This window comes from Anabaena sp. PCC 7108, from assembly GCF_000332135.1.
Lineage (GTDB): Bacteria > Cyanobacteriota > Cyanobacteriia > Cyanobacteriales > Nostocaceae > Anabaena.
Map to the genome: position 1 here is coordinate 4967356 of NZ_KB235896.1, position 115343 is coordinate 5082698.

The following is a 115343-nucleotide window of genomic DNA, read 5'->3' on the forward strand; positions in this document are numbered from 1 at the left end:
AAAGAGGAGATTTACAGTGGTTGAACCCCTACTGTCAGGTATTGTGTTAGGTCTGATTGTCGTCACCCTTAGTGGACTGTTTTATGCTGCTTACAGGCAATATAAGCGCCCGAACGAGTTGGGAGGCTAAAACTGAGTATTGAGTCCTGAGTTATGAGTAGTGGGGAGCTAGAAACAGTTGAAATCTAAATCAACCTAGCACCCCATCACTCCATCTCTTCTAATTCCATACTTTTGTAAAAAGTTAGCGCTGTTTTGCCATAAACTTTTTGATGGCATATCTTCCAATTAGGGATTTCTGGTGGTGTCCAAGCTTGAGGACTATGTTCAACGGCTATTTCTCCATCAGCATCTAAAATTTGGTAATCAGCTATCGCTTCTAAAACTGGCTCATATAACCCACTGGCATAAGGCGGATCAAAATATATTCTGTCAAATTGCTTACCCGATAAATTTTTTAACTGCTGGATCACGTTTCCTCTTAATACCTCAAATTTTTGATTGGAATTAGCTACCATCTGCCAGTTTTGTTGGATTATTCCACAGGCTTTACTAGATTGTTCAATTCCTACGACCAATCTAGCTCCCCTGCATAAAGCCTCTGCGCCCATTGAACCACTACCGGCGCACAAATCCAGCCAGCAACAACCATCAATCTTCCCTTGCCAAATATTAAAAACTGCCTCCCGTACTCGCGCACTGGTGGGTCTGGTTTCTTGCCCTGGTAAAGTTTTAAGCAGTCGATTCCCGTAAATTCTCAGACTCATTAGTTATTAGTCATTGGTCATTAGTTGTGATTTTTAGACAACTGATAAAATTGCAAATTTTTATTAAGCAGGAATCTTTTCGCGGACTTGAGCCACAAAATTAGATAAAACTTGCAATCCTATATTAGAGGATTTTTCGGGATGGAATTGGACTGCCATCAGGTTTTCATGAGCAATGGCAGCTGTCACAGTTTGATTACCATGAGTGACTGTTGCTGCTCGAATTTGCGGTTCAATGGGGTCAACATAGTAGGAATGGACAAAATAAACCCAAGGTTGGAAAGGTAAATGTTCCCACAAAATGCTTTTTGGTTGAGTAAGTTGTAGCTGATTCCAACCCATGTGGGGAATAGCAATACTTGGTTCTGAGCGAAATCTCCGCACTTTTCCACGCACAATTCCCAGTCCTGGTTGAGTCCCTTCGTCGCTGTATTCAAACAAAATTTGCAGTCCTAGACAAATACCTAAGAAAGGTTTACCAGATGCGATCACATCTTTAATCGGTTGTTCTAAACCACGTGCTCGTAGGTGTTGTACTGCGGGATCAAATGCTCCCACTCCTGGCAGAACTATTGCATCTGCTTGTTCTAATTCCTTGGCTGAATAAGTTACTTTAGGAGTTGCCCCAGCTTTTTCTAAACCTTTGCAGACTGAGTGCAAATTTCCCATATCGTAATCTACGACTGCAATCACTGGCATTTACCTGCTCCTTGTAAATTTATTAGGGAGGGCATTTCATTTATATTCTAATTCTAATTAATATTTATTATGCAGAAAAAAATACTATTAACTTCTTTTGACACTTGGCTGAGTGAACAACAGTCAAATTCTTCTGATGATTTGTTACTCGGATTAGCCAAAATGGCTTGTCTCCCTCATGATTTAATTTTTTTGGATCGACTACCCGTAGATGTTCAGCTTGCTAGTTCTTTAGTCATTGCCAAAATCAAGGAACTCCAACCTGATTACGTTATCTGTTGTGGTATGGCAGCAAGTCGATCAAAATTAAGTATCGAAGTCTTTGCTTGTATCGTGTCTGGACAGTCTACGGATATCTCATCTCTAGATTGTGCAGAAAGTTTTTGGCAAACAACTTTGCAAACTACTGTTAATGTTGAACAATTAGTAGCCGGAACAACCGTTGAGATTAGCTATGACTGTGGTAAGTTCGTCTGTGAATCACTTTATTATTTAGTATTGGAGTATCTAAAGCAATATCAACTACCCATTCCTTGCATCTTTGTCCACGTCCCAATTTTAAATCAAGAAAATTTGATAGAGATGATAGCTGAGTTTGTTTTGATTATTAACAAACTGACACATACTTGAAGAAGGCAGTCTTGCGGAAGGGAAGATTTTTTTGATGTAGAATGCCTTTAATCCCGACCAATTAAGGGTTTTATAATTTTGAATAGTAAATTTTAAATTTTCTATGTTGCCACTTTCACTTGCTTTTACTCTTGCTCAAGCGACTCCTGCAAGTCCCTTACCTGAAGAAGTTGTACAACCACAAGAAGTTCGTCCTTTACCAGGGCAGTTAGATAGTGTGCCGGTGTTTAATAGCAATAGTCCGGAATTGGTGTTAAAAGCAGGAATTTTACTTTCTACCTTTCCAAGAAATGGGAAAAAAGTACCAACAGCACATTTAAATTTTCCTTTTCGGGGTCGGTTTGATATCTTTGCTCATCATGTTGCTAAAGCAGAACCAGCAGAAAATTTACGTTCTCTTTACCAGGGGATAATGTTGCATAACCCTGGTTCTAAATCGGTGAAAATCAATATCTTGCAAGCAGCAAGTTATTTAAGTCAACCAGATGCTCCATTTATTCAGTTACCTTCTTTTCTGCCCAATAATGCGGGTACAGTGTTTGCAGGACCTGGTAGTAGGGTTATGTCTGATGTGCTAAGAGGAAGAAGACAAGCGATTTTCCCAGCCCAAATTGTTATTCCTCCAGGGGCAAGTCAGATGTTATTAAATTTACCAATTCCCGTGCAAGGATTGACACCACCAATCAATGGACGATCTACATTTATGCGCTTGTCGAGTAATGGTAATGTTTACGCTGCTAGTTTAGCTATGTTTGCCCCTACAAATGCTGATGGTAGTGAACGTGCGCCAACTTTGGCAGAGTGGCAAAATTTACTAGATAATGGTGAATTATCTACACCCAGAGATAAAGTTCCAACTGCTCTGGAAGATAACAGTAAACCAAGAATTTATGGACGTGTAGCAGGTGTAGCGAGTGGTTCTCAATGGCGATCGCTCTTAGTCGATAATCCTAAAGTTAATTATTTGACAATTCCTCAAGTCGGTCAAGCTTTTTCTTACCCTTTAAGCACACTGCATGGTGGCACTTTTGGTACTGGTCAAATTCAAAGCGCACCTATGTTAGTCCGCTATCCTGATACGGCTTATCGCGCTCATGGCAATTATGGAATTCAGTATAGTCTCAGGTTGCCTTTATACAATACAACTCAAAAACAGCAAACTGTAACTGTGTCGGTGCAAACTCCCATCAAAGAAGATCAGTTGAATAAATCAGGATTACGCTTTTTCACCACAGCAGCGCGTCAAGTTTTCTTTCGAGGAACAGTGCGAGTCCGTTATCAAGATGATCAAGGTAAACCAAAAACTGAATTTGTACATTTAGTGCAAACCAGAGGTGAACAAGGGAAACCATTAGTATCATTAAATATGAAGTCAGGCGATCGCTCTTTAGTAGAAGTAGACTTTCTCTATCCTCCAGATGCTTCACCACCACAAGTATTAACTGTTTCAACTCAAGCTGAAAATAAGTAAAATTATAAGTGTTTAACAGCAGACAATATTAAAAAGGAGATTGTCAATGATTGCAAGTCCCAGTTATAGCTATATTTCCCCTGAAGAATATCTCCAAGAAGAAGAAACAAGTGCTATTAAGCATGAATACAGGAATGGAGATATTTACGCAATGGCAGGTGCAAGTAATACTCATGTGATTATTACTCTTAATATTGCTTCAATGCTCAGAAATCATCTGCGTGGGAGAGGCTGTCAGGCTTATATAGCAGACACTAAGGCTCATATAGAATCTATCGATACATATTACTACCCTGATGTTATGGTCAGTTGCGACGAAAGGGATAGAACCTTTAACAACTTTCTGCGTTATCCCTGTTTAATTATCGAGGTTTTATCTCCCACCACAGAAGGATTTGACAGAGGTGATAAATTTGCTGATTATCGAAATATTCAGTCGCTTGAAGAATATGTTTTAGTGAGTCAAACCCGGATTAACATAGAAGTTTTCCGCCGTAACCCAGAAGGACAATGGGTACTATATCCCTATGGAAAAGGGGAAAATATACATTTAGCTAGTGTAGATTTTAAGTGTGATGTTGCAGATGTGTATGAAGATGTTACTTTTGAAGCTCCGCAAGTGACAGAGTGATATCATGTTCGCGTCAGCCCTAATTATCAGTCTTTAACCGAACACAATGTCATTGCTAATTTCGCTGCACCTGCCATTCCTGCTGAGTTACCCAGTTCTGCGGGCAAAATTTGTAAACCTAGACGCGATGTAGGTAAAACCCGCTTTTCAATTTCTGCCTGCATAGATGGTAAAAAAAATTCAAAACTAGCACTAATACCACCACCAATAATAATTGCTTGTGGTGTAAGTACATATATTAAACTCGTTAAACCAATTCCTAAATCTCTGCCATATTCTTGCCAAAAACTCAAAGCTTCAGCATCTCCAGCTTCAGCAAGTGCGCCTAATTCTGCTGGTTCTTTACCAGTACAGCGACGAATAGCTGTCACGGACGCATACTGTTCTAAAGAACCTTGATTGCCACTATTACACATTGATCCGTTAGGATTTAAAGTAATTAAACCTAATTCTCCAGCCGCACCTTGATGTCCAACAAACAATTTACCATCGAGAATAATCGCACCACCAACCCCAGTTCCTAAAGTTAGCAAAATCAAATTTTGAAAGTGACGACCGGCACCTAACCAAGCTTCCCCTAAACCTGCACAGTTAGCGTCATTAGCAAGGATGGTTGGTTTACCAGTTTTGGCTTCTAACCAATCTGCTAAGGGAACATCATGCCATCCAGATAGGTTAATGGCAACTTTAGCAATGCGTCCAGTTGCGTCCGCAGGGCCAGGAGTTCCCACACCTATAGCTATAGTTTGATTATCTGGGTCAATTTGAGCGATCGCATCTACCATCTGCATCATTACTGCTGCCGGTGTTGCAGGTTGGGGAGTTGCTACTGTTAAAGATTGTAAACAAGTACCATCTGCTGTAAAACGCCCCAGCTTAATCGCTGTTCCCCCCAAATCAATACCAATTACTTGCTGCACAAGGCTTATTCCCAAATCTTTATTGTAGATAAAACCCAAAAATCATCCTCATCATACCAACTTTTGAGTTCTGGTTATGGCACTTCCCATAATAGTGAAACTCTAACTGGTTGGCATCTTCATCATTTTAGTTATCCTCGAAACTTTACTGAAGATATATTCATCAATAGTAAAAATTTATTAAACCTGCTGCAACTAGCAGGTATCAATTAAAAAGGGATATCTGACAGGACTTACGCAAAATATCTCTCAAACCCTCATTCCTCTGTGTTCTCTGTGCCTCTGTGGTTCGTTTATTCCATAGCTTGTGCGTAAGTCCCATCTGAGACAAAATACTTTACAGTTACGCAAACAAAATGTAACTTGGGCTTTGTGGATGCCAATAATCCCTATTCATTTGAGGTTACTAATCATTTGCACATTAGCAACTCCGTAAGAATTGTTGCTTCCCTGTTTCCACCCTGTGACTGGTGTACCTGTTAAAATTCCAGAAAGGGCAACAGAAAGCATTAACCCACCAGCAGCCGCAGCAATTAAGGAAATGTTATCTTTCACAGAAATCTCTCAGTTTATTAGTTGTCTATTCTTTCATGACTAGCAAGAACCGGGTTTTTCTCCCCCTACTTGCGAATACTATTTTCTCTTCTCAGACGGGGATTGACAAACTCGTTTAACCCTTCACCAAGTAGGGATAACCCTACAACTAGGAATGTCATCGCTGAACCAGGGAAAAGTGTAGTCCACCAAATACCTGTGGGTAGTGCTTCTAGGGCTTGTTTTAAATCGTATCCCCATTCAGGGACTTCTTCTGGTAATCCCAAACCCAAAAATCCTAAACCGCCTAAAACTAATATGGCATCTGCGGCGTTAAGGGTAAAGAGGACGGGTACGCTTTGAATGACATTAAAAAATAGATAGCGGGATAATACAACCCATGTGGAAGCCCCCATTGCTTGCGCGGCTTCAATGTAGACTTCGGTTTTAACACTGACGGTGTGGTTGCGAACTACGCGATAATATTGGGGTATGTAGGCGATACTAATAGCGATCGCAGCATTCAAGATTCCTCTCCCCACCACAAATGCCAGTGTGACGGAAAGTAATAATCCTGGTAAGGTGTAGATGCTATCCATGAAAAACAGCAATATCTTATCTAATCTTCCACCTAGATAACCACTTACCATCCCCAAAGGTACACCAATCACCATACTCAGTGTGGTTGCCAAAATCACTACTTGCAATGCGGCTTGCACACCAAATACAGTCCGGGAAAATACATCATAACCTAAGCGACTTGTGCCGAACCAATGTTTAAGTGAAGGTGCTTCATGAATGGGGTTAGAGAGAAATTCTTTAGGATTTTGTAGCCATCCCCAAGCCTGAAATACAGGTGCTAAGAAGGCTAAAAAAATGCAAAATAGAGTAATTCCTAACCCAATCAGCATTAATCTCTGAGAAAGGCTAGGATTTTTGCTGAATTTGAAAAAATTAGGTAATTGGCGTTTTGTAATGGTCACGTTGCTTTCTATTAAAACCAGCCTATCAATTAGCAAATACTTTAGCAGATTGTCAACGCTACATTAAATAATCAGATACCCGACTTCTCTAAAAATTCGGGAATCTGCTGCTTTGGATGGGGGCGAAATTAGATATTTGCAGTTAAACCAACTCGAAAAGTAAACCCAGGACTATAAATACGATTAACTCGCTCATATTGCTCACCGAGTAAATTTTCCAAATAAATAATCAACCCCAAATTTTTACTGACAGGAATCCGACCACTCAAATCAAAATTCACAAAAGACGCTGAGAAGTCTGTATTTTTATCACCACCAGCAGTATTGGTATAAACAGAGCGACGGGAACCACTATTATAAGTCACATACATATTAGCTTGCCATCCCGCCTTTTCATAACCAATTCCAGCTTGAAGTAAAGAGTAAGGAATTAACCCTAATTGTAATCCTTTTTCAGTTCCAGTTTTAATTTGGGCATCTGTATAAGTGTAGTTGAGAAAAGTTGACCATTCACGAGCAATTTTTAATTGCAATGCTGCTTCTAAACCATTGGTATCTACTAAGCCAATATTTTCCCATCTCCCACTAATTACTCCTAACCGATTATCTAAACTACTGCCAAAATATGTAAACTGTCCCAGCAAATTATTAGACAATCTCACATCCACTCCCGCAGTCCAAGCTGAACCAGTTTCTGGTTTTAAATCTGGGTTTGGTTGCCAAGCATGAACAGTATCATAAACATATAACTGATCTAAACCAGGATTCCGTTGCGCTCCTGCCCAACTGCCACGCACAGCAACGGCTGGATTCACAGCATAACGTAAGCCAAAACTAGGGTTAAGATAATTACCAAACTGCTCATCAAAGCTTTGTCTTAGCCCTAAATCAACTTGAAAAGCATCGCTAATATTCCAAGTATTGACAGCAAATAAAGCTGTATTTAAGAGGCTGCGATTTTCTTTTTCGTTGTTGGCAATTCTATTAGGTGCTGTACTAAAAACATCACCACTTAAATCAGTATTTTTTAAATCTAAACCCCAATGCAACTGATTATTAGGGCTAAGTTTCCAATCATGATCTACTCTGGCTGTAATTTGTTGAGTATCTAAAATCCCGCTGCGGTAAAATGTACCTGCGGTAGGACCATAAGTGCTAAAGTAATCTTGGTTATAACCAATAGAAGTTGTTAAATTAGAGTTTTCTCCCTTACCAAGTCGAGTTTTCCAAGATAAACCAATATTCAAACCATCATGATCAAGTCTGTCTTTTTGTAACGGGAACCCGAAATAAATTAAACCTCGACGACTACTCAGTGCAGTCACATCTAAATTGACCGAATTTTTGGGATCTAAATCTACACCAATGCTGCCAAAATAAGTGCTTGTAGCTGTATCTGCATTCGATAAAAACCCTTGAGCATCACGGTTTGCTGCTCCCACAGGTACACGATAACGGTTATCGATAAAGTATCTTTCAAAGCTAAAGTTGTACTTGACTGCACCAGATGAACCACCATAAGTTATCTGTTGATTATTTAAATTTAATGAGCCAAATTCTGCACTAGCATTTAATTTAGGTTTACCATCACCTTCTTTAGTAATGATATTGACAACTCCCCCAAAAGCCGATGAACCATATAAAGAGGAAGCAGCCCCACTATACAACTCAACTCTTTCTATAGCTTCTATAGGAATACTATTTAAGTCAGTTGCACCATGATATGTGTTAATATTACTATTAATTGGTCTACCATTAATCAGAAATACAGATTGGTTAATTGATGCACCCCGGTAATATGTACCTGTGTGAATATCTGCACCATGTCCGACATCATTGATCGCAAAACCTGGCATTCTTTTCAAAATATCAGCAACGCTGGTTGCACCCTGTTTTTGAATTTCTTCTTTTTCAATTACATAAGTGGGTGTAGATTCAGGTAAAGGGTCTTTTTCACCAATTGTTTCTATAGAGATATCTGCATCATTTGTGGGAGTTAAATCTGCTTCTGGTTGAGTTTCTTCCTTAACTTCAGTTGATGCTGGTTGTTGAGTTAATAATTCAGCATTTGTTGCGGGTAATTCAATTTCACTTAAACTAGGAATCTCAGAATTTACTACACTATTTTCAGTTCTATTATTAACAGCAACAGCAGGAAAGGCTACCAGTAAGCTCAATAAAGAAACTGGCAGGAAAACAAAACTCTGATTCATCTTCTTAACTCACACCCGGTAAAAACAATTACTATGTGAGATTTACCTTATTAATATAAAAACTGTCAAAAGACAAGGTGTCATACTTGAATTAATTAATACTCAAATATCCAACTTCTCTAAAAAATCAGGTATCTTTAATGATGACTAATTACTAATTTCTGAATCACTATTAGACTCAGTAGGTGATGTAGTCGCAGGTTTTGGTGGTGTGGGTGCTTCTGCTGGTGCTGGTGAGTCAGAGGATTTTTGACGACGACGGAGGATTTCTTCTAACCGTCTCTGGCTTTTTTGAACTCTTTCGGCTTTACCTTCATCAGCTTGATTGTTTGTATCAGATTTTACGGATTGTGGTGAACGACGACGGGGTGTAGATTCTTCTATTTGCTTAGGTTTTTCAGGTTCTACACGCTGACGAGGAGATGAGACTGGTTTACTCTCAGAAGGTGGAGATTCTTGTCTACGTCTAGTTGTATTTTCGGGGGAAATATCGGTAATAATAGGAGTTATTTTCCGTTGATTGTGTTGAGGTGATTCTCTGAAAGTAGAAGTAGAAGCTTCTTTTTCAGGTTTTTTCTGGGCGGCTTCTCTTTGTTTTTCTATTTGACGTTCTTGAAGTTGGCGATGACGCTGTGATCCTTTAATAGCAAAATTAACTGAGGCTCTTACCCCTTGTCTTCCTGCTTCTGTAGGTGTTAATTTCCACTCTTGTGCTGCTTGTTGAGCAGCTTGATCTAGTTCGCTATCACCACTGGAACGGATTAACCGTACCCGCGTGACATTACCTTTCTTGTCAGTATCAATAGCAACTTCTGGATTTCCTTCTATACCACGTTGTCTGGCTCTGTTTGGATACTTAATTTGACACTGTAGACAATCTGCGCGATTCAATTTAGAACTATTTTCTATAGGAGGTTTGGGTGCTGTAGCTACTGTTGTATCTTCTGTTTTTGGTTTATTTCCAACCCCGTTACCAATACCATTACCAGAACCGTTACCAATACCATTACCGGAACCGTTACCAACGCCATTACCGGAACCGTTACCAACACCATTACCGGAACCGTTACCAACACCATTACCGGAACCGTTACCAACACCATTACCGGAACCGTTACCTAAACTATTTCTCAATCGATTACCTAGATTACCGAAAAGATTTCCACTTGTTGAAACTACATTCTGTGACGGTTGTGTGGAAGAAGTGGAGGTAGTTGAGATATTTTTATAACTAGAACTTGGTTGAATTTCTAACTTTGATGATTGGATATTTTGGGTTTTTGAGTCGTTTGTCACAGTCGCATCTAGTTGAGGTTGATTAGATGCTGGGGTGTTTGAGTTTTCATCTAACCTCTGTATTGGTTTAGTTTCTACCGGAGGTTGTGTTGTCGCAGGTTCAGGAATAGTTGGCGCTTGGGGTTGTTTGGCGATAAAGTTATTAGTGGTTTTCGGTTGATGCTGTTTAGCTACAGGTAAAAAAGCCGGAGTTATGCCGCTGATAGAAGTTGCTGCTGGGATCAAATTTTTCACGCCGTTACCACCACCACCTCCTCCACCAGAGTTGATATTGACTGGGGAGTTTTTATTCGCTTGTGGTTTGGCTATTTCATCGGGGATAGTTTCGAGAATTGTCACTTCAATTGGTTGATCTTTAACATTAGGTACTTTCAGTAAAAATTTGCTTATACATAAAGCTAGTACCCCCAGATGTAATGCTAATGAACCAATGAGACTGTAGAGGAGAACAGTCTTCAGAGCTTCAGTTTCTTTTTCTCTTTGTTCTATAGCGATGCTGGAAAAACCCATATTTTATTACTAGTTATCATAATTATTTACTTCATCAGGATACAACAAAATTTGATTTTATTAATTAATAAAAATGTATTATTTTTTGCGGGGTTTTCCCAAAATAAATATTTTTTATTATTTCTAAATTATTAAAATTACTTATATTAAATCTGCTGAAGTTCCCGATGACTTTCATCAGAAAATCCAGTTTTATTTGTGAACAAATTTGTTTCTTCCCCTAAAGGAAGCAATTTATTTTGCACGACTACTTATGAGAGTTAAGCAATTTCCATGACTGATGAGATTTCTTGTTGAACAGTTTTCAGCAAATCTAAGATTTTTGTTTGGGCAAGTTTCTGTCCTTGCTTTCCAAAGTATGCTGATGCTTGTTGTAAATCAGCGATCGCTCTTTGGTAGTACCCTAAGTTATAGTTGGCTACTCCCCGATTAACGTAAGCTAGTGCATTACGGGGGTTCAGCCTGATAAATTGGGAAAAGTCATACATTGCACCCAAGATATCACCACTACGCTCACAAACTCATAATGTGCATCTTCCTATTTATAGCTACCAAATTTTACCCATCTTCAAAACACAGTCAGGTAAGGTTCATAAACACTATCAGGGTTTTCTAAACATTAGTCTGTATATAAAAAAATGGTGGGTTACGCTATTGTTAACCCACCCTACGAAGAATGTTAGTGAAACTTACTTGTTAGGTTGAGGAGTCATTCGCAAATATGGTTTGATTTCTTCATAACCTTTAGGGAATTTCTGTTTGAGAACTTCAGGATCTTTTAGAGATGGAACAATTACGACATCGTCTCCATCTTTCCAGTCAGCAGGGGTAGCTACACTGTAATTATCAGTTAATTGCAGTGAATCAATTACTCGCAATATTTCATCAAAATTGCGTCCGGTACTGGGGGGGTAGGTAAAAGAAAGACGCAGTTTCTTGCTAGGATCAATAACGAAAACTGACCGTACTGTCACAGTAGCAGCTGCGTTGGGGTGAATCATATCATAAAGGTCAGAAACCTTTTTGTCTGCATCTGCGAGAATTGGATAATTGAGGGTGGTGCTTTGAGTTTCTTCAATATCTGCCACCCAGCCATTATGAGAGTTTACATCATCAACGCTGAGTGCGATCGCTTTTACGTTGCGTTTCTCAAATTCTGGTTTCAGTTTAGCTACTGTACCTAATTCAGTGGTACAAACTGGTGTAAAGTCAGCAGGGTGAGAAAACAGCACTACCCAGCTATCATCTGCCCATGTATAAAAATCTATTTCCCCATGTGTTGAGGCTTGAGTAAAGTTGGGTACTGTATCACCAAGACGGAGAGTCATGCAAGATTCCCTGTAGTTTAGAAAAACATATATATTCTACTTTGAAATAATGCCATAAAATACCGATTATCCCATCGGACTGTCGAGGTTTGCAACAAAATGTTAAGAAATCAACTTTTTTGATTTGCCATAATTTGTTGATAAGCTTGAATCATTTGCTGTGCGATCGCATCCCAGCTAAAATTCTCTAAGGCATATTTTTGGGCATTTACCCCCCGTCGCTGACATTCTTGGGGATTTAACAAGGCTGCTTTTAATAACTCCACCAGTGATTCTACATCAGTTTTCCCCACCCAACCAGACTCACTATCGACCACCTGCTGATATATATGTACTTGGTCAGAAATTACCACCGGTGTTCCTGCTACCATTGCTTCAGCTACCGCAATTCCAAAATTTTCATAGTAAGAAGGTAAAACAAATAAATCCGCAGCTTTTAATAACTTAGTTTTGACTTTTCCAGTGACAAAGCCTGTAATTGTCGTGTGTAAATTTAATGGGGAATTTTCGATTTGCGATTGAATTTTAGCCTCATAATTTGGATCTTGGGGATTTGTTCCCGCTAAAACAAAGTGAAATTGCAAACCATCATTTAATAATTTTTCTAAAGCTGGAAGTAATAAATCTAAACCCTTTTTAGGATCAATGCGGGACATAAATAAAACTACAGGTTTATCACTAGGAATACCCAGCTTACTCCAACCCTCATCAGGATTTATTTGCGGTGGGATAACACCCAAAGGAATCACTAAATCTTGGGTTTTTACGCCAAATCTTGCTGATATTTTGGCTTCTTGTTCGCTAGTAAAATGAACTGCTGCTGCACCCGCTAAATTACGACGTTCTATCAATTCAACATAAAGCTGTTTTAATAGTTTCTTTTTACGTAAATCAGATGGATCTAGAGTTCCTAAAGGACGTAAAATATAAGGTAATTTTTGTTGACGACAAATTACTGCTGACGCACTACTAACAGGAGAAAATAAAGCATGAATATGGGCAATATCAAACTCGTTAGCGTGACTTATTAACCATTTTAATAAATCCAGAGAAAACTTATATCTGCGAAAAGGCGCACAACGAAAGTAAATAATTTCATAACCATCTTGCTTTATAGGGCGATTTAAAGGCACATCAAGAGGTTTTTGACCAGAATCGCCATTACTATCTGTGGTAATAATTGTAACTTCTTCACCTGATGCAGCCAACGCTGGGGCTAACCCTAATACCATTTGACTAGGACCGCCATAAATTAAAGAAATCGAGGGAATAATATGTAATATTTTCATTATTTAGTATTTTTTTTTATTGAGCTACTTATCGTCATCATTCTGAATCTTGTAGGGGCGTATTGCAATACGCCCCTACTACATGAATTCTTGATAAAACTCAAACTGTTGTTGTGCTAAAGCCTTATTTGTATATTGGAACATAGCTTTTTGATAACCCAATTCACCCAAATTTTCAGCTAAATCAGGTTTTTCCATCAATTGCGACAAGCAATTAGCTAAAGCTTGAGAATCACCTTCAGGAAAGATTAAACCAGCATCACCGATTACAAAAGGAATTTCCCCAGAATCAGAACCAATTACAGGAACTTTGCAAGCCATAGCTTCAATTAAAACATGGCCAAATTGTTCCTTCCAACCTACAGCAGTGAGGGTTTTAAACTTATAAGTAGTTTCAGAAGGCAAAATTAAAGTACTCATTAAATTGATATATTTAGCGACTTCATCATGGGGAACACTTTCAACCATAATTAGTCTATCTTGAATATTATTTTCTGCTGAGATTTTAATTAATTCATCTTTTAACTCTCCTCGTCCTAAGAGTAATAATTTCCAAGGCTTATTTTTTAAAGTTATCAATGATTGCAAGAGAGTTAATAAACCTTTTTCTGGTACAAATCTGCCGACAAAACCAACAACAAAATCTCCTTGATTGATACCTAATTTAGCGGCTAATTCTGGCTGAGATTGAGGAGTAAAAAGAGTTTCATCTACACCTAATTGTGGCATAACTTTAATTGCGCCATTATATCCTCGTTGACGCAAAACTTCCGCACCATCTTGATTACCAGAAATAATACCGTGACTGTTGTTAAGGTTAAATTTTTCTAATAAAGCAACAGGTAACTTTAATTCATAAGGTAAATTCCACCAAGTAAAAAATACATTTTTGGCGTTAAGTCCTAATAGCTGATTTAAGACAATCATTTGTGTATAAGCCAAACCCCTAGAACCTTGTTCTACATGAATAATTTGGGGGCGAAAATTTCGTAACAAAGTGATTAAATCAGCACCAAAAGTCAGAAGTCCTTGATGATTTTGACTAAAATTAGATATAGGTACTATTTTAAATGCACCTTCATCACGATATTCAGATTCAATAATTTTGTTTTGTACTCCACCTGGTTTCCAGCGTTTAGGAACCACAACTGTAACTTCAATTCCCGGTTGTAGTCGTGATAAAGCCCGTAACTTCTCACAATTCAAATCTACAATATAGGTATGACTAGCAACTAAGATTCTCATGATAAATAAATTTTGAATATAATGTACAATGTTGAACGAAACAGAACCCTACTTTCTTCCTTCTTCCTTCTTTCTTCGCGTTCTTCGCGTCTATCCCTACGGGACACTGCGTGAACGCGGTTCATTTAATCCATATTCTTCTGGTAAGAAAAATCCCCAACCCATGATGATCAAGTAATTTAAACTTCTTGATCTAAACGACTGTAAATTTGCCCATCATTCCAGATTGATTGAATCACACTACCCACAGCTTTAAGAAAACCTAAACAATAGAAAACCCCACGAGTTAGAACTTTAATTGGAGAACCACTTTTATAACAAGGTGGATTCCCCAGAACGTGACAATCAAATAAACGTCCATAGAGACGTAAAGCCTGGGTAAAAGTGAGATTTTTCAACCCCAGTAAAAAATGATTGTGATAGAAAGTGATTTGATAATTTAGCGATCGCATACTAATATCATGACAGCCTCCCGTCTCTTCCCCTAAATGTACCAAGTGTGCCTCAGGGTCATACCAAATTTTATACCCAGTTTTTCTGATCCGCAAACAGAAATCTGATTCTTCCCGCACGGCGCTACCGCGAAACCGCTCATCAAACTTCAGCCCATACTTAGTAAAAATTTCGCTGCGAAAAGACATATTACAACCCCGCGCTGTCAGTACCTGTTGGGGTTTGGTAGTATGAACCAAATCAATGTGATACCAAGCAATTCCAGGGTCCATTGCTTCTGGGGGTAAATATTCAATTTCCAATTCTCCCCCAGAGTCACCTAATTTCATTCTGTCAAATACCCGACCAGCAACAGCACCTATTTCTGGATTTTGCAAATAATTTTTGACATGAGCGGTTAAAAATCCAGGATTTAACTCTACATCATCATCAATAAATAAGATGATTTCACCCTGTGATCTTCTCACTGCATAATTTCGCGCTCCTGGTAAACTCGCCCAATCCAAACGCAATAATTTAATTTTACCTGCTGCTGACATTTCCTCCAAAAAAGCTTGGGTTTCTGGTTCGTGAGTTTGGGTTTGGTCTACGACTAAAACTTCAAAATGTGGATAATCTTGTTTTAAAACATCGATAATGCTATCATGGAGCAATTTTTCTCTTCTGTATGTAGGTATAACTACGGAAATTAAAGGATAATTATTCATAACTTTGATGATTGAAATTGTATTAATTAAACTTGTTTGATTTCAGTATAACCCTTTTTAGCATTTTTATTGCCGACATTAAAGTTTTTGGAAAAACTTAGTTTTAAGTAGTTGGACAAAATTAAATTCACTCGTTGAGAGAGGGAACAGGGAACTCTTAACAGGGAACAGAAAAATCAGTTGTGTAATTAATTCTGTCCCATTACTTATTTGTAAACACTCGCTAGTTTTTCTATAACAATTTTTTCTAATTTAGTAAATATCAAAACATATATTGTTAACAACCCAAGAGCGATGAATAAAGAAACAAATATTGTTAAATAACTATTTAGATGTATGATTTTTTGTAATTTAGGTAGAAGTACAAAGTATAACGGTTGATGAATAAGATAAATTTGGTAAGAATAAATTCCTAAAATTGAAAGAGAACTGAGAATCCATTGAAAGCTAACTATTTTTTCTAATTTCAATAATATTGCTTTTATCCCTAAAAAGAAGAAAGGAGTAAATAGCATATCGAAACCTAACATATAGATAATATTAATGTGACGAAGTAAGAAAAACCCATATAAAATCAACCCCAAGCTAAAAACAATAGTGGCTATCAAAAAATCTATTTTTCTAAAGCCATGATGTTCAGCATAAATATATCCCCAATACAAACCTAGAAAGAACTGAAATATATAGCTACCCAGAAAGTTATTTTGCAAGAAAAACAAGTAAGTAGGTATATTATTTTCTGACAAGAAGTAGAAAGCAACGATTTTAGTAAGAGTAGCGACAATAATGCCAAGCCATAAAATTTCTTGGCGGTGGTTCTTGCAAATAATAAATATTAAAGGGGTGATTAGATAAGCTTGGATAATTACAGTGAAAAACCAAAAGCCTGGATTAATTGCCTGTGTATGAACACCTGCTAAACCTAGAACTGATAAGATAAAGTTTGGCGTTGAGGTGATTTTAAATCTACCGAAAAAATAATAAAGTAAACAAGTTGATGTCACAGCTAACCAATAAGAAGGATAAAGTCTTATTAATCTACTTACCAACCATGATTTCCATTTGACGCTGAGTTCATCACTCCCGGCTTTAATTGACCGAGATACTAAAGCATAACTGGTATTGAAACCCGCCATTAAAAAAAATATATCGACGGCAGCATATCCTACTCTAGCTGCATTTCTATCTAAAATAGTAATTATTTGATTACGTTCTGGATAATTTTGAAAAAAGTGAAATAAAATAATTCCTAATATTGCTAATCCTTTTGTCCTATCAATCCAATGAAATCTATTTTTTTGTGTTTGATTTTGAGTAGTCATATCATATAGATAGTTGATTTTTGAATTTATTTTTCAGCTAGTAGATAACGAAATCAATCAACCATTGAAAATCTCTAAAAAGCTTGTGTTGTCAACTTTATTATTTTTTAATTCTGCCTTTTTTGCCTGTTGATTTGACTTCTATCTGTTCTGCATTTTGTTGTTTATCGATTGCTGGTAATTTAAATGCTATTCCCGCAGATAACCAATAATAGACAGCAACTGGATCGACATCTAGGGGGTAGTAATAAGTGTTATAGCTAATGAATAGTATAAACACCCACATACTGGCACCGTAAGTCCTTAATTCACGGCTTTTCATTGAGCGATGTGCCTTAAAAGCCGCAATTGTTATACTGGTAACAAAGGCTAGGAAAGCCAGCATACCGATAATTCCCACTTCATAGAGTACTTTGGGGTAGTAGGTTTCCACTAACTTAGTTTTACCCATGACACGAGCAGAGTTGGTGGCTCGGCCTAAACCACTACCGATAGGAGTCTCAACATCTTTCCAGTTCTCTTCAAATTGATCAACAATAAATGCTTGAGGTGGTGCTGCATTCCAGCGACCGATGAAACTATCCATTCTGTCTTGGACAACAGTGGGGTTAGCTGCCATTGCAATTAATAAAATCAGTGCAAAGCCTCCTACTAGTGGAATAAACTTTTTAAGGTTGCCAATTTGACCAGTCAACAATAGTAAAAGTACAAAGGAGGTTGGTACTAAAGCTAAGGCAATTCTCTGTCCAGAGATAACTGCGTTCACAAACACTAATGCCAGAGCCGCTAAACTTATCAACCGCCAAAGAATAGATTTGTCACTAAAAGTGGTGGCAAAGGTAAAAAAGGTACTAGAGATTAAGAACCATGCCCATTGCCAAGGGGCGACAAAGGTTCCTGGCAAGCGAATTACACCTTGTTCAGGAGTATATAATAATGCTCCACCAAAATAGCATCGAGCTTCTAGTGATGCTTTAAATAATGCATCTCCTGATACACCTACAGTTCCTTTACATACTCCTATTGTGAGCAGGATATATTGGATAATTCCCAAGATACCGCAGATGAGAATCAGGGCTATTTGAAGCCGCGATAACAACAAAAAATCTTGCTTATTGCGAATTAAATAGTAGACACAACTAATTAAGGGTGCATATCCTAAGAACACTTTAAATCCCAGAATTCCTACCCCTAGAGGTATGTCACCGCCAGATGCACTTAACTGCTGTCCACCATTAATCAATACCAGGGTTAGTAAACAGCAGCCTAAGAGAATAAAGAATGTGGTGTTAATGGCTTTAGGAACTATGAAGGGTTGACTTTGCCTTTTGCAAGTTTGCCACAATGCGATCGCTGCTGGCACATAAAAAGCATCTTTAGCTAATTGCAGTATGGGGCTGTTACCCAAGTAGTAAATAATTGTCCCAGAAAAAGGTACGTATATGACGAAGGCAAATAGAGCTTGGCGGGGATATTTGTAGGAAAGGGATATCACCACAACGCCTAATAAGCCTGGAATTGCTGCTTTCACTCCCCCGACGAAAAACAGCAGCATTCCTAAGAATAAACCGCTTCCTAAAAGCTTACTGATTAAGCTGGTAAATTCTTTACGGGCTTGGGCGGCTTTACGCTTTTGGGCTAACTCTTCTTTCAGGTTGAGGGTGGAAGTCTCGGCTTTTGACTGCTGTTTTTTTCCCTGGGATTTCCGTTTTGTTTTTGCCATAACTGACCGCTGACTGCTGATCTAAGTAAAGATACATAGAATCTGAGTTATTGTTCCTCTATGAACTTATTACTTACCATACTGACGATTATCGACTATAGGTAATTATAAAGCACTCTTTGGTCAGTACTTGATTATGCTAAATGTTGCTGGACTTCTGAAACTAATTCATTTGTCCAATGGCTGACAAGTTCAGCATTTGCGGCTTCTACCATGACTCTAATTACGGGTTCTGTTCCAGAGGCACGGACGAGGATTCTGCCATTATCACCCATTGCGGCTTCGGCTTTAGCGATCGCTTGTTGGACTGGTTGACAATTTTCCCATCCTAACCGCCGTTCACGATCTAATACTCGCACATTCCGTAATATTTGGGGGTAGGTTTGGAAACTTTGATCTACCATTTCTCCTAAAGACAAATTAGCTTCTTTAACGACGGCGGCAATATGCAAAGCTGTCAATAAGCCATCTCCCGTCATGGCATAATGACTACAAAGGATATGTCCTGATTGTTCTCCCCCCAACATTCCCCCAGTTTTCCGCATTTCGGCTTGCACATATTGATCGCCTACAGACGTACGAATTAATTTACCACCTAGTTGTTGCCAAGCTCTTTCAAAGCCTAAATTAGCCATAACGGTGGAAACTATCAGGTTATCTGGGAGTTGTTGTTTTTGTTGTAAATGGCGACCCCAAAGGTAAAGAATGTAATCACCATTTACAGGTCTGCCCGTATTATCCACAGCTAAAACCCGATCTGCATCGCCATCAAAGGCAAAACCCATATCAGCTTGATGTTCCTTGACTGCGGCTTGGAGAATATCTAAATGTGTAGAACCACAATTAACGTTAATGCGATCGCCATCTGCTTCATTATGTAAACAAATAACTTCCGCACCCATTTCTGTAAATACCGCTGGTGCTAAACCCACGGCTGCACCCCAAGCTAAATCTAAAACTATCTTCATCCCCTGGAGAGTGAGTCCAGATTGCAAAGGTGTTTGAATAGACTGGCTATATTCTTTAATCAACTCTGGGCGGGAATAATGTCTACCGCAACTATTTATACTAAAACCTGGGGATAATTTACCTCGTAATCCCGCTTCAATTTCGCTTTGCAGAGCTTTGGATAACTTACCACCATCACCATCAAAGATTTTAATTCCGTTGTCTTCTGGGGGATTGTGACTCGCGGAAATCATCATTCCCCCCATGGCATTAGTGATGCTGGCTAGATAGGCTACGCAAGGTGTGGGACATAATCCCAAATACCACACTTCTAAACCGGCAGCGGTTAACCCCGCACTCAAGGCCATTGCTAACATATCACTGGAGTTTCGGGAGTCTTGTCCCAGGATAATCGGTCCTGGATGAGTGGCATGACTACTTAAGACAATCCCCGCCCAAAAACCTACTTGTAAGGCTAAAGGTGCATTTAGCAATTCTCCCACTTTCCCCCGAATTCCATCTGTACCGAATAAAGGGTTGGTTGGTAGTGGTATGGAATTTAACATCCAACTATTTTCAACATTTGTCACTGATTCTGAAATATAGCCTTGAGTCCGAGCCATTGATGAAACCATAAATTTAAAAACTCCACACAATCACACAGGAGAATAGCACTTTCTTCAATCATTCTCGACGTTGATGAAACGCCAGACAAACTCATTGCTTAATGATTTTTAATATAAATTCTCATCAAATAGTTCTAATGTAACGTTTTAATGGGGTTTTTTCAGCATTATGTACAGAAAACTCCAACAGTTAATTTTTTTACAGTTGAGAATTTTAATATGAGCAGCAATTTAGCAAGCAAATTACGTGTGGGAACAAAGAAAGCACACACTATGGCAGAAAATGTGGGTTTTGTCAAGTGTTTTTTAAAAGGAGTTGTAGAAAAAAACTCCTATCGCAAGTTGGTTGCTAACTTTTACTTCATTTACTCGGCTATGGAAGAGGAAATGGAGAAACATCAGCATCACCCAATTCTCAGTAAAATTTATTTTCCTGAACTTAACCGCAAGCATACCTTAGAGCAAGACTTAACTTATTACTATGGTTACAACTGGCGCGAACAAATCAAATTATCTCCTGCCGGTGAAGCTTATGTAAACCGGATTCGAGAAATTTCTGCCACCGCACCAGAATTATTAATTGCTCATTCTTATACTCGTTATCTAGGTGATTTATCGGGGGGACAAATCCTCAAAGGAATTGCCCAAACTGCGATGAAACTAGGTGAAGGTGAAGGAACTGCTTTTTATGAGTTTGCAGATATTACCGATGAAAAGGCATTTAAAGCTAAGTATCGAGCCAATTTAGATGCTATGCCTATTGATGATTCTACAGGCGATCGCATCACTGAAGAAGCAAATGCCGCTTTTGGTGTGAACATGAAGATGTTCCAAGAGTTGGAAGGTAATTTGATTAAAGCTATCGGTATCATGGTTTATAACGCCATGACACGGAAACGCACCAAGGGTAGCACTGAATTACTGACTGCTGAGTAATGAAGAGAGTGCTGAGTAACGAGTGCTGAGTAACGAGTGCTGAGTAACGAGTGCTGAGTGCCGAGCAAAAAGCTGAAAATATGTAGGGGTAACAGCCTTGTGATTGTTTTTGTGTGCATGAAAGCAACCAGAGGGATGTTACCCCTAAATTGATCAATACTTTCAGGAAAATCACTATTTTCAACTTGTTTTGTGAATACTTTAGGACTTACGCATTGACAGAAAAAATCAAATATGGGCTATGGGTTTCAGTCTATTGTCAGGTGCGTCACTCGTATATGTATCGTATCAAAAAATTTGCTATACTTAATTAGTTGGTTAATAGATAAAACCGAAATATGAAACCCACCCAGCCATTAATAACAATTGGAATTTCTACATACAATAGATATATAAGCTTAAAAGATTACAGTCTTTCCTCAATAGAAAAGCTTACTTATCAAAACTATGAAGTCATCATTGTTGATGATGGTTCCAGCGATGAAACTCCCCAAATTCTGAGTGAGTATCAAGATAAATTGCATAATTTACAGATTTTTTGTAACGATAAAAACAGAGGAACTCCTTTTTCTAGAAACAGAATTCTTGAAAAAGCCAAAGGAGATATTATTGTATTTATTGATGATGATGTCAGCATATTTCCCAACTGTTTAGAGGAAATTATTAAGGTATATACACAAGATAGTCAAGTGATGTTTATTTGGGGCTGTGTTTATCAATGTCATGGATCAAATGATAGAAATGCCCCTACTTTCGGAACTGGTAGCTTATTTTCTATTAGGCGGATAATTGCAGATTGTTTTCGATTTGATACTAATATTAGATACTTAAAGACATACGTTTGTGAAGAACACGACTTTGCCCGAAGGGTACAAAGCGCAGGGGCAAAAATTATTAAGGTTCAGTCAGTAAAAGCAAATCACTATCAAGCACCTTCTCGAAATAGATATTGGCGCGGTTTGGGAGGACATTTAAACTATCTTTATGAACAGATGAAGCAAGACTTAAATTCTATCAATATGTATTATTTCCACCTTTTTTTAGGAGTAATACTTGTGATTAAAAGTCTGTTAAAAATAAGAGATGTGGAAAAAAATATGAATGATTATCAGTTAAAGGAAGCAGTCTTCATGTTCCATCATCTACTGATATTAATCAAAGAAAGAAAATTTTTACTTGCTGGTAAATCTCTTTTTTACATTACAATTGATATTCCTATCAGAGCAAAGATTAAAAATAAAATGGAAATCGAACAGGCTAAAAAGTTTACCGAAAACCAGGTAATGACAACCACATAATTATTTATTATATTTACAATATTTATTTGCATTTGCTCAATCATGAAGTCAACTAATAATTATCCTGTTTCAGGAAGTACAACCATGAAAGCGACAAGATAATCAAAAATTTAGTTATTGGTAAATAGTGTACAATGAATTAATAAAACCACACACAAAACATGGCTACAAAAATCCCCGTAACCGTCATCACAGGCTTCTTGGGAAGCGGTAAAACCAGCCTCATCCGTCACTTACTCCAAAACAACCAAGGACGACGCATAGCAGTATTAGTTAACGAATTTGGTGAACTGGGGATAGATGGTGAATTATTGAAATCTTGTCAAATTTGCCCTGAAGATGAAGTACAAGAAACTCCAGAAAATACTAATATATTTGAACTGACAAACGGCTGTTTATGCTGCACCGTCCAAGAGGAATTTTACCCGACAATGCGGGAATTAATTAAACGCCGAGATAGTATAGATTGTATTATTATTGAAACCTCTGGTTTAGCTTTACCAAAACCCTTAGTTAAAGCCTTTCGTTGGCAAGAAATCCGCAATGCTGCTACAGTAGATGCAGTAATTACAGTAGTAGATTGTGCAGCAGTGGCAGCGGGAACATTTGCTAGTGATTTAGAAGCGATTGCGGCACAACGCCAAGAAGATGATAGTCTAGAACATGAAACACCATTACAAGAATTGTTTGAAGATCAACTTGCTTGTGCTGATTTAGTGATTTTGAATAAAACTGATTTAGTTGATAGTGAAACTCAAGCCAAAGTCCTAGAAATAGTCAAGCATGAATTACCTAGAGTTGTGAAAATTGTCTCTAGTGATTATGGTAAATTAGACCCATCTATCTTATTAGGATTTGCTGCCGCAGTTGAAGATAATTTAGATGATCGTCCTAGTCATCATGACACAGAAGAAGACCATGATCATGATGATGAAATTAACTCAACTCATGTGATTTTAGACCGGACATTTGACCCAGAAAAGCTACAAGCAAGATTAGAAAAACTGGCACAAGAACAAGAGATTTACCGCATTAAAGGTTTTGTAGCTGTTGCTAATAAACCCATGCGGTTAGTTATGCAAGGTGTAGGAAATAGATTTGATAAATTTTATGATCGTCCTTGGAAACTAGAAGAAACAAAACAAACCAGTTTAGTTTTTATCGGTCGTAATTTACAATCTTCAGAAATAGAATCTCAATTAGTTAGTTTGTAAGTAGCCATCATGAACTGCGTACACCAGAACACATAAAAAACTTCTTATTCCCCTCCACGAAACAGCGGGGAGGGGTTAGGGGTGGGGTCTTATCTCATTAATTACTGTCAACTGTCAACTGTCACCTAATATTATGAATATCACAGATTTGTTTAATGTTGCCAATCTTTTTGTTTTGCCTTTTTGGGCTTTAATGATTTTGTTACCCAACTGGAAAGTTACTCGCAAGGTAATGGAATCTTATTTACCTTTTGTGGTTTTAGCTGGTGCATATTCCTATTTATTTGTCGTCAGCATTACCCCAGAAAATGCTGCTGCTTTATCAAATCCTCAATTAGCAGATATCGCGAAATTCTTTAGTGATGAAACAGCTGCTGCTACAGGTTGGATTCATTTTTTGGTAATGGATTTATTTGTCGGTAGATGGATATATTGGGAAGGTCAAAAAACCGGAATTTGGACAATTCACTCTATAGCTTTGTGTTTGTTTGCAGGTCCTTTAGGTGTGCTTTCTCATATTTTCACCTATTGGATTACTAAAGCTTTTTCTAAAGGTGCTGAAGGTGTGAAGCTAGAAGAAAAAGCTGCTGCTAATTAAATTGACAATTAAGAAAACAGGGTTTAGCATTGCTAAACCCTACTACTGCAAATTTTATTAGTACTTACGCAAGTGTCACACTAAAAATCTGTTGTAGGGTGCTTTACTACTGCATAAATCCGGCAAATAAACAGATTGTTGATATCTGACGCACCCTACCAATGTGCCAGTTGCGTAAGTCGTGTTTATGTTTAGAGATATTTAATTAAACGTCTCAATGTAATTTATAAAATCCAGAAGATTTAATTTATTAAGCAGCTGTAGCTATCCTGTATTGAGCATCTAACCAACAGAGTGGTAGTTCTTCACCAGATGGAAAAACTAACTCTTCCTTTTTATAGATGTCTGTTTCCTGTTCTTCTTGACCTTCTTGGTCTTGGGCGTGGACAATTTCACTATTAGGATCAAGTAGTTCCTGAATATCGACTATTTTAACTAAATCCTGGCTATCTTTGAGTTGTAAAAACATATGGATAACCCTCAATTAATTGAATGGCTGAATTAAAATCAGAACAAGTGAGAGATTAAATTTCTTTTTGGTATTTTTCCAAAATATCTACTAAGGCAACTTGGCATTGCAAGGGTAATAAATCAATTAAAGCTAGTTCCTTTCTCCCACCACCAATTTTAACGGGGATAGATTCCAAGACTTGAATAACTTGATCTTCATTGACAGTCTTGGCAGTAATTAGAGGATATAACTGTTCAGCAACAACGGTATGAAGTTTGGCATTAGATAAATAAAGATGCCACTTAGCAACATCTATATAGACAGTTTCGCCAATTTCAGCTGCTAGGGCTTCTAGTAATTCTGTGGTATTAGTTTTAGCCATTGAAATAACCTAATGGGAAATAATAGCCTGAACCTTCAGCTTATCTCACATTATCGCGCAATTAGCTAAAATATCTCTACTACCACAGGTTACAATTACCCCAGCTTCAGCAGTCATTCTTTAGGTGGATTTGGGTGGTGTTTGGTTGTAATTAGCGATCGCACTAATATAAATTAGATGCAGCAGTATTACACCTACCCAAACGATTGTTAAAGGTGTTAACCACTCCCAGGATGTGGCTTTCAAGATGTGGAAAAACCACAACCCCGAATTCACAGTAGCAGCAACAGCTACATGAAAAGCAAAATTCATCCGGTCATCTAATTTGCGAAAATCTGGGTCTTTGCGATCAGGTTTGCGAGGCCAACGAGGAGGCATAAATAATAAATATTTGTGAATTTGTTTACAGAGGTTAATACACCTTCATCATTTTAAGGGTTTTAGGTGTCAGTTGCTTACCTAAGTAGTCGTGCAAAATAAATTATCTAGTTAGGGGAGGGAATAGGGAATAGGGGGGTTGCTGAATAAGGGGATGATTGAGGCTGACGCGGGGACGCGGAGAATTTTTTTTGATAAGTGATTAGGCGGATATGATATAATTACCTACATTAAAGTAGTGAATTTTCGTAAGCCAACTCCATAGTCTCCAATAAGTTGGGAATATCATAGGGTTTAGTTACCCAATAGGAAATACCCAAAGTTGAAACTAATTCCTCTGGATATCCATAAGCCGTAGCGAATATAATAGCTAAATTAATACCCTGGATCTGAAGGTGTTGGTAAACTTCAACTCCTGTGAGTTCAGGCATTCTATTATCTAAAATCAATAAATCTGGTTGACACTTAACTACTTTTTCTAAAGCTTCTTTACCATCTTTTGCTTCTCTAACATCCCACCCTTCTTCATGTAGTAAAAAAGAGAGCATTTCTCGACAATCTTCATCATCATCTGCAATTAGGACTTTGCGCTTTTTTAAATTTTCATTATTCATAAATTTTTCTTGGTTATGGGTAGAGAAAAAACTTCAGTCCTTGGTTCTGATTTGGAAGTATTTAACACGGGAATAGATGTAAAACTAACTTGTGCCAATTCACAATAGGGCATTTTTTCAACTATAACTTTTACTGTGCCACCTTTACCTGCATTCTCAAAAGAATTGAGAAAACAGCGCAGCAGCTTGCGTAACAGCGATCTGATATCTGCTGATATTGTAATTATCTCTGTACAGTAAGTGAGAATTTCCACCTTGCGGATAGCAGCCTCAGTTGCTAAAAGGTCTACCAAATCGTGCAAACTATCAGTCAGTGATAGAGGTTGAATTTGTCCGATTTCTAATGATGCTAAACTGCGCCAAATTGCAGCACGATGACGAAATATTTGAATTGATTTTTCAGCCTGTTGCAGTAATTGCATTGCATAATTTAAGCGATTAACAGCTACCATCCGAGAGCTAATTTCCAGTTTTAACCGTGCGGCTTGATGACCTTGAATGATATCTTGACGGAGTTCTTCTAATGGTTGATAATCGTCAGGGCTTGATGCTAACACACGGCGAATATCTTTTTCTAAATTTCCTATCAATAATTCTGCTTCAATACCGTGAGATGCACACAGCAATATCTCTTTCAACCTTTGTCCTGCATCAGCACGACGGACGGAGATACTGAACACACCAATAATTTCCCGGTTTTCGTCCCGCAGGGGAATTCCCTGGCAAGTGAAAGGATGAAATCCTTGAATAAAATGCTCTGCGGCCACGATTTCTACATAATCTTCTTCAGCTAAGGGAGTTCCGATACCATTGGCACCAGCGACAGCTTCCGACAGTAGGGAACCGGGTGTAGGAAATGATTCGGAAGCTTGTATGGTTTGTTTATCTCCCACCACATCTAGTAGAATACCTTGGCGATTGCTTAACATCACTGCATGACGATCTGTTCCCGCAGCCTGTGATAAGGTTCGGAAGTAGGGAGCAGCTAAATTAATCAGATCACTATGTTGCTTTACTAAACGTTCAGTTTCTAAGCTGGATAGTTTCTCAGCTTGAAGAGCGCGGTTATCAGCCCCTTGTAAATGCGATCTTTCCCAAGCACGATAGATTTCTGAGCGCAACATCTCAGCCCGAATTCCGCCTGTTGATGTGTATATAAGCCCTGCTTCTACTGCATTTTTTCCCTGAGGAGACATAGTTTTAACATCTCTTGGTCGAGAAACATCACTGAGAACTTACCCATTGAAAGCAAAAATTCATACTTTAGGCAGAGTGTAGGGGAAGAAAAAGAAAGTATTAGGAAAATGTCAAAGTTCTTCCCCACTTTTTTCACCACACTTTGTCGAGACAAATAATTTTGGTGCATAAATTTTATCATTTTTAGGTTGATATTATCAAATATTCTCAATTTTTTTTGCTCATGTCTCAACAGCTATAGCAATCTTGGTTGATGAGTGAGAATTTTTTTAACACACCGCCTAAAAAACAAAGCAAAAGAGAAAAATATCAGTTTTTATCCATAGATTTTTACATCAACCAAGTGGATGAATTTTTATGTTTTTGAATTAACATTTATTCATCTTTTTGATAGAGGGAGTTAATCAATCCACTTGTGAAGATGGTAATGACCTTAAACGGTGAATGATTATGCCTAAAGCCAATCCAGTTGAAATCCAAAAACATTTGAAAGGTGTTGACTATCCTGCTAGTAAGGAAGAATTGATTGAACACGCTAGAGAGCAAGGAGCCGATAAGCAGCTGATCTCATTACTAGAACAATTACCAGAAGATGAAGAATATGAAAATCCAGCCGACCTTAACAAAGCTCTAGGGGAGATTCAGTAGGTTAGATAATGGGTAATTGGTGATGAGAAAATTTATTACCAATTACCCAATCTAAAATCCTACATTGCTATAATCTCCTGATTTCCCGCCGGTTTTACTTACCAAACTAATTGATTCAATTTGGATAGACTTTTCTAAAGCTTTTGCCATATCGTACAAAGTCAGTGCCGCCACAGAAACCGCAGTTAAAGCTTCCATTTCCACACCAGTTTCAGCTTTAGTTCTCACTGTGGCATAAATTTGATAACCGGGTAGTTCGGGATCTGGTGTTACCTCAACTGTAATTTTTTGTAAGGGTAAAGGATGACAGAGGGGAATTAAATTAGATGTCTGCTTGGCTGCCATAATTCCCGCTAACCTAGCAGTTCCCAAAACATCCCCTTTAGGAGCATTTCCGGCTTGAATGGCGGCAAAGGTGGCTGGTAGCATCCGCACCCTGGCTGTAGCTACAGCTTGGCGCACAGTAGGGATTTTGTTAGACACATCAACCATTTGCGCCTCGCCCTGGGGGTTCAGGTGGGTTAATTTAGAAGAATTTTCAAAATTATCTTGCATAATTCCCGGAGTTTATGTTATTATCAGATGCAGTCGGTTAAGGGTGTGTAGCTCAGTGGACTAGAGCACGTGGCTACGGACCACGGTGTCGGGGGTTCGAATCCCTCCTCGCCCGTTTAATAAAGAAATTGCACAAACTCTTTGTTTAGGGCTTGTGCAATTTATTATATATTTATTTTTTATTTATCTTTTCAAGGCATAAACATCTTCTCCACGACCAAAGGCAAAGCGGAGGGAATTGGTTATATTTTTGCTGGACTGGGTGACAAAAATGAGAATTGCCAAGACAGTTAAAACAGTCGCAAAACCAAACATACTGCGATAGCCGATTTGTTGGGCAACAGCACCCAAAATGGGACCAGCTATAATCAGTCCAGTATCTAATCCCATTAAAGATACGCCAAATATCCGCCCTCGTTCATGGGGTAATGCCCTATCTGTCATCATCACGGAAATCATCGGAATGACTGTTCCAGAAGCGGCACCCTCTATAAATCCTCCCAGCAAGAAAGTGAAGGGATTGTTTGCTTGCCAAATACAGATCATTGCCAAAGTATAAACCATCAAGCTGAAGGTGATAAATAAACCCCTTCCATACCGATCAGAAGCCCGACCAGTAAACAACCTGACACTAAAACTGGATATAGCCGCAGCCGTAAAAAATAATCCGGCATTTAAATCCACTCCTGTTGATTTGATGTACAAGGCAATAAAGGTATGTACAGTACCTAAAGCTAAACCAAACAGTAAAAGTATAATAGCGGGTATACGCACACGGGGACTAATTAGTAATTGCCAAAATCGATCATCCGTGGAGTTTGTCGGTTGTTCCAGAATAGGTGGATTGGCAATTGGGAGGATGCATAATACACCCAAACAACCTAAAGTAGCCGATGCTAGAAATAACGGTGTGTAACCATATGCGGCTTGTAAGTATCCACCCAAAGCAGGACCTAGTGCCACACCAATGGGATTAACCAAACTCATATAACCGATGATTTCACCACGTCGGTGTTCTGGTGCTAAGTCTCCCACTAAGGCGATGTAACCTGTGGCAAAGGCGGCTATACTGATACCATGAAAGGCGCGAATTGCCATTAAAGGTAGAATTGATTTTACTACCAAATAACCAAGAGGTGCGATCGCAGCCACTGACATCCCAATCAGTAACACAATCTTTCTGCCCCGACGATCTGCTAATATTCCTACTTGGGGACGAAATAGCAACATCCCAATCGCAAAGCTACCCATGACAATGCCAATTTGTTGCTTACTTGCCCCAATAGACTCGATATACAAAGGTAAAGTCGGCAATAACGAAGCTAAACTTGACCAAAATAATAAACCTGCTGTAAACAATATCCGCAGGTTTCGCCGTAGATTAACGTCGAAAGTATCAAACTCTTTCACGGCAGATGCAATTTAATGCTAAGTAATTTGTCTTTCTATTGTTACGTTACTTAACATTTTTTGCCACTACTTCCCGCACTCGATATATCGGTCTTCCCTGAGATTCATGATAAGTACGCATTAGCAATTCTGCCAAAAGACCGAAGCAAAACAACTGCACGCCTGTTACTAACAACAATACTGCCAAAATTAACAAAGGACGATTACCGATATCTACCTGCAAAAACAATTTCAGGAAAGTGAGATAAATTCCTATTCCTCCCCCGGAAACCATAGATATTAAACCCAACAACCCAAAAACGTGCATAGGACGGGTGAGGAATTTTTTCATAAACAAGATGGTTAACAAATCCATCAACACCCGGAAAGTCCGAGAAATACCATATTTACTTTTTCCAAAGCGTCGCGCATGATGACGCACAGGTAATTCTGTAATTCTTGCCCCTTCGATATATGCCAAAGCTGGTAAAAAGCGGTGTAATTCTCCGTAAAGGTTCATATCTGCGACTAATTCGCTACGATAAGCTTTAAGAGAACAACCATAATCGTGAATATTAACGCTGGTACTGCGACGAATTAACCAATTAGCGATTTTTGAAGGCAGCAACCGATTAACAGCCCCATCTTGGCGATTTTGCCGCCAACCACTGACCAAATCATAACCCTCATCTAGCTTTGCTAATAACATGGGAATATCAGCTGGGTCATTTTGCAAATCAGCATCTAGAGTTACAATTGCTTTGGCTGTAGCATAATTAAATCCCGCAGACATAGCCGCAGTTTGTCCATAATTACGTCGCAAAATTATCGCTTTTAAATCAGTGCGAATTTGTGCTTGTTCTTTGAGAAATTCTGCTGAACCATCACTAGAACCATCATCTACACAGATAATTTCATAATTCAATTCACTAGCTTTGAGAGTGGAAGAAATTGCTTCTAGTAATAAAGGCAAACTTTCGACTTCATCTTTGATGGGTACAACTACCGAGACATCTGGGGATTGGTAATGGGTGATTGGTGATTGGTGATTGGTAATTGGTAGTTGCTGATTAATCATTGCTGATGAGTTATGGCTGATAACTGAATTTTACCGAAAAAATGGGTTATCTGGTTCCTAGTCTCTGACTGGGAATCCTATCATAGAGGCTCTGACTCTGCTATTATTGAAGGCAGAGCCTTGTAGAATTCATTCCCATACAGAGTATGGGAACGAGGGATCTGGGGAATTAGGAATTACCAACATAACTTTTCACAACTCTACCAGCACCGCGAAGTTGTTGATAATAAGCCTGACTAACTTTATCACCTTGTCCTGAAAGTTGATCAATACCAATTCCATTGCGTCCTTGTTCTTTTCCTGAACTGTGAATATAGCAACCATCACCTAAATATAATCCTACATGAGTAGCTTTTTGGGGAGTGCCAAAAAAGATTAAATCCCCTAGTTGTAATTCATTAATATCAACTAATTGTGTAAAAGCTTCTTGTTGATAGGCATCTCTTGGTAGCCACACACCCACAGATTTAAAAGCTGCTTGCATTAAACCAGAACAATCATAATTAGGTGCAACTGTTCCACCCCAAAGGTAATAATTATCTTGTTGTTTTGCGGCTTGAGTAAAGGCGATAATTGCGGGTATTTGTTGTTGAATTTCTGTGGCTGATAATAATTGAGGTTGATATTTTGTTTCTGTGGGTTGGAGAAATTGCAAATCTTGAAAAGATAACCATCCCGGATAGTCATCTTCACATAAACAAACTTCTATTGCTTTATCTTGATGGTTAGATGTGATTTTTAAATGTCTTCCTATTGCGGCTTGAGTTACCAAGCGGACACATTCAGGAGAATCATATAAATTAAGGTTAGTTTTACAGTGATATTCTGCCGTTGGGGAATGGGGAATTGGTAAGTTTATTGACATGATTAATTATTGTTTGAATCATCAAATCCTTGATTGCCTGAATGAGAATTATCAAAGATAAACAAAATCATATAATAAACCATCCTGTTAATCCTGGATATCCTGATTCAGACTATTTCACATCATCACACAACTGCCTATCCTCTGGACTCAAATTAATACCCTGATGTTTACAAATAAATTATGTTTCTGACGTGATACGTTTGGATTACTAGCACGGTAGCTATTCCAACTAAAACAATGGCTATAAATAGGACTCCTGAACCAATCCGAATTCTTTGTGTGGCTTTTTTATTAGCCTCTGCTAAAATTCTTTTTGCTTCCTCAGCTTTCTTTAGTTCCTCTTCAGCCTGTTGACGCTGCTTCTTTTCTCTTTTCAGTTCTCTTTCTAGTGCTTGTTGTAACTCTTCTTCAGCTAGTTTTCTTTGCTTTCTCTCCCTTTCTAACTCTTCCAAGACCTCTTTTAGCTTCGGTTCTTGTTGTTGACGAATAAACTCAACTAAATAATCATGCACTAATTGATATCTATCCGCAGGTGATTCTGGTAAGAGTAACACCAAACCAGACGCAACGAAAATATTTAAAACTAAATCCAGGTTTTTAATTCCTGCTGCTAACTGTTCTACTAATTCAGCACGAGTTTTTAAAGGTCTTGTCCCATTTTCATCGGTAAGTAAATATAAAACCAGTCGCGCTGTTTGTTCATTTTCTGCACCACAGTCTTTAATAACATCTTCTAAAAACTTCTCAACTAATTTTTCTTTGCCAAATTCTTGATATTTTTCTAAAGTTTTAATTTGTTCTGATTGTAATTGTGTCCCGACTATTTGCAATTCAATTGGTCTAACTTCTCCAATATCTCCGGCTAAATCTTTAACTAATTCATCAATTAATTCTGGTTGTAAATAAAAGTTTATTTTTGCTGTGAGACTTTTAATCACAGCTTTAGCATCTGCGGGTGAGAAATTACCCAAATAATAACGAATGTTTTTATCAAGAATGTTATTGTTAGTAACTGTCAAATTAACTAAACGGTCTAATTCTAATAGATAATGTAAATAATCTTCTCGTAAGGAAAGGACAATTTTCACAAAAGGAATATCTAAACAGATTCGTAAAAAATCATAAAATTGTCTTCTTTGTTTTTGGTCAGTATAAACAAAGAAAAATTCTTCAAATTGGTCAAATATCAAAACCGTTAATAAATTTCTGGTTTCATTTTTTCGCAATTGTTGAATAATTGTATCTCTTGAATATTCATTTGTTTCAATTTTTAAATTTTGTCCTAAATTTTCCACCCAATTTGTATAAACCCGTAAAAGTATAGGTAAAGCGTCACGTTCTCCAATTGGTTCTTGTTGCAGTGCAGGAATTAAACCACCTTGTAAAATGGAACTTTTACCGACTCCAGACTGTCCATGAATTACAGTTAATTTATGTTCATTTCCCGCAATTCTGCCACGCAATCGTTTAACATCTTGTTCTCTCCCAGAAGCAGAAATTTCTTGAGCAATTGTGCCGATATTTTCAATATCAGAATTTTCAGATTTAATAACTTTGCGTTGTGGATTTAAATATGATGCACCAATAAATGCTGTAAATCCATATTGTTGTTTAATTTGTAATCTTTTTTGTTTAATTTCAAAAGCTTTTAAATATTGTTTTTCTTGAAAATATAGTAAATTTAATTGTTCTAATATATCAATATATAATTTAGGATTATACTGCGGATGACTTTCATTTCTAGCAGTTTCTAAAGTTTTAATTGCTGCTGAAATTTCTCCTAAGAATATTTGAGAAAGAGCTAAAAATAAGCGATATAAACCATATTCTTGAGATGGTAAATTAGGAATATTCATTAAAATATTTAGTGCTTGCTGTATGTATTGCTTTCCTCTTTCCCACTCTTGATTTTTAAAAGCTACTTCTGCTAAAAAGCCATAATTTCGACCTAATCTAATTTGCTGTAGGGACAATTCATGAATTGTCACTACATTAATAGAAGAGATATTTTCATATAATTTTAGTGATTTTTTAGCGAGAGATTCTAAATCATTCCATGCTTTTAAATGTCGTAATATTTCACCCAATCGGTTGATATATTCAATTACTAAATCTAATCTTTCTGCTTGTTCAAAAATCCCTAAAGCTTGCTGTAAATTATCTCTAGCATTTTGCCATGTTTCTTGATTTTCAGTATTACTGATTTCAGCTTTTCGAGTATAAACTAAGGAAATTTTAACTAAGAGAATACCGTGACGTTCTAAATTATTATGAGTTTGCCAAAATTCCAAACTTCGTTGATAATAAATTAAAGCATCATCTAAATGATCTTGTTGATATTCTCGTAAACCAAAAGCAAATTCTAAACCTGCTTGTATTTCTGGGGTAATGTCTTCTCCTCTGTTTTGTAAATCCTGACTTGCAGATTCTATTTCTTTGTAAACTTGAGGACTAGGAATAACATCATTAGTAAAAATTTCTGCTGTTGTTTCTTGTAGAAAATCAATTAAATCATCAGTATCATTTTCAAAGTCAATAATACTCCCCCAGTTTTCTAAATCTGGTGCGACTCTGATGATTTTTTTGAGAATTTGATCATCTATCCAAATTAGAATGGGAAAGGGAAAGTTTTTCCTGAATTCTTCTCGAATTTGATTTGATAAACTCAAAATTGAGTCAATGTTTTTTACAGAGTCTAAACCAGAAATTATTAAAGCTTGTGGTTGTTCATTTCCCAATTCTTGAGATATTTGGTTATACAAACTTTTAATTGATTCTGATAAAGTAATTTCTTGAATGGGTATGGAAGAAACTTCTTTGAGTTGTGCTGCTATCTGTTGACGTAATTTAGCATAATTGCAGCGGAGGAAAATAAGTGATAATTGACCTTGAGATAATCTAATTGCTCTTAATATGGTTTGTAAGGAATTATCGTTATTATCAGTGGGAATTTCTTGATTATTCATGACATGATGTTAAATACTGATTTGAAATAATCTACTGAAATTATTGATCTACGTAGGTTGGGTTGACGTAAGGAAACCCAACATTTCCTGTATTTTGTTGAGTTGCGCTATTGCTTAACCTATCCATTGTCTCACAGCAGTAAAAACAAAAACCTACAACGCAAGTGAGGAGGGGAAATAATACTGATAAATGTTGGGTTTCGTTCCTCAACCCAACCTACGTAACTCTATTTTTTGAGCCTAACCGACAAGTATTAAGAGGGGAAATTATCTATTACATTAATTCTTTTGATTCTATCAAAATTGGATTAATATCAAACCAAGAACCATCTTCGTCTCGATATTCAAATACAAACATACTGCGGAGTAAGATATCATATTGTTCTTCACCTCGATAGGTTTTTGTTTTCCATACTTCTCTTAATAACTCCCATTCATCAGGTGTAATTCCTAAATTTAACTCATTACAACGTTTTCTGATGACGGTTTCTACACATTTTCGAGAAATTGGTATATCTTCTATTTGTAGACAACGAAATAATAACATTAATAGGTTACGCAAATGACCACCGCTAACTTTACAAAGTCGTTCTAATGTTTCAGGACTATCAAAAACTTTTGTAATTAAATTTTGACTTTGTTCCCAATTTACACTAGGAAAAGCTCTCTTCATTATCATTTCTTTTAGTAATGTAATTCCTATTTGATAATCTGTGCCATTTCTCTGTTTAATAGCTACCATTGGTAAGACTTTAGGATCTACGCCAAAGCGATTTGTTAATCTACCTAATGCATTAGAAAATATGAGAACTAGGGGAATTGTATAAACAACATGACAGTTTAATTTGTTTAACTGTTCACCACGTTCTACAAATAGGTATTCTGGTTGATATTGACCATTTGGTTTCAGTGCATTATCTACTCTATCGAGGTTATCAATGATAACTACTAAACCTGATTTACCTTGTTTTTTGAGTCTTTCTTGTGCAGGGATGAGTAATTCTTTATTAATTGATTCTAAAATGCCATTGGTGCGGGGTTCTAAATATTGTCGGAGTTGACTACGCAGTTTGGGACTATCTTTAGTTTTAGCGGTAATTTTGCCAATACCTACAGATAATTCTGCTTCGACACCAATATCTAAAGGGGTTTGTAAAAGTTCAGCTATTTCTGTAAATAGATTTTGAAAATATCCTGGTTTGAGTTTAATTCCTGCTGATTCTAAACTTTGACTAACTTCACGGGCAATTGCTAGTAAAATATCTGTAATATCAATATCAGCTAAATCTAAACTTTGACTAGATTCAAAATAAACTACATGAAATCCCTGTTCTTGTAATTCTGCTTTTAATCTTAGCAATTCTGTGGATTTACCACAACCAATATGTCCTGTAAATAATTGACAAGTTGGTGATTCTGGAGAAAGTAAAGTAATAGTGCGTTTTAATTCTCTAATGATTTCTGCACCTCGCACCTCAGAAAAATCAATATAGTATTGTTCATCTTCAGCTTTGCTTTTATCAAGAGTTTTGTTAGGATTGCAAGCTTGATAAAATCTTTTTAAATCCAGTGTCATACTAAATTACCTAAAATGCGCCTAATCATAGTTCCTATCTCAGTAATTATACAGATAATGATAGGATTAAGCCAGAAACTAGACTCCTGATAGCATAAGGAAATTATTTTCAAATGGTTTTTTTTAATAAAGACGAACAACTAGAACATCTCGGTAATGAAATTTTAGAAGCAACTTGGTCTCAATTTGATAGTCTAGCCCATAATCAAATAGCTTTAACTTGGGTTGTTTATGATCCTCCAGTACCTGTAAATACAGGAGGTGCGTTGACTCCTGACGCTTTTTGGAATCATCCTGTGCGGGGATTTAGTTATCGTGGTGGAGAACGCATTTATCCCGCTAGTGTTGTGAAGTTGTTTTATTTGGTAGCAGTTCATGAATGGTTAGAAAAAGGAATGAGTAACACTTCCAAGGAATTGGAACGCGCCTTGCGGGATATGATTGTTGACTCTAGTAATGATGCTACCAGTTTAATTGTCGATATTCTCAGCGGTACTACTTCTGGTTCTGAGTTACCCGCTGGACCTTTTGAAACTTGGAAATATCAACGCAATATTATTAATCGCTATTATCAATCCTTGGGGTGGGAGGAAATGGGGACGATTAATGTTTGTCAAAAAACTTGGGGTGATGGCCCCTATGGAAGAGAAAGGGCGTTTTATGGAGAGATGTTTGAAAATCGGAATATGCTGACTACCAATGCTACTGCTAGGTTATTGCATAGTATCGTGGGTGGGGTAGCGGTGTCGAGTGTGCGATCGCAATCCATGATGTCTTTACTCAAACGCAGTATTAACCCTGATGAGTTACCCCAAGATGTAGAAGAAGACCAAGTTACAGGCTTCTTAGGCAGTGGATTACCGGAAAATAGTCAGATTTGGTCAAAAGCCGGTTGGACAAGCACAGTCCGCCATGATGCGGCTTATATTGAATTACCAGATCAACGTCCTTATCTGTTAGTGATATTTACGGAAGGGAAAGCACAAGCCAAAAGCCGGGAAATTTTACCGTTTGTTTCTGGGAAAATTGCGGAAGCGGTTAGTAATTTATAAACATGATCTGAGTGGTGCGTTAACAGAGTTTAACGCACTCACCACTCACCCCGGTAAATCTAAAGCAATCAACAAAGCCTGTGCCAAATGCGCCATTACCACATCAGAAAGTACCCCTCTTAAACGCAAAAAGCGGGTTTTAGACAATACCCGCACCTGATCCGCCATTGCAATCGAGTCTTTCCTCAGTCCGCCATCTGGTGCTAAAATTAAAACTTGAGTGGGGTAAACTCGCTTCCCGTCTTGATATGTAGTACAGGGTACTGCTAAAACCACTGGGCTAGATAGATTAATCACGTCACGACTGACAATAATTACCGGGCGAGTTCCTCCCTGTTCTGAACCTTCAGTCATTTCCAGACGCGCATCATACACTTCACCCCTTCTCATCTTGGAGATTCCCCTAACTGCAACGCCTCCCATTGCGCCGTAGCAAATTCTGCCTCCATTTTTAACACTTCTGTCTGATAATCTGGGTCTTTTGCCATTTCCGCCAAAGCAGCATCAATTTCCGCTCTTTTTTGTGCTGCTAATTCCCGCTTCAAAGCTTGCACAACAAAATCATTCCTACTTTTGGCTTTTCCCTCTAACACTGCTTTATCTGTAGCTTCTAGCAGTTCTTTCGGAATTGTTAACGTTGTGCGGATGGTTTCTGCTTTCATGGCGCGTTCCAAGCTGTGATGTCTGAAGTGATGCTTTATATGATATCGTTTTAATCATCAATTGGTAAGTGCAAGTTGGTCATAAATAATTTCCACATTTAGATATTATTATTTCTCCGTATTAGCACCAGTATCATCTGAGTCAGACTCAATCTTTGCCTGGTCATTGTCAACCCAATTTTTTTTGATTATGAAACTGATTTATTTTTGATTTTTTCTATCAATAAATTTCCTAGATTTATTCCTCTTTTTTCAATGAGATTTTCTGTAATTACAGCAATCTTATACGTTAAAATAGTTGTGATTATAAAACACATAACTAATAATATATCTTTGGGCAAAAAAGACTTTAAATAATCGTATATCATTCTAGATAGATCCCATGCAAATAAGAAATGGAATATGTATACAGAAAAAGATACTCTACCTAAATTCATCAAAGCTTGATGATTGAGAAAATTCTTTTTTGAAGAGAAATTATATAAAAAAACAAAAGACAATCCCGATAAAAATGGCATAATAGCGCCTCGACAGGGGAAATGTGGCTGAAACATTAAGATCATGGAAATAGCAGTGAAGAAAATAAAAATAATCAGATCAAGCTGCCAATTTAAATATTTTATTAATTGATTTTTATCTATAAAAAATAAAGTGATACCTAAAAAGAAAACGGGTAATTGATTAATAAGATTATTGTAAATGAATGCATGATTATCAGCCGAAAATCCAGTGGTTATTTGAAACCAAAATTGAAAAATAATATTTATCAATAGCATTATTAATGGCAACATTAGATATAAAACAGTTTTTCTTCGCGTGATTTTATTAAATAACATAAATATAAAGGGGAAAATTACATAAAATGACATTTCTGTACCAATAGACCAACCACCAGGAACAATATTATTATTGGCTGGCGAATAAAATCCATGTAAAAATAAGAAATTAGTCAAAAGATTCATGAAATTATATTTACTGTCTATTGTTAAATTTCCCAAATAAATATACATCTTGGTGCTACTCCACAGCATATAAAAAAATATTGCTGTGTAATACAGCGGTGCTATTCTCAAAAATCTACGAATAGCATAATTTAGCAATTTAAAGTACTCTCCTTGATGTCTTTCCATAGAAAGACACAAGGTATAAGCAGAAATAACGAAAAACAACTGCACACCCATTTGTCCATATTTGGAAAAATATCGTAATGGTAATGATATTCCAGGAATGCTTTGGCTAGTATGAACCAAAATAACTAATAGGACAGCAATTCCTCTTAAAGCATCAATATGTTTGAGTTTCATTAAATTGAATAATTTCCTATTCCAGTAGTCAGCTCTTAAAAATTAGAATTTAATCAGAATTCCCAATAGCTTTTGTCTCACCTATAACTTAAGAGCTTGATTGCAAATGATTTAATTTACCAGAAAATGGTATGTATCTTCCAATTTGTGATTAAAATTGGGTAGAAATAGTTTTTTGGTACGGATAAGTAGGAAAATTGTCTTCTAGCTCATATCTCAGTAAACACATAACCCTTAGCTAGTTGTAATCTTGTCACCATTGACAAAAGTCTTTCTGTATTGAGTTACATTATTTACCTCGCCGTTACAAGGTTGAATTTACCAAGCATTTTTTAAGCAACTTATGAAAACACCGACAGCATTGTCAACTCGTCTGGATAGTTACTACCAGCAAATTAAGACGATTATTCTAACTCGTCAAAATCCCATCACAGGTTTGCTTCCTGCGAGTACAGCAATTACCGCTCATGGTGATTATACTGATGCTTGGGTAAGAGATAATGTTTACAGTATTTTAGCAGTTTGGGGTTTAGCTCTTGCCTATCGTAAACTAGACAAGGATGATGGACGCACCTACGAACTTCAGCATAGTGTAATCAAGCTAATGCGTGGCCTACTGTTTGCCATGATGCGACAAGCACATAAAGTAGAAAAGTTTAAACATACTCAATCTTTATTAGATGGACTACACGCTAAATATAATACAGCCACTGGTGACAGTGTAGTGGGTGATGACGAATGGGGACATTTACAACTTGATGCTACATCAATATTTTTACTGATGTTGGCGCAAATGACCGCAGGGGGATTATCAATTATTTATACAGTTGATGAAGTTAACTTTGTCCAAAATTTAGTTTATTATATTGGCCGAGCTTACCGCACTCCAGACTTTGGCATTTGGGAAAGAGGAAATAAAATTAATCATGGTAGTGCAGAATTAAATGCTAGTTCCGTAGGAATGGCTAAAGCAGCTTTAGAAGCTATCAACGGACTCAATCTTTTTGGTATACATGGAAGTCAAACTTCAGTCATTCATGTACTACCCGATGAAATTGCTAGAGCCAGAATTACCTTAGAATCTTTATTACCACGAGAATCAGGTTCTAAAGAAGTTGATGCAGCGCTTTTAAGTATTATTAGTTATCCCGCTTTTGCAGTGGAAGATGTGCAATTGCGAGAACGGACTTTTAAGAAAATTATCACCAAACTCGCAGGTAAATACGGTTGTAAACGCTTTTTGCGAGATGGACATCAAACCGTTTTAGAAGACACTCAACGCTTACATTATGAACCAGGGGAATTAAAGCAATTTGAAGATATTGAATGTGAATGGCCGTTATTTTTCACATATTTAGTTCTGGATGGGATATTTCGCGGTGAACAAGAACAAGTTAAACAATATCAACAACTATTAGAATCATTACTTGTAGAAAGTGAAGGACTAGGGTTATTACCTGAACTTTATTATGTCCCTGCTAAAAACGTCGAAGCCGAAAAATTAGCGCCACAAACTCAACCCCGTTTACCTAACGAAAATATCCCTTTAGTTTGGGCGCAAAGTTTATACTTACTTGGTCAAATGTTAAGTGAAGGATTAATAGCAATTGGCGAAATTGACCCTTTAGGTAGACATTTGTGTATAAACAAAAAACGTGAAGCCTTAATACAAATTGCTTTATTAGCAGAAGACGAAGAATTACAAGCAAAACTAGAAGTTCACGGAATTGAAACCCAAACTCCTACCCAAGTTGAACCAATTCAAGTGAGGAAAGCTGAGGATCTTTCTCATATTTATACGCAAATTGGGCGTAATGATAAATTAGGTTTAACTGGCCGTCCAGTCCGGCGGTTGCGGAGTTTAACAACATCAAGAATTTTTAAAATTTGTGGTGAAACAGTTGTATTTTTGCCATCTTTCCTAGATTCTCAGCAGTTTTATTTAACTCTTGATTACCATTTTCTGGTAGATCAACTGAGAAGTGAATTAGCTTATATTCAAAAATATTGGAGTGATTTAGGTCGTCCGACTTTGACTTTAATGTTAACTCACACCATGTTAGAAATCGGTTCCCAAGCATTATTAGAATTAATGCAAGAACTAAAAGATGGTGTTTGTAATGGTGTCCAGGTAAAATTAGGGCGAATAAATCAGTTGATGCTGACAGCAGGAATGCAAACAATTGATTTTCTTCCCAATGCTGAATTTTCCCAATTACCATTAAAAAATGCCGGGATACGTTGCTATTATCTAGCTTATAATCCGGCGAAAAATTGGCGGTTAGGACACACCCAAGAATTCCAAATGGAATGTGAAACTAACCTGAATTCATTGTTAGTTTATTTGCGGTCATCAGAAAATATTTATGAACAAATAGAGTTATTACAAACTTTAAAACGGTTACAGGGTTTAGAATTTGATACAGGATATGGTGGACCTGGAAGACCTGTAACAGTAGCAGATTTATTGGATGAAGTTTACACCAAAGCCGGAGATTTAGGTATTTGGGCGGTGGTGCGTCGCGCTGCGGGTTTACGCCAAATGGTGGATATTGGCTTGTCAGATGCAGTCACAAGTATAGTGGTACGAGGTAAGCAAATTGCTGTAGGTAGGGCTTACAGTGAGGCTTCTCTGATGGTTGTACCCATGTCTCACCATGAAATTGCGGAAAAAATCAATAACTTCTGTCGTGAGGATATCCGCGATCGCGTTTTGACCCAAGAGATTTTGATTTATTTGGGTATATTAATCAAATCAGAACCAGAATTATTTCAAGGACTGCTAACACTAAGAGTTGGTTATTTGATTCTCTTAATTACCAGCGAACTAGCTCAAGAACTGCACGTTACTCAAGATGAAGCCTACGATTACTTAATGCAACTTTCGCCATTTGAAGTAAAAATCCGCTTGTATAAAGTCTTAACTGGTTATAGTGGCGTAAGTGGTTTATTACGTCAACAAGAATCACTTCACGTCAAACAAAAAGAAAGTGATATCGCTTGGGTAGTTTCACCTGCAATTAGCGAAGAAATTGCCAGTAATTCCGAAAATTGGCGGAGATTTCGCCAAGCAGAAGGCGCACTGAATCGAGTTCCCAAAAACTTTTTTAAACAAGTTTGGCTATTAATGGAACATTGTAAAGGTCTAGTAATTGGCGATAAATTAGAACGACGCAATCGTTTAGATAGTGAAGTAATGCTTTCAGAAATGACATCAGGAGAAAGAAATTTTGCTTTGCTAGTTGAACATTTGCTGAATAAAATTGAAGCCCCAGAATATCGCCAAGTTAATGTAGAAGCATTGATGGAATTAGCCGCAATAGTCGCTAATAACCCCAGCTTGCAAATTGAAGAATATATAGTTTTAGATGTGTTAGTAGGTCACGCAGTGCGGTTAGCATGGCTAGAAAATTATCCCCATCGCAGTCATCATTATGATGAAGATAAAGGTTTAGCATGGCCACATTTTTACAACACTTCTCCTCAAGATTCCGCTAATTATATTTTGAAGGCGTTTAGATTTTTGATAGAGTTTGGAGAAGATGCTTAAACGCAGAGGAACACAGAGGTAAGCGCGGCGAAAAGTTCCTCGAAGCCGGGTTTCCCGGCGTAGGAAACTTTTCAAGACAGAGGAACGCGGAGAATGAGAGAGAATGAGTTAAGTGGGTTGATTATTGGTTGTGGGATGAGGGTGCATACTGCTTTGGGACCTGGGTTATTAGAGTCAGCTTATGAGGAATGTTTGGACTATGAACTCCAAAAAGCCAATCTCAATGTTGGTAGACAAATTCCTGTCCCCTTGATTTACGAAAATGTCAAATTAGATTGTGCTTATCGGTTAGATTTGCTAGTCGAAAACAAAATCATAGTCGAAGTTAAAGCAGTAGAATCCTTAAACCCAATCCACTCCGTTCAACTTCTCACCTATCTCAAACTAGCCAAATGTAAACTCGGACTCCTCATCAACTTTAACGTCCTCCACCTCAAAGATGGCATCAAACGAGTAGCTAACAACCTCTAACTCCGCGTACCTCCGCGTTCCTCTGCGTTAAAAAAAACTTATTTCACAGAAACAGCATCAACATCAACAATATTATCTGTAGATGTAGACTCATTAACGCTAGTTTCTACATCACCTTTTTTCGCTTTCCAGCCATCAATAACTAATCCAGAAACTTCAGAAACTAGTAAAGTCAACAGCAGAACATCATCAATTTGTCCAATAACAGGTATGAAGTCGGGAGCAATATCTATGGGGCTAAGAAGATATGCTATTGTACCGAGAATTACCCACCAACGGTATTTGGGATTACGAAGTGTGTTCCGATACCATGTGTAAAGCGATTGAATTGAGAAGTTCATATTTCTAACCTCCGGTTATTTTTTATTTTGGCAAATAATCCTCTAAACTCCCGGTGGGAATAACCGCCCTAGTGTGTATAGAAGATGGTATCACTAAGGAGTTGTTAGCTACTTACCTGAGAATAGAGTCAGTAAATGTGGTAATGGTGCATTAATCTCTAGAATTAAGATGCTCTAGTAATGGAGGGAGGAAACCTACACAGTGGATATTTTAGATTTGTTTAAGAAGGGTGGCCCAGCAATGTGGCCTCTGCTGGTGCTGTCTGTCCTATCGTTAAGTGTCATTTTTGAGCGTCTGTGGTTCTGGCTGCGGATTTTGACACAGGAAAAGGAAATAGTTGAGCGCGTTCTTGATGCTGCTACTGAGAATTGGGAAATAGCTACAGAAATTGCCCAAAAATTTACAAATCAGCCTATTGGACGTTTTCTCTATGCACCCCTACGTTTACAAAGAGGTGATGCGGAAACCTTTCGATTAGCGCTAGAGTCAACTGCGGGTGAAGAAATCGCAGGTATGCGGCGGGGAGAAAAACTTTTAGAATCTGTGATTGCTCTCTCCCCACTATTAGGATTGTTGGGTACAGTTTTGGGTTTGATTCAGTCTTTACGTTCAATTCGCATTGGCGATTTGGGTACTGAATCGACAGCTGGCGTAACTACTGGGATTGGAGAATCTCTCATTAGTACCGCAGCAGGGTTAATAGTTGCGATCGCTACTTTGGTATTTTATCGCCTGTTTCAGGGTTTTGTTGTTAACCAAGTCAAAGTTTTTAATAAGGCTGGGAATGATTTAGAGTTACTCTATCGTCAGTTTCCCCCGGATTTTCATCAAAGTACATCAGGAATAGTACGGGAATCTCCACGCGAACGCTTTAATCCACCCCGCAAGCGAGGTAAAAACAAGTTTACAGAAAACCCCGCAACTCATGAAACTCCTCCAGAGGAGACACCCCCAAATTCTCAACCTAACTCGTCACCAGAGCTAGAAAATGAAAGTTAATCTAAATACTCCCATTGAAGAAGTCCAGATTCAAATTATTCCCTTAATTGATGTCGTTTTTTGTATTCTGACATTCTTTTTATTGGCAGCTTTGCAATTTACTCGTCAACAAGCAATTAATGTTGATTTACCTAAGGCCAGCACAGGTACTACCTCTGCTGCTAGTTCACAGAAAAGTAGTAATATCTTACCTGTGACTATTGATGCTGTTGGTCAAATTTACATCGAAAAAGATCCTATCCGACGAGAGGAGTTGGAAGCACGCTTAAAACAATATGTCCAAACCAATCCTGATGGTATCTTGGTGCTGAATGCATCGCGTACAGCAACTTATAACGATGTTATCCAAACATTAGATTTGTTGCGGCAAGTGGGAGGTAATCGTGTGTCTTTGGGAATTATTCCTGGGCCATCTCAATCACTAACTACTCCAGTGATGCCATTTCCTAACACAGTACCAATTCCTGGCAGTGATTTTCCAGGCAATTTTAACCCTTCTCTGCCTCCTGCCCCAAATCAATTACCTGCAACTGGGGAAGGTATCAGTCCTGGTATTTCGCCTATAAGTCCCAATAACACTGTACCCCAAGTTCCTGTAGCACCGGAAAACGGCAATTCTACACCTAAAAGGTGACACAATTTTTGTAAATGTTTATATGTGAAAATCCCCCAAAACCTTTTTGATATTATGGGCTAGGGGGAATTTTATTTTTTACCAATCTCCAGAAAAATTGGATAAACCTAAAGATATCTAAAATAAAATCCAGTAAGAGAAAGAATTACTGCTAATTTATAAATAATTGGTTAAGTTACAACAATTTTTTTCTCAATAGACCAAGTAATTTATCGCCATCGCCATTTACGTTTCAAGGGTTGCGGCAATGAATATTGTGACACTGTTAATTGTTTGGATAGTCACTTCTATCAGCTTGTGGATTATTAGCAAATTGCCTTTTGGGGTTGAAATTGATACTCCAGGGAAAGCCGTCTTTTCCGCTGCAATTCTTGGTATTATTACAGCATTAGTTAGACCAATTCTAGGTGCTGTATTCATTATCCCAAATTTTGCCACATTTGACTTATTATCTGGTATCTTCACATTCATGATTGCTGTGGCTTGTTTTAGTATTGCTGCATGGTTAGTGGAGGGTTTTCGCTTACGTTATGGTGTTTGGAGTGCTGTTTTAGGAGCTTTTGCGCTGACTGTTATTAACAGCGTACTTTACAAATTACTGGGTGTGTAAATAATTCGTAATTCGTAATTACTAATTCGTAATTTAGAATTTACTAGATTGTAAATTTTCTTAGTTGTAAACAAGGTTGCTTTGCATTGACTATTTGATGATCTGCAACCTTTAATTACGAATTACGAATTACGAATTATGGATTATAAATTATTCGTTGTTACTGGGAGGAGCAACTGGTGTGGTAGATTTTTGTTGACGCTGATCGCGTTTTTTTCGATCAGCGGTGAGTATATCTGCCATCACTATCAGCGCTTGTGCCATCTTGTCTAGGTTAGAGCGGTATAAGTCTAAATCTTTGCTAAGTTTATCTTCTGATAAATGCAAACCATTAGCGATCGCTTTTAGTGCCTCATTACGTTGCTTGTCATCTTTGACTAGTTCCGGATCAGCTAATTCCAACAATGAGAATAAACCAATAGCAAACAAGCGACTGTATTTAAAATTAGGATTGTCAGCTATTCCTTGCAGTTGTGCTTGCAAATCGCCATCTACATCCAGGTGAGTGGTTTGACTCAACCAAGCAATTAAGTCCTTAGCTGGCAAACTTTGAGCGACGGCTTGCAATCTGGCTGCATCCTGTCGATAAAGTTGTGGATCTTGCTCTACAGACTTACATAAGGCACTAAAAATCGCTTCTTGATCCCGTTCGGGTTGATAGCCTTGCATGAAGCGGTCAAAAGATGTGACGAAGCCCAAGGCATAAATTGAATTGTAGCTAAAATCGACATTGACCGACAGCAGATGCATTTCTACCATCAACTCTTCCACTACCCGGCGGTAAATAGTGTTGATTGGACGGGTATGAAGACTGTAGAAAGTTCGCTTTGTATCAGAGACAGTACGGACGTTATTCACAAAGAAAATTTTAAGGGCGACGTGTTCTTATTTTCTAGCTTAAAGGCTTCTTTGCCAAGTTATACAATTTTGGATGTTAGATTTCAGATTTTGGATTCTCAAAGACTTACTGTATCAACTTTACCGTTTTCTTTCCATCACCATCATTTTTCTTTCTGGGGATGAGGCAGAAGATGGAGTCCAGGAAGAAAAATTAATAAGTTCCGTAGGTCTAAATCCCTGTTGCAAAACTTAATTACAAATTCTTTTTTTGTCCTCTTCTTGCTGATCAAACTAACTAGGATTTATAATCATTTGTGATTTACGGATATTTTATGAGCTTGTCCCCACAATTAATAACTTTGGGTCAGTACCTAGCTGGTGAATTTGACAATCATGAACAGGCTATGGCCGAACCTGTGTGGTATGTTCACCTGCGTTTATGGCAACGACCAGTTAATCTTTTTCCAGAAGACAGTATCACCCTGTTTGCTGAACAAGCGAATACTCTCAATCTAGACAAACCATACCGCCAAAGAATTATGCGGTTAAGACAAGAGTCTGAGTGTATACAAGTGCAATACTATATGCCTAAAGATCCAACTTCCCTGCAAGGGGCAGGTAGTAACCCTGCTTTACTGAATCATCTGACATCAGAGCAGTTAGATTTACTACCAGGCTGTATTTTGTCAGTGAACCAGGAAACTCTAGAATCGAATCTTTATCGATTTACTGCTTCTGCACCTCCAGGCAGCATTTGCAGTTTTACTTATCTTGGCAACAGGATACAAGTTTCCTTGGGCTTTGAAGCTACCGAAACTAAATTTCTCAGCTACGATAAAGGAATTGATTCCGAGACTGGAAAAGCCACATGGGGAGCAACAGTCGGTCCTTACCGCTACAGAAAAATTAACTGAATATCAACATTTCTTATGAAAGCGTCTTCTTAGTTAAGTTGATTCATCTGCTAATGATTGGACAAAGTGAGCAGAGGACGAGCTTAACCCAGATATAGGAATTGTCTGGTGAGTATTTTGATGTCTCGACTCGAAAAGATGATCATCATTGCTGACTAAGTTGAGCAATAGGGTTTCTAAAGCTTCTGCTTCAGTTTCAAAGATTTCAAATACTGTGTCCATCATTGTCACCTCAAAAACAAGTTTGGCATCTGGGTGGACATTACAAATGCGGAAACTGCCCTTAACTTTATCAGCATCACGCATCCCAGCGACTAAAGATGTGAGACCAGAACTATCAATAAAGTTTACTTGTCCCAGGTTCACAACTACATGACGACTGAGTTTGGAAATACATTCCTGTAATTTCAGCCGAAATTGCCAAGCAGTTGTGATGTCTAGACGATCTGTCGGTTTCAAGACAATTACAGTACTGCCGTCTTCGGTTGTATAGGCTTTTTGGTCTATATTCACTGTACCTCTCCGTGATATGGGCTGAATATCAACTACTTTTGTATATAGACTTAAAATTAGTGAGCCAAAAAACTTACTGTTCTTTTCATCTTTAAATTTCCCCTGCACTGGGATAGTTCTTAGATTTTTAGGAAGTTAGTTGGCTCACCAGACACAGAATCATCCTGAGATGAAATTGGAGATGAGCAAGCTACGACTAAAAAATACGACATTTTTATTAAATGCCTGTATTTAGTAGTTTAACGCACACAAATTAAGTATGACTTGGTGTCCAGTTGATCCAATCTTGAGGCTTGAGAAAGGTTTCATACAACTCAGCTTCGGGTGAATTAGGTTCTGGTTTGTAGCCGTATTCCCACCGTACTAAAGGTGGTAGGGACATGAGAATGGATTCTGTGCGTCCGTTGGTTTGGAGTCCGAAAATTGTCCCCCGGTCGTAAACCAAGTTAAATTCTACGTACCTACCCCGACGGTAGAGCTGAAAATTCCGTTGTCGCTCGCTATATTCTATCCCATGTCTTCTTTGAACAATTGGGACATAAGCTGGTAAAAAGGCTCCACTACATTCTTTCACTAATGCAAACAACTCTTCCCAAGTGCGTGGTGGTAATTTTCCCACTTCGTTACTATAAATAGCCGCCGCTCCATTAGGGTCAGGTCCGCGATATATAGTCCCTTGACCATCTTGGTAATCCAAAAACAAACCACCCACACCACGTGTTTCATCCCGATGTTTAAGATAGAAATATTCATCACACCAACGCTTAAACACCGGATAATATTCTGGGTGATGTTGATCGCAAGCCTGTTTCAGAGTTTGATGGAAATGGGCTGCATCTTCAGCAAAGGGGTAATAAGGTGTCAAATCAGCGCCACCACCAAACCACCATACTGGGCCTGCTTCAAAATAGCGGTAATTTAAATGGACTGTGGGGACATAAGGATTACGGGGATGTAACACCAGGGAAGTTCCTGTGGCATAAAAGCCGTGTCCTTCTGCTTCAGGACGTTGGGCTAAAATTGACGGTGGCAGATGGGAACCCCAAACTTCAGAAAAATTTACACCAGCTTGTTCAAAGATAGCCCCATCACGCAGTACACGCGATCGCCCACCACCCCCTTCTGGACGCTGCCAACTGTCTTCTTGAAACTTACCAACACCATCCAGTTCCTCCAAACCTTGAGTAATTTTATCTTGCAAATTTTGCATAAACTGACTGACTCTAGCCTGAGCGTCAGATGCTGGAAGAAAATTCGATGATTCTGTTGCTAGAGTGGGTGTTTGCGAATTGGTCAACATAGATTCCCGAACCTAAAATTACAATTTCTTTGAAAGCTACAAATTTTCATTTTCAAAATTTGTCGGCAATCAGAGCCACCAAAGCTCAAGAATGCCAAAACTGCCTTTTCTTAGTTGTCAAGCATTTGCGCCATTGATGGGCATAACTAGAGCTATTGTCCCTCAAATGCGTATAGGCTTGTATATTAACCAAGTTTTTTTGCGACTTTTTGCTTGGAACATTCTGGTACGAATACCAGACTCTGACCAATTAGTCTAGAAGGTAGTTTGTTTGTTGGATGACAACTATGGCAAATAGCGGAAGCAAAGAGCTACTACTTAAAATGCCAAAGTTACCAGATCCTGCGTAGGTTTGCTTCTGGAGGAGGATAAGAAAAGTGCAAAGTTGGTTGTCAAAATTCAGCCACCGCAAACGTCTTCGATTTTGTGCTGCTTTGGTGCGGACTTATCGAGAGATCAGCTCTGCTTCTGTAGATGAACTGTGGCAACAAGTGGTTGACTTCACAGATGTTTCTTGGCATCCACTACTCAAAAGTACTAATGTACCATTAGGACTAGTACCTAAACCTGGATTGATTTTCCAGGCTTTCACCCGTTTTTCGCCGATTCCCATCCAGATTTTCGTAGAATGCGTCAATCCCAAAAAAATGCTGAGTATCCGCATCTTGGCAATCCCAGGAATTGAGGAACGAGTGACATATCAAGTGGAGTCAACTGTTTGTGGCAGTTATTTATCTTATTCTGTAACGTTACGCGGTTGGTTATCACCTCTAATTTGGACATTCTCTCGTCCTTATGCAGATCGGGTAGCACGTTCCTTGGTGGAAGCTGTAGAAAAGGCAGCATTATCAGCAGTTTCAGGGAAGAAAAAATCCCTCAATGGTGGGTGTTTGGATTTTTAGGGAGTGGGGAGTGGGGAGTCAGTTGTAGCTGTTTCCAATGTCCAGTGACAAGTGATAACTGAATAACTGCCCCAAGAAAGTTAAGATGCAAGTAGGTAAAATTGACAATCTTTTAAATTTTATTAAGGCGCAACGGTATACACACTATGTATGATGTCTTAGATTCTCACTCAGTCCTAGAAGTTTTACGACCGGTTGAAGATCCAGAGCTTCGCAAAAGTCTGGTAGAACTGAATATGATTCGCAACGTCAAAATTGACGCTGGCAAGGTTAGCTTTACTTTGGTGTTGACAACTCCTGCCTGTCCCTTACGGGAATTTATTGTTGAAGATTGTAAAAAAGCAGTATCCAAGCTCCCTGGTGTGACGGATATCAGCGTAGAAGTAACAGCAGAAACACCACAGCAAAAAAGCTTACCTGACCGTAATGGTGTTCCAGGCGTAAAAAATATTATTGCTGTTTCTAGCGGTAAAGGAGGCGTTGGTAAAAGTACAGTGGCGGTAAATGTGGCAGTGGCTTTAGCACAAACCGGAGCCAAAGTCGGCTTGTTAGATGCTGATATTTACGGGCCTAATGACCCCACCATGCTAGGGTTGGCTGATGCAAAAATTGCGGTTCGCTCTACAGAAACAGGTGAAATCCTGGAACCTGCTTTTAATCATGGTGTCAAGTTAGTCTCAATGGGCTTTTTAATTGACCGAGATCAGCCAGTGATTTGGCGTGGACCAATGCTGAATGGCATAATTCGCCAATTTCTTTATCAGGTGCAATGGGGAGAACTGGACTATTTAATTGTGGATATGCCACCAGGAACCGGAGATGCTCAGTTAACTTTAACCCAAGCAGTACCCATCGCTGGGGCAGTGATTGTCACCACACCGCAAACAGTAGCGCTGTTGGATTCGCGGAAAGGGTTGCGGATGTTCCAGCAGTTGAATATCCCGGTATTGGGAATTGTGGAAAATATGAGCTATTTTATTCCCCCAGATCAACCGGATAAACAATATGATATTTTCGGTTCCGGAGGTGGCTCAAAAACTGCCGCAGAATTAGGAATACCACTGTTGGGATGTGTACCTTTAGAGATTTCTACTAGAATTGGCGGTGATAATGGTGTGCCGATAGTTGTTGCTGAACCAGATTCAGCTTCTGCTCAAGCCCTGAAAGCGATCGCTTTAACTATCGCCGGTAAAGTATCAGTCGCTGCTCTAACATAAGGCAGAAGGCAGAAGGCAGGGGGCAGGGTGCAGGGGGCAGGGGGCAGGGGGCAATAGATAATTATTTCTCCGTGTCCCCGCGTCTCCCCCTCTCCGCGTCTCCCTATCTCCGTGTCTCCCCCTCTCCCTATCTCCGTGTCTCCCCCTCTCCATCATCCTTTAACGCTCAAGTTCCTCTTCGCACAATGTTGTTAAAACCTTCGCTCCCCAAAATCCGCTGGCAATATTGGGTTAAACCCTGGCAGCAAGTAGATTGGCTATTATTTTGTTTACCTGTTGCCCTGAGTTTGTTTGGCGGTCTGATGATTCTAAGTACAGAACTAAAGCAGCCATTAACTGATTGGTGGTGGCACTGGCTTGTAGCTGGTATTGGCTCAATCATCGCCTTGTTTTTGGCTCGTTGCCGCTACGAAAACCTAATTCAGTGGCACTGGATAACCTACGCGCTCACTAATTTTAGTTTGATGATTGTGATGATCGCTGGAACTAGTGCCAAAGGCGCACAGCGATGGATTAGCATTGGTGGCTTTAATGTCCAACCCTCAGAATTTGCCAAAATAGGCGTAATTATCACCCTAGCGGCTTTACTGCACAGACGTACAGCTTCTACCCTTGACAGTGTATTTCGTGTCTTGGCAATCACTGCCATACCTTGGGGATTAATATTTTTACAGCCAGATTTGGCTACATCTCTAGTATTTGGGGCGATAGTTCTAGGAATGCTTTATTGGGCAAATGCCAATCCGGGTTGGTTAATTCTGATGATTTCTCCTGTAGTATCGGCAATTCTGTTTAGCATCTCCTGGCCTTTGTCAGATCCGATCATCTTGCTTAAAGACCTATCTTTTAGCCCTTTGGGTTTAGCCTGGGCAGGTGCAATGGGAATTGTAGGATGGCAGACTTTACCCTGGCGGAGATTTAATGTTGGTGCGTTGCCTTTAGCGAGCGGAGCTATCACTGCTTTCGCTTTTAATATGTTGGGAGGTGAATTAGGGTTTTTCGCTTGGAATCATGTATTAAAAGAATATCAAAAAGATAGGCTGAGTGTATTTATCAATCCTGAACATGATCCTCTTGGTGCGGGTTATCACTTAATCCAATCTCGCATTGCCATTGGTGCCGGAGAAATTTGGGGATGGGGTTTGTTCAAAGGTCCCATGACTCAACTCAATTTTGTACCTGAGCAGCACACAGATTTTATTTTCTCCGCTGTTGGTGAAGAGTTTGGTTTTGCTGGTTGTTTAATAGTATTGTTTGTCTTTTGCTTGATTTGCTTCCGTCTACTACGCGTAGCTCAAACCGCCAAAGATAATTTTGGTTCGTTGTTGGCTATTGGTGTTTTATCGATGATTATGTTTCAAGTCATTGTTAATGTGGGCATGACCGTTGGTTTAGCACCTGTGGCTGGTATACCCTTACCTTGGATGAGTTATGGTCGTTCTGCGATGTTGACTAACTTTATCGCTTTGGGAATAGTAGAATCTGTAGCCAATTTCCGCCAACGCCAGAAGTATTATTAAATCAGGGAACAGAGCTATTAAAAATCAAAAATTAAACATTAAAAATTAAACAACTGCTGTTTTTCCTCTCTTGCCTTTTTTCTCTAACAACTGACAAACAACTAATATTAAGGTATTAACAGAGAATAAACCGAGGGTAAAAACATGATTCTGCCTGGAGCAACTGTTCGCGTCAAAAATCCCGCAGACACATATTATCGCTATGAAGGACTTGTACAACGGGTCAGTGATGGCAAGGTAGCTGTACTTTTTGAAGGTGGTAATTGGGATAAATTAATTACCTTTCGCTTGCCAGAATTAGAACCTGTAGACACTACAGGCAAGAAAAAAGGAAAATAGGTAATAACTGATAGGTAATGGGTGATGGGTGATAGGTAATGAGATGATAATTCTCAACTGTTGACTCATTACTCGTTACTCAGCACTCGTTACTCGGCACTCTCATGCGTCTACCTTTACCACAGTTTGCTACAGGCGATCGCCATCCTGACCATATTGGGGAGGTGATAGAAACAGCGACTACCGAATTTTTGGCACAGTGTTTAGAACCGGAAGACTTGAGTTTTCCACCTATGCCACCTTTTGGGAGTTGGGTTTGTGCTGTGGATGAAGAATCTGGCAATCAAGTCTATGCTGTGGTATATCATGCCACAACTATGCCCATAGATTCTGTACACCGAGCTAGAGCATTGGGGTTGTCCTTGGCAACTTTGCGTGAGGAGCAACCCCAGATATTTGCTATGCTCAAAACTGAATTTCGGGCAGCCATTGTTGGATTTGAGCAGCAGTCTCAAAATCTAAGTTATAACCAAGGAGTATATCAGTATCTCCCACCTCGTCCACCTCAGATTCATCAAGCTGTTTATCGGTGTCAACCAGAAGCAATCGTCAAATTCACCGAAAAACTAGATTTTTTACGGACATTACTTTTGATTAACGGTGCGCCGGTAGAATCCTTGGCTGCATCTGCCATTCGTGAAGTTTACCAGTTACGCAAAGCTGACCGAGAATGGTTAATCAAAGCGGGAAGACACTTGAGTATACTGTTAAAAGACGATTATGATCGCTTGCGGTTTATTTTGAGTCAAATTCACCCATAGGTAGTTAGTTGCTAATCGATTGCCTAGCTGGTGTTAGATTAAGTTTTTTGAATATTTATTCGGGTTAGCTTTTGAAAGTTATATAAATCAGGCGATAGTTCTTCCGATTATCACAGTTTCACCGTTGCCCATTTTAGTCCTACCTATGGAACTCTTATCACAAGTGCTGGCTTCGGAACCAACTTCCCAAGTTCTTGGTAAGGAACCAATTGTTACCTTTGCTATTTTATTGGTAGTGATCTTAGTTGTACCTATCCTTTTTGACCGGCTAAGATTGCCAGGATTAGTGGGTTTGGTTTGCTCTGGGGTAGTACTTGGTCCATCAGGCTGGCGTTTATTGGAGTCAGAATCCCCAATGATCACCTTGCTATCAGACATTGGGTTAGTTTACTTAATGTTTATAGGTGGGTTGGAATTTAATCTCAAAGTTTTTCGTAAACAGAAAATTCGTTCTTTGGTATTTGGTAGCCTGACTTTCAGTCTCCCTCTGATACTCGGGACATTAGTAGGGCGATTTTGTGGTTTTGGCTGGCATACCTCAATCTTAATTGGTGCTTTACTTGCTTCTCACTCTCTTTTGGCATATCCGATTATCAGTCATTTGGGAGTGGTAAACAACGAGGCTATCACCATGACAATGGGAGCCACGATTTTTAATGATCTTGGTACAGTATTGATATTAAGTGTTTGTATAGCAAGCTCTCAGGCTGGGGTATTCAGCGTTGATCAAATAGTGCCAATAGTAGCATTAATAATAAGTTACGCTTTGATAGTGTTAGTAGGGTTTGATTGGGCGGGTAAAGAATTTTTCCGACGGTCTGGAGACGACGAAGGCAACAAGTTTTTATTTGTCTTAATGTCTGTGTTTCTCGCAGCTGTAGTTGCTCAAATGATGGGGTTAGAAAAAATAGTTGGTGTGTTTTTAGCTGGCTTGGCGGTGAATGAAGCTGTAGGAGAAGGGCCAGTTAAAGAAAAATTGGTGTTTATTGGCAGTGTGCTATTCATTCCCATTTTCTTTGTTGATTTGGGTTCAAGGATTGATTTACCTGCTTTTTTTGACGGCAATAGCACAATCAAGTTATTGTTGTTAATTTTCTGCGGTTTGATTACTAGTAAATTTATAGCCGCTTTGTTGGCAAAACTGGTTTACAACTATAACTGGCAGGAAACTCTAACAATTTGGTCACTATCAATTCCTTTGGTAAGTACGACATTAGCAGTGGCATTAGGGGGATATCGGTCTGGGCTATTACCTCCATTGGTATTAAACAGCGTAATTGTTTTAGTGGTGATGACAGCGGCTTTGGGTCCTTGGCTGACAAGTGTTGTGGCTGCGAGTACTACTGGTTTAACTTGTTCATCAGTTCAAGAGGAATCACCAAGCAATATATCTGAACAGCCAAGACAATCAGCACATGAGCATTTGACTATAGTTGTACCTTTGTATAATCCCCATAATCAAAGATATCTAATTGAAATGGCGGCATTATTGGCCTGTCAGTGCAATGGCAAAATTTTACCATTAGCGATCGCTCATGCTACGGCTCAAATGGATACACCACAATTAGAAGTAGCTTGGCAACGGAGTGAGCGGTTATTAGCAAAAGCCATAGTACAGAGTCAATTGTTGGGAGCAAAAGCTGAACCATTACTGCGAATTGATGATGCCTTTGCCCCAGGAATTAGTAGGGCAGCTCGTGAACAAAAGGCAAATTTAATTATCATGGGTTGGGGTAGACGGACTGGCTTGAGGGCGCGTTTATTGGGTAATGTAATTGATAGTGTCCTCTGGGCATCCCATTGTCCAGTTGCTGTAGCACGTCTGGTGGAATCACCAAAAAAAATTCAGCGCATTCTCGTGCCGATAGAAAACTTCATGAATCCCACACTAACACCTGTGAAATTTGCTCAGATGTTAGCAGATGCCAATCAAAGCCACATGACTATCTTGAATGTGTGCGATCGCCGCACCAGTTCCAGTAAAATTGCTGCTAGGCGATCGCATCTCTCTGTATTAGTATCTAAATTGGCTTTGACTAACCCTCCAGAGATTCAAATTATGGCTCATGAAAATGTTGCCCAAGCGATTTTGCAGGCTGCTAGATTATATGATTTAATTGTGTTACCTTTTATCCGTAATCGTACTAGTCCTGGAGGATTAGCTATGAGTGATGTCACAAACCAATTAGTTAGCCAACTCACTTGCTCAATCATTATTCTGGGAGAACCACAACATAATCAAAAATTACTTTTTTCAAAAAATACTCCTAGTAATACAGCTACTCTGTAAAAATACTGTAATAGAAATTGATATTCTTGTTGAAGATTTGATGAACTCTAGCTAAAAATATGACAATTATTAGAAAATGTTAGTTATTTTGCAAATTTAATCATGCAGGTAACAAACACGAAGATCACAATATTTGCACAAATATATCTTTTCGTGATCTTTGCTAGTTATCTATTTTTGTACCCTAGCTGGGTAATCCAACAATCAAGATCATACCCACTGGAAATAACTGTAAAATTACCAAGAAATTTATGAGAATTTTAGTAACGGGCGGTGCTGGGTTTATTGGTTCCCATTTGATCGACCGACTAATGACTAAAGGTCATGAGGTCATATGTTTAGATAATTTCTACACAGGTCATAAACGCAATATCCTCAAATGGTTAAACAACCCTAATTTTGAGATGATCCGTCACGATATCACTGAGGAAATTCGCTTAGAAGTGGATCAAATCTATCATTTAGCTTGCCCTGCGTCCCCGGTACATTATCAGTACAACCCCATTAAAACCGTGAAAACTAACGTAATGGGAACAATGAATATGTTGGGGTTAGCTAAACGAGTAAAAGCTAGGTTTTTGTTAGCTTCTACCAGTGAAGTCTACGGTGATCCAGAAGTTCATCCCCAAACTGAAGATTATCGAGGTAGCGTTAATCCCATTGGGATTCGTTCTTGCTACGACGAAGGTAAAAGAATTGCTGAAACTTTGGCATTTGACTACTACCGAGAAAATAAAGTTGATATTCGGGTAGCCAGAATATTTAACACCTATGGCCCACGAATGTTAGAAAACGATGGTCGAGTAGTGAGCAACTTTATAGTTCAAGCCTTACGTGGTAATCCTTTGACAGTATACGGTGAAGGTACACAAACTCGTAGTTTCTGCTATGTCTCTGACTTAGTTGAAGGACTAATCAGGTTAATGAATGGTGAGTACATTGGTCCGGTCAATCTGGGTAATCCTGATGAATACACAATTTTGGAATTGGCACAAGCTGTGCAGAACTTGATTAATCCAGATGCACAAATTAAGTTTGAACCCTTACCTTCAGATGATCCTCGTCGTCGTCGTCCCGATATCACCAGAGCAAAAACTTGGTTAAATTGGGAACCTACCATTCCTCTACAAGATGGGTTAAAACTGGCAATAGAAGATTTCCGCCAACGTATTGAAAGTAACAATTAGTTAGTTATTAGTTGTCATTAGGCATTTGTGAACCAATGACAACTGAAATAAAGGTAAAAAAGTAAGGAGTTAAAAAATGCGTGTTTGTGTAATCGGGACTGGTTATGTGGGTTTAGTAACAGGGGCTTGTTTGGCTCATATCGGACATGATGTTATTTGCATAGATAACAACGAAGAAAAAGTAAAATTAATGAAGTCTGGGCAGTCGCCAATTTTCGAGCCAGGACTATCGGAAATTATGCAGTCTGCTATTAATACTGGAAATATTCAATTTTCTTCGGATCTGGCTGCTGGAGTGGCTCATGGCGAAATTCTATTTATTGCGGTGGGAACACCTCCCTTACCTACTGGGGAAAGTGATACTCGTTACGTAGAAGCTGTGGCGCGTGGTATTGGAGCAAATCTCAACGGTGGTTATAAGGTAATTGTCAATAAATCTACTGTTCCTATCGGTTCTGGTGACTGGGTTAAGAGAATTGTTTTAGATGGCATTGCTGAACGCCAAACAACATTGCTACCAGGAAGTGAGACAGCAGTTGCAGAAAAATTACCTGAGATTGCCGCTCAGTTTGATGTCGTCAGCAATCCAGAGTTTTTACGGGAAGGTTCAGCAGTTTATGACACATTTAATCCTGACCGAATTGTCTTAGGGGGCAATAGTCAACAAGCAGTCGGGATGATGAAAGAACTATATGCCCCAATTGTGGAACGCAAGTTTGCGGCTGACAAGTCTTTACCCTCTGTCCCAGTGCTGGTTACAGACCTGAGTTCAGCCGAAATGATCAAATATGCTGCTAATGCCTTTTTAGCGACCAAGATTAGTTTTATCAATGAAGTTGCTAATATTTGCGATCGCGTTGGTGCCGATGTTACCCAAGTCGCAAAAGGCATCGGTTTAGATTCCCGCATTGGTAACAAGTTCTTACAAGCTGGTATTGGTTGGGGTGGTTCTTGCTTTCCCAAAGATGTCTCAGCACTAATTCACACAGCCGATGATTATGGCTATGAAGCCCAATTGATGAAAGCCGCTGTGAGTGTAAATGAACGCCAACGTTTGATTGCTTTGGAAAAACTCCAGCAAGTCTTGAAAATCCTTAAAGGTAAAACGGTGGGACTACTTGGCCTGACCTTCAAGCCAGATACCGATGATTTGCGTGATGCACCTGCGCTTAACTTAATTGAGCAACTCAACCGCCTGGGAGCTAAAGTCAAGGCTTATGACCCGATTATTTCCCAAACAGGTATGCGTCATGGTCTTTCTGGTGTCTTGGTGGAAACCGATGCGGAAAGACTAGCTGATGGCTGCGATGCTTTGGTACTTGTTACTGAATGGCAACAGTTCAACACTTTGGACTACACAAAAATGGCAAAATTGATGAGTCACGCTGTGATGATTGATGGTCGCAACTTCCTAGATCCTGAAGCAATGGTGAGGGCTGGGTTCCAATATGTGGGTGTGGGACGATAAGAATTAAAAATTAAAAATTAAAAATTAAAAATTAAAAAATTTATGCAACTTGTGTTTTTTAATTTTTAATGACATCGCCGCCCAAACTAAAATAGGCGGCGTTTAATTTTTTTCCATTTCAAGAACTACGCGGGATACGTTCTATTTCTGCATAACCGCTAAAAATTAACCTTTGACCTTCAGTTTCTAACCGATTAAGTCGCATTTTTACTCCATCAAGGTCAAAGCGATCTAAATCGACCATGTTATCCAAAATTTCTACCAACGCCATACTTAAGGTTTGGGAAATTTCTCGCTGTAATTCTGGAACTTGCTCCAGTTCAATTTTTGGATCTTTGAAAGAAATCCGTCGTCGTCTTTCAATCCCAACACCTATGGTCATACTCAGGGGTATAAGTTGTCCGTTGTTTAAATCGGCTTTAGCTACAAGATGTAATTGATTTCCCGGTAATAGTTGTATTTGGACTTCCGTAAACGAAACTGGTTCCCCACCAGATATAGCTATTAAAGTTGGTTCAGAAAGGTTGAGCAAGCGCTTTTTAACCAGTTCTGCCTTGAAAGCTTCATTAATTCCTGCTTCTGACAATATTACTTGCGCTACTGCTTGGGTAGGTTGTTTGAGGGTGAGTTTGCCACTTAAAACCGAGCTGAAGTCAATGGCAACTGCATCGGTTTCAAAAGTCATTTCCTCAACTGCGAAGTCTTTACGAATGACTAAGCCACGACCGCTCATTTTAAAGCTATCAATGCTGCCTTGCAACAGTTTGCTGGAGGGATAGCAGCGCACAAAGACTTCTACTGACTCGCTCATGCTAAACAGGTGGCGAATCGTTTGGCTGGCGACTGTGTTGAGCATTCGCTCTCCCCAATCGCTGCCTTTAGGATCTGTAAAACCAGTAAGTCCGCCTAACATTAGATTCTGGGTCTCTAGAAGTTCTTTGTACTTTTGTAACAAATTGTCAACAATAGTGCAAGCGATCCCCAGATTTAATCTTCTGATAGATATGTGCAGGATAACTGATGGTTGATAGAATAATATGCTGTCCCAAGAGCCTGCAATCACCAATTATCCTTGATTTATAGTCTGTAGGTTAAATTTTTTAATTGCATGATTGACGCAAAATCATGAATAAACGTATCTCTTACGGCTCCCGTAAGGCATACCGCTGAGAACACCGAGGAATAAGAGTTTGGGAGAGTTTTTGCGTAAGTCCTAAATTGTTAATTATGCCCTACATTACTAGTGCGTTAGAATACTGCTAACGCACCCTACGTGACAAACAAAACATTTCAGTTAAAGGATCATGAACTCAGGACAACAGGCTTTCAAACTATCGATGTTTAACCAAGCCTAGATTCTTTTCTCTTACTATAGTAGTAGCTGTTATAACCACTTAATTTCTTCTTATCCCCGTTAGCAACAACACCTAAGACGTTGATAGGAGAACTTCTGAGCGTATCCTGAAGTTGTATCAGTGCTGATTTATCAGTTTTGTCGATCCTTGCTACCAGTATCATACCATCAGTTTGCGGTGCTAAGAGTCTGGCATCAACTAATCCCAACATTGGAGGGGCATCATAAATCACTAAATCAAAGTTTTTCTTAAAATATTCCATTAGTTGCTTCATCTTATCTGATGAGAGCAACCTGGCAGGATCGGGTGGTGTTGGTCCTGCGGTAATCACAGATAATAGATCCATAGAAGGTATTTGCTGAATTACCTGCTCAACTGGCATATTTGAAGATATTACATTACTCAATCCCGATAGATTATGTAAATTGGATACTTTGTGAACCTGGGGGCGGCGGAGATCCGCATCTATCAATAGTACTCGTTTTCCCAAGGCGGCGGCTATTTGGGCAATATGGAATGAAACGGTAGTTTTTCCATCTCCAGGCATAGCAGAGGAAACAACTAGGGCATGAATCGGTTTATCAGAATTGAGTAATTGAATATTGGAATAAAGAACCTGTAGAGATTCCCAAAATATTCCTTGTCCATAATAGCCATCACTTGAATGGCGACGACGGAAGAGATTAGAAAACCAACCTATATTTTGGGTTATATTTTGGGGTATCTTTTGGGAAAGATTGCCTAACCAATTTTCTTCTTTGGCAACGCCGTTGTTAGGATTAGATAATTGATTCGTAGAAATTTGTTTATCAAGAGGAAGAGATCCTAAGAACGGGAGTTTTATCTTCTCTTTCATACTCTCGACAGTATGGTAGGTATTGTCCATTTTCTCTAAGAGCAAGCCAATACCAATTCCCGCAGCCAAGCTCGTCATTAATCCCAACAATAAACTACGTGGAATATCTGGAGATATAGGGAATTTACCCAGAATTGGTTTTTGTATTAATTCCCAAGGAACTTCTGTCTGTGCTACTCCAATTGAAAGTTCTTGTTCGGTAGTTAAAAACTTATTCAGGGCATCATTTGCGACTTGCAATTCCCGTTGAATTTCACTGTATTGTCTGGTTAGGATTGGTAACTGCTGAAATCTAAATTTTAATTGCTGTTCAACCTTAGCTAGTTCTCGGCTTTCTACCTCTAGTTTCTGAATTTGAGTGGTCGCTTCTGCTACTCTTAGACCTAAAAACCGATTTTCCTCCTCTTGAAGAAGAGGTAGAAGATTTCGTCTTTTCTCCTGTAGTGATTCTACGACTGGGTTGTCAGGTTGAAAACGAACTAATTCTGCAGATATTTGGGTTTCTAATTGGCGTAATTGAACAACTAACTGCCCGTATATAGGTGCATTATTTAATATTGACAGTTTTCCTTCTGGCGTTGATAGACTAATATAAGCAGCACGAGCTGTGGCTAATTGTTGATTAACATCTAGTCGTTGCTGATCCAAAGTTTGCATTTGTTGAGCAACTGAATTAGATTTGCTTTCTGGATCAATAAACTCGTATCTTTGTCGAAAAATTTCCAGTTTTCGTTCTAACTGAGTTACAATATTTTGACGTACGGGGCGTTGTTTTTTTATAAACTCAAGCCCCTGACGTAACTTCGTTTGACGCTTTTTCAAACTGTCAGTTAAATAATATTTAGAAATTGTATCTAAGACAATTTTAATCTCTTCAGGATACTTGCTTTTATAGCTTACTTCTATAACCTTAGTTGGACCCAAACGACGAATAGTTAAATTTTTGATCAGGTAATTATAATCAATTTTTGGATAATCGTTTAGATAGTCATATCTCAACTTGCGTATAACATCTTTATGGTCAGATTTTAATTTATTTATCACGTTTTCCATGACTTCCTGACTTTTAAGAACCTGAATTTGACTTTCATAATCTAATCCAGATTTAGGAACTGCCGAGTCTGGAAGATTGAGTGTTTGTAAAGTATTGTCTCCTGTTACAGGTTCAACTAAAAGCTGAAAATTTCCTTGATATATCTTTTCTTGCTTTAATGTTGAATAAGTAACAGCACCCATAACAGATGCAACAACAACTGTGATCACTAAGGCTCTTCGTCGAAGAATACCCAGTAATTCTCTTGGGTTCCAGTCTTCATCCTCTGTTTCCAAAGGTGAAAAAGGCTGAAATGGCAATAATGTCGGTGCAATATTTACCTTTCCATTCTCATTAGCATTCGAGATTATATTAGAATTCTGATTAATCATGGATTTGTATCGCTGAATTATTTAGGTAAATATTTTATGTTTCTTCGGTATCAGTTGTACAGAACTAATTTTTAAAATGCCAAATGAGCAAACTGACAATTTTGATAATTTCAAAATTACTCAACCTGTAGATGCTTTATTTGTTTTATCTTCTAGTATTTTCACGCAATAGCATTTTTGATCCCCTAGTTAATCTTCCACCGCTTATTATAGTCTTGTGTGAATCGTATCATGCGATCACAAAAAAAGAGTTGCTTACATTTTACACCCTAGTTTCTCAGTTGTGTGTTTTGTTGATGATATGGGAATCCAGTTAGATTACTTAGTTAGATTATAGCTAGGGATGTGTATCTAGAGATACTCATTGAGACTATTGACTTTTATAAGAATACTACTTTTTTCAGTTCAGACCACAATTTGTCCATAGCTTGCTGAGTATGAGCCATATGCTCCCGTCATATCATGTCCAGTTGTTCGCGTAGCGTCTCGTTAGAGATATACTTATCATTTAGACTAACGCTCAAGACACGGAGACGCTCTTACGCGGAGATTTTTTTTTGATAAGTGATTAGGCGGACATGACATCAGAGATACACAAAAATCAAATAAAAATCCTATATAGTTTGGATAATTTTTCAAGATGTAGATTGTGATTTGGGTAGTAACTGTTGATCTTTTGCCAGAATGCTCAATTATGTTTCAGATTTTTGTCATATTTTCCTCTTCTTAATGGGTTGGGCTGGATTACCGGCATAAATCATCATTGACTCTAAAGATTTTCCAGTTACACTACCTAGAGTTAAAACTGCTCCCTGGCCGATTGTCACTCCCGGACCAATTACCGATTTTGCTGCTATCCAACTACTCTCTTCAATATGTATGGGAGCAGGAATCAGTTGAAAATCTAAATGATTCCAATCATGATTACCTGTACATAGATAAACCCCTTGAGACAAACAAACATGATCTTTTATCACTACAGGTGCAAGGTTGTCAATCCAAGTATTTTCCCCAATCCAAACATAGTTACCGATACTCAAACGCCAGGGGAATTTGATTCGCACTCCAGGTTTGATACGAACTCCTGTACCGATATTGGCACCAAAAATCCGGAGAACAGCAATTTTTACTGATGATATTGGTAGTAAATAACTTTCCACTAAAGGTGAACCCAGAAAGTACCACAAAAGTTGTTGAAGGTAGGGCGCACCTGGGGTATACTTGCTAAGTTTGTAATTATCTAGACGCATAAACTGGGGGACGAAAACGAGGGTTGAAGCTGGCTCCGGTACGACCTGATACAATCCATAATAGAGAACGTCCACTATCACGAATAATACGGACAACTGATTCTCTAGGTCGTTTTGAGGGAATAGAAATGGGGGTAAAAGTAATGCCTTGGCTACCTAAAACTAGGGTGGCTATAGTTTTAGCCCTCGGTAGATGGAAATCTGAAGTGATCAGGTAGACGTGCTGGATATGGCGTTGCTGGAAATCGTCAACCAGGGTAGTAAAATTAGTCACTGTGTCAACCGCACGATAGTCAAGATGAATGCGATTGGTGGGAATAGCTACAGCCCCGAAAATTGCCAAAGCTTGGGCTGGAAGTATGCCACTAGAAACCCAAATATCTAGATAGGGATGATTTTGAGCAAATTCGGCGGTAAATTCCTCTCGCTCTGGACCACCACCAAGAGTGAGAATAGCTTGGGGCTGGGGTGCTTGGTAGGATGCGATCGCTATTCTGATCGGAATAACACTTAGAAGCACCAGGATCAAGCCGACTAAACTTAAAACCCAATATTTTTTGAATTGGCGATATAACCGCTTCATGAGTAAAATCAGTGTGTTTTCAGTTAGTTTATTGGGATTGTCTTGCCAAAAGCGTACACAAAGAACATCCACTCGCCCACCCTACTCACATCAGTATCATACAATTTAACAGAGGTTATTGATTAATAATGTTTTGATAGGCAGTAGCTAATTGTTTAGCAATTGTCTGCCATGAATATTGTTCTAAAGCAAATAAACGTCCATTTTGACCCATTTGTTCCCGCATTTGGGGGGAATTTAAAAAATTAGCGATCGCTCCTTGCAAAGCTTCTATTTCTCCTTCTACAATGATTCCAGCTTGAGCTGCAGCGATTTCCGGCGCAATTTGCACACCCGGTGTGGTGATAATTGGTAAACCAGACACCATCGCTTCTGCTAGGGCGATACCAAAATTTTCGGAATAAGTAGGCAGTACAAATAAATCCGCACCTTGCAACAACAAATCCTTATCATATCCGCTGACAAACCCGACAAATGAAGTTTGCTCTGTGAGATTAAGGGATGCCACTATTTGCTGTAAAGATTTAACATATAAATCTTCTCCAGAACCGGCAATGAGTAAGTGAAACTTCTGCTCCTGTTTTACCAACCCACCTAATGATTGAATCAACAATTCAGGACGTTTCTTATAGTGTAAACGGGAAAGAAATAGAACAATGGGAACTTCACTAGAGATATTATACTGATGTCGCAATTTAGATTTAGCATCACGAATTAATAAAGGTGGATTAACTCCTAAAGGCAAAACTATTTTAGGTGGCGTAACTTCAAACCGTAATGCATCTTCCATCTCACCCACAGATGTACAGTGGATAGCCGCAGCATTATTTAAATTACGTCGTTCAATTACAGTGCTATAAATTTGTTTTTTTAACTGGCTTTGTGCCAATGCCCAAGGTGTTAATTGTCCCATGATTCTCACCGTATATGGAACTTGTTGCCACTGGGCAAAAATAGCAGCACAGCTAGGAAGATATGAAAATAAATAGTGATTATCTAAAATGTCGTAATTTTTGATATTTTTCCATAGCCACTGCGTAAATCTTGGTGAAGGTAGAAATGCTTTGATGCGAGCAGCAGGGGGAAAGAACCAAACTGGTAATCCTTGATATTCTACACGCTCAAATAATGGAACATCCAGCAGCATTCCCTCATCATCATTAGTAGTTGCAATCTCTGCATCTATTCCTTCTGCGCGTAAAGCCCGTACCAAATTGAGAACTACCTGAGTCGGACCTCCTAGCTTGGGGCTGATTGAGGGAATTACGTGTAAAACTTTCATTTATATATCTCTCAGTGTAATTAACTTCGCGGATACTGGCGACGTAAGCGTTTAATTCCCAATAAACCAGGAAAAGTTTTAGCAAAGAAAATTAACCCCAAAATTGGCAACATTGAAGTTGTAAAGATAATCAGACTCCGCATAGAAACTGCTGCTGTAAAAAAGCCTAAAGCATTGACTACTATACCATAACCAGTAGTATGAAATGCGGCTGTCCGAGACCACCAAGTGGCTAATATACCTAGGCACACAGATATTAATAACACTGCCAACATACCCCCCATCATGTAGCTTTCACCTACATAAGTTGAGGCTACTGTCCAACCATCAGCACCCACGACTTCCTCAATGGATATACTTAGACCTTCGGGTTTATCAGGCCACAAAACTCTTGGTATGGGTTTGGTTGCAAATACAAACAGTAATTCTAGTCCCAAAAAATCATGTTTATTCGGGAAAGCATCGACTAATAAACCAATGGTATGTAGGTTGTAGTCAACTGATAGGGTTCCTTGCACTTTCTGACTGGCGTAGGCTGCGGTTTCTAAATATCGGCTAATGCCCATCTCTCTAAACCCCAGCATATGACGGGTGGCAAACACCATTGCATATCCCATCACAGCAATGGGAGCAGTGACATTTAATAGATTAGGGCGTTGTATTGTGAGTAAATAGCCACCTAAAAATGTGGCAATATATGCACCAAATATGTTGCGTGTTCCTCCGGCAAATCCATCAAAAAAAGTGAACGCAAAGATGATAAATACCACAAATATCTGCCAACTGCGAAAAGATTGACGACGATTCCAGATAATACCTGCTAGGGGGGGTATGGCGTAAGAAAATAGCTTTAGTTCCGACAAAAATACTCGCCAGTCACCTAAACGCCCTCGTCCCCACGGCACAGCAAATCGAGGTCCGAGTTCAGCTTCAATTAACTTGATAGGATTGAATTCAACTGTTATAAAAACATAAAAGTATGCGAGAAAGGCTGATATCAAAAAAATCCTAAACAGCGCGTTGTCAGGAATATTACTAAAGTCTAAGAAACTGGGAGGTACTGGCTTAAACAAGGTTATATGGCGACCAATTGCTATTCCAGCAAACCCCACCAACAGAACGTAGAGAGCATAGGCAGTTTGCTCAGAAGTTAAAAGTTGATCAAACTTTGTCTGTGGATATAGAAACTCAATCAGTGTTAAAAAATATAGAGCTACGATACTAGCTAAATCGGCTCGAAACAAATTTCGCAACCCGCGAGTACTGTCACTCCAAATACTGAGAGCTATGCCTACTAATACGGAAATAGCTACCTGATTAGCCATCAGGCTAGGAGTTTGATCTAGACTAATGTTTACGAATGCTACGATTAAGCTAGAGATAAAGACAACTGTTCCCAAAAATGTGGCTTTGGCGATGTTTTTTTTGAAGACAGGTGGCTTTTGCTGTGGATAATAGGGATTGCTGGAGATGTTCATGAGATTGATATCATTTCCCATAAAAAACTGCGAATCTGCGAACTAATAAACGTTGATCCAACATCACTAGATTATGTGTGATTTACCCGATACGTTAAGAATGAGCTTTTGATAGAGAGATTCATAAGTATCTACCATATTTGCTAAAGAAAATCGCTTTTTTATGAGTTGAGAACCAGCAATAGCCACGGAGTTCCGTAAACTGAGATTGACAAAAGCCTCTAACCCGGTCAAGTTATCTTTTCCAGAAGCGACAAAACAAACTTCTGGAGGAAACTTTAGCTCATCTGCTAGAGATGAACTAATCATACATGGCAAAGACCAAGCCATTGCCTCCAACAAAGCAAATGGCAATCCCTCAAACTGAGCCGGATGAAAAAATCCATCTGCTGCTGCTAAAAATGGTGTTACGTCATTTTGCCAACCCAAGCGTTGGATGTATCCTTGGGCATTATATTCGATAACCCATTGATCCCACATGGGTGTTAAACGCCCATCTCCAACCCATAAAAAACGTGCAGTGGGAAGGTTATGCTTGAGGTTAGTTGCCCATTGTAAAAATAGCAGCGGTTGCTTTTGTGTTTCCATTCTTCCCACTGCTACTATTAGTAACTCATCTGCATGGATTCCTAATTCCGAACGAGTAGCTTGACGCTTTGTTAAACGTTCTGTATCTTCAGGAATGCAAACTCCATTTTCAATAACTTTTATTTGCTGATCAAAAGAAGGAAGAAACTTTTTTAACTCTCGACCACGATTTTCGGAAATGGCTAGAAGTGAACCGCTAAAACTCTTTAATGCTCTTTTGGCTATTTTGTCCCGCCATGTGCCTAAAAATGCTCCTAAACTAGCCTGAGTTTGGGTAATATGGATGGTTGCCAATGTCGGTATTTGTAGAGAATCAGACCATGTTAATAAATCCAACCCATCTTCTAAGTTTTGCTTGTTGAGATGAATAATATCAGGTTGGAAAGCTTGCCAATCTGAGATACAAGCATGATGAGAGCGAGGGAAAACATCGGAAAAAGAACGCAGTTTACGATTATATGTATTAACGTAGGGCGATCGCATTACTTCTCCAAACCTAGCAAATGAACTTGCTAATTCATCCATGATCGGATGTTGAGAACACCATAATCCCACAGAATAGCCCCGATTTGCTAATTCTTGCCCCAGATAAATTAAATAGAGTTCACCTCCACCTCGTGACCCAGAACTGCTGCTTACAAATAAGATCCGCATGAAATTATGATAATTAATTTTTCAACAATCTCTAATCCCAATTCTATGAGGTTGCCCTATATTCACCCTCAGAATAGAATTCTGGGGCTACACAAACAAAGTCCACCTGCGTGGGCTAATTGCTAATTAAGCGCACCTGCATCCAAAAATTGTATAACGTCTAGTAAACATAAAAACACTATCGAGCAACTTTTTGAAACACTTCAATCCAACTTTCTGCACCTGCTTTTAGGGAAAAATTAATTGCTTTTTTTAGTGATTCTTCGCTGGCCGCTGCAATTGTTTCTGGATTGTTTAAATAATTTACTAAAATTTTAATTAGACTAACAACATCTCCTGATGGAAATATAAAGCCATTTTTACCTGGTTCAACTAAATCATAAGCAGCACCAACTGTATCAGCACAAATAATAGGTAATCCAGCCCCAAGAGCTTGATTAACAACTACTCCCCAGCCATCATATCGACTAGGTAAGACAAATATATCAGCTTGTCGAAAAAAATCAGGCAATTTTTCAGGAGCTTGAAATCCTGCATATTCAATTTTTTGCCGAGTCATAATGGGTAACACTTCTAACAATTGAGGAAGTTCTGCTTCTCTTCCCACTAGCAATAAACGAGCATTTAAATCAGCTTGAATCAGATGATCAAATGCTTGAATCAGAACATCGACTCCTTTGCGGGCAATCATCTGACCACAAAATAGAATAGTAATGGGATTGCGTGGACGCTGGGGTAAATCTTGGCTAAAAGTAGTTAAATCACAATAGTAAGGAATGTTAAAAATAGGTTTATCAGGAAACCGTTGTTGATAGTCTTGTTGTGCTTTAGTGCCAATGGCTGCGATCGCTCGACAATATTTTAAACTATCGGCTAGGTATTTTTGTAATTTTCCTTTAATTCCCTGTGAACTACCCACCATTTTTTCACCCCAAAAAATACAAGGAACTTTTTGAGCTTGCAATCTGAGTAACAATTGAGTAGTTACATTCATATAACCATTTAGCACCACCACATCAGCTTTAGTGGTTGATGGAAAATGCCAGTTAAAATGAAATCGAGATAAACCCCAAGCTAAATGAAACCCTGGTAATACGTGTTCATACGGTTGTAAAGGTTTTTCAGGCCAAGGAGAATCGGCACAAGCTGGTTCTAGATAATATACAGTCAGGTCTACTTGTGAACACCGAGAAATTTCTAAGAATAAGTCTCTTTGATAAGGAGATGGCAGTATAGAATAGAAAATGACACTAATTTTTTGAACACGATCATATTTCATACTTACAAAAGAAGGGAACAGGGAACAGGGAACAGGGAACGGTGAACAGGGAACAAATAAAAAACTAAAGTTTAAGAGTTTAAAGCTCAGTCAAAAAAAAGGATGTTTTTACAAGGAGAGTGACACGAAAAAAACAGTGTCATTATTTCAATCTCATGTTTTTAAACATGAGTTTTTTCTGTTAAGAGTTGCTTCCTGTTCCCTCTGAAATTCTTCTATTTAAGAAAGTCTGGATATGGCGACTAGAAGTTGCGGCTAAACAGACCAAACCCGCCTGGGTTGAAAAGATTGATTTTTCGTTAGTCCACGCAGGTGGACTTTGCTTGTGTATGTAGTAGCTTATCCATTACGGGAGCCGTAGGCTCTATTATATTCGCCCAATACTTTCAAAACATCCTCTTAGAGAATGGAAGTTTTTAATGACTGAAATAAATTTTCAAGACTAAACTTCGATAGTGAAGCTAAACCGTTAGACAAATATCGTAATTGCGCTGTATCTCGCAAAATAGACTCTATCAAATCAGCAATTTTATTACCACTAACTTCCTCCAAAATCCAACCATTCACACCATCTACAACCACTTCACCACAGGAACGAGAAGCAATAATAGGTAATTTCCAAGCTTGTGCTTCTAGTTGAGTTAATCCAAACCCATCGGAAATAGTCGGGAACAAAAACACATCTGCCATCTGGTAATATTGTGCTGTTTCACTCCTGTTAACATGACCTAACCAACGAATTTGCGGATGGTTTTGGAAATGAGATGGAATCTCAATTTGTACAGAGCCGACAATCCAGAACTCAACAGGATATCCGTCAAGATGTTGGATAGCATCTAATACAGCCGCAATTCCTTTTCGCAAAATTACCTGTCCCAAAAATAATACCCTTAAAGGACGCTCTTGAGAAAATAATTCTGGAGAAGTGCGGACAAAGTTACTAGCTGCCTCTGGTGGAGTATATACTAAGGGAATGATATGGATTTTTTTAGGCTCAACACCTGTTTTTTCTAAGAGTTGACGCGACCAATTAGAATTGACCACAATAGCATCCGCTAGAGTACATTCTTCTCTCCAGCTTTGCCAATATTCAGGAGGTGCGGGTTGCCAATCTGCACGATATTGGGGGTATTGTTCATACTCTTGTGTGACCATTTTTTCTTCCCACAAACCTGGGTCAATTTGGCCTAGTATTGTATACCATCCCTGTTGTTTTGCAAATCGAAAAATGTCTAAAGCCGCATAGCTGTAAGAAAATAGTATGGGAGGAGTTGTAATCTGGTCAGATAGCCTTGTTAAGGTCTTGATTGTCTGTTGTTGAAACCATTGATTACGAGCAATAACTCGTTCCCAGCCTGTCCTTTTTTGCAGACGTTGAGTTAATTCAAATCTAATTAAAGAACTATTGAAAGCGTGAACAGATGCTTGATCTAAATCTGGGTGGTATCTTTCCCGTAAATTAGCTAAGAAAGATTTGGGTAAAAAATTGAGTGGAGATTGAGGTGATACCCAAGCATCTGTAATCAAGTGAGCAAGCTGTCCCTGCTGTTGTAAAGCTCTAGGTATGGTGTAATGCTCACGCGCTCCAATCTGGCAGGAGATCCAATTATAAGGTTTTGTAGGCATGGATGAGGAATATCTTTCTAATACTAAAATGAGATCCTCCACTTCTTTAAGAAGTCGAGGATCTAAAAACTGAATATTAAATTTTACTTTTGAAAGATGCTTAACTATAAGTCAAGCATGGCTGTTAAGCGATGAGTGATATATCTGTCGCGGCTAGTACGGTACCAGACCCCAATTGAGCGAAGACCCCACCTGCTCCAGTACCAAAAGCCGATAGATTTTCATTGTAGAATAAGTCTCCGGTTCCTTGATTGTAAACAAAGTAAGCATTTTGACTGTCAAGACCAGAGTTGTTAGCTTGGTTAACTGAGATAAAACCATTAGCAACTGCTGATAAATCTGACCCCACAGAACCTGCTACAGCTTGAAAGGTGCTAACATCTAAAGCAATTTTATCTGTTCCCGATGCGAAGCCCACAATTGTATCCTTACCGACAGTAGTAGTTGTAGCCCCAGAGAAGCCTAAAGTTGTCCCTGTTTCCCCTAAAAACCCTGTGACTGGTTCTACAGCTAGAGCTTGACCACCAAATGCATAAGTATCAGCGCCACTAAAACCTCTGAGAGTGTCATTACCAGCCTTTCCGTTAAGGAAATCGTTACCCCCGGAAGATCTGAGAATATTAGCACCAGAGTTTCCAATGATAGTGGTATCAACATCGTTGGTCTGTCTGACATTGGCAACATTGGTGCCAGCGATATTAATTAACTCAACCTCTGCACTCGTAACCCAAGTATTGCCAGTACCAAGAACAGTAACGTCAACAGTATCAGTGCCTTCACCAGCAGCCTCTAGTACATCATCAAGAGAGTCAACGATGTAAATATCATTTTCTGTTCCCCCAGCCAAGGTATCTGCACCTGTTCCAGCAATTAAGATGTCATTTCCTTGATTACCGAGTAATTGATCATTATCGGCACCACCATTAATTGTATCGTTACCAAAACCGCCATAAATCGTATCAGCACCAGCTAATCCACTTAAAATATTGTCGAGGCCGTTGCCAGTAATAACATTGGCTAAGTTATTGCCTTCTCCGGCTACAGCGCCTCCACCAAGAGTCAGGTTCTCAATCTGAGTTCCACTTATCAATGTGATTCCAGTGGAACCAGTTGACAAAGAAAAGTCACGGGTAGAAAAAACGGTATCGTTTCCACCACCTGTTTCGTTGATATTCAACCCTGTATAGGGAATAGAATCATAAACCTCATAATAGTCGTCTCCCGAACCGCCTATGTAGACACCAGAAGGACCAACAAGATTAAAAGTATCATTGCCTGCTTCTCCTTCGAGTCTTGCACCGTCTGCTCCATTTAAAACATCATCTCCTGCTCCTGCTTTAACCTTGGTGTTAGTGGTAAAACTGGCAAACAGATCGTTACTGCCTGTACCGATTACCGTTGCATTGCTAGGATTAGACACTACAGTACCATCGACAGTGTAATATCCGTCAAAAATATTGAATATTGCCATATTCGGAAGAATCTCTGTGTTATCTAGGTTTAAAACTTAATTCGACTTTGGTACTCTTGCTCAGGATGAAAAATTATCCCTAGCTTAATTTGAATTTCAAGTACTGATTAGAGTACTAATTTGGTTTTACCTAGAAAAGCTTACCATATTTGATATTTAACAAGTTTAAATAGTTAAAGTCCGTGACTACAAGTAGCGACTACATAGGCGTGATTAGTATATGCGGGCTGGAAACCTTTGATTTTTAGTACTCCGCGCCGGAAAAATACCCTTTTTCTTGGGATATGCGGCATCAGCCGTAAGTTGTCATACATGGTTACATATCAGCAAAATTATACGAGCTTAGAATTTAATTATTTTAAATATAAATTTATTACATGCGCTTAATATTTTTGATGCGCCTTCTAAGTATTTGGAAAATTTTCATTTTATTGACCATACCATAACTTTTACTTATAAAAATACTTTGTCTATTGTTATACCAATTCTACGTGAAGCTACGCCAAATTTATTTGGTAGAGACGTTCTATGGGTAGGGATTATCGGCTTTACAACAACGGATAAATTGTATCTTCATCAAGAGAGGGTATTACAATCAAGAGTTTATTTAAAAATAATATCCCCAACTTCTTAAAGAAATCGAGGATATGAATAGTAAAAATCAAATTTTATTTTTGAGAAATGCTTAACTATAAGTCAAGCATGGCTATTAAGCGATGAGTGATATGTCTGTTGCAGCTAATGCGGTACCAGCTACCAAGTTAGCGAAGATTCCGCCTCCACCAGAACCGAACCCAGACAAGTTGACATTGTAGAACAAGTCTCCGGTTCCTTGATTATAAACAAAGTAGAAATTTTGAGTATCAAGACCACTATTAGTAGCTTGGTTTACTGAGACAAAACCATTCGCAACCGCTGATAAATCTGACCCTACAGAACCAGCTACGGCGGTAAAGGTACTAACATCCAGAGTAATCTGATCTAGTCCAGAAAAGAAGTCCGTAATTGTATCCTTACCGATGGTATTAGTTGCTGCACCTGTTAACCCTAAAGTTGTCCCTGTTTCGGTTAAAAATCCTGTGACAGGATCTACTGCTAAAGCATTACCACCAAATTCAAAAGTGTTAACAACACCTAAACCACCTGAGAGAGTATCATTACCAGCTTTTCCTTTCAGGGTGTCACTACCATTCCCAGCGATGAGAATGTTAGCAGCCGAGTTGCCAATTATAGTAGTATCAACACCGTTGGTTTGTGTAACATTAGCAGCGTTAGTTCCACCAATATTGATGAATTCAACCTCTGCACTCGTAACCCAAGTATTGCCAGTGCCAAGAACGGTAACGTCAACAGTATCAGTCCCTTCGCCCGCAGCCTCTACGACAGTATCAAGAGAATCGATAATGTACTTATCATCACCAACTCCACCAGTCACGGTATCTGTGCCTGTTCCAGCAATTAAGATGTCATTATCTTGATTACCGAATAATTGATCATTACCGGCACCACCACTAATTGTATCGTTGCCAAAACTGCCATAAATGGTATCGTCACCAGCTAATCCACTTAAGATATTGTCATTGCGGTTGCCGATAATCTGGTTGTTGAGGTTATTACCTTCACCTACAATCGCTGCACTAAAAGCATCAAAAGTCAGGTTCTCGATCTCGCTATTGCTTGTAAGTGTAATTCCGGTTGCACCGGTTGACAAAGAAAAGTCCTGCTGTGAAAAAATAGTATCTGTTCCACCACCTGTTTCGGTGATACCTAAGGCTGTGTAGGCAAAATCATAAACTTTATAAAAATCATTTCCTGCACCGCCTATATAAACACCTGAAGTAGCAGTGAGATCAAAAGTGTCATTACCGGCTTCTCCGTCGAGTCTGCCACCAGTTGTTCCTTTTAAAATGTCATCTCCAGCGCCAGCTTTGATCTTGACGTTAGTGACAGCGGGAGTAGAAGTAACGAACAGATCGTTAGCGCCTGTACCGTTAATCGTTGCATTGGTAGGATTAGAAACTACAACTCCATCTATAGTGTAGTAGCCGTTATAGATAATGAAATTTGCCATATTCGAGAGACTCCTTTTGTTATCCAGGTATGGAAATTAACTCAATTTTGCTACTTTTGGTCAGGATTTATAAAAATATCCTCACCTGATTTTTAACTTGTGAGCTAAGACTCATTCAGTATAAACTACACATTGGCGAAGTTGCAAAAAATCTACCAATGTCTACTTAAAATACTGACTTTGTTGATTGAGTATAGCGTATGATTATTAAAATTCATTGAAATTAATTGAGCCAATAATTTCACGATGGTAAAATCTTATCTAATGATACAGGAAGAGTATTTCTACGTAAATAGAGATAAGAAAGTAATGATTTGGCAGAAATTGGTTGACGTTGTTGATGATATTGTGTAATCAGTTTAGGGATCAGCAATAAACCTTCCACAATGCCAGATGTTCTTCCGTGCCTGATTAACCAAAAAATACGGCTTACGCACTGTCCAAGTCCTAACCAATAAAAGAGGATAGGATACCTCAAATAAGCTAATAAAATTTGATTAGCGATGCTTGCAGCCGTAATACGTGGGTTGTTGTGGTGTTTTAATTGAGTGTTATGAAATACTCTCAGCCATGAACTTTCAAGAATACTCCATCCCATATGATGAAGCCGCAGAGATAAATCAACTTCTTCCATTCCATAAGCAACTGGCAAATTAACATATCCAGTAGTTTGTTGAAATACTTCTTTTCGATAAGCACATCCACAGCCTATAAAATTAGACCCCCATGTACCAGTTAATTGTGCTGGTGTAATTGTCTCATTAATATGGAATATATTAGCTGCTATGACAGCTGCTGTGGGAAAAGAATTAAAAAGATTTATTAAGCGTTCAAAGTAGTCTGTATCTAGAGGATAAGAATCATCATCAAAACTGGCTACAATTGGGTTGTTTGCATGAGCAATAGCTATATTTCTCCCACCACCTGGACCAACTTGAACAGAACTCTTAATAATTTTGATAGACGGGGAATTGATATTTTTGAGTCCTGCCTCAGTTGTTGTATCATTGCCATCAATATGAATAATGATTTCATTTGGACAAGGATTGCATTCTAAAATTTTCTCCAAGGCTTCTAAGAGTTTGGATAATCGATTATATGTGGGAATTATTGCAGTAACTTTACAAGTTTTCATTACCTTAATCGTTAATCATTTATGACAAAAATCCTGTCACGAGTTTAAAATTGGCATTAGCTATTTCTTTTACGGACGTAACTCATTTTTGATAGTAAAAACAGCCATAAAAACCCGATTAAATAACGAAAACGCCCTAACCAAATATGCCATAAAAATGTTTGTTTATATAAATTCCAACCTTTTTCAATTTCAATTTCACGTAGACACCCTAAACTAACAGGTCTAATATGCCTTGTCAATATTTCTAGTCTCTCTCTCTCTCTTATTTTACCACCCGGATATTGACTAATTTTTTCTTGTTGTATTAAGTAGCAAGTTCCTTCATAAGTTTTATTGGTAATAGCAATTGCACTATTAGAATGTTGACGATAGGCTAACACGAAAGGAGAGTTAATGTAAATAAATCCCGTTGCTGTTCCTAATCTCAACCACAAATCATTATCTTCAGAATTGATCCATTTATCTGTAAAACCACCTACTTCTTGTAGAATATCTCGACGAACGGTAACGGAACTAGTGAGAAATGAATTGGCATTTTTATTTGATAACAGTAAATCTTTGTAAGCAGTATAGTTTAGTTGTGAACCTTGAACAACATTTAACTCATTTTCATCACTGAAAAAAATAGCTTTACCTGCCAAAAAAGCAGGTTTATTAGTTTCTCTAATGACTGCTGCATAAACTTCTAAAGTCCAGGGAAACCATATATCATCGCTATCAAGAAAGGCAATATATTCTCCTTGAGCAATTTGAATAGCCATATTTCTGGCTTTTCCGGGACCTTGGTTTTTCTGTTGCAGAATTTTTATATTGTTTCCATACTGTGCTAAGGCATCAATTGTATGGTCTGTTGAACCATCATCGACAACAATCACTTCATAGTTATCAAAATTTTGATTAAATATGGAGTCAATTGTTGATTTGATCATATCAACTCTATTGAAAACAGGAATAACAACGGAAAAAAATACCATATTTAATTAATTTTGATATTAATTACTTAAATTTCCCAGCTTTTAAGTCTTGTTTAAACAGATCCATTTTTTCATATAATTGATCTAATTTATTCTCCATAATATTATCTTTACTTAACTGAAACTGAGATTGGTTCACCAGTTGTCGAATATAAGAAGTCATGCGTTTGATTTCCAAAAATTTTAATCCAGGAATTTTCTGACTAATACTATTAAATCGATAAAACCGATTGAGTTTGTATTCAAGACTTAATGATTGACAGAAGTCAGTCCATTTAAAATCAGGGATACCCGCATTAGATTTTAGAGAAATCCAAGGTACACGTAATGCGTCAGCAACTATTGCACCATGCATGGCAGCACTAACAACAAGTTCGGATTTGCTAATTTCCTGAAGAACTTTTTCCACCTCCCAGCGTGGATCAATACAAATGTAATCTAATTGGCGACAAACTTCTAAAAATATTTCTGGGCTACTTTCCATCTCCCATGCATAGGGAATGAAAGCCAATTTATACTTTTTCTTCGTATCAATAGGACGATAAACTCGGTTGACTAAAATAGCCGTATCAGCAATTCCAAACTCTGGTGGAATGTTTAAAGCAGCAGCAGTTAGAGGTCCTCTGACGCAATATATTGTCCATGTATTATCTATCTGGGGAAGATTACCAAATCCATGGCCTGTACCAAAAATAATAGTTTGCTTGAATTTAGGCAAATTTTCATTTAGTAACGTGCCAAATCCGACAAATGCTGTCTCAGAAGCACTATCATTAAAGACTCCTGGTAAAAGTTGTGGCCAAAGCCAGCCATTAAGATCATCTCCAAAGTTAGCAAAGGGAACATAACTTCTGGTTTTGTTTGCATAGTATAATTTCATTTTTATTCCTCAGTTATAAATTTTAAAATGATAACTAAGTCCAGATACCAACACCATGCATAAATCTTTTCATGATTCTGCGAGGTAAAGATTCTAAATGATTAGGGAGATTATCTGTATTGATCACATAATTTCCATCTAGAGCATCGTAATTTAATTGTTCAGGATTGGCAATTTTTTCTCGCCAATCTTGTTCTACAGCATGATCCCATCCAGGAAAACCTCGTTCTCTAGCTAGACGACGAGTATCTAGTCTTTTCTGAATTTGTGCAGGAGTTCTGTATTTGTAGTGTTTATATAAAATCCGTTCTTTATTAACTACTCCCATGTGGTGTGGCCAGGAACCAGTATCCCAAATCAATCCATCACGATGCCGGAAAAATCTTGGTTCAGAATTTACTATTTGATAAAACTTTAGGGATGATAAGATTTCCGATATAGGTTGATTAAAATCTATTAAATCTATATCTTTATTTGTTAGATAGTATTCGATAGGAATTCCCCAGACAACGTGATTAAACTGACTAATTTTTGAGAGAAATTCACGCGGAGATGGACTATAAAATTCATCAGCATCGAGATGACACCACCAATCACCTGGTTTGGCTTGATGCTTAAAGGCATTGAATACTTCACCTCGTAGAGATTCCTGGAACACTTTACCATCTTGTTTCCAGGGTATAATTTTCTCGCTTTGCATAGACAGAACTTTCTCCCAAGTACCGTCTGTACTTGCACCATCATAAACGTAGATATAATCAGACCATTGAGAAGCTTGTTCTAAACAGTATCCAATAATATCGACTTCATTTTTAACTAAACAAATTGAGTGAATTTTAAATTCATTATTTAACATAACTTCTCCTTTAAATCACAGTTATTTCTTATGTGATAGATTTGATTTGAAATCTTCTTTTCCAAGCTGCTATTTCTTCGGCTATGGAAAAGCCAAAAATTTTGTAAGTTAACCTATAAGTTTGAGGAGCGTAATTACCTTGAGGTATAAAGTTTTTTTGCTTCATCTTAATTTGGTGAATAAGTTTATTTGCCCAATCTGGATTAGATAACCAGATAATTCGAGCGCATTCAAACCTGGCTTGATTAATTGCTAATTGTCTTGACTCTGTTAATTCACCCATAGATTCTAGAAATTCTTCTAGTTTATCTGTAATGTCTAAGCGTTCACGGTAATTTTTTGATTTATCTTTTTTGCAAACTGTTGACTCACTCCATTGTCTGTAAACTGACCCAGATTCTGCAAAATACTCAAATTGTTTCCCTGCTTTTAACAGTCGTAAATACAATTCATGTTCTTGACAGCAAGATTGACTAGCTTTCCAAGCTCCCACATCTAAAAGAGCCTGCTTTCTCCAAAGGGGACTACCTGTTTGAGGTAAGTACCAACGAGCTAGTAAAATCCAGGGATCGTGAGGTTCAGGAATAGGTAAAATTTCTTGTCTAGATATATCTTTTTGCCAATATTCAAAAATACTGGGACTGTAAATTATATCTGCACTGGGAACCTGAGCTAAAAATTTGGCTTGTTGTTCAATCTTAGTGGGAAGTAAATAATCATCTGCGTCTAAATATTGCAACCATTCCCCTGTACTTAGTTCTAATAACCGATTACGAGCAACGTTCCCCCCGCGATTTTCTCCTGTTTCCCATTGGATAGAATTACCAAAACTTTTAATTTTTTCTAAACTTCTGTCTGTAGATCCATCATCAACAACAATTACTTCTTTGTCAGGATAGCTCTGGTTTAAACAGCTTTCTATAGCTTGTGTAATCCATTGTTCTGAATTGTAGCAAGGAATTAAAATACTAATTTTTGGTAACATGATTTTATATATTAAATTTGGTTTTTGAGTTAAATAAAAAATTTATTTATTTTTTAGCTATTAATCAATTAAGTTCTGATATAATTTGTGAGTTTTTTTGCCTATCAAATCCCAACTCAATATATCGCATGACTCCTGAACTAAATCACTTAATTTTTGTAAATCAAGCTGAGTACTCACTTTTAAAGCTTGTAATAATCCCTGCTCATCTTCTGGATCATACAGCAACCAATCGGCTCCATCCAATGTTTCCATAATACTTTTACTGCGAGGAGCAATAATCGGTTTATTGTATGACATTGCCAGAATCAGACTACCTGAAGTTAAAATACTTTTAAAAGGCAGAACTACGACATCGGCTGCACTAAAAAAAAGATGTATTTTGCTATCTTCTACAAACTGATCATGAAGGAAAACTCCCTGTATTTTAGCAGCTTTCTGTTTGAGTTTTTGACCATAGGCTTGATCTAATGGTTTTCCGGCTATTAATAGAATACTTTCTTTTAGAAATTCCTGATTTCCCTCGAAAACTTTTAGTAAGGCTTCAATTCCTTTATAAGGACGTAACATACCCAAGTTAAGATAAACACGTCCAGATAGTGGGATTTCTAAAGCTTTTCTGGCTTGAACTTGAGAAATTGCTCTACTATAAACTTCTCGATAGTGTCCGTGAGGAATCACCTCAAATTTGCCACTTTCTACCTTATAGGTTTGCCCAATATCTTGAACAGATGAAGCATGGTGAACAATAATTTTATCTGCTAGTTTGAGCAAGTTTTGTTTAAGCCACTGTTCTAGAATTGGGAACTGAGAATCATGAGCGATGTGATCATGATTTGTCCAAACTACTTTCACACCTGCTAATTTAGTTAACAAAATGTCAACTAATAATTTGATTGTATAGAACAATCTAATGATGAGATTTTTTCCTTTGGTATAAGGAGTTGTCCAGTGTAAGTGTAAAATATCTATTTTATTTGTACTAGCTTTAATTTCTCTGTATATCGGAAATACTCGACGATAACCACAAGGAAATAAAACTTCTACTCCTTGATTCTCCAAGGCTTGAGATAAAAGTGTTTGATAGGGGTTAATAATGCGGTAATCTGGCATCATTAAAACCCCCAAAGTTTTATCTGACGAATTACCAAAATTCATCGCTGTAACTCCTTGAGGAATCCATTCTGCACTAAATGGCGAATTCCTTCGCTATACATTAAGTGTCGAATTTTGCCGACATAGTGACGAGATGGAGAACCGTTGATACTTCCTTCTAAATGTACGTCATAAGCAGGTGGTAAAAGTTCTACTCCAAACCGAGAACTACACAAAGCATAGATAGTTTGCTCAATCCGCCAGAAATGTCCAATAATATTTGGTAGTGCCAGAAATTCTTCTATCCAATCGAAATTAAGCGATCGCTTGTGAATTAGTCCCAATCCTGAATTTACTCGCTCGGACAAATCAAAGCCCAGATGATTTTTTACCACATCTGCTGCAACTGTGTAGGAACTCTCTACATCAGCGTTGAGTGTATTTAGTTGATAATCTGGATTGTCGATGCGGTTCAGAAGTTCTGTAGGTGCTTTAAAAAACAGGATATCGCTATCTAAAAGTAATAAGCGATCGCACTGCAAATATAGAGCAAAGTCAAACACTTTCGGGGAGAGAAGATTTGTTTTGCGAAACTCCAAACAGCGAGGATAGGATGCTAGAGATGCTAAAACCTTTTCATCAGCCTGTTTTCTGTCAATAATGCGAGCATTGGGAAAATGATGCCGCAAAGTTGCTAGATTTTCATCAGTCAGAGTTCCATCATTATGAATACACAAAGCATAATGACGCTGAGAAAAATGATAGAAAGACTTTAATGCCCAGACTAAATTTAGCCAATCATTGGCAGAAGTAAAAACATGAATTTCACAACTAGTATCCGATGTATTAGTAATCGCTTGGGAACCCAATATTTTTTTTCTAACTGTATCCCTGTAGTAAGCTGTTTCTAGACCATGCTCATACTTTTTGCGGATTTGATAAATTATTGAACCAATAGACATAACTTTCTCAACTCCTCATCAGAATTTTTTTGATGCTTGCCTTAAAAGTAGCAAATGAATTACTTTCCCTTTTTTCTTGATGTGCAAGATGATTTTGAATAGCTTGTTTTAAGTATATTGATCGTTCTTGTTGTAAAGCTGTAAATGCATTTATTTTGTTCTTAATTTCTCCCTTATTTTCACGGATAAAATTGATTTTTTCTACTAAAATATCATATTCTGTTGTTTCTAAGCAACATTCTGAAAGATTACTTTCTTTTAGTAATCTTTCTACTTTATCATCATAATTGATAGCTAGAAAAGGTTTTCCCATTTGCATAGCGAAAATGATAGCATGAAATCTACAAGCAACGAGTATCTCACTATCTATTAGTGGTTGCAATGAAAATTCTTGAAAAGGGATTTTCCCTAAGTATTTTTCCAGTAGATCAAAATCTCTATCCACATTAAAATTCAAAGGAAAAGGATTAAGTTGAAATTGAGATAATACTTTAATCCACATTTCTGGCTCAAAATCTTTCCAGTGACATGGTGCTAAATTGATAGCAATTTTATTGCTGCTACTAGAGATATTTGGTTCAACTGGTGGAAAAGGAAAACACCAAGTTAAATCTGGATGCACTTCTACTTTAGGATGATCGTTGAGCAATGACTTACTTATTTCATCTCGCACATAAAAAAAATCAGCTTTTTCGATTAAATCCAACAATTCTGGCAGTAAATCTTGAGAAACTCGATTAACTCCTAAACCAAAGACACCAATTTTAGCCTTACATCTTGTAATCCATTGTTTTATATTAACCCATATTCCTACTCTTTCAAAGACCAGTCCACCTCCACCAATTAATATCCAATCAAAGCTTTGTAGGTATTCTTGTGGTGGAGATAGATAATGAGGTAGAAAAACAATATTGTTACCTTGAAGTAATTTAGTAATGCAGTACTGAATGCGGTCATCTCCAGCATTTAGGGCATTATAATATCCAAAAATCGCAATTTTCATGACTTATAAAACAATTTTAAAAATGGAGAAATTAGCATTGAATTATTTTTTAATAAAATTCTTCACAACCGAGCGCAATATTTGATTAGTTTTAGATAGTAAGGGGATTTTTGATTCAGTTTTAAACTCGAAATCTGGACGAAGTGTGATTTTTTGTTTTGCGCTACCAGTTAACTGACTACAAAGTTCAGCTAACATAGGAAATAAATTATAACGATATAGTACCTGATGACGAGCCTCAATAATTGCGGGCAGAGACTTTTCATACAAATTATTATTAATTGCTTGTTCAATTGTATGAATTGTCCAATCAATCCTTTCCGTATCAATAGGCAAAAATGCATCTGGAGAGAAGTAATCAGTTAAGTTGGGACAGCCATAGTACAGAGGCAAAGCATATCCCAAATATGTATCTGTCAATTTTTCCGTCCAGTAATGTGGTACACTGCCATTCTCTAATACAATATTGTATTTATAAGGAAAAATAGCATCCCATTTATCTTCAATTGGTCTAATTGGTCTGCCGAAAAAGTCTAGTTCTTTAAAATGGTTCTTGAGTGCCTCCAGTAGTTTGAGTCTCGCACGATGACCAGAAGTAAAAGTTTTGTTAGAACAAATAACAGATAATAATTTCTGCTTCTGTGGAGGTTCTATGTTGACCAATTTATCAAAGGAATGGCTGTCACCAAGATGCCAAGTTTGACCATGCTGAGAAATAATTTTATGATGATGTTTGATATCAGCATGACAAGTAACTACAACATTGAACTGTTTAATATAGTTGGTTGCCCATGACATCATTTCAGGTGGTTCACGGGTAATCAGAATTAGATTCTCTGATGGACAAAGTGTAGTTTCTTGCTTAAGCAATCCTTTTGTACTTTGCAATACCACCCAAGCATCGCAGGAATCACATTCTTGATTAATGATAAATTCGCAGTCTCCCCAAATTCCCTGAGAATTAGGTGTCTGACGTATTCCTATCCAATTTGGATAACCAATAGTTACTTTTACACGCATGGAGTAATAAATTTACTTTATGAACTTGAGTTTTTAATTGTTTCTAGATTTAAACTTACAGGATATTTCCCTCCCAGCAAACGTTCTGATGTTTAATTATTAATAAATTTTGGATAATCAATATTTCTATACCCAAGATGCAAATTAATTTATTTTTTAAATACGAAAAATTTTGTCATACTAAATTGCCTTTTATTTTTCATTTTGACACGGTACTAAATTGACAGTGACTGTATATTTATTCATGTTTTTGAAAGCTTTTTAAGCTTGAATATATTTTTGGGAAAAAAGTTGAAAATGTTAGTTGCGGATGAATCATATGGCGATGTTGTATTAAAGAAAGAGGTAACTGAAATAGTGTTAATGGGTATTGTTTAATTGTAGGTTGATGAATCAAAAAAGGAGGCTTTGTTTCTAATTCTTTAGCAAACTTGCCGTACATATTGTTAAGACGATCAATAGTATTTTCTGAAAGCTGATTTAAACTAGAGTTGCGTTTCCTTCGAGGAGGAAAATCCTTAATATGCTTTTGTTCAATTTCTAAAAAATCAAAAATTTCTGGGAGAAAATCCCATATTTTTTCATATTTTAAAAATAAAATAGGATAGTGCCTTGAAGTATCAAACCATTTATGAAAATGGGCTTCCATTTTAAATTTATCTTCTCCCAAATCTAGATAACTTTCAAGAGTTTCATTTTTTAAAATAGGTTGAATTTTTGGATAATTGCAAAGCATATATTGTGAATGTAAGCCATGATATTTACGCATAAAAATAGAGACAACAGCCTCTATGGGATCACCATAAATATAAATAGCTTTAAATTTTAGCTTGTGTGTAAGTGGAGGAGTATCAGTATGTTTAATTGAATCTACATTGTGTGAGCAGTTTAGGCGTATATATTTTTCAAAAAAATTCATGAAAAAAGAAGTTCCCACTCCACCAAAGGAACTAACTGTGGCATCAAAGTTTATAGTAATAGGAATTGGAGAAGCGTAAGTTTTATACATTTTTTCCAAATTGTGTGAACCAGTGCTTGAATCTTGATTGAAAAGATGAAGCTAGTAATATTTGTGGGAATTGTATAACAGTTATAGTGGTTTTTAACCAACGAATTAATTTTTTGTCACAACTCATAACTGACTGTTCAACTTGATGTAAGAACTTGACTTGGTACAGCCATTTACCTTGAAGACTTAATCTATCTTTAAAGAGTATTGGCACAGTTTTATCCCAAAGAATAGGACGGACTAACTCTAGAAGCTCATTGGCAACTTTTTGACTCTGATTAGATTTTTGATTACTAGTAAATCTAAAGCAAGATAATTCACTATTAATTTTGCCAACGACACCATTTTCTTGCAAAATTCTACACCAGTATTCATAATCCATCACATAATTTAGGTCTTCTTTAAAGCAGCCTACTTTTTCGGTAATGCGTCTTGTCCAGAAAACTTCCGGCTGTACAAACTGGCGTTTTTTCCACCAGACATCCCATAAATCTAAAATCTCTGCTAGAGTTTGGATATTGGCAAATTGTTCACCAATTTTTTCCCCTTCTTCATTTACATAACGACAAATTCCATGCAGTAAGTCAGTGTTAGGAAATTGGCGAAAATGTTCAGCAACTTTAAACAGTGTTCCTGGTAAATAATAGTCATCACTGTTTAGATAAGCTATGATTTCACCAGTTGCTTTGGTAATGCCTTTATTAATAGCATGAGTCTGACCATTATCTGGCTCACTTACCCAATAGGATATCCAGGGTTCATATTGTTTGATAATCTCTACTGTATTATCTGTGCTACCACCGTCAATAATTATATATTCTAAATTGGTATACCCTTGTAATAATATTGAGCGGATAGTTTGTTCAATAAAATGGCCTTGATTATAACTGGGTGTAATAATACTAATTCGCGGTAATTCAGCAAGACTAAATCTTTGTGCTGATAAGGAATATTCTTTTTCATCCCAATCCAAACCTAATTGATTAGATATAGGTGGAGGTAGCTCTGTTAAATTTGGTTGCATTCTTTGCTATCTCGATACTTGTAGTGTTTTGCAGGACTACCAAAAACTATGGAATATGGTTCAATATCTTTGGTAACTACAGAATTAGCTCCTATCACAGCGCCTTTACCAATGTTGACACCAGGTAAAATTACAGAATGTGTACCAATCCAAACATCATCTTCTATAACTACTGGTTTTAGAATCGTGTTCTTTCGCATATCTTCTTGATTATAATCATGAGTAACTGAAGTGATTGCTGTATGAGATCCAATTAATACGCGGTTCCCAATCTTGACTCCACCTTGACACCACATATGTACATAAGTCCCAATTGAAACTGCGTTACCAATTTCCAAATTACTAGGTTTATTGATATACAATGGAACATAAAAATGGCATTCATCACCGTAGCTTTTCAATTGCTGCATTAGAGTATATCTTTGGCTTTCCAGGAGATATTCATTAATTTTCTGGAAAAATTTGACTCTAATTGGTATGATCAACTCCCTAATCTTTTTACTCAGCATACCAAGTGCCTTGAATACTCATTTTACCTAAACGCTGATCGTATTTGTTCCCATTGATAAAAGCTGGTTCTACATAAAATGATTCAGCAAATTCTACCCAATCGACAAAGCGTTTATTTTTATCAAAAATACCAGCAGATATTGTATATTTGCCTGGCATTAAAGGGTTGATAAATTCAACATTTATTCTGTCTGTATCAGATGAGGGCTGAATATGATTAGCCAACTCAAAATCTCTCTGAAATAAACTAGCTTGTACTTCCCCTTCGTCTAGGTTATAGATAAGTACAAAAAAATCTAATTCAGTTATTGGCTCATTAATTTTATATTCAATAGAAATTTTAATTTTTTCAAAAATAGATACTACTATATCTGAGTTGTTAATATCATTTACTATAATTTTTTGAATTTCTGCCCTAGCGTCACCTTTGATATGTCTATATGTTTTTATAGAAGAAGAAGAAGGTTCTTCTTGAGTCATTTTTTGCATATACTTAGTTATGGTTTCAGTCGGATTTCCTTGAAAAACTAATGTACCTTGAAATAATAACAATGCCCGAGTACATAGTTGTTTTACAGTAGCCATATTATGGCTAACAAATAAAACTGTTCTACCTTGCTGTCCCACTTCTTCCATTTTTCCTAGACACTTTTGCTGAAAGGCAGAATCTCCAACAGCAAGTACTTCATCTATGATTAATATTTCTGGTTCTAAATGTGCAGCTACCGCAAAGGCCAGTCTGACATACATCCCTGAAGAATAACGCTTGACGGGAGTATCTAAAAACTTTTCTACTTCTGCAAAATCGACAATTTCATCAAATTTACGTTTAATTTCTACCCTGCTCATTCCCAAAATTGCACCATTGAGAAAGATATTTTCTCTACCTGTTAATTCTGGGTGAAATCCAGTACCAACCTCTAATAAACTAGCAACTCTTCCCTTAATTTTAATGCTTCCTTGGGTGGGTTCAGTAATTCGGCTTAAAATCTTTAATAGTGTTGATTTTCCAGCCCCATTTCGACCAATAATCCCAACTCTATCACCCTGCTTGACTTCAAATGAAATATCATTTAGCGCCCAAAAATCTTCAAATTCAGGGTTTTCGGTTTTTGATTTGCGATTAATTAAACTACTAACAGACTTAACCTGATTAGCGATTACATCCCGCAAGGCGGTATGGCGCTCTTGCTTCTGGTGTCCAATAATATATTTTTTACTGAGGTTTTCAATGCGAATAACGGTATCAGACATTTTTAATGTAGTTGTAATCTAGTTTTTAATATTTTAAAAGTTTTAACACTATAACAGGTCTAGTTGAAAAACTAAAATTTTATGGGAGTAATTATTCAGGATTTTTCATTTAATCTAAATTACATCAGCGAACTTTCTTTCCATCTTGCGGAAATACCAAATACCAGTAAATAATAGTACTATTACTAGTGCAAAGGATAGAAAAAATCCTGGTAAATATAAATGTGACTCACCGCCTAAAATTGCCCAGCGGAAACCATCAATTACCCCCACCATTGGGTTTAATGAGTAGATAAATCGCCATTGTTCGGGAACAAGACTGCTACTAAAACCAACCGGTGATATATATAGACCAAACTGCACAATAAACGGCACTATATAACGAAAATCTCGATATTGAACATTCAAAGAAGCCAACCATAAGCCTGCTCCCATGGAAGCGGCAAAAGCAATACTAATAAACAAGGGTAGGGTCAAAATACGCCAACTAGGGACGAAGTTGTACCATGCCATTAGCGCTAATAAGATCATTCCTGATATTAAAAAATCTACAAAGCTGACTACTACTGCACTTGTCGGCACTATCAAGCGAGGAAAATAGACTTTAGAGATGAGATTGGAATTGCTAATTAAACTATTACTGCACTCTGAGAGGGAATTACCGAAAAACTGCCAGGGTAACATGGCTGAAAAGACCAGGATAGGATAAGGTACACCCTGTGATGGCAATTTTGCTAACTGTCCAAACACGACTGTAAACACCACCATTGTCAGAAACGGACGAATTAAAGCCCAAGCTATGCCGATTGCGGTTTGCTTGTACCTTACTAAAATATCTCGCCATGCTAGGAAATAAAACAGTTCCCGATAGCGCCAGATATCTTTCCAATATTGTTGTTCTGCACGTCCGGCTTCAATAAGCAATTCTGGCTGGGAAATGATGTCTTTCATGTTGAAAATTTAGGCTCATCTAAATACACAGATACAAATGCTCCTGAAAATGACCTCAGGTGATTACCCAAAAGTCCTTGATACTGTTACCACCAATGACATGGGACTGCCTAAAGGTGAACTCTCCTACTGAAGGATTTCTATGCGGATTAATTACTCCTGTTGCTTGCTGCCAAAGTTCTGCTGGTGCTAAGGACAATTCATATACTGATTCAAGTTTACGGACATGATACCAATTCGTTTCTTGGCAATGATCACACCAAAAAGCTTCTAACCACTCTCCTTGTATGGCCACTGTGGTTTTTGCTGCTACTAACATCAGCGCTTCTCTTCGTCTCATCCCTCTTTGCTGTAGTTGTCCGGCTCGTTCAGCAAACAACCCATATTTTTGACTCATGCTATTCATATAGCAACTATGTACTGGACAGTAGATAGCTCTCCGCTTAGAACGATTCCGATTTCGGTCACACCTTTTCTGCACTTTGGCCTCCCGCATCAGTTTGATACAAAAATATCACAAGAAGGTTGCATTAGAGGGACTGAGATCAAAAAGACCATCAAAGCCCCATTCCTAATTTAAAAGTTGAGTTATGTAATTTGAAAAGCTACGGTTTGTTAGTGCGACATATTAGCACATTGACGATGATTACGTAAGTGTGGCCAACAAACTATAAATTAGACTGTTGAAGGACGCTGAGATATTGTTGAGCAATGATTTGCGGCGTAAAGTTTGACTGCAAGTACTGCCGAGATGCTTTTCCCATGCGTTCTGCTAGTTTGCGATCGCTATTCAGCCGACGAATAAAGTTTGCTAAAGCCAAACTATCTCCATTCTCAACAGCTGTACCACATTTTCCATCAGCAATTAGTTGCCGCAAATAAGAATACTTTGAACAAATCACGGCTACTGGTCTTCCAGCGGCTAAGGCTGGGTAAAGCTTGCTAGGGGCAACCAGGCTTTCCATCCCGGCTTCAACACTTACTAGAGATAAATCGCAAGCTGTCAGCGAATAAGGTAGTACTTGCTTATCCTGATAGGGTAAAAATAGGAAATTGGTTAGTCCTAATTGATTGACTTCTTGGATAAAACGTTCTCGTTTTGCTCCGCTGCCAATACAAACAAATTGAATTGGTTCATCTTGTAATTGTCTGGCTGTTTCTAAAATAGTGTCTATGTCGTGACACCTGCCCATGTTACCAGAATAGAGGACGGTGAATTTATTGACTAAATTATGTTTTTTGGCAAACCAATTATTTTCTTTTTCTATTGGCACAATCAAGTCAGGATCTCCCCAACTATGAATCACTGATACTTTATCTGCTACCTCTGGACAGATTGCTATGACTCTCTCTTTCATATCAGGACTGAGAACCACAATCCCTTTCGATTGTCGCCAAATTTTGCGGTTCAGTTCTCGCCAAAATCCTGTGAGAGGGTGATTTTTAGATACTACTCCTAGTGCGATCGCAATATCTGGATAAAGATCATAGAGTAAGCAAACGTAAGACACTCTAAAACACAGGTGAGCTAGATATCCAGCAATAGGTAAAAAAGGAGGTGCTGAAGTCAGTAGAAATACATTGTGTCTGCGGAAATTTTTGACCAAATGCAGAAAAGCACGTAAGGTGAAGAGAATACCATTAACTGCTTTACCACGAATTCTTCCAGACCAGACTTGGGTAGAGCGTGATCTTTGAATACGGATACCACCTAATTGTTCAACTGCGGGAGCTTTATCAGTTGAAAATGCATATCCTGGCTGTCCTGTAAATACTTCAATATCTGCACCCTGCTGTTCTAATTGTTTTACCAGTTCTTCAATCAGCTGTCCGGTAGCAGCATAGTCAGGTGGAAAAAACTCAGAAGTTACAGATATTTTAAGTAATTTATCATACAAGTTTTCCCTGATTTCCGTAGGCTCAGATAATTCTGCTGAAGATAATGCTGATGTCGTCACAATTTTGTCTTTGTAAAGTTGCTTGATGTCAATATATGCTTTCTTTTTGGTTAGTATATCTCCATTATTTTTAAAATTTTGATTGTGGGATGTTTTGTGATCAGAGGTGGTTGACTTTTTCGGCCAGAATGCCATGAGTGTAGTTTCCCGTAGAAAATTTTTATGCTCACAGATAAGTAGGCTTTAAAAAACCAAACTATGTAAAGGTATGTAAACTAGATTTCAGCCTTTATCATGTACAAGCCTAAGCAAGTTTATGCAAATCACTAAACATAGATGGATGCCGCCTACCTCCTGAAGATTGAGAGTGATGATTCAGAAAAAAAATTTTGAAATCCTGAGTGATTGTTTATTGAATCTTTATTGTCTGTTATCAAACGCTTACATTATAAATGACAACAGGGTAAATATTCTTATGGAAATTATTTTTGTATTTAAAGTCGTCAGCAAAAAATTAAGTACTGTACTACATGGAAGTTTCCTTTTTAATCAGGTGTAATTGATTTAAACTATTACAACATAGCGGAAATAACTATCTAGTTGAAAAGCTTATACAGTAAGCTTTATTAATTTTTTGATCTTGGCTGCTTGCTGCTGTATTGCAATAGTATGGTCAGTCAAATACATAAGAGGTAATGATAAAAAAATACTGGACAAATAAACGGATCTGAAAAAAATCTTCATCTAATCTTCATAAATCCGTGATTCTATATATACAAGAACTCAAATCTATATAAAAGTTCCCGCGTATTATTTGTGCATCGTCTAACTCCTCAAACAAATTATCTGTAGGATTCACCCAATATGGAACTAGAACTTATTCGCACACTTTAAAGCCCTAAAAATTCCCCTACCTTGTCAACAACTTGCGTCGTAAATTATCCAACGCTGCATTTGCACTTACATGACGAATTAAAGACCGACCACGAATAGTTCCCAACCGATACTCAAAACTTTTCACCTCGGAGTCTGGTCCGGCTAAACCTACATACACCAAACCCACAGGCTTATCATCAGTTCCTCCAGTTGGACCGGCAATTCCGGTAATACTTAAACCCCAAGTAGTACCCAAGCGATTTTTTACCCCAATCGCCATTTGTTCTGCTACAGTTGCACTCACCGCCCCAAATTTATCTAAATCTGCGGAGTTAACCCCCAAAAGCCGAACCTTAACCGAATTATCATAAGAAATTACCCCACCCCAAAAGTAATCAGAACTACCGGAAATATCGGTCAACATTTGTCCTAATCCCCCACCTGTGCAAGATTCAGCTACCGAGAGAGTTTCCCCAGACTCCCGCAATAACTTACCCACCACAGAAGCCAAGTTATCATCATCAGCACCATAATAATCTAAGCCAGCAATCTCTATCAGTTGATGCTCAATTGGTGCAATCAAAGCTTCAGCAGCAGCTTCTGAACTGGCTTTTGCGGAAACTCGTAATCTTACCTCTCCCTTACCTGCATAGGTTGCTACTGTCGGGTTAAATAAATTTAGGTAGTCCGAGACTTTTTCCGCTAAAGTCGATTCTCCAATTCCCCAAAATCTTAAACTGCGGCTGTAAATAACTTCTGTACCCCAACCCTGACTTTTGAGAACAGGTACAGCAGTTTCTTGCCACATTGGGTAAAGTTCACTAGGAACACCGGGAAAAGTGAAAATAGTTAACCCTGGGCGGGGTTGCCAAATAATACCAGGTGCTGTACCTGTGGGATTGGGTAAAACTTTTGCACCTTGGGGAATTAAAGCTTGTTTGCGGTTGCTTGGAGACATCACCCGGCCACGTTGGGCAAATTTCTCAGTTATGTCTTCAATAATTTTTGGATCTTCTACTAAGGGAACACCAAAAAAATCAGCGATAGTTTCACAAGTCAGGTCATCAGGTGTGGGGCCAAGTCCACCGGTGAAAATCAGAATTTGCACCCGTGATGATGCTATTTCTATCACTTGCTTGAGTCTTTCTGGATTATCCCCAACTACGGTTTGATAATAATGGGGAATACCTAATTTTGCTAACTGCTGGGCTAGGTACTGAGCATTGCTGTTGAGGATATCACCTAGCAATAATTCAGTACCAACACAAATAATTTCTGCACTCATGGAATTTTAGATTTTAGATTTTAGATTTTAACCCAAGTTGCTAATAATGTAGTTGAAGTAGGAAAAAGATAATTGGTAAAGTTGCTAATTCAACTCTGTTGTCTTCCTGTCAAGAGTCATCCCTGACGGCAAGGAGAAGCGCCTACATGGGGGAAACCACAAGGGAATGGCTCCCCCTGCGCTGACTCACCTTTTCCCTAACTAACAACGGCGTTGCTGAATAAGGGGATGATTGAGGCTGACGCGGGGACACGGAAGGAGACGCGGTGATTATATATTGATGCAGATTCTCAAATCATCCCGCAATTATGCAACGCCCTAACAACTTACGTTTTTAGATGAAAATCCAAAATTTAAAATCATTTAGGCTAGAACTGGGACGGGAATTTCTAGATTTGGATACAATGGGAAGCGATCGCACAAGGCTGCTACCCGTTGCCGACATTCTACAGTCACTGTATCGGCATCTGGAGACAATAAGCGATCGCTAATAATGTTGCCAATTTCCGTAAATTCTGCCACACCTAATCCCCTTGTAGTCATCGCCGGAGATCCTAATCTTAAACCACTGGTAACGAAAGGTGACTGTGGATCAAAAGGAACTGTATTTTTGTTAGCAGTAATATTCACGGTGCTAACTAGTTGATCTGCTTTTTTACCTGTCATGCCGATAGACTGTAAATCTACTAACATTAAATGATTATCTGTGCCATTAGATACTAATTTAAATCCTCGTTTTTGTAATTGATTAGCCAAAGCACTAGCATTTTCAATTACTTGACCAGAATAGGTTGTAAACTCTGGCTTCAGTGCTTCACCAAAAGCTACTGCTTTACCAGCAATTACGTGTTCTAATGGTCCGCCTTGAGTTCCTGGAAAAACTGATTTATCGAGTTTCTTACCAAGTTCTGCATCACGGGTTAAAATTAAACCACCTCTTGGACCACGCAAAGTTTTGTGTGTTGTAGTTGTGACTACATCACAATAAGGTAAGGGATTAGGATGATGACCAGTGGCAACTAAACCAGCAATGTGAGCAATATCTGCTAATAGGTAAGCCCCAACTTCATCAGCAATGCTGCGGAATTTCTCAAAATCAATCACGCGGGGATAGGCAGAATAACCACAAATTAGCAGTTTAGGACGTTCTTTCAAAGCCAAGTCGCGGATTTGGTCGTAATCTAATTGTTCTGTTTGTTGACTCACGCCATAGTGACGGACTTGGAACCACTTACCCGACACATTCACTGGTGAACCGTGGGTGAGATGTCCCCCGTGAGATAAATCCATGCCCATGATTGTGTCTCCTGGTTCTAGTAGAGTCAGGAAAACTGCAAAATTGGCTTGTGCGCCAGAATGGGGTTGTACATTGGCATGAGCAGCACCAAATAGCTGTTTGGCACGGTCAATTGCTATTTGTTCAATTTTGTCAACAAACTCACAACCGCCATAATAACGCTTACCTGGCAAGCCTTCAGCATATTTATTTGTCAATACAGAACCTTGAGCCGCTAATACAGCCGCAGAGGTAAAGTTTTCACTGGCTATTAACTCTAAGTGGTCACGTTGACGCTGGAGTTCTTGATTAATTAATTCGCTAATTGTCGAATCTGAGAGTTTAAGCAAGTCTGAGTTGGTCTTATTCACGTTAAATATCCTTGTGCAGATGTGTGAAATTGTAGGTTTTGGTTGATAGCAGCATTGAAGTAACAGTCTGAATATAGCAATCCTAAATCATTTGGCATGAATCAAGGTTGATATTAGAATTGGTGTATTACTTTTCACTAAAAAACTAAATCTCTAGGATAGATAATATACAATAAAGTAGGGTGCAGTGAGCAAGTTTTTGCTATTATCCATATCAATGTTGTGCCTAAAAGATCGATTTAGGTGTCTTTCTTAGGGTTTTCTGCTAGAGAAAATCATGAGCGTGCAAAATATTTAGACCTTGGCTAGTCCATTGCATATTATCGTTGGATGTGTCTACTAAGTTTATCCTCCCCGAAGTTAAAAGTGGGTAGCAATGAGGATTTACAGGAGTGATAAGATGTTAGTAATTTTAATGGATGAACAAATACTTGCCCCTGAGCAGATTTGCCAGTCTTGTTTGCTTGCTAATGGCAGTGGTCAACCTCGATGGTATGGGGGTCAACTGCGTTGTGGTCAAGCGATTCGCCAATGTACTGAACAGCAACCAGAGCAGTATGAGTGTGTAATGGGTTTTAGGATTGCCAACATAAAATAATCTAAATTATCGAGTAAGATCAAGCAACTGCGTTATCCTAGGCTCAAATAGCTCTGAAAATTTAAGCACAGGAGAACGGAATATGTCTTTACGCGGTTCGACAACGGTTCCCGACCGAATTTTCGCTTCTTTACCTTATTTACTACCTCTGATTGAAAGTCTCATATTTGGCAGCTTTTTATTAAGACAGTTTCCAGTCCTAAATGTGCTATTATTACCGCTTATACCAATCAGGTTAGTTTACAACGGCTTAGGGCAAATAGGTCAAATCATAGTCTTTTTTGCTTTGTTCATATTGGTGGTGAGAAACGAAAAAATCAATCACTTCATTCGTTTCAACACAATGCAAGCAATACTTTTGGATATTGTGATATTTTTGTGTTCAATCCTATTCCAAATCCTTCAGCCGATTCCTGGTACTGGGTTTGCTATAGAAACATTAGCTAACACTATCTTTTTAGGTATAGTTGCATCTGTTGTTTATTCTGTATTCCAGTCTTTAAATGGCCGTTATGCAGAAATTCCAGCTATTTCTGATGCTGTTTATATGCAAGTGCGTTAGGAATTATCGGGTTACAACTGTATTTTCTAAGCGACCAATACCTTCTATTTCTACACGAATGCGATCGCCTATTTTTAAGGGGCCGACCCCAAAAGGCGTACCTGTTAGCACAACATCCCCAGGTAAGAGTGTCATTACTTGACTGATATAAGACACTAAAAAATCTGGGGAAAAAACCATCTGATCAATACAGGCAGATTGGACTGGATGAGGATTATCATTCAAAAACGTCTGTAATTTAGCGCCGGGGTTTAATTCGCGGACAATCCAAGGACCAAGAGGACAAAAAGTATCAAAACCTTTGGCTCTTGTCCATTGGGCATCTTTTTTTTGTAAATCCCTAGCTGTGACATCATTGGCGATGGTGTAACCCCAAATCTTAGTTTGGGCTTGTTCTGGTGTACAGTCACAAATGCGATCGCCAATCACTAACGCCAATTCGCCTTCATAGTCTACCTGTTGTGACTGATGAGGATACTTAATTTCGACTTCCGAACCGATGATAGATGTAGGCGGCTTGAGGAAAATCAGCGGTTCAACCGGTACGGGAGTTCCCATTTCGGCTGCATGATCTGCATAATTTTTGCCTACTGCCACAATTTTTGAAGGCGCACAGGGAGCCAGGATTTGGAATTTGTCCGGTTCCAAGATTAAATCCGTGGGTTGACCATCCAACCAAGGTGGAGCGTCTAGAACTTCCACATTGAAGGACAATTGCAGCAACCCATAATAAATTTGTCCTTCTTGACTTTTAACTCGCACATAGCGCTGCGCCATAACCTTGATTATTATCCTTAAAGATCCAAAAGTTGGCAGATTTGGCTAATGATTTAAATTGAAAACTGGTAAGATTATAGTTCCTTGTTGCTTATGTTTATTTTTATCAGTAGCATTTTATTATGTTTGTATAAAAATATCATAGCGGCCTTTTTGTCCATAAGGTGACTAAAAATATATGACCACAGTTTACGAAACAATGTACATCCTGCGTCCTGATTTGGGAGATGAGCAGGTAGATCAAGCAGTTACTAAATACCAGAATTTGCTGACTGAGCAAGGTGCTGAGAAGATCGAAATTCAAAACCGTGGGAAGCGCCGTCTTGCTTATGAAATCAACAGGCATCGTGATGGTATCTACATCCAATTTAACTACACAGCCCCTGCAACTGCGATCGCGCCTATGGAACGCGCTATGCGATTGAGTGAAGAAGTTATTCGCTATCTAACTATTAAGCAGGATGTCAAGGAAGAGGAACCTGAAACAGAGGCGGTAGCAGCTTAAACTTCTGCCTGGGGATTGAGTCTTTAAGGATTTTCCCCACAAAACGCTAAAGAATAAATATTCTTTGTAGGACAGGTATTTTGCCTGTCCTATCGCGTAATTCACTTTTAGGGAAATTTGTGTATTTTAACAGTTGTCAATTTCTCTTAAGTGCGATATGTTTTTCGTAAATTAATGCGGAAACTGTTTCTCCCATAGATACAAACTATAGAGTAGTATTATCGCAGTTATACCTAAGAGATGTAAGCCACTGTGAGCCAATCTGACACACCCAACAACCAAGTTTTATCTACTGAAGTATCGCAGTTGCGTCAAGAGTTGCAACTTCGAGATCAGTTAGTGCAACAGCTATCTCAAGAACTATTCCGACTAGTAAAGGGTAATACCAATTTTATCCCTCAACGGTCTGAGTCTGAGTGCGATTTGAGTCAATTAGAAGCCTTACGGGAGCAACTCCAAGCTGTTGAACAGCAAGTGACGTTCTACCAGGATGAAATTACATCTCGTGATGCCGAAATATACCAATTGCGACAGTCAGTCCAAGAACTAACTGATCGTAGTCGAATGTTGGAGCAAGTTGTGCAAGAACTGCCCCAAATTTATCGGCGTAAATTTGAGGAACGCATGACTCCAGTTAGAGATAAGGTGGCAATTCTCCAACGAGAAAATAGGCAACTACAGGCAGAACTACAAAGTGTGAGTTATCGGTTAGCACTAAAAACTCGTCACGCCAGTCACAGTGGTATTGATTTACCAAATTTCTCTACTACTATATCTGAACCAAGTAATATCTCCGCTCCCCAAAATGCTTAATATATTCTCTTTAACACCATCGCAGTCATACCAAATTAATCTGAAGCTGCATTGAATAAAGTTTTAAGGACAAATACCATAGATGCACACAGACAAATACACATAAGTTAATGGGTTTCATGATTCTGTGCAACCTGAGATTAAATTGGTATGAACAACGAAAAATAATCTCCGTGGCTTTAGCCCGGAGAGTGTTAAAATTTACTATTTTTTTCTGAAGAAAATTGAGATTGAGCTAGATAATACCAGATTTAAACCTTGACGCTAGAGAATATATCTTCGTAACTGCTAAATATCTCAAACACTGAATCTAAGTGCGTGAGTTCTAAAATCAATCTGACAGGGGCTTGCACGTTGCAAAGTACTAAGCGACAACCACTTTCACGCACTGCTTTCAGTCCTTGTACCAGGGGGACTAACCCAGAACTATCCATGAAATCAACTGCTGATAGATCGATAACCCACAGTTGTTGAGGCTGGGGATTAATTCTAGCCATTTGTTCGCTTAATGCCGTACCGCCGTCTAAATCTATGCTTCCTTGGGGTTTAAACAAAATAACTTGATGTTCTTGTGTAAGAGTCATGAATTTAAGTGTGTAGTTGAAACGCTATGAAAAAATTAGTTTTCATTAATACTGTTTTTAGTCAACAGTATATTTACTGACTTGATCCGATGGTTCGGGACTTACCGCAATTATAGTTGATCTAAATTGATCCAGTGTTTTTGTCGTATAATTTGTGATAGATTATCTCAATATAAGCATAAGAGCCTAGTAATTTCGGTAGCAAATTTATCTGTTACGAAATTTTTATAAAAAGTAAGAATTGTTATAATTTTTTGATAACCTAACGGAAAAAATATTTTTGAAGCAGCGTTTTGATTGACACCCTAACCAAAAACAAGCAAAGATATAGTAAAAGTAAAAATTTGTAAAGTCGGCGGTGTTGGATGTCTCTTGAGCTAATTTCACTAGAAAACATCCAAGAAATTGCCCGTAATTACGGTTATTGGGCAATTTTTTTAGGAATTTTGCTAGAGAATTTGGGCATTCCTCTTCCTGGTGAAACCGTGACTTTAGTAGGCGGTTTTCTGGCTGGCAGTGATGAACTAAATTACTGGCTGGTTCTCGGTGACGCTGTTGCAGGTGCTGTCATTGGCGGTAACTGCGGCTATTGGATTGGTAGAGTTGGTGGTTGGCCTTTCTTGCTACAAGTAGGAAAAATATTCCGCATATCTGAAGCACGACTACTGAGTATTAAAGAACAATTTAGTGAAAACGCTGCTAAAGCTGTATTTTTTGGGCGATTTTTTGCATTGCTAAGAATTTTTGCTGCACCACTTGCTGGTATTGCCGAAATGTCCTTTGGGAAGTTCTTGGTATACAACTTGGCCGGGGCATCTGCCTGGGCTAGTGTGATGGTGACTTTAGCTTTCTTTGCAGGCAAAATTATTTCCTTAGAACAATTAGTGACTTGGGTCAGCAAATTTGCAATTTTGGCGCTATTAATCTTAGTTGTTGTGATTGTTGTGCCTATTTGGTGGGAATCTCGCCAAATCAAACAGGAAACTGGGGAATAGGTAATTGGTGATAGGTAATTGGTAATGGGTAATTGGGGATTGGGGATTGGGGATTGGGGATTGGGGATTGGGGATTGGGGATTGGGAAGAGGTTATAAATAATTCTCTCCCCTGCACCCTGCACCCTGCACCCTGCACCCTGCACCCTGCACCCTGCACCCTGCACCCTGCACCCTGCACCCTGCACCCTGCACCCTGCACTGGTTAATTGTGAGTTTACTGATTCCTGGTGTGCTGCGCCCAAATGCGAGTTGGGAGTCCCCAGACGTAAATAAAGCCTTCTGCGGCTTTGTGATCAAATTGGTCTTCAGCGCCGTAGGTGGCTAAGTCTGGTGTGTAGAGGGAATTATCACTCCAACGGCCAACTATGGTGGCGTTACCTTTGAAAAGTTTTAACCGCACCACACCAGAAACTCGTTCTTGTGTTTGTTGAATAAAGGCATCTAATGCGGCTTTAAGTGGGCTGTACCAAAGTCCGTTGTATACCAATTTGGTGTAGGTATCTTCAATACCCCGCTTGTATTGACTGACATCGGCAGTTAAAGTGAGACTTTCTAAGTCACGGTGGGCGTTAATAAGAACTACCATTGCGGGTGATTCGTAAATTTCCCGGGATTTGATGCCTACTAAGCGGTTTTCAATCATGTCAATCCGCCCAATCCCATGATTACCAACGATTTTATTGAGTTGTTCAATTAACTCAACTGGGTTTTTGGATGTACCATTGATTGTAGTAGGAAGCCCTTTTTGGAAGCCAATTTCTAGATATTCCGGCTCGTTAGGAGTATCAGCTATAGCTTTGGTCATTTCATAGATTTCTTCTGGTGGTTCGTTGGCTGGATCTTCCAACGTACCAGCCTCAATACTACGACCAAGCAAGTTTTTATCTATACTGTAGGGGGAAGATTTTTTGACTGGTGTAGGAATTCCAAATTGCTCACCATAGGCGATGGTTTCTTCCCGACTCATTCCCCATTCTCTAGCTGGTGCTAGTATCTTTAGATTGGGATTTAGGGCTGTACAGGAAACATCAAAGCGTACTTGGTCATTACCTTTGCCAGTACAACCGTGAGCGATCGCATCCGCACCATATTTTGCTGCCGCTTCTACTAAGATTTTAGCAATCAACGGCCGAGCTAGTGCTGTTCCTAAAGGATAACGATTTTCATAGAGGGCGTTGGCTTGAATCGCGGGAAATGCGTAATCTTTAATGAAGATATCTTTAACATCTGCTACCAGCGATTCACTTGCACCCGATTTCAGGGCTTTTTCTCGAACTGGTTCTAATTCATCTCCCTGGCCTAAATCTGCTGCTAGGGTAATTACCTCTTCTACTCCCCACTCTTGCTTTAAGTAGGGAATGCAAACTGAAGTATCTACTCCACCAGAATATGCCAGAACAACCTTTTTGGCGCGACCCATTAGTTTCTCCACTTAGGAAAACAAAGAATGAGTCATTATTATATCTGACTTGCCTAGCGTATATTTTCTTATGCAACGGTAATCTAATTAAAAATTAAAAATTAAAAATTAAAAATCCTGACCCCATAAGCTGTTTATTGATTTAAAGAATAGATTATCCGTACAAATATGGTATCTTACAATTCAGATCAGGTCACTTAAACAGGTGTTTTTTTCAGAAACCGTGACTTTGTTATATTTGTCTTATTCTAAATATGGGCAATAGTGTTTTGGGCAAAACTGTGTTTTTTAGTATTGTAATTCCAACTTATAATCGCTTGCCAATTTTGCAAAAGTGTCTCCGTGCTTTGGAAATGCAGAAGTTAAGCAACGAAAATCATATCCAAGGTTATGAGGTTGTGTTGGTAGATGATGGTTCTACTGATGGTACTTTGGAGTGGTTAGCAGTACACAAAGATGAGTTTCCTCATGTGCGCTGTTTTGAACAAGATCATGCTGGGGCTGCTGCTGCGCGAAATTTGGGGGTTGAAAAAGCAGAAGGTGACACAATTATTTTTATTGATAGTGATTTAGTGGTTTTGCCTAAGTTTTTACAAGCTCATACAAATGCTTTAGTACAGGGAAGGGAGAAATTAGGAAACGACAGTTTTTTTACTTACGGTGCTGTAATTAATACTTGTAATTTTGAAAATCCTACTGCTGAACCTTATAAAATCACAGATTTTTCTGCTGCTTTTTTTGCTACGGGTAATGTGGCTATTCCCAAACATTGGTTAGAAGCAGCGGGTTTATTTGATAATAGTTTTCAACTTTATGGTTGGGAAGATTTAGAATTAGGCGTAAGGTTAAAAAAATTAGGTTTGCAATTAATTAAATGTCCTGAAGCCGTTGGTTATCATTGGCATCCACCTTTTAGTTTACAGCAAATTCCTAAATTAATTGATCAGGAAATTCAAAGAGGAAGGATGGGCGTTTTGTTTTATCAAAAGCATCCCACATGGGAAGTAAAGATGATGATTCAAATGACTTGGTTTCATCGGTTACTATGGGGAATTCTTTCTGTAAATGGGTTTTTAAATGAAAGAACTATGGCTCCGTTTTTGCAATGGTTGATTAATATTGGTAAGCCACAGTTGGCTTTGGAAATTGCGCGGATTTTCTTGAATTGGTATAATGTGAAGGGTGTTTATGCTGCTTATGAGGAGATGCAGGATAATTCGTAATGCTCCCTTCGGGAGAGCTACGCTAACGTAATTCGTAATTAAATCAGTGATAGTTTTCTCACGCAAAGGAGCATGGGAGATTTAAAATAATCATATACATCTGTGAATCCTGATTCTGACAATAATTACGAATTCATTTCTAACAACACTTTTAAAACCCCTTTGGTTTTGGCTTTTTCAAAAGCCTCTAAACCTTGAGAAAGGGGATAATGGGCATGAATTAAAGATTGAATATCTACCTTTCCTGTCGCTAACAATTCCAACGCTGGAATAAAGGGACCGCAACGAGAACCAATTAGAGTAATTTCATCTACCACCAAAGCAGAAGCATCTAAACTGAGATTTCCCGAATATGTACTTTTTAAGATTAATGTCCCACGAGGACGTAAAGCCCGACGAGCAGTAGTAAAACCTTCGGGATTTCCTGTACAATCAACGGAGATATCAAAATATTTATCGGTTACAGCATCAGCTAAACCGGTTTTAATTCCTCTCGCTGCTAAATTTACTAATTTATCTTTATGTCTTCCTACTACTAATAACTCACAACCTGTTAAAGCTAAAGTTTGAGCTATTAATTGTCCTAATTTACCATCTCCTACTACTAAAACTCGGTCATCTTTACATATTTGCACTTGTTGTTGAATTTCCAAAGCTGCGGCTATAGGTTCGGTAAAAGTTGCAGCTTCTGTGGAAACATTTTCCGGGACAAGATGCAAATTTTTAATAGGTAAAGATAAATATTCTGCAAAAGCACCATGACGATTAACAATACCTAAAACTGTGCGATTTTCGCAATGAGTTGATTGTCCCCGACGACAAAATCGACAATAACCACAAGCAGCGTTAATTTCACCTACGACTCTTTGATTAATTAAATTATCTGCACCTTTTTCCACAACACCAACAAATTCATGGCCGATAATGCCAGTATAGGGATAATAACCTTTAATTAATTCTAAGTCAGTATTACAAATCCCCGCCCGCAAAACCCGCACTAAAGCCTCTCCCGGTGGTGGTTTGGGAATGGGAATATCGGTGCGTAATTGTAATTGATTATTTTCTAGCCAAAGTCCTTTCATAATTTTGTCAGTAGTCAGTTGTTAAAATTTCACACCTTCTAAAAATGGTGTAAATATTGGAATTACATCTGAATTACTGACAACCATGGTCGGAAAAGAGCGATCGCTATAATCCATTCCGGGCGATAATGGAAAAGGCTCAGAATTCAGAGATACCCACGTACCTCCAGCAGCTTGCACAATTACCCAAGCACCTGCAATATCCCATACCTTTGGTGTAGCTTCAACTCCTCCCAAAACCGCACCAGTAGCGACTGTGAGAAAGTTATAACTAGCAACCCCTAACATCCGCAGTTTACAGGGAAAGCCGGGTTGAATAATGGCGGTACTGCGAGAACAAAGGTTAAAGAAGTGGTTTTTGCTCGGAGCATCATTACTTGTATGAATGGGATGATTATTTAAAAATGCTCCCGTTGGCGTTGTTAAGCCTGATGAACCCGCCCAAAATCCGTGAAAGGCTTGATTTAATGGTGGCGCGTAAACATAGCCAAAAATGGGCGTTCCTCGATAAAGCAGACCCAGAGAAATCGACCAAATCGGAATTCCTCTAGTAAAATTGGTTGTACCATCCAAAGGATCAATTACCCAACACCATTCTTTATCAGGAAAAGTTAGATCACTTTCTTCGCTCAAAATGCCATAACCTGAGAAAGTAGAAACAATGGCATCTCGAATTTCTTGATCTGCCCATTTATCTGATTTTGTTACTAAACTACCATCAGCTTTTTGAGAAGCTTGAACTTTCCCAAATTCCTGCATTAATTGCTTTCCCACTCTAGTCGTAGTGGTTTCTGCAAAGTCTAAAATTGTATCCCAAAAATCGTTCATTTTTATTAGTTAGGGAATAGGGAATAGGGAATAGGGAACAGGGAACAGGGAACAGGGAATAGGGAACAGGAAAAATCACCAATCACCAATTACCAATCACCAATCACCAATCACCAATCATCGATTAATCTAAATCACTTTCTAAAACAGAAGCTAAAGCTTGTTTGGTGTTGGTTTGAAACTCTGTCACATTAACACGATTCAAAAACCAAATTGATACCAACATTCCCGCAGCTTCTAACGCAAATACCAACCCATAAGCTAATACTAAGTTATCTGGTAACAATCTGCGCCCCACATCTAAAACAGTACCACCAATTACAGTTGCGATTCCTCTAGATATAGACTGAGCCAGTCCCCAAGCGCCAATAAATGTACCTGCGGCTTCGGCAATTGTTAAATCTAGCATTAAACTCACTGCTGCGGTGGTGACAAAACCAGTAGCTAAACCAAATAAAACTAAAGTTGATTTCAGCACAGATGGATTCGCCGAAAATCCTGAAAAACCTAGTAATAAAGCGGCAAATGCTACTAAAATACAACCTAATTTTATTGTTCTCCTTTTACCCAAACGGGGGACAATAAAAAAACCTGTAATCCCATAGGAAATTAGAATACCTGTTCCATAAAAAACATTGAGTTTGGTACTTTCCGCTAAGGGCATTTTAAAGACTTGTCCCGCATAAGGTTCTAAAATGGGATCTTGCATAAACAAGCTAATAGTCATCACTAATAAAAAGGTGAAAAATAAACCTGTTTGCGGACTAGCTGTTAAGATTTTCCACGCACCACTTAAAGTAATACTATCTTCCCGGTTTCCTGGAGTGGAACGGTTGAAAAAACGAGAATATTTTTTTTCTACACCTACAGTTGCGACAATTGCTAAACAAAAAACTATTCCCGGAACAATCTGAAATAATCTATTTATTGCCGCTTGTAAAGTTTCTATGGGTGCGTCTGTGGTTAATTGCTGCAATAAGCTAGAACTAATAATTGCCCCAACTATAATCCCTACCATCAACATTGACCAAACAATACCGACAACTTGGGAACGGTTGTCTTCTTCGGAAATATCAACTAATAAAGCTGCAAAAGCTGTACCACTAGCGCAAATGGCCAGTCCATAAACTGCGAAAACTAAACCTAGAACCGCTGTCCAACCGATTGTTTGGGTAGTCCATACCCACTTATCACCAATATTAGCGGCATTTAACTGCCACATTACTTGTACCGCTAAAAAAGCTGCGATCGCAAATATTCCTGCTCCTACCCATACATAAGCCGTGCGATGATAACCTAACAACGGTTTAGAATCGGACATTTGACCAAACAAAATCCGCGTTGGTGCGACAAATGAAGGTAATGCTAACACCAAAGCCACCAATGTGGCCGGAATTGCGATTTCCTGAATCATGACTCGGTTGAGTACCCCCAGAGTCAAGATAGCCATCATACTCAACCCCATTTGAAATAATCCTAGCCGGAACATGGTCAAAATGTTGACCTTTGGTAGAGCTAGGGGTTGATTTGGGGTATCAAAAGTATCACCAATTGCCATAGCTACTTTTTGTATTGTTGACAAGATATTGATATTATCGCTTCTAATCAAAATCTTAAGGTATAGTGGCCATGAGAATCACAACCTTTATCTCTCGCAGTTGAAGTGAAGCGAGGTAGGTTAGGTATAGGAAAATTACCACTTTCTCTATTTTTAATCTAAAATATAGAATCTAAAATTGAATCATGGAAAATTGGGCGTTGCTGAATTAAGGGATAAAAGTCAACAATTCCATTTCCCAAATTTTTACTCTTTGAGACTCTGCGTGATCAAAATATATAATTTTATTCACATATATAATTTTATTCACCAACGCCGGAAATTGACTGATGATGAATTTGGCGAGCTACAAAAAATTATCCACCCTTGAGACAATTTTAGATTTTAGATTGGCGATTTTAGATGAGGAAAAATCATTAATCCCTAGATTTTTAATCCAAAATCTAAAATCCAAAATCCAAAATTGAACTAATCGGTCTATTCTCTACCTGTTGGTGAACCTAGCTTCTGATTGTTAGGGGTAGGTGAGGATTCACGACGGCCTCGTAACTTGGGCTTAACACTACCACGTCTATCTTCATCACCGTTGTTGTCTGATTTAGACCAAGATGAACGGTTGCGATTGCCTCCAGAATTGCGCTCTGAGGAATCACCATCACGACGCTTGTTGAGCTTGGGTTTGGGGGCTGGGCCTTCCTCTACGGGGAGATCCACTTCTGTTTGCAACCAAGCAGGACGGGTTTGATCGTAAGCAATTTGTAAAGCAGCAGCAGCGATCGCTTGAGCATCATATTTTTCAATCAATTCGCTGATAATTGGTAAAAATGAAGCTAGGCGTTCACCTGTTAAAGCGTCTGCTACCTGTTCTTGCAATTTCTTGATGTGTCTGGCTTCAATTTGCGCTCTTGTCGGAATCGTCAGCACCTGCCACTGTTGGCGGTTATGACGTTCAAATGCTTGTTGCTTACGCCGTTCAAAGCTTTGTACTAAGGAGATTGCTGTTCCTTCTTTACCTGCACGACCAGTTCGACCAATCCGGTGAACGTAGGTTTCGACGCTATCAGGTAAATCAAAGTTAATTACGTGAGAAAGCAAATCAACATCTAATCCCCGTGCAGCGATGTCAGTAGCTACCACCCAGCGGACTTGACGATTGCGGAAGCGGATCAACAATCTTTCCCGGGCTTGTTGGGACAAGTCACCATGATATTCATCTACACTGTGACCAGCAGCTTGTAATTGATTGGTTAATTCAGCGGCTGTGCGTCTGGTGCGAACAAAGATTAACGCTGTTTCCGGATCTTCCATTTCCAGAATTGGCTGTAAAGCTTTGGCTTTTGTCCAGTGACGGGGGATCAAGTAAGCTACTTGATTGATTTTATTAGGTGCTGCTTTTGGCTGCTCAACGGTAACTGTTACCGGAGAGTTCAAAAACTTGTTGACCAATTGACGAATCGATGGCGGCATAGTCGCCGAAAATAAAGCTGTTTGCCGTTCTTTGGGAGCTTGGGAAAGGATTTTGATGACATCATCAATAAAGCCCATGCTTAACATTTCATCGGCTTCATCTAAGACAAACCATTTCACTTGGTCAAGCTTTAAACAGCCTCTGTCTAACAAGTCGATTACCCGTCCAGGAGTACCGACAACCATGTGAACTCCACGTTTGAGTTGCATCATTTGGCGGTCAATTGATTGACCACCGTAAATTGCCAACACCCGCAGCCCATCATCACCCATAAATTGGGAAATGGCATCGTGAACTTGCATTGCTAATTCACGAGTAGGAGTTAACACCAAGGCTTGTACGGCTCTTTTACTGACATCTAGCTTTTCTAAGATTGGTAGCGAAAAGGCTGCGGTTTTACCAGTCCCTGTTTGGGATTGACCGACCACATCACGACCTGCTAACAGTTGGGGAATTGCTTGAGCTTGAATATTAGTAGGTTCGGTAAAACCAATTTTTTCTATTTTGTCAACACGTTCTTGGGAAATGCCTAGTTCTTGAAAGGAAAGATTCATTAATTCTCCTAAATTTTATTGTGAGTTTTGGACTTGTAAACCGATACTTATTTGTAAATTAGGTTTTGGGTAATTGGTAATTGGTCATGGGTAATTGGTAATTGGTAATAAATTATTCCCTATTCCCTGTTGACTGTTCCCTATTCCCCTTCGGGTTCACCAGTCGCTCATGGGGAGCCACTGCGTTGGACGGGTTCCCCGGCTTAAAGCAAGTGGCGTGGAAACCCCCAAGATCGCGCTGGTTCACCTATTCCCTGAACTGACGATTTGACCATAGAGGTCGTAGGCATCGGCACTTTGGATTTGTACTGGCACGATGGTTCCTAGCCTAGACTCGCCTTTAATATAGACTTGACCATCGACTTCTGGGGAAAATCTACCGGAACGGCCGATTAATTCTCCACTTTCGGGGTTTTCTTGCTCAATCAGGACATCGACGGTTTTGCCTACTTCCTGCTGATTTTTCTTGAGAGAAATTGGTTGCTGGAGTTCCATGATTCTGTCACGGCGCTCTTCCATCACTTCTGAAGGAACTTGATTGGGTAAACTGTAGGCTGGGGTTTCCTCTTCTGGCGAAAAGGTGAAGACACCCACATGATCAAATTCGTGTCGTTCTGTGAACTCTAGCAAATGCTCAAAATGCTCTTGAGTTTCTCCAGGAAAGCCAACGATAAAGGTTGTTCGCAGCACTGACGATGGTAACGCTGTTTTGATGCGATCAATAATTCCATCATTTACCCGTCCTTGCCAGGGACGGTTCATGGCACGAAGAATCTCTGGATGAGAATGTTGCAAGGGCAAATCTAAGTAAGGCAGAACATTGGGTGTTTCTTGAATCGCCGCTATTACGTCTGGGGTGAGTCCGGTGGGATAGGCATAGTGCATTCTGATCCACGGTACATCTACTTTCCCTAAAGCGCGGAGCAGTTCCGCTAACTTTGGCTTTCCGTAAATATCCAAACCATAATTTGTAGTGATTTGGGAAATCAGAATAATTTCTTTTACCCCTTGATTAGCCAATTGCTTGGCTTCAGCGACTATAGATTCAATAGTACGCGATCGCTGGTTCCCTCTTAAATAGGGAATAATACAAAATGCACAACGATAATCGCATCCTTCAGCAACTCGCAGGTAAGCTACTCCTTCTGTTGTTGTCCGGTAGCGTGGTGTGGTTTCATCGGCTATGTAGGTTGGTTCGGCGCTAATTTGTTTAACTCGTTCCCCTTGTTCTACCCGCTCTATGACATTGACAATTTTGTGATAATCGCCTGTGCCAACTACGGCTACTGCTTCTGGCAACTCTTCCAATAATTGTTCTTGAAAGTGTTGCGCCATGCAACCAGTAATCACGACTTTTTTATTCGCTTCTGCCAGTTCTACTAAAGTTCTGACCGATTCTTCTCTGGCGGCTTCAATAAAACTACAGGTATTGACGATTACATAATCAGCTAATTCTTCATTTGTATCTACACCGTAGCCTGCTTCTACAAGCAGTCCTAACATATGTTCTGTATCAATTCGATTTTTCTCGCAGCCCAGGTGAGAAATGGCAATTGTTGGCTTATCACCCATATTTTGAAAAAATCTCTGTTTTTTTTCTCATCGCTTAAACATTCAAATCAATTCATTCAAACAATATTTAGGCGCTTTTTCCCGCACCGTGATTAATTCACAACAGTGACAGATTTCCACTGCTATTGGCTGTCTGTGGGCGTATGACCCTAATCAATTATGAATATAGAGGTCATGCTATGATATTTTTATTAATCTGTTTCCCAGGATAAATTAAAGTGTCTTTATTTACTTATGACACTCGTGATATTGTTTAACGATTCGCCTAATGGTATTTTAAACTACCGAAGCGTGTGCGTTGTTAATTTACCCATCGGGAAGCCGCCCAAAGGGCTGTTTGTGAGAAGTCGCTACCCTCAGGGAAATCGCAATTGCGACTACGCCTATCAAGCAGTAATGCTAACCTAAATTTTAGGCTTGGTCTACGACGATACGCGGACAATATGCCTAAACCATGGAAAGCTGCCTTGCGTTTTGTGAGTGGCAAACTCCTCTTGTAGCCAGGTTCTATCTTAACATATCTTATGGGAGGTTGAACGACAATTTCCACCTTCAGAAGGAGGCAATAGAATTAAAAATTCAAACTAGCCTCACGGAAAGGTTTGCGCCTCCAAAATTCAAAAAGTTGATGATAGGAGCTTTTAAATGATTTTAAATGAAAAGTAAAGAGTTAAGTAGATTGGCGCAAAAAAACCAAACTAAGTAAAGAAATATGAACTAGGCTAAAACCCTCTTTCCCTCTGCCCCCAGCAAGCGCAGCCCCCTGCTTGATCCCAACGACAAATATTTACGCCAGATTACTTAAGTGAAGCCTAAAGTTATAAAATATGCAAGCTGCAAGCATCCCAATGACAAGGGGTTAAAATTTAATGGACTTCTTGTAGAAGTCTGGAAAAGGAGAAGATGCGTCAGAACGTATTATTATACGTAATATTTTTGAAGAAAAAATATTATCCGTAAACTAATGCTATGTACCCAATTATTCTTGTCTTTAGTCAAAAAATTCTCAACTCTGGACAATGCCTTAGCAAATTAAAGACGTGGAATTATATCAGTTATTCAAAACTCAAACCCCAATCATTGGCGTAGTTCACTTGCTACCCCTGCCTACCTCACCTCGTTGGGGAGGTAGCCTGAAAGCGGTGATTGACCGTGCAGAACAAGAAGCAACAGCCCTGGCCAGTGGAGGGGTAGACGGCATCATTGTAGAAAATTTTTTCGACGCACCGTTTACCAAAAACCAAGTTGATCCAGCAGTTGTGAGTGCCATGACTGTAGTGGTACAACGAATACAGAATTTAGTGACTTTGCCTATAGGTCTAAATGTTTTACGGAATGATGGCAAAAGTGCCATGGCGATCGCTAGTTGTGTCAAAGCCCAATTTATCCGCGTCAACGTTCTCACGGGTGTGATGGCGACTGACCAAGGATTAATTGAGGGAGAAGCCTATCAATTACTCCGCTATCGGCGAGAGCTAGGATCGGATGTGAAAATCTTTGCTGATGTTTTAGTCAAACACGCCCGTCCTTTAAGTTCACCTAATCTGACGGTGGCGGTGAAAGACACAATTGAAAGAGGATTGGCCGATGCCGTAATTTTATCTGGTTGGGCAACTGGTAGTCCTCCTGATTTAGAAGATTTAGAATTGGCTTGTGAGGCTGCTGCTGGTACACCAGTATTTATTGGCAGCGGAGCTAATTGGGAAAATATTGATACTCTAATGCAGGCAGCAAATGGTGTAATTGTTTCCAGTTCTCTCAAACGTCACGGGAGAATTGAGCAACCCATTGACCCGATTCGCGTCAGCCAGTTTGTAGAATCAGCCCATAGGAGTTGGAACTCTAAAGGTGAAAGTAAGCCAAGTTCTTCAGTTAAATTACATTCAAAATAGGTAATGGGAAATAGTTTTCCCCAATTACCAATCACCCATCACCAATCACCAATAATGATTCGCCGTCGTTCTACTCCTTGGATTCATAAAAAGTCGCGGATATTAATCGCAGCGATCGCGGGATGTGGTTCCTTAATCACAGGCTATCTCACCTTTGAAAAACTAACAGGCGGCAGTACCGCTTGTGTGGCAGAAGCTGGTGTTAAGGGCTGTAATGATGTTCTTTCTAGCCCTTGGGCAACGGTTTTTGGTCAGCCATTAGCTTTGTTTGGGTTGTTGGCATACATCAGTATGCTGATATTTGCTCTAGCTCCTTTGGCATTAAACTCAGAGGAAAGTCACAAAAACAGCAAACAACTGGAAAATTTGACTTGGTGGTTGCTGTTGGTGGGAGCGATCGCTATGTCGGTGTTCAGTGGTTACTTAATGTACATCTTGGCAACCCAAATCAAAGCCTTTTGTCCTTACTGCATTGGCTCGGCTTTGTTTTCCCTGAGTATGTTAGTACTGACAATTATCGGTCGTGACTGGCAAGATATCGGACAAATATTCTTTACTGCCTTGATTGTGGCAATGGTAACGCTGATTGGCACTTTAGGGATTTATGCTGGGGTCAATTCTTCGGGTAGTACCATAGGTGGAACTCCGGGAAAACCTGAGCAAATTAGCTTTATTCCCAAAGTAGAGCCTAACCCAAAATTTGGCTGGGAAATTACCACCACATCGGGTGCAGCAGAAATAGCTTTAGCAGAGCATCTTGTCAAAGTGGGAGCCAAGGAATATGTTGCTTATTGGTGTCCTCACTGTCATGAACAGAAGCTCATCTTTGGTAAAGAAGCTTACAAAATCATTAGCGATAACAACGTTAAGGTTGAGTGCGCTAATGACAGTCCTCAAGCTAAACCAGAATTGTGTCAAGCCGCTAAAATTGAAAGCTTCCCCACTTGGATTATCAATGGTAAAACCTACAGCGGCGTACAGAACTTGTCAGAACTAGCGAAGATTACTGGTTATACAGGTTCTCAAGATTTCAAATTTTTTAGGTAAAGTAGCAGGGAAATCTGGCGTTGCTGAATAAGGGGATGATTGAGGCTGACGCGGGGACACTCCAGACGCGGTGATTATATATTGATGCAGATTCTCAAATCATTCCGCAATTATGCAACGCCGGAAATTTTATATAGGAAACAAAAAACTTCCACCAGCTAAGTTAGTCAATCAGCCGGTGGAAGTTCTGATCGATTTACGCCAGTGATCATATTGGATAATTGTGTGAACTTGCCAATCTGGGTCGGTTTGAGGATAATCTAGACGGTAGTGTCCGCCTCTGCTTTCAGTTCTAAAAGCAGCGCTTTTGAGAATTAAGTAAGCTACATCTAATAAATTGCGGGTTTCTGCCCAAAGTCGCAACTGCTGTTCAATATCAGGTAGGTTGAAACTAGCGGGTTCTGTAGGATGCAAACTTTGCAAGAATCGACTTAAAGGTAAATTAGCGAAATCTTGTTGCCAAGATTCAATTGTAGCGATCGCACTTTTTAAGCCTAATTCTTGCCGACAAATACCAGCACTTTGCCAGACTAAACGGGGTAGTTTTTCGCGTATATCTTTTAGTTGAGCGTGTTGATTGTGCCACTCATCTTCAGATAAGACAAAGTTTGAAGAATTGGAGAGGAATTCTGATTTTTGCAGTTGATCCTTTTGTAAGGCTTCATCGTCTAAATCAGCCATCTGCGCCCCAAACACGATACATTCCAACAGAGAATTACTGGCTAGGCGATTAGCGCCATGCACTCCTGTACTCGCAGTTTCTCCTACAGCATACAAACCTGGAATATTGGTGCGATTCTGCAAATCTGTGAGAATACCACCCATCCAGTAATGAGCAGCGGGGGCTACGGGAACCAATTCATTGAAGACATCAATACCCGAATGCTGACAAACTTGAATAATATTGGGAAAGCGATGACGAATTTTGTCAGCGGGGATGGGGCGCATATCTAACCAGACATGGGCAGTAGCCAAATCGGCGGAGGTACGTTGTAAATGACTAAAAATAGCTCTACTTACCACATCTCGCGGTGCAAGTTCACCTGCTGGATGGTAGTCAAAAGCAAAACGTCGCCCTTGATTATCAACAAGATGCGCCCCTTCACCACGTACAGCTTCGCTGATGAGAAAGCGTCCTGGTTTAGTGAGGGCGGTGGGATGAAATTGGACAAATTCTAAATCACGGAGGATAGCCCCAGCCCGCCAAGCGATCGCCACACCATCCCCTGTACTTACCGCTGGGTTAGTGGTTTGGGCAAATACTTGACCACCGCCACCTGTGGCTAGAATTACAGCACCAGCCCTAATCCACGTGACTTTACCTTGATGAAACAGGCTGATGCCTTGACAGTAACCTGTTTCTGGTTCTATCCACAAACTTAAAGCTAAAGCTTGCTGGATGATTTGTATATTTTGGCGGCGCAATACTTGGGCTGTGAGAGTAGTGGTTACTTCTCTACCTGTGGTATCGGCGGCGTGAAGAACGCGGGGGCGAGAATGGGCAGCTTCTAGGGTGAAAGCCAAGTTATGATCATGCCTGTCGAAGGCTACACCCAAATTAATTAAAGATTGAATACAGCTAGGGGCTTGTTCAGCTAAAAATTCTACAGCTTTTGGATCACACAAACCCGCCCCTGCCTTTAAAGTGTCTTCAATGTGCAGCTTTGGCGAATCTTCTGGGGAGACAGCGGCGGCAATCCCACCTTGCGCCCAGTCACTGGCGGATAATGCAACTGTTTCTTTAGTAATTAAGCCGACTCGGAGGGAGTCTGGTAGACATAGTGCTGTGTAGAGTCCAGCAGCACCTGCACCGACTACTAAAACATCAAATTGGCTAGGAATGTCTGAGAAATTCAAAATTGACAATTACGGGTAATGGGTAATGGGTGATGGGTGATGGGTAATCAGTAATAGTTTTCCTTGCCCAAATACCTATTACCCATCACCTATTTCCCAATTAGTAATTTGGGTTATCTATAGATACCGTTATTAATGCGATCGTCTCCCTCGTTAAAGTTTGGCTCGTATTCAGTCACGGTAAAGTTATCGAAGTTAGCTTGCAGTTTGGATTTTTGGCGATCGCTTAATCCTGGTAGATTCAATATATCTTCTACCTTTTCATAAGGAGCATTCTGAATGATTTTCTTAGCCAGTGTGGGATACAGTCCTGGATACTGTTGGAAAGCGGCAATGTTGGTATTGTTCAAATCAATTTTTTTACCAAATTCCGTTCCTAGTTTGGCATCTGCCCGATTCTGACGTGCGATCGCCAAAACTGGTACTTGAGATAAACTAACGTTGCTGAAACTTGCAGCTTGGGCGATCTGAGTAGTTCCCAGTAATCCCCAGCTACCTAGCAACAGACTAAACACTGTTAATAAACGTACTAATCCTTTCACAATTTTCTACCTCTTTCCATTAAACAGAAATCAACGCTTTTATAGCAGGAGTCAGGAGTCAGGTGTAAAACCCTTTTTTAGCCTGAGTTTTATCATTAATTGATGTCCTAATTACCCTGTCCATTGCTATAACTAAAAGCTTTCAACGGTGAGCTTGAAGTTAGAAGTACTGAGTATAAGTACGACCCTGGTGATTGCTCTGAGGGCTGATAAAGTACTTGTTCCTTCCGACTTCATACTTTGGTTGATAGCTGGTAGCTGAATCAACACGCAGCAGTCATCAGAAACTAATATACAGCTTATTAATATCCACAATATTTACTGCTATTGGGTTCGACTTTACTTTTGCCAAAATTTCTCTCTAATGGTGATCTTGCACGTTTCTCAGGGCAGATCATTCAGTGGCTGATAAATTTAGGCAATAACTGCCGCTAACAAAAACAAACTATCTACTAGAATTGTACTCAAAACTGCGCCACTAAAGGCGTACCAATGCTTTTCCTTTTTACCTAAAGAGATGATCCCAACTGTTAACAGGACTAAGGCCAGAATGATTGCCCAAGCTTCTCCCCAAGGGGTTTGGACTTGTGCTAAGGCATTTTTTAAGATTTGTGAAGCTCCATTTATGTCTGTTCTCATAATCTGCCGCCAATAGGGCATCAAATCTACAAGATAAAAGTATATGTCGGTTAAAACTGTTCCTAATAAAGAACCTAGATAAAACCAGTTACCGACTTTGCCCCAATTTCGCCACAAACACCAGATCGCAAAGGGTAGCCCAATGGATTCTATCGGTAAGTGCCATAGGGGTTCCCAACGTAACCAACCCCAGTAAATCGCTCCTGTTAACCAACTCCAGCT

The 115343-nt window shown here is 38.7% G+C and carries 105 protein-coding genes, 1 tRNA gene and 1 pseudogene (1 of these 107 running past the window's edge); 34 read left to right on the forward strand and 73 right to left on the reverse strand.

Annotated features, from left to right (window positions below; translation table 11 throughout):
- The first annotated feature begins 16 nt into the window (after window positions 1–16).
- Window positions 17–130 (forward strand): cytochrome b6-f complex subunit V, encoded by a 114-nt coding sequence (gene petG, locus ANA7108_RS29155; protein WP_084776969.1) that lies wholly within the window; start codon window positions 17–19, stop codon window positions 128–130.
- 76 nt (window positions 131–206) lie between these two features.
- On the opposite strand, the gene rsmD is transcribed toward petG, so the two are convergent.
- A complete protein-coding gene (rsmD, locus tag ANA7108_RS0123205; RefSeq protein WP_016953223.1) occupies window positions 207–767 on the reverse strand; it encodes a 16S rRNA (guanine(966)-N(2))-methyltransferase RsmD in 561 nt (186 codons plus the stop codon).
- A 63-nt stretch (window positions 768–830) separates the two neighbouring features.
- A complete protein-coding gene (gene hisH, locus ANA7108_RS0123210) occupies window positions 831–1466 on the reverse strand; it encodes an imidazole glycerol phosphate synthase subunit HisH (RefSeq protein WP_016953224.1) in 636 nt (211 codons plus the stop codon).
- A 69-nt stretch (window positions 1467–1535) separates the two neighbouring features.
- Between hisH and ANA7108_RS0123215 the strand changes: the two genes are divergently transcribed.
- From ANA7108_RS0123215 to ANA7108_RS0123225, 3 genes are all read left to right on the forward strand, one after another.
- Entirely contained in the window at window positions 1536–2096 is a 561-nt protein-coding gene (locus ANA7108_RS0123215) for a hypothetical protein (protein WP_016953225.1), read from the forward strand.
- 103 nt (window positions 2097–2199) lie between these two features.
- Window positions 2200–3567: a DUF3370 domain-containing protein gene (locus tag ANA7108_RS0123220; protein WP_016953226.1), complete on the forward strand. Its 1368-nt coding sequence runs from the start codon at window positions 2200–2202 to the stop codon at window positions 3565–3567.
- A 46-nt stretch (window positions 3568–3613) separates the two neighbouring features.
- Window positions 3614–4198: a Uma2 family endonuclease gene (locus ANA7108_RS0123225; RefSeq protein ID WP_016953227.1), complete on the forward strand. Its 585-nt coding sequence runs from the start codon at window positions 3614–3616 to the stop codon at window positions 4196–4198.
- A 26-nt stretch (window positions 4199–4224) separates the two neighbouring features.
- Here the strand turns inward: ANA7108_RS0123225 and ANA7108_RS0123230 are convergent, their stop codons facing one another.
- The 9 genes from ANA7108_RS0123230 to hpsO form a co-directional block, all read right to left on the reverse strand.
- Complete coding sequence (locus ANA7108_RS0123230) at window positions 4225–5118, reverse strand: ROK family protein (RefSeq protein WP_042491285.1); 894 nt, start codon at window positions 5116–5118, stop codon at window positions 4225–4227.
- Window positions 5119–5511: 393 nt separating this feature from the next.
- Window positions 5512–5673: a hypothetical protein gene (locus ANA7108_RS30615; protein ID WP_016953229.1), complete on the reverse strand. Its 162-nt coding sequence runs from the start codon at window positions 5671–5673 to the stop codon at window positions 5512–5514.
- Between the two features lie 65 nt (window positions 5674–5738).
- Window positions 5739–6635 (reverse strand): ABC transporter permease, encoded by an 897-nt coding sequence (locus tag ANA7108_RS0123240; RefSeq protein ID WP_026104404.1) that lies wholly within the window; start codon window positions 6633–6635, stop codon window positions 5739–5741.
- 128 nt (window positions 6636–6763) lie between these two features.
- Entirely contained in the window at window positions 6764–8848 is a 2085-nt protein-coding gene (locus ANA7108_RS0123245; RefSeq protein ID WP_016953231.1) for a TonB-dependent siderophore receptor, read from the reverse strand.
- A gap of 147 nt (window positions 8849–8995) precedes the next feature.
- Window positions 8996–10654, reverse strand: a complete 1659-nt coding sequence (locus ANA7108_RS0123250) for an energy transducer TonB (RefSeq protein ID WP_016953232.1) — start codon at window positions 10652–10654, stop codon at window positions 8996–8998.
- Window positions 10655–10914: 260 nt separating this feature from the next.
- Window positions 10915–11142: a hypothetical protein gene (locus ANA7108_RS0123255; protein WP_016953233.1), complete on the reverse strand. Its 228-nt coding sequence runs from the start codon at window positions 11140–11142 to the stop codon at window positions 10915–10917.
- 201 nt (window positions 11143–11343) lie between these two features.
- Complete coding sequence (locus tag ANA7108_RS0123260) at window positions 11344–11982, reverse strand: peroxiredoxin (RefSeq protein WP_016953234.1); 639 nt, start codon at window positions 11980–11982, stop codon at window positions 11344–11346.
- Window positions 11983–12092: 110 nt separating this feature from the next.
- The gene (gene hpsP / locus ANA7108_RS0123265; RefSeq protein WP_016953235.1) at window positions 12093–13271 is read right to left on the reverse strand and encodes a hormogonium polysaccharide biosynthesis glycosyltransferase HpsP; all 1179 of its coding nucleotides are present in this window, start codon (window positions 13269–13271) and stop codon (window positions 12093–12095) included.
- A 78-nt stretch (window positions 13272–13349) separates the two neighbouring features.
- Window positions 13350–14516: a hormogonium polysaccharide biosynthesis glycosyltransferase HpsO gene (gene hpsO, locus ANA7108_RS0123270; protein ID WP_016953236.1), complete on the reverse strand. Its 1167-nt coding sequence runs from the start codon at window positions 14514–14516 to the stop codon at window positions 13350–13352.
- A gap of 28 nt (window positions 14517–14544) precedes the next feature.
- Here hpsO and ANA7108_RS30375 point away from each other — a divergent pair, with 28 nt between their 5' ends.
- Entirely contained in the window at window positions 14545–14694 is a 150-nt protein-coding gene (locus ANA7108_RS30375; protein WP_158318382.1) for a hypothetical protein, read from the forward strand.
- 1 nt (window position 14695) lies between these two features.
- On the opposite strand, the gene hpsN is transcribed toward ANA7108_RS30375, so the two are convergent.
- The 4 genes from hpsN to glmM all read right to left on the reverse strand — a co-directional run bounded on the left by hpsN (window position 14696) and on the right by glmM (window position 20304).
- Window positions 14696–15676, reverse strand: a complete 981-nt coding sequence (hpsN, locus tag ANA7108_RS0123275; protein WP_016953237.1) for a hormogonium polysaccharide biosynthesis glycosyltransferase HpsN — start codon at window positions 15674–15676, stop codon at window positions 14696–14698.
- 206 nt (window positions 15677–15882) lie between these two features.
- Window positions 15883–16998, reverse strand: a complete 1116-nt coding sequence (locus ANA7108_RS0123280; RefSeq protein WP_016953238.1) for an acyltransferase — start codon at window positions 16996–16998, stop codon at window positions 15883–15885.
- Between the two features lie 100 nt (window positions 16999–17098).
- A complete protein-coding gene (gene hpsL / locus ANA7108_RS0123285; RefSeq protein ID WP_016953239.1) occupies window positions 17099–18721 on the reverse strand; it encodes a hormogonium polysaccharide biosynthesis protein HpsL in 1623 nt (540 codons plus the stop codon).
- Window positions 18722–18855: 134 nt separating this feature from the next.
- Window positions 18856–20304 carry a phosphoglucosamine mutase gene (gene glmM, locus ANA7108_RS0123290; RefSeq protein WP_026104405.1) on the reverse strand — a complete coding sequence of 483 codons (1449 nt, stop codon included), beginning with the start codon at window positions 20302–20304 and terminating at the stop codon, window positions 18856–18858.
- Window positions 20305–20514: 210 nt separating this feature from the next.
- Here glmM and ANA7108_RS0123295 point away from each other — a divergent pair, with 210 nt between their 5' ends.
- From ANA7108_RS0123295 to ANA7108_RS0123310, 4 genes are all read left to right on the forward strand, one after another.
- Window positions 20515–21231, forward strand: a complete 717-nt coding sequence (locus tag ANA7108_RS0123295) for a heme oxygenase (biliverdin-producing) (protein ID WP_026104406.1) — start codon at window positions 20515–20517, stop codon at window positions 21229–21231.
- 338 nt (window positions 21232–21569) lie between these two features.
- The gene (locus ANA7108_RS28320) at window positions 21570–22529 is read left to right on the forward strand and encodes a glycosyltransferase family 2 protein (RefSeq protein WP_016953242.1); all 960 of its coding nucleotides are present in this window, start codon (window positions 21570–21572) and stop codon (window positions 22527–22529) included.
- A gap of 161 nt (window positions 22530–22690) precedes the next feature.
- The gene (cobW, locus tag ANA7108_RS0123305) at window positions 22691–23743 is read left to right on the forward strand and encodes a cobalamin biosynthesis protein CobW (protein WP_016953243.1); all 1053 of its coding nucleotides are present in this window, start codon (window positions 22691–22693) and stop codon (window positions 23741–23743) included.
- A 133-nt stretch (window positions 23744–23876) separates the two neighbouring features.
- Window positions 23877–24341 (forward strand): ABA4-like family protein, encoded by a 465-nt coding sequence (locus ANA7108_RS0123310; protein ID WP_016953244.1) that lies wholly within the window; start codon window positions 23877–23879, stop codon window positions 24339–24341.
- 250 nt (window positions 24342–24591) lie between these two features.
- Here the strand turns inward: ANA7108_RS0123310 and ANA7108_RS0123315 are convergent, their stop codons facing one another.
- The 5 genes from ANA7108_RS0123315 to ANA7108_RS0123335 form a co-directional block, all read right to left on the reverse strand.
- On the reverse strand, window positions 24592–24810 hold the full coding sequence (locus tag ANA7108_RS0123315) for a hypothetical protein (protein ID WP_016953245.1): 219 nt from the start codon (window positions 24808–24810) through the stop codon (window positions 24592–24594).
- Window positions 24811–24865: 55 nt separating this feature from the next.
- On the reverse strand, window positions 24866–25174 hold the full coding sequence (locus ANA7108_RS0123320; protein WP_016953246.1) for a DUF3181 family protein: 309 nt from the start codon (window positions 25172–25174) through the stop codon (window positions 24866–24868).
- A 120-nt stretch (window positions 25175–25294) separates the two neighbouring features.
- On the reverse strand, window positions 25295–25552 hold the full coding sequence (locus ANA7108_RS0123325) for a hypothetical protein (RefSeq protein ID WP_016953247.1): 258 nt from the start codon (window positions 25550–25552) through the stop codon (window positions 25295–25297).
- Window positions 25553–25782: 230 nt separating this feature from the next.
- On the reverse strand, window positions 25783–26166 hold the full coding sequence (locus ANA7108_RS0123330; RefSeq protein ID WP_016953248.1) for a response regulator: 384 nt from the start codon (window positions 26164–26166) through the stop codon (window positions 25783–25785).
- The gene (locus ANA7108_RS0123335; RefSeq protein WP_016953249.1) at window positions 26163–27362 is read right to left on the reverse strand and encodes a GAF domain-containing protein; all 1200 of its coding nucleotides are present in this window, start codon (window positions 27360–27362) and stop codon (window positions 26163–26165) included. Before ANA7108_RS0123335 ends, ANA7108_RS0123330 begins: the two co-directional genes overlap by 4 nt.
- A gap of 451 nt (window positions 27363–27813) precedes the next feature.
- Between ANA7108_RS0123335 and ANA7108_RS0123340 the strand changes: the two genes are divergently transcribed.
- The gene (locus ANA7108_RS0123340) at window positions 27814–28011 is read left to right on the forward strand and encodes a DUF2795 domain-containing protein (protein WP_016953250.1); all 198 of its coding nucleotides are present in this window, start codon (window positions 27814–27816) and stop codon (window positions 28009–28011) included.
- Between the two features lie 51 nt (window positions 28012–28062).
- On the opposite strand, the gene moaC is transcribed toward ANA7108_RS0123340, so the two are convergent.
- On the reverse strand, window positions 28063–28566 hold the full coding sequence (moaC, locus tag ANA7108_RS0123345) for a cyclic pyranopterin monophosphate synthase MoaC (RefSeq protein WP_016953251.1): 504 nt from the start codon (window positions 28564–28566) through the stop codon (window positions 28063–28065).
- A gap of 41 nt (window positions 28567–28607) precedes the next feature.
- Here moaC and ANA7108_RS0123350 point away from each other — a divergent pair.
- A tRNA-Arg gene (locus ANA7108_RS0123350) sits at window positions 28608–28681 on the forward strand.
- 68 nt (window positions 28682–28749) lie between these two features.
- On the opposite strand, the gene ANA7108_RS0123355 is transcribed toward ANA7108_RS0123350, so the two are convergent.
- From ANA7108_RS0123355 to ANA7108_RS0123375, 5 genes are all read right to left on the reverse strand, one after another.
- Entirely contained in the window at window positions 28750–29976 is a 1227-nt protein-coding gene (locus ANA7108_RS0123355; RefSeq protein WP_026104407.1) for an MFS transporter, read from the reverse strand.
- Window positions 29977–30022: 46 nt separating this feature from the next.
- A complete protein-coding gene (locus ANA7108_RS0123360) occupies window positions 30023–31033 on the reverse strand; it encodes a glycosyltransferase family 2 protein (protein ID WP_016953253.1) in 1011 nt (336 codons plus the stop codon).
- A 169-nt stretch (window positions 31034–31202) separates the two neighbouring features.
- Window positions 31203–31898, reverse strand: coding sequence for a C40 family peptidase (locus ANA7108_RS0123365; protein ID WP_016953254.1), 696 nt, complete (start codon window positions 31896–31898; stop codon window positions 31203–31205).
- A 170-nt stretch (window positions 31899–32068) separates the two neighbouring features.
- On the reverse strand, window positions 32069–34867 hold the full coding sequence (locus tag ANA7108_RS0123370; RefSeq protein WP_016953255.1) for a lipopolysaccharide assembly protein LapB: 2799 nt from the start codon (window positions 34865–34867) through the stop codon (window positions 32069–32071).
- A 274-nt stretch (window positions 34868–35141) separates the two neighbouring features.
- Window positions 35142–36443 carry an ATP-binding protein gene (locus tag ANA7108_RS0123375; protein WP_016953256.1) on the reverse strand — a complete coding sequence of 434 codons (1302 nt, stop codon included), beginning with the start codon at window positions 36441–36443 and terminating at the stop codon, window positions 35142–35144.
- 113 nt (window positions 36444–36556) lie between these two features.
- Between ANA7108_RS0123375 and ANA7108_RS0123380 the strand changes: the two genes are divergently transcribed.
- The gene (locus ANA7108_RS0123380) at window positions 36557–37495 is read left to right on the forward strand and encodes a serine hydrolase (RefSeq protein ID WP_016953257.1); all 939 of its coding nucleotides are present in this window, start codon (window positions 36557–36559) and stop codon (window positions 37493–37495) included.
- 45 nt (window positions 37496–37540) lie between these two features.
- Here the strand turns inward: ANA7108_RS0123380 and ANA7108_RS0123385 are convergent, their stop codons facing one another.
- The 3 genes from ANA7108_RS0123385 to ANA7108_RS0123395 form a co-directional block, all read right to left on the reverse strand.
- Window positions 37541–37885 carry a type II toxin-antitoxin system PemK/MazF family toxin gene (locus tag ANA7108_RS0123385; RefSeq protein ID WP_016953258.1) on the reverse strand — a complete coding sequence of 115 codons (345 nt, stop codon included), beginning with the start codon at window positions 37883–37885 and terminating at the stop codon, window positions 37541–37543.
- The gene (locus ANA7108_RS0123390) at window positions 37882–38157 is read right to left on the reverse strand and encodes a ribbon-helix-helix domain-containing protein (protein WP_016953259.1); all 276 of its coding nucleotides are present in this window, start codon (window positions 38155–38157) and stop codon (window positions 37882–37884) included. The genes ANA7108_RS0123385 and ANA7108_RS0123390 overlap by 4 nt, the downstream gene beginning before the upstream one ends.
- 188 nt (window positions 38158–38345) lie before the next feature.
- Window positions 38346–39461 carry an acyltransferase gene (locus tag ANA7108_RS0123395; protein WP_016953260.1) on the reverse strand — a complete coding sequence of 372 codons (1116 nt, stop codon included), beginning with the start codon at window positions 39459–39461 and terminating at the stop codon, window positions 38346–38348.
- Window positions 39462–39804: 343 nt separating this feature from the next.
- On the opposite strand from ANA7108_RS0123395, the gene ANA7108_RS0123400 reads away from it, so the two are divergent.
- Window positions 39805–43011, forward strand: coding sequence for a glycoside hydrolase family 15 protein (locus ANA7108_RS0123400; protein WP_016953261.1), 3207 nt, complete (start codon window positions 39805–39807; stop codon window positions 43009–43011).
- A gap of 93 nt (window positions 43012–43104) precedes the next feature.
- On the forward strand, window positions 43105–43482 hold the full coding sequence (locus tag ANA7108_RS0123405; RefSeq protein WP_016953262.1) for a GxxExxY protein: 378 nt from the start codon (window positions 43105–43107) through the stop codon (window positions 43480–43482).
- A 38-nt stretch (window positions 43483–43520) separates the two neighbouring features.
- On the opposite strand, the gene ANA7108_RS0123410 is transcribed toward ANA7108_RS0123405, so the two are convergent.
- Complete coding sequence (locus ANA7108_RS0123410) at window positions 43521–43823, reverse strand: YkvA family protein (protein ID WP_016953263.1); 303 nt, start codon at window positions 43821–43823, stop codon at window positions 43521–43523.
- 202 nt (window positions 43824–44025) lie between these two features.
- Between ANA7108_RS0123410 and ANA7108_RS0123415 the strand changes: the two genes are divergently transcribed.
- The 3 genes from ANA7108_RS0123415 (at window position 44026) to ANA7108_RS0123425 (ending at window position 46067) form a co-directional block, all read left to right on the forward strand.
- Window positions 44026–44823: a MotA/TolQ/ExbB proton channel family protein gene (locus tag ANA7108_RS0123415; RefSeq protein ID WP_016953264.1), complete on the forward strand. Its 798-nt coding sequence runs from the start codon at window positions 44026–44028 to the stop codon at window positions 44821–44823.
- The gene (locus ANA7108_RS0123420; RefSeq protein ID WP_016953265.1) at window positions 44813–45457 is read left to right on the forward strand and encodes a biopolymer transporter ExbD; all 645 of its coding nucleotides are present in this window, start codon (window positions 44813–44815) and stop codon (window positions 45455–45457) included. Before ANA7108_RS0123415 ends, ANA7108_RS0123420 begins: the two co-directional genes overlap by 11 nt.
- A 247-nt stretch (window positions 45458–45704) precedes the next feature.
- A complete protein-coding gene (locus tag ANA7108_RS0123425) occupies window positions 45705–46067 on the forward strand; it encodes a phage holin family protein (protein ID WP_016953266.1) in 363 nt (120 codons plus the stop codon).
- Window positions 46068–46217: 150 nt separating this feature from the next.
- On the opposite strand, the gene psb29 is transcribed toward ANA7108_RS0123425, so the two are convergent.
- Window positions 46218–46925, reverse strand: a complete 708-nt coding sequence (gene psb29, locus ANA7108_RS0123430; RefSeq protein WP_026104408.1) for a photosystem II biogenesis protein Psp29 — start codon at window positions 46923–46925, stop codon at window positions 46218–46220.
- Window positions 46926–47239: 314 nt separating this feature from the next.
- Here psb29 and ANA7108_RS0123440 point away from each other — a divergent pair, with 314 nt between their 5' ends.
- The gene (locus tag ANA7108_RS0123440; RefSeq protein WP_016953269.1) at window positions 47240–47821 is read left to right on the forward strand and encodes a chromophore lyase CpcT/CpeT; all 582 of its coding nucleotides are present in this window, start codon (window positions 47240–47242) and stop codon (window positions 47819–47821) included.
- A gap of 150 nt (window positions 47822–47971) precedes the next feature.
- On the opposite strand, the pseudogene ANA7108_RS27855 reads toward ANA7108_RS0123440, so the two are convergent.
- Both ANA7108_RS27855 and hemF read right to left on the reverse strand, forming a co-directional pair.
- Window positions 47972–48334, reverse strand: a pseudogene (locus ANA7108_RS27855) (STAS domain-containing protein); the annotation flags it as partial.
- Between the two features lie 253 nt (window positions 48335–48587).
- Complete coding sequence (gene hemF / locus ANA7108_RS0123450) at window positions 48588–49634, reverse strand: oxygen-dependent coproporphyrinogen oxidase (RefSeq protein WP_016953271.1); 1047 nt, start codon at window positions 49632–49634, stop codon at window positions 48588–48590.
- A 377-nt stretch (window positions 49635–50011) separates the two neighbouring features.
- Between hemF and ANA7108_RS0123455 the strand changes: the two genes are divergently transcribed.
- From ANA7108_RS0123455 to ANA7108_RS0123490, 8 genes are all read left to right on the forward strand, one after another.
- Window positions 50012–50536, forward strand: a complete 525-nt coding sequence (locus tag ANA7108_RS0123455; protein WP_016953272.1) for a hypothetical protein — start codon at window positions 50012–50014, stop codon at window positions 50534–50536.
- 146 nt (window positions 50537–50682) lie between these two features.
- Complete coding sequence (locus ANA7108_RS0123460; RefSeq protein WP_016953273.1) at window positions 50683–51753, forward strand: Mrp/NBP35 family ATP-binding protein; 1071 nt, start codon at window positions 50683–50685, stop codon at window positions 51751–51753.
- Between the two features lie 185 nt (window positions 51754–51938).
- A complete protein-coding gene (gene rodA / locus ANA7108_RS0123465; RefSeq protein WP_016953274.1) occupies window positions 51939–53273 on the forward strand; it encodes a rod shape-determining protein RodA in 1335 nt (444 codons plus the stop codon).
- A gap of 144 nt (window positions 53274–53417) precedes the next feature.
- Window positions 53418–53612 (forward strand): NAD(P)H dehydrogenase subunit NdhS, encoded by a 195-nt coding sequence (locus ANA7108_RS0123470; RefSeq protein WP_016953275.1) that lies wholly within the window; start codon window positions 53418–53420, stop codon window positions 53610–53612.
- A gap of 104 nt (window positions 53613–53716) precedes the next feature.
- Window positions 53717–54373 carry an HAS-barrel domain-containing protein gene (locus tag ANA7108_RS0123475; protein ID WP_016953276.1) on the forward strand — a complete coding sequence of 219 codons (657 nt, stop codon included), beginning with the start codon at window positions 53717–53719 and terminating at the stop codon, window positions 54371–54373.
- 145 nt (window positions 54374–54518) lie between these two features.
- Complete coding sequence (locus ANA7108_RS0123480) at window positions 54519–56663, forward strand: cation:proton antiporter (protein ID WP_016953277.1); 2145 nt, start codon at window positions 54519–54521, stop codon at window positions 56661–56663.
- Window positions 56664–56914: 251 nt separating this feature from the next.
- A complete protein-coding gene (locus ANA7108_RS0123485; protein WP_016953278.1) occupies window positions 56915–57850 on the forward strand; it encodes a UDP-glucuronic acid decarboxylase family protein in 936 nt (311 codons plus the stop codon).
- Between the two features lie 76 nt (window positions 57851–57926).
- Window positions 57927–59318 (forward strand): UDP-glucose/GDP-mannose dehydrogenase family protein, encoded by a 1392-nt coding sequence (locus tag ANA7108_RS0123490; RefSeq protein ID WP_016953279.1) that lies wholly within the window; start codon window positions 57927–57929, stop codon window positions 59316–59318.
- A gap of 118 nt (window positions 59319–59436) precedes the next feature.
- On the opposite strand, the gene ANA7108_RS0123495 is transcribed toward ANA7108_RS0123490, so the two are convergent.
- From ANA7108_RS0123495 to glyA, 29 genes are all read right to left on the reverse strand, one after another.
- The gene (locus ANA7108_RS0123495; protein ID WP_016953280.1) at window positions 59437–60231 is read right to left on the reverse strand and encodes a DUF2993 domain-containing protein; all 795 of its coding nucleotides are present in this window, start codon (window positions 60229–60231) and stop codon (window positions 59437–59439) included.
- Between the two features lie 428 nt (window positions 60232–60659).
- Window positions 60660–62954, reverse strand: a complete 2295-nt coding sequence (locus ANA7108_RS0123500) for a polysaccharide biosynthesis tyrosine autokinase (RefSeq protein ID WP_016953281.1) — start codon at window positions 62952–62954, stop codon at window positions 60660–60662.
- A gap of 710 nt (window positions 62955–63664) precedes the next feature.
- Window positions 63665–64204, reverse strand: coding sequence for a WcaF family extracellular polysaccharide biosynthesis acetyltransferase (locus tag ANA7108_RS0123510; RefSeq protein WP_016953283.1), 540 nt, complete (start codon window positions 64202–64204; stop codon window positions 63665–63667).
- The gene (locus ANA7108_RS0123515; RefSeq protein ID WP_026104409.1) at window positions 64191–64787 is read right to left on the reverse strand and encodes a YdcF family protein; all 597 of its coding nucleotides are present in this window, start codon (window positions 64785–64787) and stop codon (window positions 64191–64193) included. The genes ANA7108_RS0123510 and ANA7108_RS0123515 overlap by 14 nt, the downstream gene beginning before the upstream one ends.
- A 115-nt stretch (window positions 64788–64902) precedes the next feature.
- A complete protein-coding gene (locus tag ANA7108_RS0123520) occupies window positions 64903–66069 on the reverse strand; it encodes a glycosyltransferase (protein WP_016953285.1) in 1167 nt (388 codons plus the stop codon).
- Window positions 66070–66089: 20 nt separating this feature from the next.
- Window positions 66090–67568: a hypothetical protein gene (locus tag ANA7108_RS0123525; RefSeq protein WP_016953286.1), complete on the reverse strand. Its 1479-nt coding sequence runs from the start codon at window positions 67566–67568 to the stop codon at window positions 66090–66092.
- Window positions 67569–67613: 45 nt separating this feature from the next.
- Window positions 67614–68789, reverse strand: a complete 1176-nt coding sequence (locus tag ANA7108_RS0123530; protein ID WP_016953287.1) for a glycosyltransferase family 4 protein — start codon at window positions 68787–68789, stop codon at window positions 67614–67616.
- 178 nt (window positions 68790–68967) lie between these two features.
- On the reverse strand, window positions 68968–70068 hold the full coding sequence (locus ANA7108_RS0123535; RefSeq protein ID WP_016953288.1) for a glycosyltransferase family 4 protein: 1101 nt from the start codon (window positions 70066–70068) through the stop codon (window positions 68968–68970).
- 399 nt (window positions 70069–70467) lie between these two features.
- Entirely contained in the window at window positions 70468–71694 is a 1227-nt protein-coding gene (locus ANA7108_RS0123540) for a glycosyltransferase family 4 protein (protein ID WP_016953289.1), read from the reverse strand.
- Window positions 71695–71818: 124 nt separating this feature from the next.
- The gene (locus ANA7108_RS0123545) at window positions 71819–73165 is read right to left on the reverse strand and encodes a calcium-binding protein (RefSeq protein WP_016953290.1); all 1347 of its coding nucleotides are present in this window, start codon (window positions 73163–73165) and stop codon (window positions 71819–71821) included.
- A 709-nt stretch (window positions 73166–73874) separates the two neighbouring features.
- A complete protein-coding gene (locus tag ANA7108_RS0123550) occupies window positions 73875–75236 on the reverse strand; it encodes a calcium-binding protein (protein ID WP_016953291.1) in 1362 nt (453 codons plus the stop codon).
- A 241-nt stretch (window positions 75237–75477) separates the two neighbouring features.
- Window positions 75478–76371, reverse strand: a complete 894-nt coding sequence (locus tag ANA7108_RS0123555) for a glycosyltransferase family 2 protein (protein WP_016953292.1) — start codon at window positions 76369–76371, stop codon at window positions 75478–75480.
- Window positions 76372–76427: 56 nt separating this feature from the next.
- Window positions 76428–77348, reverse strand: a complete 921-nt coding sequence (locus tag ANA7108_RS0123560) for a glycosyltransferase family A protein (RefSeq protein WP_016953293.1) — start codon at window positions 77346–77348, stop codon at window positions 76428–76430.
- A 22-nt stretch (window positions 77349–77370) separates the two neighbouring features.
- Window positions 77371–78228: a polysaccharide pyruvyl transferase family protein gene (locus tag ANA7108_RS0123565; RefSeq protein ID WP_016953294.1), complete on the reverse strand. Its 858-nt coding sequence runs from the start codon at window positions 78226–78228 to the stop codon at window positions 77371–77373.
- A gap of 34 nt (window positions 78229–78262) precedes the next feature.
- Complete coding sequence (locus ANA7108_RS0123570) at window positions 78263–79084, reverse strand: glycosyltransferase family 2 protein (RefSeq protein WP_016953295.1); 822 nt, start codon at window positions 79082–79084, stop codon at window positions 78263–78265.
- 28 nt (window positions 79085–79112) lie between these two features.
- Window positions 79113–80069, reverse strand: a complete 957-nt coding sequence (locus ANA7108_RS0123575) for a glycosyltransferase (protein ID WP_016953296.1) — start codon at window positions 80067–80069, stop codon at window positions 79113–79115.
- Between the two features lie 60 nt (window positions 80070–80129).
- Window positions 80130–81227, reverse strand: a complete 1098-nt coding sequence (locus ANA7108_RS0123580; protein ID WP_016953297.1) for a glycosyltransferase — start codon at window positions 81225–81227, stop codon at window positions 80130–80132.
- Window positions 81224–82126: a hypothetical protein gene (locus tag ANA7108_RS0123585; RefSeq protein WP_016953298.1), complete on the reverse strand. Its 903-nt coding sequence runs from the start codon at window positions 82124–82126 to the stop codon at window positions 81224–81226. Before ANA7108_RS0123585 ends, ANA7108_RS0123580 begins: the two co-directional genes overlap by 4 nt.
- Before the next feature lie 7 nt (window positions 82127–82133).
- Entirely contained in the window at window positions 82134–83129 is a 996-nt protein-coding gene (locus ANA7108_RS0123590) for a polysaccharide pyruvyl transferase family protein (RefSeq protein ID WP_016953299.1), read from the reverse strand.
- Window positions 83130–83171: 42 nt separating this feature from the next.
- Window positions 83172–84149, reverse strand: coding sequence for a glycosyltransferase family 10 domain-containing protein (locus ANA7108_RS0123595; protein WP_016953300.1), 978 nt, complete (start codon window positions 84147–84149; stop codon window positions 83172–83174).
- Between the two features lie 238 nt (window positions 84150–84387).
- The gene (locus tag ANA7108_RS0123600; RefSeq protein WP_016953301.1) at window positions 84388–85158 is read right to left on the reverse strand and encodes a hypothetical protein; all 771 of its coding nucleotides are present in this window, start codon (window positions 85156–85158) and stop codon (window positions 84388–84390) included.
- Complete coding sequence (locus ANA7108_RS0123605; protein ID WP_016953302.1) at window positions 85151–86182, reverse strand: glycosyltransferase family 2 protein; 1032 nt, start codon at window positions 86180–86182, stop codon at window positions 85151–85153. The genes ANA7108_RS0123600 and ANA7108_RS0123605 overlap by 8 nt, the downstream gene beginning before the upstream one ends.
- Window positions 86167–86691 (reverse strand): DapH/DapD/GlmU-related protein, encoded by a 525-nt coding sequence (locus ANA7108_RS31280; RefSeq protein ID WP_016953303.1) that lies wholly within the window; start codon window positions 86689–86691, stop codon window positions 86167–86169. Before ANA7108_RS31280 ends, ANA7108_RS0123605 begins: the two co-directional genes overlap by 16 nt.
- Entirely contained in the window at window positions 86681–87946 is a 1266-nt protein-coding gene (locus ANA7108_RS0123615; RefSeq protein ID WP_016953304.1) for an ABC transporter ATP-binding protein, read from the reverse strand. The genes ANA7108_RS31280 and ANA7108_RS0123615 overlap by 11 nt, the downstream gene beginning before the upstream one ends.
- Before the next feature lie 114 nt (window positions 87947–88060).
- The gene (locus ANA7108_RS0123620; RefSeq protein WP_016953305.1) at window positions 88061–88897 is read right to left on the reverse strand and encodes an ABC transporter permease; all 837 of its coding nucleotides are present in this window, start codon (window positions 88895–88897) and stop codon (window positions 88061–88063) included.
- A 55-nt stretch (window positions 88898–88952) separates the two neighbouring features.
- The gene (locus ANA7108_RS0123625) at window positions 88953–89378 is read right to left on the reverse strand and encodes a hypothetical protein (RefSeq protein ID WP_026104410.1); all 426 of its coding nucleotides are present in this window, start codon (window positions 89376–89378) and stop codon (window positions 88953–88955) included.
- A 187-nt stretch (window positions 89379–89565) separates the two neighbouring features.
- The gene (locus ANA7108_RS0123630) at window positions 89566–90990 is read right to left on the reverse strand and encodes a glycosyltransferase family 4 protein (RefSeq protein ID WP_016953307.1); all 1425 of its coding nucleotides are present in this window, start codon (window positions 90988–90990) and stop codon (window positions 89566–89568) included.
- Between the two features lie 715 nt (window positions 90991–91705).
- Window positions 91706–92956 carry a competence/damage-inducible protein A gene (locus tag ANA7108_RS0123635; protein WP_016953308.1) on the reverse strand — a complete coding sequence of 417 codons (1251 nt, stop codon included), beginning with the start codon at window positions 92954–92956 and terminating at the stop codon, window positions 91706–91708.
- Between the two features lie 363 nt (window positions 92957–93319).
- Window positions 93320–94603 carry a serine hydroxymethyltransferase gene (gene glyA, locus ANA7108_RS0123640; protein ID WP_016953309.1) on the reverse strand — a complete coding sequence of 428 codons (1284 nt, stop codon included), beginning with the start codon at window positions 94601–94603 and terminating at the stop codon, window positions 93320–93322.
- 400 nt (window positions 94604–95003) lie between these two features.
- On the opposite strand from glyA, the gene ANA7108_RS0123645 reads away from it, so the two are divergent.
- Window positions 95004–95201 (forward strand): hypothetical protein, encoded by a 198-nt coding sequence (locus tag ANA7108_RS0123645; RefSeq protein ID WP_016953310.1) that lies wholly within the window; start codon window positions 95004–95006, stop codon window positions 95199–95201.
- An 82-nt stretch (window positions 95202–95283) separates the two neighbouring features.
- Window positions 95284–95763, forward strand: coding sequence for a Tic20 family protein (locus tag ANA7108_RS0123650; protein ID WP_016953311.1), 480 nt, complete (start codon window positions 95284–95286; stop codon window positions 95761–95763).
- Window positions 95764–95766: 3 nt separating this feature from the next.
- Here the strand turns inward: ANA7108_RS0123650 and ANA7108_RS0123655 are convergent, their stop codons facing one another.
- Window positions 95767–96540 (reverse strand): fumarylacetoacetate hydrolase family protein, encoded by a 774-nt coding sequence (locus tag ANA7108_RS0123655; protein ID WP_016953312.1) that lies wholly within the window; start codon window positions 96538–96540, stop codon window positions 95767–95769.
- 178 nt (window positions 96541–96718) lie between these two features.
- On the opposite strand from ANA7108_RS0123655, the gene rpsF reads away from it, so the two are divergent.
- Window positions 96719–97045 (forward strand): 30S ribosomal protein S6, encoded by a 327-nt coding sequence (gene rpsF / locus ANA7108_RS0123660; protein WP_016953313.1) that lies wholly within the window; start codon window positions 96719–96721, stop codon window positions 97043–97045.
- Between the two features lie 252 nt (window positions 97046–97297).
- A complete protein-coding gene (locus ANA7108_RS0123665) occupies window positions 97298–97858 on the forward strand; it encodes an Npun_F5560 family protein (RefSeq protein ID WP_016953314.1) in 561 nt (186 codons plus the stop codon).
- Between the two features lie 251 nt (window positions 97859–98109).
- On the opposite strand, the gene ANA7108_RS0123670 is transcribed toward ANA7108_RS0123665, so the two are convergent.
- The gene (locus tag ANA7108_RS0123670; protein ID WP_016953315.1) at window positions 98110–98442 is read right to left on the reverse strand and encodes an STAS domain-containing protein; all 333 of its coding nucleotides are present in this window, start codon (window positions 98440–98442) and stop codon (window positions 98110–98112) included.
- Window positions 98443–98807: 365 nt separating this feature from the next.
- Between ANA7108_RS0123670 and ANA7108_RS0123675 the strand changes: the two genes are divergently transcribed.
- Window positions 98808–99437, forward strand: coding sequence for a DedA family protein (locus ANA7108_RS0123675; RefSeq protein ID WP_016953316.1), 630 nt, complete (start codon window positions 98808–98810; stop codon window positions 99435–99437).
- 216 nt (window positions 99438–99653) lie between these two features.
- On the opposite strand, the gene ANA7108_RS0123685 is transcribed toward ANA7108_RS0123675, so the two are convergent.
- Complete coding sequence (locus ANA7108_RS0123685) at window positions 99654–100859, reverse strand: argininosuccinate synthase (protein ID WP_016953318.1); 1206 nt, start codon at window positions 100857–100859, stop codon at window positions 99654–99656.
- Between the two features lie 254 nt (window positions 100860–101113).
- Here ANA7108_RS0123685 and ANA7108_RS0123690 point away from each other — a divergent pair, with 254 nt between their 5' ends.
- A complete protein-coding gene (locus ANA7108_RS0123690; protein WP_016953319.1) occupies window positions 101114–102082 on the forward strand; it encodes a glycosyltransferase family 2 protein in 969 nt (322 codons plus the stop codon).
- Between the two features lie 125 nt (window positions 102083–102207).
- Here the strand turns inward: ANA7108_RS0123690 and ANA7108_RS0123695 are convergent, their stop codons facing one another.
- The 5 genes from ANA7108_RS0123695 to rimO form a co-directional block, all read right to left on the reverse strand.
- Window positions 102208–103164 (reverse strand): alcohol dehydrogenase catalytic domain-containing protein, encoded by a 957-nt coding sequence (locus ANA7108_RS0123695; protein WP_016953320.1) that lies wholly within the window; start codon window positions 103162–103164, stop codon window positions 102208–102210.
- Window positions 103165–103185: 21 nt separating this feature from the next.
- Entirely contained in the window at window positions 103186–103992 is an 807-nt protein-coding gene (locus ANA7108_RS0123700; protein ID WP_016953321.1) for an inositol monophosphatase family protein, read from the reverse strand.
- Window positions 103993–104116: 124 nt separating this feature from the next.
- Window positions 104117–105550, reverse strand: coding sequence for a BCD family MFS transporter (locus tag ANA7108_RS0123705; protein ID WP_016953322.1), 1434 nt, complete (start codon window positions 105548–105550; stop codon window positions 104117–104119).
- A gap of 477 nt (window positions 105551–106027) precedes the next feature.
- Complete coding sequence (locus tag ANA7108_RS0123715) at window positions 106028–107572, reverse strand: DEAD/DEAH box helicase (RefSeq protein WP_016953324.1); 1545 nt, start codon at window positions 107570–107572, stop codon at window positions 106028–106030.
- A gap of 243 nt (window positions 107573–107815) precedes the next feature.
- Complete coding sequence (gene rimO, locus ANA7108_RS0123720; RefSeq protein WP_016953325.1) at window positions 107816–109144, reverse strand: 30S ribosomal protein S12 methylthiotransferase RimO; 1329 nt, start codon at window positions 109142–109144, stop codon at window positions 107816–107818.
- A gap of 1040 nt (window positions 109145–110184) precedes the next feature.
- Here rimO and btpA point away from each other — a divergent pair.
- Both btpA and ANA7108_RS0123735 read left to right on the forward strand, forming a co-directional pair.
- Entirely contained in the window at window positions 110185–111036 is an 852-nt protein-coding gene (gene btpA, locus ANA7108_RS0123730) for a photosystem I biogenesis protein BtpA (RefSeq protein ID WP_016953327.1), read from the forward strand.
- 54 nt (window positions 111037–111090) lie between these two features.
- The gene (locus tag ANA7108_RS0123735; RefSeq protein ID WP_026104411.1) at window positions 111091–112083 is read left to right on the forward strand and encodes a vitamin K epoxide reductase family protein; all 993 of its coding nucleotides are present in this window, start codon (window positions 111091–111093) and stop codon (window positions 112081–112083) included.
- 171 nt (window positions 112084–112254) lie between these two features.
- Here ANA7108_RS0123735 and nadB read toward each other — a convergent pair whose 3' ends face one another.
- From nadB to ANA7108_RS0123750, 3 genes are all read right to left on the reverse strand, one after another.
- A complete protein-coding gene (gene nadB / locus ANA7108_RS0123740; protein WP_016953329.1) occupies window positions 112255–113940 on the reverse strand; it encodes an L-aspartate oxidase in 1686 nt (561 codons plus the stop codon).
- A 113-nt stretch (window positions 113941–114053) separates the two neighbouring features.
- Window positions 114054–114482: a photosystem II complex extrinsic protein PsbU gene (gene psbU / locus ANA7108_RS0123745; RefSeq protein ID WP_016953330.1), complete on the reverse strand. Its 429-nt coding sequence runs from the start codon at window positions 114480–114482 to the stop codon at window positions 114054–114056.
- Window positions 114483–114896: 414 nt separating this feature from the next.
- Window positions 114897–115343, reverse strand: partial view of a DUF3120 domain-containing protein gene (locus ANA7108_RS0123750; protein WP_026104412.1) — the 3' portion only. Its footprint extends 321 nt past the window's final position; 447 of the gene's 768 nt are visible here — the last part of the coding sequence; the start codon falls outside the window, past its right edge; the stop codon is at window positions 114897–114899.

Excerpts from the sequence above, each read along its gene's own strand:
- ANA7108_RS0123325 (WP_016953247.1), bottom strand. The coding sequence starts at position 25,552 with ATGCCTCCTCGTTGGCCTCGCAAACCTGATCGCAAAGACCCAGATTTT.
- ANA7108_RS0123585 (WP_016953298.1), bottom strand. The coding sequence starts at position 82,126 with ATGTCTATTGGTTCAATAATTTATCAAATCCGCAAAAAGTATGAGCAT.
- ANA7108_RS0123245 (WP_016953231.1), bottom strand. The coding sequence starts at position 8,848 with ATGAATCAGAGTTTTGTTTTCCTGCCAGTTTCTTTATTGAGCTTACTG.
- ANA7108_RS0123605 (WP_016953302.1), bottom strand. The coding sequence starts at position 86,182 with ATGCAACCAAATTTAACAGAGCTACCTCCACCTATATCTAATCAATTA.
- ANA7108_RS0123395 (WP_016953260.1), bottom strand. The coding sequence starts at position 39,461 with ATGAAACTCAAACATATTGATGCTTTAAGAGGAATTGCTGTCCTATTA.
- ANA7108_RS0123555 (WP_016953292.1), bottom strand. The coding sequence starts at position 76,371 with ATGAAAACTTGTAAAGTTACTGCAATAATTCCCACATATAATCGATTA.
- moaC (WP_016953251.1), bottom strand. The coding sequence starts at position 28,566 with ATGCAAGATAATTTTGAAAATTCTTCTAAATTAACCCACCTGAACCCC.
- ANA7108_RS0123335 (WP_016953249.1), bottom strand. The coding sequence starts at position 27,362 with ATGTCTCCTCAGGGAAAAAATGCAGTAGAAGCAGGGCTTATATACACA.
- ANA7108_RS0123390 (WP_016953259.1), bottom strand. The coding sequence starts at position 38,157 with ATGAAAGCAGAAACCATCCGCACAACGTTAACAATTCCGAAAGAACTG.
- ANA7108_RS0123330 (WP_016953248.1), bottom strand. The coding sequence starts at position 26,166 with ATGAATAATGAAAATTTAAAAAAGCGCAAAGTCCTAATTGCAGATGAT.
- ANA7108_RS0123595 (WP_016953300.1), bottom strand. The coding sequence starts at position 84,149 with ATGCGTGTAAAAGTAACTATTGGTTATCCAAATTGGATAGGAATACGT.
- ANA7108_RS0123280 (WP_016953238.1), bottom strand. The coding sequence starts at position 16,998 with ATGACTACTCAAAATCAAACACAAAAAAATAGATTTCATTGGATTGAT.
- ANA7108_RS0123515 (WP_026104409.1), bottom strand. The coding sequence starts at position 64,787 with ATGAAGCGGTTATATCGCCAATTCAAAAAATATTGGGTTTTAAGTTTA.
- ANA7108_RS0123735 (WP_026104411.1), top strand. The coding sequence starts at position 111,091 with ATGATTCGCCGTCGTTCTACTCCTTGGATTCATAAAAAGTCGCGGATA.
- ANA7108_RS0123400 (WP_016953261.1), top strand. The coding sequence starts at position 39,805 with ATGAAAACACCGACAGCATTGTCAACTCGTCTGGATAGTTACTACCAG.
- hpsN (WP_016953237.1), bottom strand. The coding sequence starts at position 15,676 with ATGAATAATTATCCTTTAATTTCCGTAGTTATACCTACATACAGAAGA.
- ANA7108_RS0123380 (WP_016953257.1), top strand. The coding sequence starts at position 36,557 with ATGGTTTTTTTTAATAAAGACGAACAACTAGAACATCTCGGTAATGAA.
- ANA7108_RS0123545 (WP_016953290.1), bottom strand. The coding sequence starts at position 73,165 with ATGGCAATATTCAATATTTTTGACGGATATTACACTGTCGATGGTACT.
- ANA7108_RS0123470 (WP_016953275.1), top strand. The coding sequence starts at position 53,418 with ATGATTCTGCCTGGAGCAACTGTTCGCGTCAAAAATCCCGCAGACACA.
- ANA7108_RS0123685 (WP_016953318.1), bottom strand. The coding sequence starts at position 100,859 with ATGGGTCGCGCCAAAAAGGTTGTTCTGGCATATTCTGGTGGAGTAGAT.
- ANA7108_RS0123375 (WP_016953256.1), bottom strand. The coding sequence starts at position 36,443 with ATGACACTGGATTTAAAAAGATTTTATCAAGCTTGCAATCCTAACAAA.
- ANA7108_RS0123690 (WP_016953319.1), top strand. The coding sequence starts at position 101,114 with ATGGGCAATAGTGTTTTGGGCAAAACTGTGTTTTTTAGTATTGTAATT.
- rpsF (WP_016953313.1), top strand. The coding sequence starts at position 96,719 with ATGACCACAGTTTACGAAACAATGTACATCCTGCGTCCTGATTTGGGA.
- ANA7108_RS0123550 (WP_016953291.1), bottom strand. The coding sequence starts at position 75,236 with ATGGCAAATTTCATTATCTATAACGGCTACTACACTATAGATGGAGTT.
- hpsP (WP_016953235.1), bottom strand. The coding sequence starts at position 13,271 with ATGAAAATATTACATATTATTCCCTCGATTTCTTTAATTTATGGCGGT.
- ANA7108_RS0123440 (WP_016953269.1), top strand. The coding sequence starts at position 47,240 with ATGAGCTTGTCCCCACAATTAATAACTTTGGGTCAGTACCTAGCTGGT.
- glmM (WP_026104405.1), bottom strand. The coding sequence starts at position 20,304 with ATGGTTTCATCAATGGCTCGGACTCAAGGCTATATTTCAGAATCAGTG.
- ANA7108_RS0123620 (WP_016953305.1), bottom strand. The coding sequence starts at position 88,897 with ATGAAAGACATCATTTCCCAGCCAGAATTGCTTATTGAAGCCGGACGT.
- ANA7108_RS0123425 (WP_016953266.1), top strand. The coding sequence starts at position 45,705 with ATGAATATTGTGACACTGTTAATTGTTTGGATAGTCACTTCTATCAGC.
- ANA7108_RS0123510 (WP_016953283.1), bottom strand. The coding sequence starts at position 64,204 with ATGCGTCTAGATAATTACAAACTTAGCAAGTATACCCCAGGTGCGCCC.
- ANA7108_RS0123500 (WP_016953281.1), bottom strand. The coding sequence starts at position 62,954 with ATGATTAATCAGAATTCTAATATAATCTCGAATGCTAATGAGAATGGA.
- ANA7108_RS0123460 (WP_016953273.1), top strand. The coding sequence starts at position 50,683 with ATGTATGATGTCTTAGATTCTCACTCAGTCCTAGAAGTTTTACGACCG.
- ANA7108_RS28320 (WP_016953242.1), top strand. The coding sequence starts at position 21,570 with ATGAAACCCACCCAGCCATTAATAACAATTGGAATTTCTACATACAAT.
- ANA7108_RS0123495 (WP_016953280.1), bottom strand. The coding sequence starts at position 60,231 with ATGTTAGGCGGACTTACTGGTTTTACAGATCCTAAAGGCAGCGATTGG.
- ANA7108_RS0123645 (WP_016953310.1), top strand. The coding sequence starts at position 95,004 with ATGTTAGTAATTTTAATGGATGAACAAATACTTGCCCCTGAGCAGATT.
- ANA7108_RS0123310 (WP_016953244.1), top strand. The coding sequence starts at position 23,877 with ATGAATATCACAGATTTGTTTAATGTTGCCAATCTTTTTGTTTTGCCT.
- ANA7108_RS0123615 (WP_016953304.1), bottom strand. The coding sequence starts at position 87,946 with ATGTCTGATACCGTTATTCGCATTGAAAACCTCAGTAAAAAATATATT.
- ANA7108_RS0123480 (WP_016953277.1), top strand. The coding sequence starts at position 54,519 with ATGGAACTCTTATCACAAGTGCTGGCTTCGGAACCAACTTCCCAAGTT.
- ANA7108_RS0123565 (WP_016953294.1), bottom strand. The coding sequence starts at position 78,228 with ATGAAATTATACTATGCAAACAAAACCAGAAGTTATGTTCCCTTTGCT.
- ANA7108_RS0123540 (WP_016953289.1), bottom strand. The coding sequence starts at position 71,694 with ATGCCTACAAAACCTTATAATTGGATCTCCTGCCAGATTGGAGCGCGT.
- ANA7108_RS31280 (WP_016953303.1), bottom strand. The coding sequence starts at position 86,691 with ATGCTGAGTAAAAAGATTAGGGAGTTGATCATACCAATTAGAGTCAAA.
- rsmD (WP_016953223.1), bottom strand. The coding sequence starts at position 767 with ATGAGTCTGAGAATTTACGGGAATCGACTGCTTAAAACTTTACCAGGG.
- ANA7108_RS0123695 (WP_016953320.1), bottom strand. The coding sequence starts at position 103,164 with ATGAAAGGACTTTGGCTAGAAAATAATCAATTACAATTACGCACCGAT.
- ANA7108_RS0123255 (WP_016953233.1), bottom strand. The coding sequence starts at position 11,142 with ATGTATGACTTTTCCCAATTTATCAGGCTGAACCCCCGTAATGCACTA.
- rimO (WP_016953325.1), bottom strand. The coding sequence starts at position 109,144 with ATGGGTGATAAGCCAACAATTGCCATTTCTCACCTGGGCTGCGAGAAA.
- ANA7108_RS0123705 (WP_016953322.1), bottom strand. The coding sequence starts at position 105,550 with ATGGCAATTGGTGATACTTTTGATACCCCAAATCAACCCCTAGCTCTA.
- ANA7108_RS0123490 (WP_016953279.1), top strand. The coding sequence starts at position 57,927 with ATGCGTGTTTGTGTAATCGGGACTGGTTATGTGGGTTTAGTAACAGGG.
- hpsO (WP_016953236.1), bottom strand. The coding sequence starts at position 14,516 with ATGAGAATCTTAGTTGCTAGTCATACCTATATTGTAGATTTGAATTGT.
- ANA7108_RS0123370 (WP_016953255.1), bottom strand. The coding sequence starts at position 34,867 with ATGAATAATCAAGAAATTCCCACTGATAATAACGATAATTCCTTACAA.
- ANA7108_RS0123420 (WP_016953265.1), top strand. The coding sequence starts at position 44,813 with ATGAAAGTTAATCTAAATACTCCCATTGAAGAAGTCCAGATTCAAATT.
- ANA7108_RS0123340 (WP_016953250.1), top strand. The coding sequence starts at position 27,814 with ATGCCTAAAGCCAATCCAGTTGAAATCCAAAAACATTTGAAAGGTGTT.
- ANA7108_RS0123530 (WP_016953287.1), bottom strand. The coding sequence starts at position 68,789 with ATGCGGATCTTATTTGTAAGCAGCAGTTCTGGGTCACGAGGTGGAGGT.
- ANA7108_RS0123295 (WP_026104406.1), top strand. The coding sequence starts at position 20,515 with ATGAGCAGCAATTTAGCAAGCAAATTACGTGTGGGAACAAAGAAAGCA.
- ANA7108_RS0123560 (WP_016953293.1), bottom strand. The coding sequence starts at position 77,348 with ATGGTATTTTTTTCCGTTGTTATTCCTGTTTTCAATAGAGTTGATATG.
- ANA7108_RS0123385 (WP_016953258.1), bottom strand. The coding sequence starts at position 37,885 with ATGAGAAGGGGTGAAGTGTATGATGCGCGTCTGGAAATGACTGAAGGT.
- ANA7108_RS0123320 (WP_016953246.1), bottom strand. The coding sequence starts at position 25,174 with ATGGCTAAAACTAATACCACAGAATTACTAGAAGCCCTAGCAGCTGAA.
- ANA7108_RS0123670 (WP_016953315.1), bottom strand. The coding sequence starts at position 98,442 with ATGACTCTTACACAAGAACATCAAGTTATTTTGTTTAAACCCCAAGGA.
- ANA7108_RS0123250 (WP_016953232.1), bottom strand. The coding sequence starts at position 10,654 with ATGGGTTTTTCCAGCATCGCTATAGAACAAAGAGAAAAAGAAACTGAA.
- ANA7108_RS0123590 (WP_016953299.1), bottom strand. The coding sequence starts at position 83,129 with ATGAAAATTGCGATTTTTGGATATTATAATGCCCTAAATGCTGGAGAT.
- ANA7108_RS0123315 (WP_016953245.1), bottom strand. The coding sequence starts at position 24,810 with ATGTTTTTACAACTCAAAGATAGCCAGGATTTAGTTAAAATAGTCGAT.
- ANA7108_RS0123655 (WP_016953312.1), bottom strand. The coding sequence starts at position 96,540 with ATGGCGCAGCGCTATGTGCGAGTTAAAAGTCAAGAAGGACAAATTTAT.
- ANA7108_RS0123260 (WP_016953234.1), bottom strand. The coding sequence starts at position 11,982 with ATGACTCTCCGTCTTGGTGATACAGTACCCAACTTTACTCAAGCCTCA.
- ANA7108_RS0123360 (WP_016953253.1), bottom strand. The coding sequence starts at position 31,033 with ATGATTAATCAGCAACTACCAATTACCAATCACCAATCACCAATCACC.
- hpsL (WP_016953239.1), bottom strand. The coding sequence starts at position 18,721 with ATGGCAAAAACAAAACGGAAATCCCAGGGAAAAAAACAGCAGTCAAAA.
- ANA7108_RS0123630 (WP_016953307.1), bottom strand. The coding sequence starts at position 90,990 with ATGGCATTCTGGCCGAAAAAGTCAACCACCTCTGATCACAAAACATCC.
- rodA (WP_016953274.1), top strand. The coding sequence starts at position 51,939 with ATGTTGTTAAAACCTTCGCTCCCCAAAATCCGCTGGCAATATTGGGTT.
- ANA7108_RS0123715 (WP_016953324.1), bottom strand. The coding sequence starts at position 107,572 with ATGAATCTTTCCTTTCAAGAACTAGGCATTTCCCAAGAACGTGTTGAC.
- ANA7108_RS0123475 (WP_016953276.1), top strand. The coding sequence starts at position 53,717 with ATGCGTCTACCTTTACCACAGTTTGCTACAGGCGATCGCCATCCTGAC.
- ANA7108_RS0123635 (WP_016953308.1), bottom strand. The coding sequence starts at position 92,956 with ATGAGTGCAGAAATTATTTGTGTTGGTACTGAATTATTGCTAGGTGAT.
- ANA7108_RS0123365 (WP_016953254.1), bottom strand. The coding sequence starts at position 31,898 with ATGTCAATAAACTTACCAATTCCCCATTCCCCAACGGCAGAATATCAC.
- ANA7108_RS0123650 (WP_016953311.1), top strand. The coding sequence starts at position 95,284 with ATGTCTTTACGCGGTTCGACAACGGTTCCCGACCGAATTTTCGCTTCT.
- ANA7108_RS0123225 (WP_016953227.1), top strand. The coding sequence starts at position 3,614 with ATGATTGCAAGTCCCAGTTATAGCTATATTTCCCCTGAAGAATATCTC.
- ANA7108_RS0123570 (WP_016953295.1), bottom strand. The coding sequence starts at position 79,084 with ATGTTAAATAATGAATTTAAAATTCACTCAATTTGTTTAGTTAAAAAT.
- ANA7108_RS0123405 (WP_016953262.1), top strand. The coding sequence starts at position 43,105 with ATGAGAGAGAATGAGTTAAGTGGGTTGATTATTGGTTGTGGGATGAGG.
- ANA7108_RS0123215 (WP_016953225.1), top strand. The coding sequence starts at position 1,536 with ATGCAGAAAAAAATACTATTAACTTCTTTTGACACTTGGCTGAGTGAA.
- ANA7108_RS0123575 (WP_016953296.1), bottom strand. The coding sequence starts at position 80,069 with ATGTTACCAAAAATTAGTATTTTAATTCCTTGCTACAATTCAGAACAA.
- ANA7108_RS0123600 (WP_016953301.1), bottom strand. The coding sequence starts at position 85,158 with ATGTATAAAACTTACGCTTCTCCAATTCCTATTACTATAAACTTTGAT.
- ANA7108_RS30375 (WP_158318382.1), top strand. The coding sequence starts at position 14,545 with ATGTTGAACGAAACAGAACCCTACTTTCTTCCTTCTTCCTTCTTTCTT.
- cobW (WP_016953243.1), top strand. The coding sequence starts at position 22,691 with ATGGCTACAAAAATCCCCGTAACCGTCATCACAGGCTTCTTGGGAAGC.
- ANA7108_RS0123675 (WP_016953316.1), top strand. The coding sequence starts at position 98,808 with ATGTCTCTTGAGCTAATTTCACTAGAAAACATCCAAGAAATTGCCCGT.
- ANA7108_RS0123520 (WP_016953285.1), bottom strand. The coding sequence starts at position 66,069 with ATGAAAGTTTTACACGTAATTCCCTCAATCAGCCCCAAGCTAGGAGGT.
- ANA7108_RS0123700 (WP_016953321.1), bottom strand. The coding sequence starts at position 103,992 with ATGAACGATTTTTGGGATACAATTTTAGACTTTGCAGAAACCACTACG.
- ANA7108_RS0123410 (WP_016953263.1), bottom strand. The coding sequence starts at position 43,823 with ATGAACTTCTCAATTCAATCGCTTTACACATGGTATCGGAACACACTT.
- hisH (WP_016953224.1), bottom strand. The coding sequence starts at position 1,466 with ATGCCAGTGATTGCAGTCGTAGATTACGATATGGGAAATTTGCACTCA.
- ANA7108_RS0123485 (WP_016953278.1), top strand. The coding sequence starts at position 56,915 with ATGAGAATTTTAGTAACGGGCGGTGCTGGGTTTATTGGTTCCCATTTG.
- ANA7108_RS0123580 (WP_016953297.1), bottom strand. The coding sequence starts at position 81,227 with ATGAATTTTGGTAATTCGTCAGATAAAACTTTGGGGGTTTTAATGATG.
- ANA7108_RS0123535 (WP_016953288.1), bottom strand. The coding sequence starts at position 70,068 with ATGAAATATGATCGTGTTCAAAAAATTAGTGTCATTTTCTATTCTATA.
- hemF (WP_016953271.1), bottom strand. The coding sequence starts at position 49,634 with ATGTTGACCAATTCGCAAACACCCACTCTAGCAACAGAATCATCGAAT.
- ANA7108_RS0123220 (WP_016953226.1), top strand. The coding sequence starts at position 2,200 with ATGTTGCCACTTTCACTTGCTTTTACTCTTGCTCAAGCGACTCCTGCA.
- ANA7108_RS0123525 (WP_016953286.1), bottom strand. The coding sequence starts at position 67,568 with ATGGGAAATGATATCAATCTCATGAACATCTCCAGCAATCCCTATTAT.